Consider the following 102,693-nt stretch of genomic DNA (forward strand, 5'->3'; position numbering starts at 1 on the left):
GCGGCTCCAATTACGGGGGCCTCCACTCACAGCATTCACAGCAATCGTCTTCCCAAAGCCTCATTCTACTTCACTTAGTCAAGCCATCCGTAAGCGATAAAAAGAGTTGAGCCTGCTCCTTACACCGTCCTATAATATACAATTGTATAAAATCCGAGAGAGTGTTGGATATCACAACAGGTCATCCGATCACAACCGATAAACCCATCACACATCGGAACCAAAGGAGGTTACATTGAATCAAAGAGCAAACGATGCAACAACAGATGCAGGAGCAGTAAAAGAAGGAGATGAAAAATAGAAGTGAAAGCAACAGCCCAATCAGATATTGAGACCGATGCAGAAGAAGTAAACGCAAATACAAAAGCGAACACCAGTGCAATGAAGAAGGGTTGGACTCCCCGTTTCAAAGCGTTCATTCAACGCAAACCCAAGACACTGGCTTTTAAAATCCCGTTTGCCTACTTTGTCATTATTCTGCTAACGGTGGCGTTCAGTGCGTTGGTGCTGAATCGAATCTCGGAAAATGACGCGCAGCGAAAGATCAATGAAGCATCACTACAGACAATTACATCCATTGAGACCAACGTTAATCTGATGATCGAGAACGTGAACAATTATTCGAAAATGATTTTCTCCGATCCCAACTTGCAGAACCTGTTGCGGCAGGGCAATGTGTACTCCAATTTACAGACACAGTCCAAGGTCAGCGCTTATTTGACCAATCTTATGCAAGCGGTTCCAATTATCGATTCAGTCTATATTTACGATAATTCGGGGCACCGATTCTCGGTTGGCACACAGGAATGGCCTACGTTTATGGAAGCAAATGTGAAGGAAGCGCTGTGGTATGAAGAGGCCTTGAAGCACAACGGACGATATCTGCTCAGGCTGAATGGTGGCAACAACGACAGTGGGGTCTCGACGACGGGGGAGAATGATGGGCAAGACGTGGTTTCGTTTATTCGCCTCATTCGGGATCTGGATGATACGTCTCCGCTTGGGTTTTTGGTCATGAACATTAAGGGAAAATCCATTGCTCAAGCCTATGCTAACCTATCTGCACCGGATTCATTTCAGGTCGCCATTCTGGATGAGCATCAGCGGGTGATCGCAACCAACGCAACCGATGGAAAGAAGGCCGTGCCTGCTGTATCCGACGCATCCATGTCAGCGGCTTCTGGACAGGATGGGATGCACGAGATGTTAGAGGCCAACCAGGCCAAGTTAAAACAAACATTTCAAGAGCAGCCCTCCGGCTTCATCACTTTACATTCACGTGGTCAGGAATATGCGGTGACCTATCGTTCGGCTGGTGATGATCAGTGGAAATTCATCAGCATGAGCCCATACCAGGCTACAGATACCCGTAATAAATCCATGGTGCTGCTTGCACTAATATTACTCGCAGTGAACGGGACTGTCTTTTTCATCAGTTCGTTCATCATCTCGCGCAGCGTCATTAAGCCGATTCACAAGTTGCTTCGTTCCATGCAGAAAGCGCCAAGCGGCAACTTCCGCAAAGTGACAGTTGAGCTAAACAGCTATGAGTTCGCACAGCTATATGGAGGATACAACCAGATGATTGAGCAGATTGACCAGATGCTAAAACGCATCATTCAGGAGCAGCAGACGATCCGCCGAGCAGAGCTGAATACACTTCAGGCGCAGATCAAGCCGCATTTTCTATACAACACCCTTGATTCCATTAACTCCCTGGCGATGTCGGGTATGAACGATAAGGTATGTGAGCTGTTAGAAGCGCTTGGAAGTTACTATCGGCTGAGTGTCAGCAAAGGCCGTGAACTGATCACGCTGCACGAGGAGGTTGAGATTGTACGCAATTACCTGACGATCCAGCAGGTGCGATACCCCGGTGTATTTGAGGTGCAGTACGATATCGATTCAGACTGTGAGCGAGTAATGATTCCCAAGCTCGTGCTCCAGCCGTTGGTAGAAAATTCGCTGTATCATGGCATACGCCCTAAAGGCAGCCCAGGTATGATACGTATTCAAGCTCATCGATCCATGGAGGGGGTACTTCTAACGATCACTGACGACGGAGTCGGCATGTCCGGGGAAGAAGTGCAGCAGATTCAACGTACAGAAGTGAACAGGTCTAACCGTTCTAACTCTTCTAACTCTTCTAATACTTCTAATCCTACCCATAACTCTAAACACAATCCAAGCTTTGGCTTATGGGGAACGATGGAGCGGCTTCGCATTTTTTATGACAGAGAAGATGGACTCAAGCTGCAGAGCGAGGTTGGAAAAGGAACCACCATTATCATAACGATCCCGAAGGGAGCCGATGAGTCATGGAATTAACTGTGGAACCATTAAAGGTATTGATTGTGGATGATGAGTACCTCATCCGAAATCTGCTGCGCATGCGTATCGATTGGGAGCAGCATGGCATGACCATCATTGGCGAGGCCTCCGATGCTGAAGAGGCTTTGAACCAGGTTGAGCTGTTGCGTCCAGACATCGTATTCACAGACATATACATGCCAAAGATGGACGGCATTGAACTGAGCGGCATTCTCATGGGGCGTTACCCAAACATAAAAATCGTGGTTGTGACGGGACATGATGAATTTGAATATGCTCGTCAGAGTGTGAAGCTGGGCATCTCCGATTTTATTTTGAAACCCATTCGTGCTTCTGAGTTATTACAGGTTACGGCGAAGCTGCGAGCGGCAATCGAGCAGGAGATCGGGCGCGAGTATGAGCTGATGAAGCTGCGGGAGGAAATGAAGCAGAGCTTGCCGTATCTCAGGGAGCGATTTGTGAATCAATGGTTAAGTGATGTGATACCTGAGGATGAACTACAAGAGAAGGCGCGATTCTTTGGCATTCCCATCTCTTCAGGTAAACCAGGGTTGCGTATTGCAGTCATGGAGGTGGAGGTTGCTGTACCGCAAGCGAAGATAGCTGCACCAGAGGTATATTCACATCTATCCGAACCATATCACCAAACAAACCAAACATACCAAGTACAACGAGGGCCTCAGCAACAACAACATCAACACGGTCAGCCCCAATTAAGCCAGCATCAGACAGAAGCCCATCGACAACCCGCTGAGGAAATACATATTCTGCTGCGAATGGTAGGCATGAAGCAGGTGCAGGCATTTTATCCCCAGGATTCGCAAACCATTATCGTCATGGACCCGCATAACCGGATAGTTGTACTCTCGCTTGGTGCGGATACGGAATTTGCCAATCAGGTACAGCAGCTTCAGGAAGAACTTCAACATACGCTTAAGCTCGAAGGGTGTGAAGTTGATGTGACAGTAGGGATTGGGCAATGGCAATCAGCATGGGGAAGGGCCTGTGTGGGATACCGGGAGGCGTGTCGTGCACTCGATTATCAGGCATTTGTGGGAAAAAATCAGGTCATTTGCTTCGAGGATCTGGTCATCGAAGGCGGGAAAAAGCCCTACCACTCGGATGCTCAGCTGCTCCAACAACTGCAATTTTACGTCAGTGTTGGTGCGGGGGAAGAAGCCGTATTGTTGCTGGAGCGTATGCTGTCTGTGCCGTTTTCGGACGTTTCACAGTTTCGGATGGCAGCCATGGATGTGGTTACGGAGTGCCAGCGTGCTGCCATAGAGCAGCAGATTGAGGGAGAGCACGCATTGAACAAAGAGGCCGTTGCGGCCATTTTTACAGCAGATCATCTGCCCGAACTAAAAAGTATGCTGGAGCAGCATGTCCGCACCGTATCGGATGTCATACAAGCCAAGCGACAGGCCAAGGAAGGCAATCTGATCGACCGGGTGATCGCTTATCTTGAAGAGAACATGGGCAATGCGGAAGTGGGGCTTTCCAGCACCGCGGCTGCTTTTTACGTAAGTTCAGGCCATCTGGGGCGGCTGATGAAAAAAGAAACCGGGCAGACATTTGTGGAATATCTGACTCAACTCCGCATGAAGAAGGCTGAAATGCTGCTGAAACAGACGGATATGAAAGGATATGAGATTGGGGAGCAGGTAGGCATCCCGGACCCACACTATTTCAGCGTCTTGTTCAAAAAACATATCGGCCGATCCATGAATGAGTATCGGAATGTAAAAACCTGAAAAACGAGAATTCAAAAATGCGGTGTGTGGGGGAGTGCAGAGATGGTTTGAGCGTAAACGCACTTCCACTTCCAGTTCCACATATGTTCGAATATTACAAATCGATGCCTGTTTTCTAAATGGAGAACAACGCACAGTTTGCCTAAAATATGGGCTAGAACCAACTAAAACGCATAGGGAGGTCCATAGAGATGAAAGCGCTATTAAAAAAATCAGCAAGTCTAATTCTGACTCTGGGCATTGTAAGCAGTCTGGTGGCATGTTCATCCGGTTCGTCCGGCGGAGCACAGGGGGAAAGTAACGGCAAGATCAAGCTGACGCTGTGGGATCAATCGGTCGGCAATACCGATCCTTCGGCCAAGTTACTGCCCGAGATTGTTGAGAAATGGAACAGCGAGCATCCGGACATTCAGGTTGAACGTACGGGCACGACAGGAGAACAGTACAAAACCAAAGTCAAAACATCGATTGCAGCTGGTGAAGCGCCAGACCTGTTCTATGGCATGGGTGGCGGCAGCTTCATGCAGCCGTACATCAAATCCGGCAATGTGCTGGAAATCTCAAGTTACCTGACGGACGATATCAAAGAACGAATGGGGCCGGGTATGGCGGAGGCCATCAATATGGACGGCAAAATCTACACATTGCCCGTGTATACCCATATCGCCAACCTTTACGTGAATACGGAATTGTTCGAGCAGGCAGGTGCCAAGATTCCGACCACATATAACGAACTGTTGGATGCAGTCACCAAGCTGAAAGCGGCAGGAATCACCCCGGCTGTGATTGGGGAAAAGGATCGCTGGCCGGGCATGTACTGGTACGACATTATTGCGATGCGTCAGGCAGGCAATACTGCGGTGATGGAAGCTTTTAAAGATCCGTCAAAGTGGAATTCGCCCGACTTTGTTGCCGCCGCGACCAAAATGCAGCAGCTTGCACAAGCAGGAGCGTTCAACAGCAGCATGTTCAGCATGAGCTATGACGAGATGCTCGGGGCATTTAATGCAGGCAACGGGGCGATGATGTTCCAGGCCAACTGGGTGAATGCAGGAATTGAGGACCCGTCCTCCGCAGTCAAAGGCAAAGTGAAAGTGATTCCGTTCCCGGTATTTGAAGATGGCAAAGGCACAAATACCGAAATCTTCGGCGGAGCCGTCGATGGTTTCTACATCAACCAGAATACCAAACATCCGAAGGAAGCCGTGGAATTCCTCATGTATCTGAGTGAGCAGCTTGGTACGCAAGGTTTCCTGGCTGGAGCGGGTCTGCCAAGCTGGAAAACCGATGCACTCGACACAACCAGCCTGTCCTCCCTTGATCTGTCTGCGGCGGATATTATGAAAACGGCGACCTCATTCATCGCGTGGTGGGATAACATTCTGCCAGCGGAGTCTGCCGAAGCGCACAAAAACCTGATTGCCCAGCTGCTTGCCGGCGATATAACACCGGAGGAGTTCTGCAAACAGATGGCACAGCTCAAACCAACAGAGCTAAGTCTATAGAAAACAGGTAGGAAGGTTTACGTGCGTGCAAGCTTAAATGCTTACAGGCCCTAGGTCTTTACACTACAAGGCTTTGCAAATTGCCTATGAATATCTTGCGCATAGACCTTGTGAGCTTGCAATGCTACCGCTTCTAACACTGAAGATGAACCCAAACAAGGCGTGGTCCGGCATATCCCGGTCACGCCTTTGAGAGGAGAACAACAATGAACTCTGTATTTTCCAATAAAGGCACGATAGCTGTCTTTGTACTGCCCACCCTGCTTCTGTTCTGCGGCATTGTGCTTATTCCGATCTTTGTCTCCAGTTATTACAGTCTGCTGGACTGGAACGGCGTGGGCAGGGGTACATTTATCGGCTTGGACAACTATGTAGAGATGTTTAAAGATACCCGTGTGCTGAATTCGATCAAGAACTCCCTGTTATTCGCGGGAGCTTCGGTGTTCATTCAACTGCCGATCTCGCTGGTTCTCGCACTGATTCTGGCGTCCAACGTCAAGGGGGAAGGCTTCTACCGGACCGTGTATTTCATCCCGGTGTTGATCTCAACGGTGGTTATTGCCCAGTTGTGGTCAAAAATCTACAATGCCGATTATGGCCTGCTGAACGTGCTGCTGCAAAGTATTGGCTTATCCAGCCTGGCACAGGACTGGCTGGGGCAGAAGGACACCGCCCTGGCGGCATCGTTTATTCCGACCTTGTGGCAGTACGTGGGGTATCACATGTTGCTGATGTATGCAGGAGCAAAGTCCGTGTCTCAGGATGTGCTCGAAGCTGCTCGAATGGATGGTGCTTCCCGTATTCGCACGGCGTGGTCCATTATGATCCCGCTGATGAAGCCGATTCTGAAGGTAAGCCTTGTTTTTTCCGTCATCGGTGCGTTCAAGGTGTTTGACCTGATCTATGTGCTGACGGGAGGCGGTCCATTTTACACCACTGAAGTGCCGAGCACACTGATGTACGCTACCATTTTTGATACGTTTCGGTACGGATATGGCAGTGCGATCTCGGTCTTTATCATTGTGGAGTGTCTGGTGTGTACGATCCTCATTAATTCATTGTTTAAAACGGAGTAGAGGGAGGCATAAGGCATGAGTACCGTAGAAGTTATGTTGCAAAAAAAGCTCAAGCCGAGGTCCATCTCCGGACCGATCGGGAAAGTGTTCCTGCAAGCGTTTCTGATCCTCGTTGCGATCGTGCAGATCTACCCGCTTATCTGGCTGGCGCTGTTTTCCCTGAAGGATAACAGTGAGATTTTCAGCGGTGATGTGGCCGGGTTGCCCAAAGCGTTTTTGTGGAGCAACTACACCAAAGCAATGTCCGACGGCCATGTGCTGACCTATTTTATGAATAGTGTGCTGGTTACTGCGGCTTCCATTGTCTTGGTACTGATCTTGTCCTCCATGACGGGATACGCAATCACAAGAATGAACTGGAAGCTCAGCGGGTTCACGATGACAATCATTTTGCTGGGCATGATGGTGCCGATTCATGCGGCGCTGCTGCCATTGTTTATTATTTTGAAGAATCTGAGCCTGCTCAACAGCTACTGGTCTCTGATCATTCCCTATGTGGCATTTGGCATTCCGATGGCGGTGTTCATTCTGGGCAGTTTTTTCAAAGGTATCCCGAGAGAGATGGAGGAGTCGGCGGTTATCGACGGCTGCGGCATATACCGGACGTTTTTCTCCATTATCCTGCCGCTTGTGCGTCCGGCCATATCAACTGTAGCGATCTTCACATTTCTATCTTGCTGGAATGAGCTGATGTTTGCTGTCACGTTTATCAATAACACGGCTTACCAGACATTGACGGTGGGCATGATGTCGATGGTGGGAACGTACATTACGCAATGGGGCATCATTGGTGCGGGACTGATGATTACAACGGTGCCAACGGTAGTCATCTATCTGCTGTTGAACAAACAGGTGCAGAAGAGTATGATCGCAGGTGCGATCAAGGGTTAGCTGAAGGCTGGACTGGAGGCTTGGCGGTAGAAGGGCTTGCTGCTCGCTCGCTGTACTCTCTTTCTGGTGGATATCGGCTTGATTCAGGATTTCGCAAGGTGTGATCTCTGGACTAGACCAGAGCCTGTGGTCATGGAATAATAAGGGGGTATGTAGCCAGGTAGTTGCAGAGAGGGGTCATTATTTATGGTCAATATCACGATGGTAGAGCAGGAGTCTGTTCGGGAAAAGGTTGTGGCGTTCACGTTTGATGATGGACCGCATCCGGTCTATACACCTCAAGTGCTTGAGATATTCCGGCTTGCCGGTGGGCAGGCGACGTTTTTCATGATTGGCCAAGAGATGGAGAATCACCCGGAGATTGCGGCGGAGGTGCATCGTGAAGGGCATGAGATCGCTAACCATACGTACACGCATCCAGATCTGACCAAGTTGACGCTAAAGGAAGCCGGGGGGGAACTGCAACGCGCAGAAAATCTTGTTCAAAAAGTTACGGGGCAACCTGCCCGCAGCTTCCGACCGCCGTATTTTGGCGTAAACGATGATATACTGTCTCTGGCAGCGGAGCGTGGATATCGCACGATCGGTGCGGTCAACGGCGATGCGAAGGATTGGGACAATCCCGGTGTTGAACACATCCTGGAGCATACCCGGTCTGCGGTGAAACCTGGCAGCGTGCTCATATTCCATGACGGGTACGGGGATCGTTCCCAGACGGTGGAGGCAGTTCGTGTGCTGGTGGATGAGCTGGTCGCGGAAGGGTACCGATTGGTGACGGTGAGTGAGTTGTTAGACATTTCTCGTGAGCATGATATAAAGACGACATAATCAAGTGGGACCCATCATTCTTTGAATGATAGGGTCCTTTTTTAAATATATATAATGCATAGGAAGAACGGAGCGGGAGCACAAACTTTGCTTGCCCTCTCAAACTACTTTATAATAATAGGCTAAACTAGATTATGTCAGGAGGAAACAATGGATTTTATCAGAAATCAACTAGAAGAAATCGGCATGAGTGAACCCTCCATTGGATACCTTTCGAATGTGATTATGATTATTTTTATCGCGCTAATCTCGGTACTGGCGAATGTTATTGCCAAGCGAGTGGTACTGAAGACGGTGCATCGTATCGTGAGTAACAATCGTTTCAAGTGGGGCCACATCGTGGTGCAGAAAAATTTATTTCAGAAGCTGTCACATCTCGTACCGGCCATTATTATCTATTATTCTGCTTACATTTTCCCGCCCTATCAGGCTTTGATTGAAAAATCAGCTATGACGTACATGATTGTCATCATGATTACGGTTCTGAATGCTCTGCTGAATGTATTCGATGATATCTATCGTACCTATGAGGTATCGAAGATTCGCCCAATCAAGAGTTATATTCAGGTAGCCAAGATCGTCCTTTTCATTATCGGGGGCATTATCGTCATCTCCAGCCTGATCGGACAGAACCCGCTCATTATCCTCAGTGGACTTGGGGCGTTATCGGCCGTATTAATGCTCGTATTCAAAGACTCGATTCTGGGTCTCGTGGCCGGGGTACAGCTATCGTCGAACGATATGGTGCGTGTCGGTGACTGGATCGAGATGCCAAAGTATAATGCGGACGGTGACGTCATCGACATTACTTTGAATACGGTAAAGGTTATGAATTTTGATAAAACCATTACGATGATTCCAAGCTACGCCCTCATTTCGGACTCGTTCCGTAACTGGAGAGGCATGCAGGTGTCCGGCGGCAGAAGGATTAAGCGGAGTATCTATATTGATATCAGCAGTATCCGTTTTTGTACGGAAGAGATGGTGGCTGAATTTGAGAAAATCCACTACCTGACTGATTATGTCACGGCAAAATTAAGGGAAATTCAAGCATACAACATGGAGCACGAGGTGAATACCGAAAGCAACGTGAACGGCAGACAACTGACAAACGTCGGTGTATTCCGGGAGTATATCCATCAATATTTGAGGAATCATCCAAAAATCAATAAAGATATGACGATGATTGTGCGCCAATTAGCACCGGAAGATCGCGGGCTGCCTCTGGAAATCTATGCATTCAGCAATGATATCAACTGGGGGGTATACGAGAACGTTCAGGCGGATATCTTTGACCATATCTTCGCGGTGGCGCCAACATTTGGACTGCGGGCCTTCCAGAATCCAACCGGACATGACATTGTGCAACTGAAAGAAAACAAACAATATTCGAGCGGATATTGAGATCCGAAGCACCGTAAAGGTGCTTTTTTTATTTAAAAAGTGACATATTTACTATTTACAAAAATGGAAATTATTTATAGTATGTTTATATGGGTTTTATTTCCATACCCTATTTTTCTTTATCTTCTCAATCATATGGATATACAATGTACCGCTTTGATTATTGGAAAATTTGATGGAGGTGAGCTTCGTGGCACGTGTGTTAGTTGTGATGATGCCTGCAGAAGGGCATATCAATCCGTCGCTCGGGTTAATCAAGGAGTTGATAGAGAGCGGAGATGAGGTCGTCTATTGTTGTACTGAAAAATACCGGACGAAGATTGAAGCGTTAGGTGCTCAATTTAAAGCTTACTCCTTCAACGAGGCAACCCTGCTCAACAACCCCAATATGAAGCCATTTGAAATCAAGCATCCGTACCAATTCTTATATATGATTTTGAAAAAAATAATTCAGCGGTTTATTCCGGATGTTCTGAATCTGATCGAAAATGAAACCTACGATTATATTATTTTTGACTCCTTAATCGGCTGGGGCGGACAAATTTTGGGCGAAAAGCTGGGGATACCCACGATCTGCTCGACCAGTACCTTTGTTTTTGTAGAGCCTCTCGGGTCAGGTAGTCATAATCTGAAGGATTACAATGAGGAGGTCCAGGAGCTATATAACGGCATTATGGAAATGTCTCAACAATTAGCTTCCCGGTTCAATGTGGCTGCGCCTTCTCTGGCGGAACTTTCAGGGCATCCAGGACAACTGAAGATTGTCTATACAAGCCGCTATTTTCAACCCATGGGGGACAAGCTGGACGACAGCTTTGTGTTCACTGGCCCGTCCATTATTCCTCGTAAGGATGCGCCAGCTTTTGCAAATGAATCTCTGCATGCTCTTTATAAGCAGGTCGTTTATATTTCGATGGGAACCATTTTAAATAAAGATCTCGAGTTTTATAAGCTTTGCTTTACAGCCTTTCGTGATTTGCCTGTGCAGTTTATTTTGTCTTCTGGGAAGGATACCGATTTGGAGCCCATTGCTGAGCTCATTCCTGATAATTTCATCATCAGGCCCTATGTCCCCCAACTGGAAGTGTTGCAGTGTGTAGATGCTTTCCTGACACATGCAGGCATGAACAGTGCAAGTGAGGCTTTGTATTACAATGTACCGTTGATCATGCTCCCGTTAACCTCGGATCAGCCTCGTGTAGCAGGCCGGATACAGGAGTTGGGCGCGGGAGTAATCTTGGATAAAAATAATCTGACGCCTGACATACTGAGAACCGCGGTGTTAGAGGTGCTCAGCAATGATTCCTACAGGGAACATGCAGGAGTGATTGGGAACACACTGCGTGATGCTGGCGGGTATAAGCGGGCTGCTGCTGCCATCAAAGAATTTTTGGGTAATCGACCTTTATCAGCCACGACTATCTCTTCCCTTGAATGAAGAGGCGACTTTCCTCTTATTAGAGAGGTTGACTTACCGTGTGAACAGAGCGAGAGGTCGAAGGGATTCTCGATGATGGTGTACAATTGATTCAAGCGCTTGAGGAAAGGTTAGAGATAACCGAGAGCACATGTCATTTTGTCGCATTAAAATAGGAAGCAGACCTTTCACAAAGGAGAGTTCCCACATGAATCATACAATCCCTGGATACACATTGAACGATGGCTTGAAAGTACCGGCAATTGGATTTGGTACCTATAGTTTAAAAGGTGAAGAAGGCGTTAAATCGATCGCGTCCGCAATGGATGCGGGTTATCGATTAATTGATACGGCGTATAACTATGAGAATGAGGCAACCGTGGGCAGAGCAATCAAGCAAAGCTCCATCGCCAGAGAAGATCTGCTCATTTCCTCTAAGCTGCCGGGGCGTTATCATGCTCATGATAAAGCACTTGTGGCGATCCAGGAATCCCTGTATAGAGCGGATCTGGATTATTACGATCTGTATCTGATTCACTGGCCCAATCCTAAGAAGGACATGTATGTCGAGGCATGGCAAGCGCTGATTGAAGCGAAAAAACGCGGGTATATTCGTTCCATCGGAGTGAGCAACTTCCTGCCTGAACACAATGAACGGCTGATTAAGGAAACGGGGATAGCGCCGAGTCTGAATCAGATTGAGCTTCATCCGTTCTTTGATCAGGCCGATCAGCGGGAACAGGATACGAAGCATGGCATCGTGAACGAATCCTGGAGTCCGATTGGACGTGGCAATGATGCCGTACAGGATATTCTGAAGGATGAGAACATTCTTCGGATTGCGGAAACGCATGGCAAAACGCCAACCCAGATCATTCTGCGCTGGCATGTTCAGCTGGGTTCCATTCCCATTCCGAAAGCCGGCTCCTTGCAGCATCAACAGGAAAATATCGATATATTCGATTTTGAGTTGAGCACAGAAGAGATGCAGGTCATCTCTGCATTTAATCGTCCGGATGGACGGTTGTGGGATCAGGACCCAAGCGAGTACGAAGAATTTTAAAGAACGACAAATGAAGGGCTGCTCTCATGTCAGATATGACAGGAGGCAGCCCTTTGTTGTTGAAGCATATTAAGCAATGTTGCAGTTTTTCATGTTGCGTAATTTCTGTTTACTGTTCCGCAGGGATACGGAAGGTCAGAATCTCATAAGGTTTGATATCAAAAGAAATCCGACCATTTTCCACGGTGCATTCCGCTTCGTTGTTCTCAAGCAAATCACACGCGTATGCCGTAGCACCTGCCCCCTCAGGCAATTGCAGGGAAGCACGGCTGCGGCGGCCGTGTGCTTCATAGAGACGGATGATCATATCATCGTTGTTCTCGGCTTTTTTAATAACCTCCAGCACGACATTATCCTGATCGACCGATGCAAGTGACCATGTTCCCGGCAACGTACCGGTTTGCGGACTTACTTCACGGGCAACCAGCGGACGGTTGAGATCATAAGCGGCTTGGATGACACGTCCTTCACGGAAGTCGCCCTGATGCGGATAGAGCGCGTAGGTGAATACGTGCTGCTCTTTGTCGGCATTTTCATTTGGATACGTTGCACTCTTGATCAGTGACAGTCGCATCACCGAGTTATGAATATCATATCCGTATTTGCAGTCGTTCAGCAGAGCAGCACCGTACCCGTTCTCCGCCAGATCGGCCCACTTCTGCCCGCATACTTCAAACCGGGCTTGATCCCAGCTCGTATTACGGTGGGTAGCACGCTCAACGTTGCCGTACTGGATTTCGTAGACTGCTTTCTCACTCCAGATATCCAGCGGGAAAGCGGCTTTCAGCAGCAAATGCTCCTGCTTCCAGTCCACAAACGTACGGAAATCAATCCGGCGCGTGTGCGCATAGAAGATGATCGTCTGCTCAATGACCGAGTCCAGGAACTGTCGCTTCACTTGAAGCACGGAACGTACCGGCCCACTTTCAACCCACTCCATCGACTGCAGGTCATTAATCTCCCACATATGCTGTTCATAATAATCGTCAATGTTCCATGCCTCGTATTCCGCAGGTCGATCCTCGAACACTTGCAGCACGTTACCACGCTTGCCAGACTGAAGCAGCTCACGACCCTCCAGCTTGTCCCATACGGATGCGAACTCGGCACTTTCATTCAGGTGAATATCGTACCAAGGTGTATGGATATGGCGCCGATCAGCTTCCCACTGTGCAACCGAAACTCCCGCGACAAGCTCGTCTGTGAGATCCGTTGTGATTCGGAAGGATTTATACCCGGATGCAGGTACGTTTTCTGCAAGGAATATAAGTCCGCCTTCGGGAGTCCGCTGGCTTGGTACAGGGCGATCTCCATCGTAGACGGTTACTTTTCTCGCAAAAGCAGGCAGTTCAACCACATCCGTCCGTACAAATCCGGTGGTGTTAAATACCACAATGGCTTCGCCATCAGATGTAATTCGGCTGGTAATGCCGTTCAGCGCGCTGTCTTTCAGCTCATCCGTGACACGCAGGACTTCTTCATATTGCTCCTTGGAATCCACATATACCTGTTCAATGGAGCTGCCAGGGAGAATATCATGGAACTGGTTCAGCATCGTCAGCTTCCATGCATGCTCCAGTGCATCGCTTGGATAGGCCGCCTGTGCATTCGCCTGACGATGAATCATGGCATACAGCTCGGCATCAGCCAGCGCAAATTCGCTATGACGGTTGTACCGTTTGTTACGCGCCATGGAAGTGTAGGTACCCCGGTGATACTCCAGATACAGCTCACCTGACCAGCGGGGAACGGAAGGAACATCCGCCAGATTTTGCTCCAGCTTCTCGAAAAACTCGCGTACAAAGGTACGTTTCACCGCAGGTACACCCGGCAATCCGACATCAAGTCGTCTGCCATGCTCCAGCATCTCTTCGGTTGGTCCACCGCCGCCATCTCCGAATCCGAAACATTGCAGGACATCTGCATTGATGTTTTTGTTCTGGTATCGCTGCCACGTACCTTTTACTTGCGAAGCATTAAACCGTCCATTATAGGTCGTTTCAAATCGGCGCTGCCTAAAATCGGGATGTTTGTCATAGTCTGTGGCTGTGATGAAATGGGTCAGGACCTCTGATCCGTCGATTCCTCGCCAGTACATCGTATCGTTCGGAATCTGGTTTGTATCATTCCAGGCAATTTTGGTTGTCATAAAATAATCAATGCCGCTCTTGCGCATAATCTGCGGCATCGCTGCACTATAACCAAATACATCCGGCAACCAGAGCACACGGTTCTCCACACCGAACTCTTCCTTGAAGAAACGTTTGCCGTAGATAATCTGACGGATCATGGACTCACCCGAAATCAGGTTACAATCGGCCTCCAGCCACATTGAACCTTCCGCTTCCCAGCGGTCTTCGGCCACCTTTTCTTTGATTTTCTCATATAGGGATGGGTAGTCTGCTTTCAGGTATGCATACAGCTGGGGCTGAGAGGACATGAAGGTATACTCTGGGAACTTGTCCATCAAGTAGAGTACACTCGCAAAGCTGCGAATGACCTTCTCCCGAGTCTGATCCAATGTCCACAGCCATGCCACATCGATATGCGTGTGTCCGATACAGTGCACGGTAGGGATGTGATCACCAGCAGGGCGGATATCACCATAGACATGGTCTTGCAGATATCGGCGTGCTTCCAGCACCGACGCATGGAATTCTGCGCTGTTTTCCTGGCGCAAATCCAGCAAATTCACGGCTTTATTCAGATGTTCGATAAGCTTCAGCCGCTCCAGATCATCCTCACGCAGCAGATCCGCAGCATCCAGCGCAGCCTTAAGATCGTAATATAGATCTGTGACAGGCTGATGATGCTCAGCGATATATACATTGAGAAAGACATCAGCTGCCGAAGTACTACAGTACGCATATAATGCCAGTTCGAATTCATCACCTTTTGCCGCAGCGGGTGTCAGGTCGATCTCCGTATGGTTCACATCCAGACCGCAGATCAATTCCCCATTGAGGAATGCCAGAAATTGCGGATTATCGTAATTCCAGATGTCATCAGCACCAGTGACGATGGCACAAACGACCTTTTTTCCTTCCATCTGATCCGGAATTTGAATCCGGGTTTTGAAGCAGCTGTGTACGTCTTTGCCGCCCCAGCCATCACCCTTACGGAATACGTTCCAGGAGGAAGGGTCCTCATGCACCAGTTCCCAGGAGTGGTAACCACTTTCTTTATGATAAAGCTCAGGGATATATGTCTTTGAGGTTAGTCGTGCACGTTCCAAGTGTTTAACAATGGTATGGATTCGAGTATACAAGGAATTCATTTTCATGTTGGTTTCCCACCTTGGTTTGTAGTAAGTACAGGCTGTGGTCGTTGTTGGAGCGAGAATACTGCAAGCGCTAACATATCAACTTTATCATAACAAAAGAGAAATGGCCGAAACTACGTATTGTATGCTGAAAACAACGTCTTTTTATTGCATTTCATGCTAAAATAAACTCATTAGAACCAGGATGGGGGCATGTTCATGACACAATCGGTTTTGGCATACGAGCAGGGATATGCGGTCCATGTGAACCAGCCTGGAGATTCGCTCTTTTATCATCTGGATTATGACGAGCGTTCTCATGATCTAAATATGGAGTTTCAGCATTTCCATGATTTCTATGAAATCTGTATTCTTCTGGATCGCACGGCTGCCCACATCATTGAAGGCAGTTTGTACGAGATTCAACCTTATGATATCGTTCTGTTGCGGCCTTCCTTACTACACAAGACGCAATATCCGAAGGGCGCCCCACCGAAACGATTGATGATCACCTTTGCCATACCACGCAATACACCTGGTCTTGAGAGCGATTACAATGAGCTATTTTCGATTTTTGATGAACCCATCCCGATATTCCGATTTACAGAAGAAAGACGAAAGGAAGTCCTCGCGCCGATCAATGATATTTTTGCTATATCGCAGCAGCCTTCTGCACTTCAATCGGTAATGATTCATAGCAAGTTCGTGGAGTTTCTCTGTGCTCTTCATCGTTACTCACCAGAGAACGGGTATGTGCGTGAAGAGACTGGATCAACGATGTCCAGGCGCATGTATGCCATTGCCTCTTATATTCACAGCCATTATCAGCAGGATTTATCTTTGGACGAGGTATCCAAGCGTTTTTATGTAAGTGCCCATCACTTGTCTCGCCAATTCAATAAGGTTACAGGCTTCACCTTCACGGAGTATGTGCAGATGACCCGTATTCGGAATGCCCAGCAATTGCTGCTGAATTCGAGTGAGAAAATCACAGATATTGCTGCACAGTGTGGGTTCACAAGCTTTTCCCAGTTCAATCGCATCTTCAACAAACAGAACGGAATGTCACCGAGTGCATATCGCCGTAGCAGACATTCGCAGAGTGAGCGTGAACTGATATCCATGGGTAGACCTGAGCGCTGACTGAAGACAGAGATAATCTGGGGATGTCAGTGGAGATGTGTTGCATGAATGGCGATGGCCACAAGTATCTGAATATATGAAGATATAGAAAAAGGCAAACCCTCTAAGTTACAAAGGGATTGCCTTTTTCCTTCTATTATATAGATTACGTCACAAGTATTTCATCTAGGAACGTAATTAAAGTTGATCCTTTGGCGCCAGCTCAATAGCAGAGCGGATGGCGGCCAGCATGCTTTTATCATCGGCGATATTTTTGCCAGCGATATCAAAGGCTGTACCGTGGTCGACAGACGTACGGATGATGCCACCTTTCAGACCAACGGTGATGTTCACGCCTTCCTCGATACCCATTACCTTGATCGGTGCATGGCCTTGGTCGTGGTAGCAGGCAACAACGATATCGAAGTCACCGCGACCAGCGCGGAAGAAGAGTGTGTCCGCCGGGAGTGGACCAACAACGTTAATGCCTTCCTGCTGTGCACGTTCGATGCCGGGCTGCAGCTTCTCTTCTTCTTCACCATTACCAAACAAGCCGTTCTCTCCGGCATGAGGATTGATTCCGCATACGGCAACGCGCGGATTCTCAAAGCCTGCTTTTTTCAACGTATCATGAGCAAGCTTCACAATGGTGTAGGTTCTTTCCGGGTTAATACTCGCAATAGCATCGATCAGACCCATGTGTGTTGTCAGGTGAATAACGCGCAGATTCGGCGTGGTCAGCATCATCGAGAAGTCTTGTGTATCCGTCAGGTCTGCCAGAATCTCGGTGTGCCCCGGATATAGGTGCCCGCCCTGATGCAGAGCTTCTTTGTTCAAAGGCGCGGTGCAGATGGAGTGAATCTGCTGTTTTTTGGCAAGATCAATGGCTTTGGCGAGAAACTGGAATGCTGCATCCCCAGCCACGGCAGATACTTTACCGTATTCCAGATCCGCAGGAACGAGGTTCAGATCAATCACATCCACAGTACCGAATTCATACTTGGCTTCGGAAGGCTCTTGAATCGCGTTGACGTTCAGAATTGAGCCGATGACTGGCAATACACGCTCCAGAATCTTTGCATCACCGATAACGAGTGGATTGCACTGATCGTACATCTCTTGATGACCCAGTGCTTTCATAATAATCTCCGGTCCAATACCTGCTGCGTCGCCCATTGTAATTCCAACTGTAGGTTTCATACGAGAATACCCCCTTTTAATTTTTGAATCGCATGAATAAAGACATCCGGTTTGCCGAATCCGCCTGCTTTGGTAATCACATGCAGATCATCAATCCCGATAAACTTGGAGATCGGCACGCCGATTTCAAGCTCATCCAGCAACTCGAAGCCGCTAATATTCCATTTCAGACAGATTTGTTTAGCTGTATCACCGCCGGTCATGGATACCCCTTTGAAAAGTCCCTCTTCCAGCAGTCTGGCACAGATCTCACCCATCGCAAGTACAATCTCGTTGCTGACTTCCGTGTGATTGAGACCACGAACTTCGCCCGTTGCCCGTGCGAGTTCGATATCCACCTGTTCAGCGGTGGAGTAGAGAACAACATCTTGTCCTTCCAGCGCTTTGTCTCGGACCTCCTTATAGACACGTTCCATCTCTTCCGCGCGGTCTGCGGTTGCGGATACCGCTTTGAAAGAATGGAAGGAGACTGAAGCTACGCGGGAGTTGCGCATCAAGCGATGCAGCTGCTCACGTGAGTTTTTGTTCACGCTGCCTACCACTGTTAGGATTGGACCGGAATTCTCCGGGATATCAAGTGACGTAGCCCTGGATTCCAACTCGTAATGTGCGGGGAGGTAATTGGCAATGCCCGCCGAACCTGCCCAAGTAAAGGTATACTCCAACTCGCGAGTCATCTGCAGAATCAGTTCCAGATGTCTTTCTTCGGTGGAGTCCACCATTACATACGGGATGTTATTTGTTTTCAACTGTTCTAGCTTGGTGCGAATATGATTCTGTCCGGCTTCCAGATCGGCGACGGTGATCTCGCCAACTTCATACTTGGTCTGTTGTTTCAACAAGTCGGGAAGGTAGGAAATCGTTACAGGTGTCTTCGGATCATGGGCAATTTCAGTATCTGCCAGCGGAACGCCGTTCAGGTAATGAATTCCTTCCAATATCGTCCGGTTATTTTTTGGATAACCCGGGGCAATCATCATAAAGTCCGGCTTTACGACATCATATACAGCATCAATCTCCATGCCGATATTACCGCGCATAGTGGAGTCCATTTTTTTGAAAATCGTCTCAAATCCATTGTTCGTTAGCAATTCAGCAGCCCGATAGACACGGTCATACGCTTCCTGCGGGGATATGGAACGACTATCTGTATCAAAGACGACAGCATCGTATCGTGTAAAAGGTCCTTCATCCATATTAAAAAGAACACTGGTCTTCAAGCCATGACGGGCAAGCTGCACCCCGCTGTCATTGGCACCGGTCAAATCATCTGCAATAATGGCTAATTTCATGCAGTCATCCCTCCTTGTAAGCACAATTTAATAAAAAGTCCGTTCAGATCATCCATTAAGCACAGATTATGCACATTAAATCAGGTGATACCCATTTATGTGGTTGGTCGTTGATTGTATTTCTCGACTCCACCTGATTTCTCCAGTCGTTTGGAGAGGAACCCGATGAAGATCGGCAACAGGATGGCTGTTGTTACAACACTCGCTGCAATTTGCACCGTAGCAATCTCGGCAATCGGGCCAAATGAAGCATTAGCAGCCACGATGGCAGCAGGTGTACCTACGGCATTCCCGGCAGTTGATCCTTCGGAAGCACCCACGATGGGGTTCCAGCCGATGGCTTTAAAGAGCAGGAAACCGATTCCGCCCGTTAATAACACGGTTAACACACCCAGTAAAATTCCGCTAAGACCACCTTGAATGATGGAGGAGAAGCTAATGTTCATACCCAGAGCAAATGCAAAGAACGGAACAAGTTTGTCGCTGCCTTTATGCAGCCATTCCGCCAGATTGCGGTCCAGATTACCAATAATGACACCAACGATGAGCGGAAGCAATACTGCGACAAAGGCCATAGGGGAAAACATACCGTTCGCAAAACCCATCGCACCAAAGACGGAGAGCGCTACCATGGTCAGGAAAGGACCATCACTGAGTGCCAGGAAAGGGTAGGCTGCTTTGTCGTCTTCTTTCCCGTATTGGCCGGCGAGAGCAATGTACAAACCTCCGTTGGAGTTAGTCATTGCAGCAATAATGGCAAGTGGGGCAAGACCGAGAAATAACCCGTTTGAATCCGCGAACAAAATAGCGATAAAACCAAGGGCTGCACCAATCACCCATTTGAACGTAAGCAAGGTCAAACCTTTGCCGACAGAGGAACCTGCTGTTTTAAACGTAATCTGTGTACCCGCAATAAACAGGAACAGGGCAATCAAAGTACTGGCACTGTTGACAAAAAGGGCTTCCGTGAATCCGCCAATGCGCAGGGCATTTGGGAAGAATGTATTGATGGTTGCACCAAGTAACAGGGGAACGACCATCATACCGCCAGGGATGCGATCTAAAGTTGCTTTAATGTTCATAGTAGTAGCTCCTTATGAAGTAATCGTTTTTATGAAGCGCTTGCAGGGATTATATTATCCCATATCGTTTAATATAGCAACAATAAATTATTGTAAATTTTAAATACTTGGTTAACTGTTTAAAAATGCAACACATAAAAGCGATAAAAAAAGACGTAAACTTAAAGTTAATCTTTAAGTTTACGCCATAATGTGGCCCGGTTAATCCCCAGACGCTCTGCGGCCTTCGATTGATTGTTATTTTCCTCCTGAAGCACAAATTGAATAACTTCCTTCTCAATCTCCTTCAGCGTACCGTTCAACTTCATTGGGCTTGAAGAAGGTTGCTGATCCAGCAAGCGGGACAAGGTAGCCGTAGTGATTACATAATCTTGTTCGTTGAGTGCAGCCTGCTTGATCAGATGTTTCAGCTGGTTGACATTCATATGTGTGATCTGATCCCGGATCAGCTGTAGAGCATCTTCTTTGATTCTCACCGCAGTAGTTCCGTATTTGTGGTAGTAACCTGTAAGGAAATGCTGCATCAATGGAGCCAGATCCTCTGGTCTATCCGCAAGATTTGGCATCATGATTGTATTAAGCTCCAGATCGAGTGACCACTGCGGGTTCAATATCTGTTCCCCGAGTATAAACACCCCAATCTGATTTTGAAGGCAACTCTGGATAAAGGCGAGCAACTCCGGATCTTCCATACGTGTTTCCATGTGGTTAATCTCTACATTTCTAACCTTGGCGAGTGGTATCTTGTGCAAATGACCGGGCGGAACTTGCGTGAGATCCATCTGTAATAACAGTCCACCACCGGAGTACATCTGATGAATATGTTTGACCAGAAAAGATTTACCGGAATCCGCTTCACCTAGCAGATAGATCGGTTCATGATTCTCGTAAAGTGCTCGAATGTTCTGTAATACCGCCTGCATGGCAGGGGATTCGGCAACGATAGGCTCCATCGATGCGTCCGTAAACGTTGTTATGCCGAATTGTGCAAAGGCATAGGGTTGTCCTTTTTCCAGCATATATACCTTGTAGTTCTTATTGTCCAGGGTCGTTTCATAGGCGTTAACCGTGAGCTGGTAATCGTCCACCATGAACACATTTTGGATGTGGGATTGATGGAATTCCAGACTGGTATTTGTCAGATATATGTGATTATCGGTCAGCGGATTTTTCTCAAAATCAGTCAGGTTCTCGAATACAACTTCATTCCGTTCATTTAAAATAAGTAAATTGGGATGTTCCCGTGTAACCAGGTCATTCAGGATGATCGATATCGCATGATTTTTGCTCAAATAACGGTAGACCAGCTGTGCATCCTCCATCGCTCTAAGGATGGATTCCTGGCCAGATTGGATTAATAATCCCTCCAGACCATAGGTCTTCGCGGTGTTGACGGTGATCACATCTCCAACAATCTGTCGGTACCCGGAAGCCTTCAACTCCAGGAGCAATCGTGCCACATCTTCCGAGCTATGTATGGTATAGACCTTGAGGGGCAGATCCATCAGATCAATAATCGATTGTGCACCAGAGGTGATGTTGGAGAAGCCAACAATGGCTGTTTGGCCGTTAAACTGGCTTGCCAGGGTAAGTGAACGAATCATATCATAGCCCGATAACTGCACATCAATGACGGGAATAGTCACTGCTTTTTTAATCAATTGGGCGGTTCCACCGCGGCTGATGATAATCTCTGCACCGTTTTTCTCTGCTAGAGTTGCTAATTCCACACCGTTCGCCAAATCGCCCACGTCCGTCTGAATGGCTAACTGGGGAAAACGAGGAATGCACTCTTGTATGATAGGAATCATCGATTCGTAGGGAGCAATAAAGTGAACTCGTGTACGCATATTTTTCCTGCCTTTATAGAAAACTTTGATCCCCTTATTATAGCCAACTTGCGAAGGAATGGCACCTATGGGGGAACCAACACGGTTGTGTCTGCAAAATGCCTGTGTGATATGCCTTCATAACTCTCCCGAGTGGAATGTGATGAAGTACACTGAATCGAATCGTTACGTATTTCAAAATTAATGCATAATTGCACACGATAAGTATAGAGAAATGAGGAGATTTCATATGGGAGACATTCATAAAGTAGCTGAGCCGGATCACATCATTAAGGATGTTGTCGGGAAGTTCCCGTGCAGGGTGCTGTGGAGTGAGGGCCGTCCATGTCTGGAGTATCAAAGGGAAGAGGATGTGGCGTTAATAACCGAATACGTCCATAAAACGTATAACGTTGAACTATTGGATGTGTTTTTCACAGCGGTGGAGAGCCTTCCAGTCGAGCCGTAGATTAGGTAGGGATTTGTGGATTGCGAGAAAGGATTAGTACTTGAGTTATTGTGTGTTTATACAAGGTCATAAGGCGACACTATAGGTGTTCGTCTTTTCTTTTATTACTCCATCATTAACTTACTTTGGAAAGGAGAGACTCCACTTGCCATCGTGAAATGTGAAACGTATGTGGGCGTATTCATGTATTATAGTATACATATGAACTTTTCGGAGGAGGAACAAGTAATGGGAATCTTATCGAGGTTTAGAGACGTGATGAAGGCGAATGTGAACCATATGCTGTCTCGGGCGGAAGACCCGGAGAAGAGCGTGAATGAGTATATGCGCAGCCTGAATAGTGATCTGGGTCAGGTAAAAGCGGAGACGACGGCGGTATTGTCGGATGAGAGCCGGGCGAAGCGAGCATTGGATGAGTGTAGCGCCGAGGTCAAGAAGTTACAGCGGTATGCGGAGAAATCAGCGGAGTCGGGAGATGAAGACAAGGCACGTGGTTTTCTGGAGAAGAAAGTGAAGCTGGCTGACAAATTGAACGAATTACAGGCTGCCTATGAACGTGCTTCTGCTAAAGCCAAGATGATGAAGCATATGAACGATAAACTGGTTGCAGATCTGGGGCAATTGGAAGCTCGGCATGCAGAACTGAAAGGTCGTATGGCAGATGCGAAGGCACAGCAACAGGCCAATGAACGGAACGCATCTGCGGGCAGAGCTGATGCTGCATTGAAGGCCATGGAAGACAAGGCGAATCAGGCGCTGAACGAAGCAGAGGCTTTGGCAGAACTTCGTGCTGGGGCACAGGAAGATGATTTGGACGAATTAATAGCCCAGTTGGAGAGGGACATGAACGCAGATGCGGGTAATAATGAGAATGCGTCGCCAAGTGCAGAGGAAGAACTCGCAGCGATTCAGGAAAAGCTGAAGAATAAATAATACGTTACACCATTTCGTTGACATTGAGGTGAGCAGATGCCGGTTATTGAATATAAATGTCCAAACTGCGGCAGTGGTATGATCTTTGACAGTGTGTCAGGTGCACTATCCTGTCCCAGCTGCGGCCGCCAGGACAACATAGAGCAGATCCCCGATCCCTTGAAGAGACAAGTATTCACCGAAAATGAGGTCAAAGAATACCACTGTAACAGCTGCGGAGCTGACATTGTCACGGAGCCAGAGACCAGTGCGACGACATGCAGTTTCTGCGGTGCGGCGGTTGTACTCAGTGATCGGCTGACGGGCAATCTGGCCCCCGCGATGGTGATTCCCTTTTCGATCAACAAGGATCAAGCCAAGCAGGCTTTCAAAAAGTGGTGCAAAAACGGCCTGTTAACACCAAGTGGTTTCATGTCCGCCGATCGGATTCAGAGCATTACCGGCATGTACGTGCCGTTCTGGTTGTATGAGTTACATAACAAAATCGAAGTGCATGGTCGTGGCACCAAGGTCAGATCCTACACCCAGGGTGACTACCATTACACCGAAACACAGCATTTCGATATATACCGCCGAATTCGGCTGAATTACGTGAATCTGCCCATTGATGCGTCGGAGAAAATGAAGGATGAACTGATGGATAAGCTTGAGCCTTTTCCATATAATCAGCTGAAATTGTTCAAAACCCCGTATCTGGCGGGGTACATTGCGGAAAAATATAGTTATACGGACGAGGAACTTTTTCCACGGGCCAAGGATAAAACGAGATCGTACATTGATTCTTATATTGCCTCAACCGTATCCGGTTATAGCAGCGTGAGCTACACGGACAAACAGATTGATACTACGCTCAAAAATGCAGACTATGTGCTGCTCCCGGTGTGGATGGTCAACTATGACTATAATCGGGCACAGTATACCTTTGCCATGAATGGTCAGACAGGGAAAGTGGTCGGTAAACCGCCGATCAGCAAAGCCAAAGTGGCCGGCTGGTTCGCAGGAGTATCTGCGGTGTCGTTGCTGTCACTGAAGCTGGTTTCCTGGATGATGGGAGGTGGATTCTTATGAGAAAAAGAACCCCTCTGGCCGTGATGGCTACGCTCATTTTACTTATGATCACCTTTGTCGCACCGTCGATTTCCATGTCATCGGCATCCGCAGCTGATAGCAAAAACCTTATCTACGATGAGGCCAACCTGCTGAGTGAGCAGGAGAAAAGTGAATTGAATCTACTTGCGAATCAGTATGGTGCGGAACGGCAGACGGACTTTGTTATCTATACAACAAATAATGTTGAGAATCAGGATGTTATGCTCTTAACAGAAGATTTTTATGATAAGCAGGGGCTAGGGTACGACAAGAAATTTGGCAATGCTGTCATATTAACGATGGATATGAATAATCGCGAAGTGTATCTGGCTGGATTTTATAAGGCAAAAGAATATTTGAACGATCAGCGGCTTGATGCTATCCGTAATCGAATTACCTCTGAATTATCCAGTGGGGATTATAAACTCGCATTTGAGAAATACATTGAGCTCTCTTACAAATATATGGGGTATGAACCTGGTGTGAATCCGAACAACATTTTGTTCAACGGCTGGTTTCAGTTAGGAGTATCTGTGGTTCTTGGCGGTATTGTTGTTGGTGTGATGACCTATCGTTCTGGGGGACGTGTCACGGTCAATCGTGCGACTTATGAGGATTCAAGCAATTCCAGTGTCATTGATCGTCAGGATCGTTATATCCGTACGACCGTAACCAAGCGCAAAATCGAGAAGAACAATAACAACGGTGGCGGAGGAGGAGGCGGGGGTACCTCCCGAGGCGGTCATTCACACAGTGGAAGTAGAGGTTCGTTCTAGTCACTACGGAGTATGCGGATTTTTTAATTAGAAGGGATGGAAACGAGTATGGGATTTTTCAGAAATCAATTTTCGAATGTGGTGGAATGGGAAGAGTTCAGAGATGACATGATATTTTGGAAATGGAGCAACCGGGAGATTAAGAAGGGGAGTAAACTTATCATCCGTTCGGGTCAGGACGCCATTTTCCTGAATAACGGTAAAGTGGAAGGGATTTTCGAGGACGAAGGATCGTTTAATATCGATTCCGAGATCATTCCGTTTCTTTCTACCTTAAAAGGGTTCAAATTCGGATTCAACAGCGGCATGCGGGTCGAAGTATTGTTTGTAAATACCAAAGAGTTCACCGTGCGCTGGGGCACGCAAAGTCCAGTATTAATTCCAACACCACAGCTCCCGGGCGGTATGCCGATTCGGGCCAACGGAACATTTAATTTCAAAGTAAGTGACTATGTGACCCTGATTGATAAGATTGCAGGCATCAAACAGAGTTATCTGGTCGAGGATGTCAAAATCCGAATCACTTCAGTGCTGGATCAGCTTCTAATGAAGTGGATTAGCCGTGAAGGGAAGGATATGTTCAACCTGCAGGCCAATGCATCGGATATTGCCAAGGGGATTCAGGAAGATCTGGATATGCAGATGATGGACATCGGCATTGGGATTACCGGTTTCCAAGTGATGAGCTTCAACTATCCAAAAGAGATTCAGGATATGATTACAAAGACCGCTTCGCATGAGATGATTGGTAATCTGCAAAAGTATCAACAGGTCAGCATGACAGATGGCATCTCATCCGGTAAAGTACAGGGCGGCGGCGCAGCTTCGGATATGGCGGGTATGATGATGGGTATGAATATGGCCAATGAAATGATGAAAAATATGAACCAGAACCAAGGCCAGAATCAGAACAACAATGCGGGTTCGTCTCAGAATCAGAATGCTGACCAGAAGCCAGCGGGCAATAGCAACGGTGATTCAGGTAACTCTCCATCTACAGAAGGCAACAAGAAGCCAAACTTCTGCCCGAACTGTGGAGCCAAAAATGAAGGAGCCAACTTCTGTCCGAACTGTGGTCAAAAGCTGGGCTAATAAAATAAATACATGTAGGGCTAGGTTCGTAGTAAGTGAAATTACTGCGGAGCTAGCCCTTTTTTTGTTTGGAGTCATACTTAAAGCAACATGGAGTAGAGCAGAGGAACGGGTGCAGTCATTTAATTTTTATAAAAGAGTTGACAACCGATCATAAATCATTTATCTTTAACTTAAGATATTTAATTTAAACATAAATAACAACCAAACAAATATCTTTAATCCATTACACAAGGAGAGATCAAGATGATTATCCCAACATTGACCAGAATAAATGAACTTTCAAGAAAAGCCAAAGAGGGCGGATTGACGGAGATGGAGAAAGATGAACAGGTTCGTCTTCGCCAGGAATATCTGCAAACTTTTCGCGGTTCCGTCAACGACATTCTGCTGAATGCAACCATCTATGATCCAAACGGCGATGACGTGACTCCTGATAAATTGAAACAAGAACAGGCCAATCAAAATAACAACTAGAATACAATTCGCTAGATCATATATCTTAATTTAAAGATAATACAAATTACTATAAATCAACTATCTCAACTATCTTTAACACCTACTAAATTTAAAACATGCTTACCAAACCAAGGAGGAATTAATCATGACTATTCAAACAGCAGGTATTCACCATATTACAGCTTTCGCAGGAGATCCACAGGCCAACGTTGATTTTTATGCCGGAGTTCTGGGACTTCGTCTGGTGAAAAAAACAATCAATTTCGATGCACCTGATGTATATCATCTGTATTTTGGCGATGAACACGGAAGCCCAGGTACCATCATTACCTTCTTCCCATCGGCTGGATCACCACGGGGCAAAATTGGCGGAGGTCAGGTCGGCATCACTTCCTATGTCATTCCTCCTGGGTCGATTGGCTTCTGGCAGAATCGGCTGGAACAGTATAACATTGAGGTAACCAAAACAAGTCGCTTCAATGAAGACCTGCTTCAATTCGAAGATGGCGAAGGCCTGCGGCTTGAGCTTGTTGAACGGGAAGAGGGAGCAACCAGCACTTGGGCGCACGAAGGAATTCCAACAGATAAAGCAATCAAAGGCTTTGGTGGTGCTGTCCTGTTCAGTGTTAACCCACAAAGAACGATGGATGCTCTTGAGAAAATCATGGGATTTGTCAGAGTGAGTGAAAATGAAGAGTATGCTCGTTTCCGGTCCAGCGGGGATATCGGTAATGTCGTAGATGTTCCAGTGACCCGAATGGCTCTGGGAATGGGCGGCGCAGGAACCGTGCACCATATTGCATGGCGTGCCAAAGATGATGAGGAGCATGCACAGTGGAGCGAAGCTGTACGTGATTACGGGTACCAACCGACTCCAGTGCGGGATCGTCAGTACTTTAACGCAATCTACTTCAGAGAAGCTGGCGGCATTCTGTTCGAGATTGCTACCGATCCTCCGGGCTTTGCCAAAGATGAACCTGCTGATTCTCTTGGACAAAAATTGATGCTGCCAGAGTGGTTTGAGAAATACCGCCCTCAAATTGAGGACAATCTGCAACCAATTGTGGTAAGAACGCTCGTACCTGCTACAGCTGCGAATTAATAAGAGTTCTATTACTATATAGGTTGAACTATCCATTTACACAATAACGGAGAGGACAGAAAAAACCTGAAAAAGCGAAGCTACAAGCTTTCTGCAAGAAAGCTACTTCGAAAGCATACGTTATCCCCGGATTTTCCCTTAGGAAAAGGGAATCAAAAAAATCTGGGGATAACAGCGATTGGAGGGTTATTCTGTCATCGGAGTGTATGTGTGAATTAAAACCTAAAGGAGCAACGAAGGATGATGGAGAAAAAGGTTACCTGGCTGGAGCTGTTTTACGATCTGCTCTTCGTAGCAGCGGTCTCCAAAGCGGGTCATGTCTTGTTACATGCCGAACATGGAGTAATTACGTTTGAATATTTAATGAAGTTTGTGCTTATTTTTATCCCTGTTTGGTGGGCATGGGTCGGTCAGACCTTGTTTATTAACCGCTATGGTCAAGATATCCTGATCCATCGAATATTCCTCATCCTTCAGCTTCTGTCCGTTATGGTCATGACGGCGAGCCTCTCTACCCATTTTGACCAATACTACCTGTCCTTCTTCATTGGATATATCGGCTCAAGGGCATTTACGGCGATTCAGTATCTGACAGCTCACAAGTCAAAAGGCGAGCATCAGCAGCAAGCCGCTCGTTACTTGGGTACATGTTTCCTCATTGGTATATTGATCTCATCGGGTTCATTATTCTTCGATTCCTGGCTGCGCTACTTGATTTTGTATGTGGGGATTGCAGTGGATATTGTGCTTCCGCTGATCGGACGCAAAAACTTGGTGAAAGTGCCAGTTCAGACCCATCACTTGTTGGAACGTTTCGCGTTATTTACACTCATCCTGCTGGGTGAATCGGTGGTGAGCATTATCGCTGTGTTGCAAGCCGATCATTGGGATATGAAATCGATTTTGTTTGCCGCCTTTACGTCCATCTTTGTCATTGCGATGTGGTGGCAGTACTTTGACAACGTGGAGAAAAAGGTCAGCAAAGAGATCCAGACTGCCGGGCAAGCGATCATATACGGTCATCTGTTCATCTACATCTCCATGAGTATGATCGCTGCTTCAATTCAGCTGTTATATCAGAATCAGTTAAACTATGTGTTCATGCTAGGGTTTGTATTTGGATCAACGCTGTTGTATTTCTTGTCAACTTCCCTTGTGTTTCATCGTTACAGACACGCACATCTGCGGCTGGGCCCGCGTCATCTGGCGGTCATGGTAGGGTTGCTTGTGGCATTTGTCCTTGTGGATCTGGTCTACCAGGTTCCGGGTTATGTCATCATGGGCGAAGACATGTTATTCTTCCTGGTGTATGCGAAACTTACGACTTAATATGAGTAATATAAAATCAAGAAAAGTCACGGACAACAGGTGTCCGTGGCTTTTTATTATGCTGCTAATCCTAGACATGTTTTAATTAAATAAATAAAGCACAAATCTAATTTAATTTCTTCTATAGAATCTGTTAATATGAGACTAGGTACAAGTGAATCTACCAGATCATAGAATATCTTTTTATAAAATGAGTGTACGTTTTGTTATATAAATTGAACTAAACATTTACACGAAACGGAGAGGACAGAAAAAACCTGAAGAAGCGAAAGCGTTCGCCTTTATCCCCGGATTTTCCCCATATAAGGGGGATTCATAAAATCTGGGGATAACAGCGATCGGAAGGTTATTCTGTCATCGGAGTGTCCAGTGTAAATATTCTTTAGTTCAATTTATATAGTTCATTTTATATATAGCGATTCGTAGGTATGGGGATGACAATCAGGAGGGAAATCATTGAGCACACATCAAATCGGAGTTCCATTGGAAGGGTTTGCAGAGTTTAGTCGTACGGTTGCCGCAGAAGGAGCCGTTTTACTCAGAAATGAAGGCCAAGTGCTTCCACTTCGTGAAAACGAAAACGTTTCAGTTTTTGGTCGGATTCAAGTCAATTATTATCGCAGCGGCACGGGTTCAGGCGGTAGCGTTCATGTGGCCTATACAACAAATCTGTTGGATGGTCTGCGCAGCAAAAAGAATATTACAGTGAATGAAGAACTGGCAGCTGTCTATGAGAAGTGGATCGAGGAAAATCCATTTGATGATGGCGGAAAAGTATGGGCGGCCGAGCCATGGAATCAGAAAGAGATGCCTTTGACGGATGAACTGGTTGCACAAGCCAGAAGCAAGTCTAGCAAAGCCATTATTGTAATTGGACGTACAGCTGGAGAAGATCAGGATAATGCGGATGCACCAGGAAGTTACCAGCTGACAGAAGATGAGAAAGCGATGTTGAAGCAAGTTACTTCGCAATTTGAACACACAATCGTTGTGTTGAATGTCTCAAATATCATCGACATGAGCTGGTTAAACGAAACGTATCTACATCCAATCCAAGGCGTAATTTACTCCTGGCATGGCGGTATGGAGGGTGGCAACGCGATTGCCGATGTGCTGGCGGGGGACGTTACACCAAGCGGTAAACTGACAGATACGATTGCATATTCCATTGAAGATTACCCTTCGACAAGCAACTATGGCAATGAGTTCAAGAACCTGTATCAGGAAGATATCTATGTAGGTTATCGATATTTCGAAACGTTTCGACCTGAGCGCGTTCAGTTTGAATTCGGTTACGGCCTGTCTTATACGACGTTTTTGGCCCAGCACGAAGAAGCAAAATCCGTGTCCTCCAAAGACGGTGATACCTACATTGAAGTTCGTGTAAATGTGACCAACTCAGGTACAACATATGCGGGCAAAGAGGTTGTGCAGGTCTACTATGAAGCACCACAAGGCAAACTGGGACAACCGGTGAAGGCTTTGGTGGCTTTTGGAAAAACAGGATTGTTGCAGCCGGGCGAGTCAGAACTTCTGACGATCAGTTTCCCGATCCATGCGATGGCATCTTACGATGATGCAGGTGTTACAGGTCATGCTTCCGCATACGTTCTGGAAGAAGGCACATACCGACTGCACGTAGGAACCAGTGTGAAACAAGTGCAGCATATCAGCATTGATGGCCAGGATGGCTATAGTATTGAATCTCTTCAATTGGTGGAGCAACTGCAAGAAGCGATGGCCCCAACTGAAGATTTTACACGGATGAAACCAGGTTCGCGCAAGGAAGATGGATCTTATGAACTGACTTATGCAGAAGTACCGAAACGTAAGATTTCCATGTCGAACCGGATTGAGCAGAATCTCCCGCAAACGCTGGAGCAGACGGGCAACCAGGGCCACAAGCTGAGTGATGTTAAGGCTGGCAAAGTGAGTCTGGAAACCTTCATCGCTCAACTGAGTGATCAGGATCTGGCGGCGATTGTCCGTGGCGAAGGTATGAGCAGTCCGCTCGTTACTTCGGGGACGGCATCTGCATTTGGTGGTGTCAGCGACAGCCTGTTTAACTACGGTATTCCGGTAGCATGTACGGCAGATGGCCCGTCCGGTATTCGTATGGATAGTGGCGAGAAGGCAACACAGGTATCCATTGGTACGTTGCTTGCGGCGACATGGAACAAGGATCTCGTTGAAGAGTTGTATGTGATGGAAGGACAGGAATTGCTGAGAAATCAGGTGGATACCCTGCTCGGACCTGGACTTAATATCCGCCGGAGCCCGCTCAATGGCCGGAACTTTGAGTATTTCTCCGAAGATCCACTGATCTCGGGCGTATTTGCCGCAGCATGTACAAAAGGTATCATGAAGGGTGGTTCCAATGCCACACTGAAACACTTTGCCTGCAACAATCAGGAGAAACACCGCAGTAAAGTAGATGCCGTTGTCTCTGAGCGCGCACTGCGTGAAATTTACCTGAAAGGGTTCGAAATCGCTGTAAAAGAAGGCGGAGCGAACTCCATCATGACTTCCTACAACCCGGTTAACGGACACTGGGCGGCATCTAACTATGACCTGAACACCACAATTCTGCGCGGCGAATGGAATTTCGAAGGAATCGTAATGACCGACTGGTGGGCGATTATGAATGATGTGACCGAAGGTGGAGAAGCTGATCGCAAATACACCAACTGGATGATTCGTGCGCAGAATGATCTCTACATGGTTGTACCGAACTACGGCGCAGAGATCAATGGCTGGGACGACAACACGATTGAATCCTTGGAAAATGGAACATTGACTCGCGGAGAGCTGCAACGCTCAGCGATTAATATCTGCAAGTTCATCATGAATGCACCGGTGTCCGGTCGAAAACACGAAATTGTGGAGAACGTTGCTTCGTTCCAAGCGAATGCATCTATATCTGCTGCACAAGCTCAGGCGCTGGTTGAAAACGCACAGGTGAAACCTGCGGTAGCTGAACCCGTCTACATGAAAGTGGATGAGGCAGGCCATTACCGGATTATCGTACAGATCATGTCCCCTGAGCCGGAACTCGCTCAAAGTGCATGTAACCTGCTCCTGAATGACCAGTTGGTAACCACCATTCAAACGAATGGTACGGAAGGCAAATGGATCAGACAGAAACTTGTCAAAGTAGATCTTGAAGCAGGACTGTATGAATTGAAACTGGACTTCACCAAACCAGGCCTCGAGATTGACTGGATCGAATTCAAACAGGTGTAGAAGTTAATCGGAAATATCAGGTGATAAGAGCAATCGAAAGGTTGTTCTGTTCCAAAGCAGAATACGTTGGTATATCACAAAGGACACTGTACGCGGGTGTCCTTTGTTGTAACACAGAATAGCTACTGTTATGATAGTGTTATGAGATTCGTAGTTCTGAACAATGGGGTCAGGGGTGTTGCGAGGAATGAGAAATTATAATTTTTTGAGTCCAATCCTGCTGGTTGTGGTGGCGCTGATTGTGAGAGGCCTGGTGACTAACCTGGGAGTGCTTTTCGGATTATCACAAGAAGTGGCGAGTAATATTGCCATGATAGCCATGATTATTGCTGCTCTGATTATGTTTAATCGAATGACGAAGGCTCGGCGTAAAAAATAGAAAAAGCTCGGATAACCAGAAGGTTATCCAAGACACGAAGACACCCTCCGGGTGTCTTTTTTTGTATTGACGTTCTGATCCTAACGTTTTAGACTATTGCTAATAAATGATAACATTATAAATAACAAAAATAACAAATTAATTAGATGAAGTGATGAAATCCGTTGCACTCTCTATTTGCCAGCCTCCCCCATTCCGGTCCTCAAAGGAGAATCCAATCATGAAGATCATTGCCTACAAACAATATATCTTTCAGGAAGGTCAGCCTATTCGGATTGCGTTCCGAGAAGCTGACCGTCGCCCATAATGATGAAGAAGGACCGCAGGAGCGCTGATGAAGCGTTCAGTCGGTCCTTTATGTCATGGATCAGGCTGTGTGCAGTTCGAGTGATGTCTATCGATAAGGGTTAACGGTTCTGGAATAATCTACGATGAAGTGAAGGGAGCGATCCTTATGAAGAGACAGCCTGTATTGGAAGTCATTGCTGTGGATGTGGAAGATGCCAAGGCAGCTGAGGAGGGAGGGGCTGATCGGATTGAACTGGTGTCTGCGATGTCTGAAGGAGGACTTACTCCCAGTTATGGCGTCATGGAGCATGTGCTGTCTCAAGTCTCCATCCCAGTGTATGTCATGATCCGTCCGCATAGCCGCTCGTTCTGCTATAGCGCAGATGACATCCACGCTATGACCAGGGATGTACGCGTGGCGAGGGAACTTGGAGCCGCTGGCATCGTGATCGGCGCTCTTACAGGAGCTGGTGAAGTCGACCTCATATCCTTGCAATCATGTATGGCCGAAGCACAGGGTTTGGGCGTTACGTTTCATCGGGCAATTGATGTGAGCACAAGCCTGACTGAGGCGCTCAAGGCCATTAACACATTGGGAAACGTGGAGCGTGTGCTTACATCGGGAGGGAAACAGACAGCGCCTGAAGCCATACTGGAACTGAAACAGCTCCAGGACCTGGGGCAAACCTTGAACATCGCTGTCATGGCAGGGTCGGGGGTCACCATAGAGGGAATTCAAACGCTAGTGAGTCAGACGGGTATCACAGAGATACATATGGGATCAGGCGTGAGGTACAAAGGCAGCTTTAATTATCCCATTGATCCACATTTGGTTGAAGAAGCTAAGCAGCAGTTATTGCTTGCATCACAGCCATTCATGGACAGTAGTGTACTGAGTAGCGGTCCAAGCAAGGGTGGTCCAATGATATAGGGATGCGCTAAATAAAAGGAGTGATACGCCATGAATTATGAACTGCAACCAGCCGAATGGATTAAGTCCGCAGCACAGGTCAGCCCATCCGAACGCCAGCTGAGATGGCAGGAGATGGAGTTCTACGCGTTTATTCATTTTACGGTAAATACATTTACGGATCAGGAATGGGGCACTGGGGAGGAAGACCCGGCGATTTTCAATCCTTCTGAACTGAGCGCAGCGCAATGGGTGCAGGCGTGCAAGGCTGCGGGGATGAAGGGGCTGATTTTGACATGTAAGCATCATGATGGATTTTGTTTGTGGCCAAGCCAGTTTACAGAGCATACGGTTGCAGCCAGTCCGTGGAGGAACGGTGCGGGGGATTTGGTTCGGGAAGTCGCGGATGCCTGTCGTGAGGGTGGATTGAAGTTTGGCGTGTACCTGTCTCCTTGGGATCGGCATGAAGCCACTTATGGAGATTCCGAGAGGTATAACGAGTTTTTCCTCCATCAGTTACGCGAGCTGCTCACCAATTATGGTGACATCTTCTGTGTATGGTTCGATGGAGCGTGCGGAGAAGGGCCGAATAGCAAAAGGCAGGTCTACGACTGGGACACCTATTATGCGCTTATTCGTGAACTTCAGCCCGAAGCTGTCATCTCGGTATGTGGCCCGGATGTACGTTGGTGTGGCAATGAAGCGGGACATACGCGTGATTCGGAATGGAGCGTTGTGCCAGCGCATATGCAGGATAATGAGAAGATTCAGGAGCAATCGCAACAGGTGGATGATGGTGAGTTTGCCACAAGGATCAATACGCAGGACAGTGATTTGGGAAGCCGAGAGGTCATTCGTTCCCAAGGTGACCAACTGATCTGGTACCCTGCCGAGGTGAATACCTCAATTCGCCCGGGATGGTTCTATCATGCCAGTGAAGATGATCAGGTCAAAACACTGGAAGAACTGCTCGCCGTCTATTACGGCGCAGTGGGGGGCAATGCCACCTTTTTACTCAATCTGCCACCTGATACGCGTGGTCTCATTCACGAAACGGATGTTGAGCGACTACAGGAATTGGGAGATTCGCTGCGCACCATTTTTCAGGAAAATTTCGCCTTGCAGGCGCTGGTAAAAGCATCGGAGACGATGGATGAACAACATGCCGTATCGGAAGTGCTGACGGAACGCCGGGAAACGTATTGGTGTCCTCACGAAGGAACGGAGCAGGCTTGGATCGAGCTGGATTTGCAGGAAGAACGATCATTTGACCGGGTGGTGCTGATGGAACATATCCAGACAGGCCAACGGATTGAGCGTTTTACACTGGAGTCGCAGAGAGCAGATGGTGGTTGGGAAGAGTTTTACACGGGGACGGTGGTGGGGTATAAGCGAATTTGCTGTTTCCCACAGGTCACATCGAGAAAGATGCGATTAACCATTCATGAATCCAGATGGTATCCTACGTTGTCCGGGTTAGGCATATATCTGAGCGAGCGGGGAGGGTTGTAAAATGGCGGTGCTGACGTATAAAGGTTCACAATTTATGTATGATGGCGAGCCTATTCGGATTTTGTCGGGTGCCATCCATTATTTCAGAGTGGTCCCCGACTATTGGGAGGATCGGTTACTCAAGCTAAAAGCCTGCGGTTTCAATACAGTAGAAACGTATGTGCCGTGGAATGTTCATGAGCTCCAGCCGGGGCAGTATTGTTTTGAAGGCATGGCTGATCTGGAACGTTTTATTCGCATTGCGGGAGATGTGGGTCTGCATGTGATTGTTCGCCCAAGTCCTTATATATGTGCTGAGTGGGAGTTTGGCGGATTACCTGCCTGGCTGCTTGCTGATGATGATATCCGTCTTCGTTGTAATGATGCAAAATTTCTGGCGAATGTGGATCGTTATTATGATGTGCTTTTGCCCAAATTGAAACCTCTTCTGAGCACCCATGGTGGGCCGATCATTGCAATGCAAATTGAAAATGAGTACGGCAGCTTCGGGAATGACGCGAGTTACCTGCAATATTTACGTGATGGCATGGTGGAGCGAGGTATGGATGTGTTGTTATTTACCTCGGACGGGCCGACAGACCACATGCTGCAAGCGGGATCAGTGGCGGGGCATCTGGCTACAGTCAATTTTGGATCAGGGACGCAGGGAGCGTTTGCCAAGCTGCGTGAATATCAGGCAGAAGAACCTTTGATGTGCATGGAGTATTGGAACGGCTGGTTCGACCACTGGGGTGAGTCGCATCATACCCGAGAAGCCGCAGATGTGGCTGTTGTGTTTGAGGAGATGCTTCGAGCAGGAGCTTCGGTTAACTTTTATATGTTCCACGGTGGAACAAACTTTGGATTTTACAATGGGGCGAACTGTCAGCAGAAGGATCAATACGAACCCACAATTACAAGTTACGACTACGATTCACTGCTCAGCGAATCCGGGAAGCCAACAGCGAAGTTCCATGCGGTGAGGGACCTTATTGCTCGGTATAGCGACAGCGGTCTGGGTGAGCTTGTGCTGCCAGAATCGAAGGGGACTATCGGCTATGGGCGATTGGAGTTAAATCAGCAGGCGCCATTACTGGCGCAGTTGGACCGGATATCAGTCCCGTTGCATCGTACGAATCCAGAACCGATGGAGAAGCTGGGTCAAGATTATGGATTTATTTGTTATCAAACCCGAATTTCCGGGCCTAGAGAGCGACAGGAACTGGTGATTCAGGAGGTGCGTGACCGTGCGCTTGTGTTTGTTGATGGGCAATTTCAGGGCGTGCTCGAACGGGGGAATACGGAATTATCGGTATCCTTTGCAGTGCCGCCAGAGGGCGTAGATCTATTGATCCTTGTCGAAAATATGGGACGAATCAACTATGGCCCGTATCTGAGAGATCCGAAGGGGATTACGGAGGGGGGGCGACATGGCTTTCAATTTTTATATGATTGGACGATTCATTGTCTGCCATTAACTGATCTGTCCGGTTTACAATTCAGCGATGTGATTAGCGAAGCAATTAACGAAACAATTAATGAAGTACCGGGACCAGCCTTTTATAGGGGAAATCTTCAGATCACGGATGTAAGAGATACTTTTCTGCGACTGGATAACTGGACCAAGGGAGTTGTATTTGTAAACGGATTCAATCTGGGACGCTACTGGAATAAAGGACCGCAAAAAACGTTGTATGTGCCTGCCCCGCTTCTTCGTGAAGGTGAGAATGAAATCATGGTATTCGAGCTTCATCAGACGGCTGAACTGGCCGTAACGTTTGTGGATACACCGGATTTGGGCTAGGAAAAGGAAAATAGTAGAGCCAAACGATTATTGATAATTGTCGTGTCCGCCAGAAAAAGGTATACGTTGGGTATGGACATCGACTAGGGCGTGTCTGAAAACTCCGAAGGACGCAGATTTTCCCGAATTTTCGTTCCAAGCAAGGAGATTTTCCGCAGGCGTGCCGGGGCACGTCAAGGGAAAGTGACGCAGCAGGGGGCGAAAAGGCGGTAAAAGATGCACTTCAGTGAGTTTTGAGACACGTCCTACAGGAGAGGATGAGGGAAAATGAAAGTTGGACTCAGCACTTACAGTCTGCAACAAGCATTGGATCGTAAAGAATTAACCGTGCCCGATGCCATTCGCTGGATTGCCGATCAGGGCGGGGAACATGTGGAGATTGTCCCGATGGGATTCAGTCTGATCGATAATCCGGAGTTGATTGATGAGATTAAAGCTGTGGCAAAAGAGGTAGGAATCGATATTTCCAATTATGCCATCGGTGCTAACTTTGCTGTGCAGGAGGACGCCGAAGCGTTGGAGCAAGAGATCCAGAATGTAATGCGACATGTGGATGTGGCTGCAGCGCTCGGCGTGAAGTTGATGCGTCATGACGTGGCTTTTCGCCCTGCACCAGAAGGAACCGTAGCACAGTTCGAGATCGACCTACCGGAACTGGTGAAAGCCTGTCAGCGGATAGCCGATTATGCAGCAGGTTTTGGAATCACAACAAGCGTCGAGAACCATGGGTACTATGTGCAGTCGAGTGAGCGAATTCAGCGTTTGTTACACGAAACAGCGAGGAGCAACTTCAAGACCACACTGGATGTGGGCAATTTCCTCTGCGTGGATGAAGATCCGGTGAGTGCCGTAAAAAATAACATTCCGTATGCGTCGATCGTGCACGCCAAAGACTTCTACTGGAGACCTTCCTACCGGAACCCCGGTGAAGGCTGGTTCCAAACCTCGCATGGCAATTACTTGCGCGGTGCCATTGTGGGCCATGGCGATATCGACATGCCTGAGGTATTCCGTGTGTTGAAACAATCCGGGTATGACGGATATATCTCGGTTGAATTTGAAGGCATGGAAGATTGTAAAACCGCCTCACGCATTGCCATGGATAACGTCCGCCGCCTATGGGAAGAGGCATAGGGCTGAGTACTTGTTTTAAATGAAATATGACTTGTTACGTATGGTTCAAACAGAAAGTTAGTTCAGTCAGGAAAAGTAGTGGAGGGGGCGAAATCGATTCTGAAGAAACGAAGTGTTCGCCTTTATCACCGGATTTCCCCTTTGCAATAAGGGGATTAAAGAAATCTGGGGATAAGAGCGATCGGAAGAACGATTCGCAACCGGAACGTCTACCCGCTGGACGTCAATTATTTTATTTATGGAGGAATCAGCACTATGTCCAAATTGAAAGTCGCCGTCATCGGTGCCGGATCAATATCCGATTGCCATTTGCAAGCCTATGCCAGTAACCCTGACGTTGAAATATACGCCATCTGCGACCTGAATGCAGAACGTGCCACAGAAGTGGCAAAGCAATATGATGCTCCTCATGTGTTTACCGATTATAAGGAACTGCTCGCACTGCCCGAGATCCATTCCGTCAGCATCTGTACATGGAACGACTCCCATGCAGAGATTAGCATTGCTGCTCTGGACGCAGGCAAAAATGTGTTATGTGAAAAACCACTCTGCCAAACGGTGGAGGATGCCCTCGAAGTAGAGAAGGCGGTTCATCGCAGCGGAAAGCTGCTGCAAGTTGGTTTTGTTCGCCGCTATAGCGACAATGCACAAATTCTGAAGAAGTTTATTGATGAGGGTGAACTGGGCGAGATCTATTATGCCAAAGCCTCCAGTCTGCGTCGTCTGGGCAATCCGGGTGGCTGGTTCTCGGATGTCAAACGCTCCGGCGGCGGCCCGCTGATTGATATCGGGGTGCATGTGATCGACATTTGCTGGTATCTGATGGGCAGACCGAAGGTGAAATCCGTCTCCGCTAACGTATCCAACCGTTTGGGGAACCGCTCGAACATTAACAATCTTTCGTTCTACAAAGCAGCCGACTATGACGCGGAACAGAACACCGTTGAGGACATGGCGAATGCCCTAATTCGTTTCGAGAACGGAGCAAGCCTGCTCGTAGACGTCAGTTTCACACTTCATGCCAAAGCAGATGAGACTTCGGTCAAACTATATGGCGACAAAGGCGGTGCCGAGCTGGAGCCGGAAATTTCGATTATTGGCGAGAAATTCAACACTATTTTGAACATGACCCCACAGGTGGATTTCAAATCATTCGACTTTATGGGTTCGTTCCGCAATGAAATCAACCATTTTATCGATAGTACACAGGGCCGCAAAGAAACACTTAGTCCCGTCGAGGACGGCGTCGAAGTGATGAAAATGCTCTGTGCCATCTACGAATCAGCCCGTCAAGGTCGCGAAATCACGCTGTAAAAGGGCTTTGCAATACGGAGATGCTCCAAGTTGATACTTTACTACTCCCGTGGCATTGAACGTTATGAGCAATTCGCTCCTTTTCAATGAAAAGCTCCACTCCGGGCGGGATTTGGGGTCGTCTTCTTGGCCCGCGGTTGGAGCAGAGTAGGGAGTGAACTAACGAATCTGAGGCGTCTTATTTAAGGCTCTGAAGCACCGTAGAATCTAAGAAACCTGAGACACGTTATATGAGAATAAACAGCAGTTTACAGCGTTTTTACCACCTAATTTCGGGAAATAACGTGTCTGATGTTCCTTACAATTTAAAAAGAGGACCAAAAGGCTAAATAAGACGCCCTGTGTTCCTTAGAAAATTCTCTACCCATTCGCTAGGATCAGCCAGTCTGGAATTCAAGACGTTATGAACGCGCGGACATGCATCATCGTATATCTTCCTAAACTGAAGTTGAAGAGACGTCCTATAATACTTACCGTTTACACCAAAACGGAGAGTGCAAAACCAATCCAAAGCAACGAAGCGCACTCTCTCTGCCCGTGAATTTCCCTATAGAAACGAGGGAAATAAGGGTTCACAAGTAATTGGAGATGGCAGCGCAATCGAAATAACAAAGTTACTACGCCTCTTAATAGTTAAACTAAGCGTTTACGCCAAAACGGAGAGTGCAGAACCAATCTGAAGAAGCGAAGCGCTCGCCTTTATCACCGGATTTCCAACAATTATAAAGTGAAATCAAAGAAATCCGGGGATAACAGAGATCGAAAGATGGTACTGCACTCGGAGTGACCAGGCGTAACATGCAAGGTTTATCTTTTATCCAATCCAAAGGAGATGAAACAGGATGAGCGAAACCAAAGAAACCGTACTGGAGCAGGAAGAGCAGATTGTCGAAGCCGGGGTGCACAATTTTAGCAAAGAGGAAGAGTGGATCAAACCGGAGGACCCGTTGCTGAATGAGCGGTTGGAGTGGTTCAAAGACCAGAAGCTGGGGCTGATGATGCACTGGGGGCCGTATTCCCAGCTTGGTCTCGTGGAATCCTGGGCGCTGAGCGACGAGGATGGCGATTGGTCGCGCGATGACATCGACTGGACGGATGACATGGAAGATTTCAAACGGGAATATTTCGATCTGAACAAAACTTTCAATCCGATTCGCTTCCAGCCCGAGGAATGGGCACAGATGGCGGCAGATAACGGGTTCAAATACTTCCTGTTCACCACCAAACACCATGACGGTTTCTGCATGTGGGATACCAAGACGACGGATTACCGGATTACGGGTAAGGACACGCCTTTTCATACCCATAAGTATGCGGACATCTGTCGATCACTATTTGACGCTTTTCGGGCCAAAGGACTCGGCATCTCAGCGTATTTCTCCAAAGCGGACTGGCATACCCCGTATTACTGGGCACCGGGCATGGAGCGTGGACGTCATATGTGGCGCGGGCCTTCGTATGATCCCCATAAGTATCCGTGGCTGTGGGAGAAATTCGTGGAGTTGACGCATGAGCAGATCATGGAACTGCTGACGAATTACGGGCGAATCGAATGTCTGTGGCTGGATGCTGGATGGGTGCGCGAAGGTCGCCATGGTCAGGATATCAGGCTGGGAGAAGTCGTGGAACGGGCGCGTCAGACCACACAACCTTGGCTTCTGTCCGCAGATCGCACCGTGGGTGGGCCGTATGAGAATATCGTTACCCCCGAGCAGACCATACCGGAACATCCGATGAACATTCCATGGGAAAGCTGTATTACCGTGGGCAACTCCTTTGCTTTTGGTTTCGATGATCAGTATAAAACGGGAAGACAGCTGGCACATATTCTGCTCGAAGTCGTGTCCAAGGGTGGTAACCTGGCGCTGAATGTAGGACCGCAACCCGATGGGCGTCTGCCAAAAGGGGCAATTCGAGGCATCAAGGGCCTCGGTGAATGGTTGGGTACTCATGGAGAAGGCGTCTATGGAACCCGGATCTGCGGGCCATATTTTACGAAAGATTGGGCTTTCACACAGAAAGAAGAGATCAACACCGTATATGCCTTCCGTATATACCGAAATGAGAATGAGACCGTACAACCACAGTTGGTCATTCCTTATCTGGAAAAGGTAGAGCGTATCGAACTCATCGGTAGCGATGACGTACTTTCGTATCAGCATACGGAAGACGGACTTCTCGTGGAACTGCCACAATCCGCTACAACCATTGAAGCGCCGATCACACATACGTTCAGGCTGGTCACAAGCGCATAGAATGCCATGTCAATTCCGGGGGAGATATAACCACCTCCGGGATTTTTTTATTCATACATAAGGGACACAGTTCCCAATAGAAACGGCTCGCAATCGCTTGTCACACAAGGGTTTGTGGAATAAAGAGAAGTCGGAGAAAATTGCAAATTGATAAAAGTTTACCGTGCGATGTACTATCAAATCAAGAAAGCGCTACCTGATATGAATGTTTACATCATTTGTGTTTAACAAGGAAACGAGAACAGAAAAAAGGATGTTTAAGGGATGTAAATGTAATGTATTATTACACTTGAGGTGTAGAAGGAGTGACGCAAATGAGTCGAGCTACGGAAAGCATACCCGCCAAGATGGAACTCCAGCAGAGGAAACATGTGGAGCCCAAGCGGCAGCATCCATTCATCAAAAGCCTCAAGAAACACTGGGAGCTCTACCTGCTCGTGCTGCCCCCGGTGTTGTATCTGTTGATCTTCAAGTACATCCCTATGGTGGGTGTCCAGATCGCCTTCAAGGACTTCAGTGTGGTCAAAGGAATCTGGGGAAGCCCGTGGGTCGGATTCAAACACTTTGAGGCCTTCTTCCAATCTCCAAACTTCTGGCTGTTAATCAAAAACACGATAGGCATCAGCTTTTATTCCTTAATTGCGGGTTTCCCTATTCCGATCCTGCTGGCCCTGGCGCTGAATGAGATTCGAACGGGTTACTTCAAGAAGACCGTACAGATGGTCACCTACGCTCCGCATTTTATCTCAACGGTTGTTATGGTATCCATTATCATTCTGATGCTCTCCCCACATGTGGGCGTGGTAGACAAGCTGTTCACACTGCTCGGCTTCCCGATGACCAATTTCATGGGCATCCCGGAATACTTCAAATCGATCTATGTCTGGTCAGGTGTGTGGCAGGGCATGGGATATTCATCAATAATATATATCGCAGCTCTTGCTGGCGTTGATCCATCTCTCTATGAAGCAGCAAAGATGGACGGCGCATCAAGGCTTCGGAAAATATGGCACATCGACCTCCCATCGCTCGTTCCAGTCACCGTTATCATGCTGATTCTGAGTCTGGGCAGCATTATGGGCGTGGGCTTTGAGAAAATATACCTGATGCAGAATCCACTCAACACAAGCGCTTCGGAGGTCATCTCCACGTATGTGTACAAGGTGGGTCTGATCGGAGCGAATTTCAGCTTCTCCTCGGCAGTAGGGTTCTTCAACTCCATTATCAACCTGATCCTGCTGGTTATCGTCAACGGCATATCTCGCAAAGTATCCCAGAACAGCTTGTGGTAAAGGAGGAGCTTATCCATGTTCAACCTGATTAATCGTAACCGGATCAAGGACCCGCTCGGTGACCGCATTTTCATGACACTTAACTACATCTTTCTGTTCGCCATACTGCTAACGGTGTTTTATCCGCTCTTGTATATCATCAGTTCTTCGTTTAGCTCTTCACGAGCCGTGACATCCGGTCAGGTGTGGCTGTTCCCGGTAGACTTTAACATCAAGGCATACATCTCCATTTTCAAAAGCCAACAGCTTATGCTCGGTTTCTATAACACGATCATCTACACCGTGGTGGGTACGTTCATTAACGTGGTGCTGACCGTCATGCTGGCGTATCCTTTGTCACGAAAATCGTTTTATGGACGAGGAGCCATCATTATTTTCATGATGATCACGATGTTCTTTGATGGTGGTCTGATTCCCACCTACCTCCTGATGAAGGACTTACACCTGCTGGATACACGTTGGGCGATGTGGTTGCCCGGGGCGCTCGCGGTGTTCCAGGTCATCGTGGCAAGGACGTTCTTCCAGTCTTCCATCCCGGAAGAGCTTGGAGAGGCCGCAGAAATGGATGGTTGCCGGGATATCCGGTATCTGATCAGCGTGGTTCTTCCCTTATCAAAGCCCATTCTGGCGGTCATGACACTCATGTATGCCGTAGGTCACTGGAATGCGTACTTTGATGCACTGATCTATCTGCGTTCCGAGAAGTTGTTCCCTCTGCAATACGTGCTTCGCAATCTGCTCATCCTGAACGCGGCTGATCCGGCGATGCTTGCCAATACCAGCCAACAGATGCGGGACCAAGGGTTCGAGCAGGTGTTGAAATATGCACTGATCGTTGTCGCGAGTATTCCAATTCTGATCATGTATCCATTTGTACAGAAGCATTTTGTTAAAGGGGTCATGGTGGGTTCCCTCAAAGGTTAATCCTTGTGAGTTAAGCCCGGTTGCCTCTTGAAAGGAGGTGGAAGGAACACGCCGGCTTCCGGGGTCGATTTTATATACGTGCATGCAGTACAAGTCAATAATTTGCCGTTATAAACAAAAAGGAGGAGTCAGATTGAGAAAATCTTGGATTTCGATGTTGTTTCTGGTCTTTGCTTCGATGGCTTTGTTGTCCGCATGCAGTTCATCCGAGGAATCGGGTGGAAGTAGCGACGGTAGCGGGGAGAGCGGCGGTCCTGTAACCATGACCCTCTTTGCTCCGCAAGGCAAAGCTTCCATGGAAGAGAATGAATTTACCCAATTTATCGAAGACAAGTTCGACGTTACCCTAAAATGGGATCTGGCCCCAACGGACGCTTTGCAGGATCGCAGACAATTGCTGCTGGCCAGTGGTGATTATCCGGAAGTGTTTCTTCACGGCAAGTTCACCACCTCAGATCTTCAAACCTATGGAAAACAGGGCGTGTTCCTTCCGCTACAGGATCTGATTAAGGAGTATGGTCCGAACCTGACCAAGATTATGGAAGAGAAGCCATACTTCAAAGAAGCCATCACGGCACCGGATGGCAACATCTATGCTTTGCCAATCTTCAATGAATGTTACCACTGCACGTATGCACAGAAATACTGGATCAACACGGAGTGGCTCGATAATCTGGGTCTGAAAATGCCAACCACAACTGATGAACTGTATACCGTTCTAAAGGCGTTTAAGACACAAGATCCGAATGGTAACGGGAAAGCGGACGAGATTCCACTCACGGGCGCACCGAACAAGTATGTATGGAATGGCAACATTGATGCCTACCTGATGAATAGCTTTATATACAATGATAACGACAAATACCTGATCGTGAACGATGGCAAGGTGAGTTTTGCCGCCAATCAGGAAGGCTGGAAGAAAGGGCTGGAGTACATGAACAAGCTGTATGCAGATGGCCTGATTGATCCGGCTTCCTTCACGCAAAACGATCAGGCGATTGGACAGCTGGGGAACAAGGAAGGCGATGAAGTGGTCGGTTCCATTACGACGGCGCTGGTCAGTTATCTCGTGAATACCTATGACAAAGACATCACCCGTCACCAGCACTGGGAGATCGTTCCTCCATTGAAAGGACCCGATGGAGTGCAGACGACAGGCGCCACGCAGAGCGTAGGTGAGTTTGAGTTTGCCATCACCAACAAAGCGACAGAAGCACAGCAGATTGCCGCTATCAAAATTGTAGACTACATGTTCAGTGAAGAAGGTGCGCTGTACGCGGAGTATGGTCCAACTGAAGGCAAAGGCTGGAAGAAGGCAGATGCCGATGAGAAAAACATCAATGGCGAGCCGGCCAAATACAGCTACTACAACCTGCCTGAGCGTGATCCGAACGTTGTTGTGAACGAGAGCTGGTCACAGATCGGAGCGCATGACTTATCCAACACGTTCCGTAATCTGTTTGCGGAAGGACAGAATCCTCTAGAAGCAGAGGGTTATGGTACACGTCTGGCTCAAGCTACCAATGTGTATGAACCTTATGCCCCCAAAGAAGTATACCCTGCGAACGTATTTATTCGTCCAGAGGATACGGAATCAGCTGCACAACTGACTACGGCCATCAAGGATTATGTGCAGACAAATATGGCACAGTTCATTATTGGCAGCAAGAGCATTGATAAGGAATGGGATTCGTATGTCAAAGGCTTCGATGGTCTCGGACTGAGTAATTACCTTGAGATCTACCAGCGTGCCATTGAGAAGAATCAATAATTGAAGGATTCAATATAGAGGCTGTCCCGTCTGTCACCCGTGACCGGGACGGTCTTCTCCTATGACAACCCCACGTCATCCGATATAATGTACTGAATATTTATGGAAAATTAGCGATCAGCACAGATGTTTGTTTGTCGTCATTCAGCATGAACAGTAACGGTGGGGGGATCTCGGAGATGAACAACAATTGGTTTAGGCGTTTGCTGTTATCGTATCTGCCTGTTTTCTTTATTGTGACGACCATTCTATTCTTTATTTTCTTTCAAGTATTCAATGAACAGAACCGTAGAGAAGCGCTCAAGGCCAATGAATTTTTGGCCTCACAGGTTACGCAATATCTGGACAACTCCCTGCGTTCCATCGACTTCAAGGTACTGCGTGAGATTTTGACCAACCCTAACTTGAAGAATTATTTCTCGGTATCTGGCAGCGATGATGTGTATGCCGGCATTCAGGCGGTCCAGGTGGTTGATGAATTGAAAATAGAGTATCCGCTGATCGATTCAATTTATCTCGTTCGTTATGGTGATGGCACGGTCTTCAGTAACGGGAAGGCTGTTCCGATTGAAGAGTTCCCGGATGCAGACTTTATTGCAGATAGCCGGACAAGGGATGAACAAAAGTGGGCAGGGGCACGAGCGTTCCGGGCTTTCCCTTCACAAGCGACGGAGCAGGTGATTACGATTGTGCGAAGTGTAGGGAACGGCAAAGGACTTGTAGTCACAAACGTGGACCTGAGTACCCTGAGGAAATCCATCATGCAGATGTATGATCCGGAATTTACGTTTGTGAACATCTTCAACCGTTCAGGCGGCAATCTGTGGGATAGCAGCATGCCAGGAGGGGTTGCAGCTTCTACTAAAACCACGTCGGGAGAAGTTTTCTCCGAATTCACGTCGAGTTATAGCGGTTGGAAGGTGCAGACAGGTCTCAATAATGGAAAAATCGTCAAATGGACTCTGCAATTTTATAATATCTGGTTTGCCTTTGCTGTAGTGGTTGTGTTGATCGGGGTGGTGTGGGTGATCTACGTGACCCGTAGAAATTACAAGCCGATTCAGCAGATTGTAACGTTAATTCAGACCGTCTCTTCGCAGAAGCAATCGGGGCTCAATTATGGCAAGGAGAATGAGTTCCGATTCATCCATACAACGCTGGAACGCATGATTGATCAGACGAGACAATATCAGGAGGAGCATGAAGAGAATCTGATTTTGCAGAAAAAAATGTTCTTCCAGGAGTTGCTGGAGGGCACACGAGACTTTACGAGCACGGAGCTGACAGCGGAGATGAAGAAGTTCAAACTGCCTGAGCTGGAGCATCGTTGGGCCGTCATGGTAGTTGAAATGGATCGGTATGATGCATTTGTGACGGAGTATCATGATCAGGACCAATCCCTCCTGAAATTTGTGTTATCCAGTATTCTGCAGGAGAGTGCACGTCATGAAGGAACGGAAGTATGGGCTGAATGGATCTCCGATCAGCGTCTGTACGCCATCCTCTGGATTCCGGACATGGAACAGGCCGAGGAGACTGAGCATCGATTGCTTGCTGGTTATCTGGACAGAATCGATCAGTATCTGAACTTCACCGTGACCATTGGTGTTGGTCGGGTTGCTGTCGATATTCGGGGGCTGAAAGCTTCATTGAAAGAAGCTGTGCACGCGCTGGAGTACAAGGCTGTACTGGGGATAAATCGTATCATTCCGTGTAGCGATGTGCCGAATTCGACCAATGATGTGTATGAGTTCCTGAAGACCATCTCCCTGCTGGTACAGGCGATGCGTTTATCGGACGATGTGTGGGAAAAGCATTTTGAAAGACTGTTTGAACAAATCAGTGAGTCCGTCCTGTCCCGTCAGGAGATTATGAATACGATCCAATTGTTATTTCAACATTACAATCGGGAATTTGCCGAACTTCCACGGGAGTATCAGGATTCGTGGGCCGTTATATTCACCCCGCTTCTCCCAAGGCTTGAGGGCTGGGAGACGTTAGATGACCTGCGTGAGCTGTGCTGGGAAGGGTTCAGAGAATTGGCGCTGCAGATGCAGACGCTGCATTGTTCCCGAAAACACAGATCACATATTCTGGAGATTCGCAAATACATCGAAGAGCATTACAACAATCCTGATCTGTCGCTGAACTACCTTAGTGATCTATTCGATATTAATCCGAAGTATCTGAGCAAGCTTTTCAAGGATGAGATTGGGGAGAAGTTTGTGGATCTGCTCATTAGTCATCGCATCGAAAAAGCCAAGCTGCTCATGCAGGAGACCGATAAGGCCATTCAGGAGATCAGTGAAGAAGTGGGATATACGAACTATAATTCCTTCAACCGGGCTTTCAAGAACGTGGTGGGTGTGGCACCAAGTGACTACCGCAAAGCCATGTGAGTGCATGCGCCTAACTAATTCCGAACGCATAAGGAGAATGTGCATATGGACTATAAAGATGCTTCGCTTCCCATTCAGGAACGGGTTCAGGATCTAATCGGACGGATGACAACGGCAGAGAAGATTGGACAACTCATCCAGCCGATGGGCTGGAAGACGTATGATAAAGCAGCTGATGGTACAGTACGGGTGACGGAAGAGTTCAAAGCGGACATGGAACAGGGCGGTGTCGGTTCTCTGTATGGTGTGCTTCGGGCCGATCCATGGACTGAAGTGACGCTGGAAACGGGGCTTACTCCACGGCAGGGAGCCGTTGCCACAAATGTCATTCAGCAGTATGCCATGGAGCATTCTCGGCTAGGCATTCCCATCTTGTTCGGAGAAGAATGTTCCCACGGGCATATGGCGATTGGGGCGACAGTATTTCCGGTACCGTTAACCGTGGGCAGCACGTGGAATATGGAGTTATACCGCAAGATGTGTGAAGCCATCGCTGTGGAGACCCGGAGTCAGGGGGGAGCGGCAACGTATTCCCCGGTGCTGGATGTCGTACGTGACCCGAGATGGGGACGGACCGAGGAATGTTTTGCCGAAGATCCATACCTAATCGGTGAATTTGCAGTGGAAGCCATGAAGGGACTACAAGGTGAGCGTCTCGATTCCAACCGGACGATTGTGGCGACACTTAAGCATTTTGCGGCTTATGGCAGTTCAGAGGGTGGGCGTAATGCAGCACCTGTGCATATGGGCTTACGTGAATTGCATGAAATAGATCTGTTGCCGTTCAAAAAAGCAGTGGAAGCCGGAGCTTGCTCCGTCATGACCGCTTATAACGAGATTGATGGTGTACCTTGTACGTCCAGTACGTATCTGTTGAATGACCTTCTGCGTGAGCAGTGGGGGTTTGATGGATTCGTGATTACTGATTTTGGCGCCATTCAGATGCTGGTCCATGGACATAACACCGCTGAGAACGGGGAGCAGGCCGTAGCACAGTCCCTTCAGGCAGGTGTAGACATGGAAATGTCCGGGTACATGTACCGCAAACATCTTGGTCAGGCGCTTGAGCAGGGATTAATCGTAGAGCAGGATCTGGACTTGGCTGTGTGGCGGGTGCTGGAGATGAAATTCAGACTTGGGCTATTTGAACAGCCTTTCGTAGATCCAGAGTTTGCCGAACAAGTCATCGGATGTGAAGACCATATTCAGTTGGCAAGGGAAGTCGCACAAGAGGGAATTATTTTACTGAAAAATGAAGGGGCTACCCTCCCACTCGGCAAAACAGGTACGAAGCTAGCTGTCATTGGTCCGAACGCGAACCATATCTATAACCAACTTGGAGACTATACCTCGCCACAGCCGAGAGAACAGATCGTTACCGTACTGGATGGCATTACGCGCAATCTTGGCGCGGATTCGGGTCAGGTGCTGTACGCACCTGGTTGCCGGATTAAAGGCGATTCCAAAGAAGGTTTTGCACAAGCGCTCGCCTGTGCGGAACAGGCCGATGTCATCGTGATGGTGATGGGCGGGTCCAGCGCCCGCGATTTTGGTGAAGGTACCATAGACTTGCGGACAGGAGCGTCTGTGGTAACGGATGATCCATGGAACGACATGGAGTGTGGCGAGGGCATTGACCGGGCTTCCCTGAATCTCATGGGTGTTCAATTGGAGCTGGTGCAGGAGCTATATAAGCTGGGAAAACCCGTTATCGTGGTCTATATCAACGGCCGTCCCATTGCTGAACCTTGGATTGATGAGCATGTCCATGCGATTGTGGAAGCGTGGTACCCCGGGCAGGAAGGTGGTAACGCGATTGCGGATATTCTGTTCGGTGATGTGAATCCATCTGGCCGTCTTACCGTCTCCATTCCCAAGCATGTTGGGCAACTTCCGGTCTATTATCATGCCAAACGCACTCGTGGCAAGCGGTATCTGGAGATGGATCTTGCGCCGCAGTATCCGTTCGGATATGGACTGAGTTATACCGAATTCAAATACGAGAACGTAAGGGTTATACCGGATGTGATTGGGCCAGAAGATGAGGCACAGGTGATGGTTGAAGTCACAAATACCGGAGCGGTTGCGGGAAGTGAGGTTGTGCAGTTGTACATCGCGGATGTGTCGGCTTCGGTTACGCGGGCTGAAATGTCACTTAAGGGTTTTCGTAAAATCCATCTGGAGCCAGGACAGACTCATACCGTTACGTTCCCTGTGCAAAAAGAACACCTCGCACTCATCGACTCTCGTCTCCAGTCTGTCGTGGAACCGGGTGAATTCAGGCTCATGGTTGGCCGCAATTCGGCTGACTGGACCGCTTGTAGTCTGCATATCCAGAAGGTGGGGGTAGAGGTATGATTCGAATTCAGCGATTCATTGAAGATATGAACCGATCGCAGTGGCTGGATACGATCGAGCTTACGGCGTGGGAGATGCAGAAGGCCAGATACATTCGACCAGGGGAATACGAGTACGAGCAGGTATATGAAAATAAAGATGAGCAGTCTCACAAGGCAGTGCAAAACTTGAATCCGCTGAACAGCGTACACGGAACGACGTATTTTCTGAGCAAACGTATGGAGATTCCGGAGGAATGGCAAGATCAGGCTATTGGTCTGATCTTCGAGGCCGGAGGAGAAGGGCTGTTGAAGGTGAATGGCATGCCTTATCATGGATTGGATCGGAATCACTGGTTCGTACCCCTTCCGAGGAGTCGTGTTGGTAATACGCCGCAGTTGGAGATTGAACTCTATGATCCGATTCCAGAGCCGCATGACCCACTCAACCGACAAGCTGTTATTCAGCCGCCTATTCAGGGCATTCGGGCAGCATTGGTTCATGTTAATCAGCCACTGCAGAGCCTGATGTACAGCGTGACGGTACTCGCTGAGTCGCTCCGGGCATATAACGAGAAGGAGCCCAAGCGGATGGCTCTTATCCAGGCCATTCATCAGGTGATGGATGACATGTACAATGACCCGGAACGCTGGAGTGATGCAGCTTGGATACAGAACTTCGAATATGCATTAGCACAGTCGGTACAGCAGGAAGACCCGGAGGAATATCGAAGTGGCTTCATGCATCTGGTTGGACAATCCCACATTGATATTGCCTGGCTGTGGCCTGTACGTGAGACGGTTCGCAAGTCCAGTCGCACGTTTTCGACCATGTGTACCTTGATGGACACGTACCCGGATTTTGTGTATTCCCAGAGCCAGCCGCAGTTGTATGCCTTCGTGAAGGACCATTACCCGGAGTTGTATGAGCGAGTAAAAGCACGCATTGCTGAAGGACGCTGGGAGCTGGTCGGAGGCATGTGGGTGGAGCCGGATCTGAATATTCCGAGTGGTGAGTCGTTGGTTCGGCAAATTCTGTATGGACAGAACTTCTACCAGGCGGAGTTTGGCAAACGCTCCAACATCGAGTGGTTGCCCGACACCTTTGGCTACTGCGCTTCCTTACCGCAGATGCTGAAGCTTGCGGATATTCCTTATTTTATGACCACCAAGCTGAATTGGAATGACACCAATGCGTTTCCGTATGACCTCTTCAATTGGGTAGGCATAGATGGTACTTCGGTGCTGGCGTATCTGAACCATGGAGTGAATGAGCATACGCGGCCCAAAGATGTGGATGAACACTGGCAATCGTATAAACAGAGGGATGTGCATCCTGAGCAGATGTTGCTCTACGGACATGGTGATGGCGGTGGCGGTGTGACGAATGAGATGGTGGAGTTTGCAGAGCGATCCCACTTGATGGTGGGACAGCCAATCAGCAAATTCAGCACAGCAGGGGCTTTTTTTGAAGACATATCATTAAATAATCCGACGTTGCCAAAGTGGCACGGGGACTTGTACCTGGAGCTGCATCGAGGAACCTATACGACCCATGCAAGGAACAAACGTAGCAACCGTAAGGCAGAGGTATTGTACCGGGAAGCGGAGATCTGGGGGCAATTTGCCGGAGCTTGCGCCGCACACACGAAGAATGATCTGGATGAAGGCTGGAAGCTGATCATGCTCAACCAATTCCATGACATTATTCCGGGAACGTCGATTCCAGAAGTTTACGTAACGTCCACCGAGGAATACACGAAGGTATTTGCATTAGGTACATCCGCACTGCGGGAAACGCTGGATACCCTTGCGGAGAACATTACAACAGATGAGGTGGATGGTCTTCCCTACATTATATTCAACAGCCTTGGCTGGGAACGCGGAGAGAATATCACCATTACAGGCGATGCCCACCTCGCCGGGGTGGCTGCATTCGATCGTCAAGGGAACCGTCTGGCCTGTGATCTTGAGCAAAAGGAAGACAAGTACACGCTGCTCGTGTATGTTCCATCGATTCCTGCTTTTGGGTATACAACCATATGGCTGCGCGAGGCATCGGATGTTATCCTTCCAGTAAGGGAAGAAGAATCTTTCCCTTCCACATGGGAAACCGAATTTTACACTCTTGAGTTCAATGACTTGGGAGAGATCACGAGGTGGTATGACAAAACGGCAAGACGCGACTGGCTGAAGCCCGGTGATCGGGCGAATGAGTGGCAGTTTTTCCATGACAAACCGACGTACTGGGATGCTTGGGATATCGATCCGCGGTTTGAATCCCAGCGCGCAGGTGCGGTGCAGTTGATCTCCAGAGAGATTGTACAGCACGGGGCTACGCGAGATGTACTGCGTTTGGTCTGGAAGCTGAATCAATCCGAGATCAGCCAGGATATCATTTTGCATCGTTACCAGCGGCGTGTTGATTTCCATACAAAAGTGAAGTGGAATGAAAGTCATAAGCTGCTCAAGGTAGCATTTCCGGTGGATCTGGTGGCAGCCAAAGCAGCCTATGAAATCCCGTTTGGAGCGTTGGAGCGTCCAACCCATAACAACACCAGTTGGGAGCAGGCGCAGTTTGAGGTCTGTGGACATCGCTGGGCGGATATCTCGGAGGGCAACAGCGGTGTGAGTTTGCTGAATGATTGCAAGTACGGATACGACATCAAGGATCGGACGATCCGCCTGTCCCTGCTTCGTGCCCCGAAATGGCCGGATGAACATGCCGATCAAGGCCATCATGAATTCACGTATTCGATCCTGCCCCACCAGGGCGATTGGCGACAAGCTGCCGTCGTTCGCCGGGCGATGGAGCTGAATCATCCGGTGGAGGTTGTGACAGCGAGTCCATCTTCGGGTCACTTGCCATCTGAACACGCTTGGATGGAGTTTCGCAGTGAGCATGTCATTCTGGATGTAATCAAGCCCGCAGAAGACGGCTCGGGAACGGTGCTGCGTTTCTACGAATCATCAGGAGGTCGGGAAACAGTACAAGTTGAGTGGGCTGAAAAGGAAATTAAGGCGTCCATCATTAATCTGCTGGAGGATGAGATCCATCCGTTGGCTTGTCCAAACGGCACATTCGAGCTGACATTTAAACCCTATGAAATTAAGTCGGTGAAACTTGTTCCAATGAATCCAAATACGTAATCTTCAGGAGGTATGACATGAAATTAACGAATAAGATCGGTGTCATCGTGGATAGCTTTGGCGTAGGTGTACGGGAAGGGTTGAACAAGGCCAAAGACGTAGGTGCAGAAGGTGTGCAAATCTATGCCGTCAAGGGAGAGATGGACCCTGAAAATTTGTCGCCTGCGGCGCGCAAAGAGCTGAAGAGTTACATCAATTCGTTGGGTCTCGACATTTCAGCCCTGGTTGGCGATCTGGGCGGACACGGGTTTCAGGTCAAGGAAGATAATCCGTGGAAAGTAGAAAAGTCGAAGCGGATCGTGGATCTGGCCCTCGATCTGGGCACCAACATTGTCACAACACATATCGGTATTGTTCCACATGATCCTTCATCGGAAGTTTATGCTACGCTGCATGCTGCTTGTGAGGAACTGGGCCAATACGCCAAAAGCGTTGGCGCATACTTTGCCATTGAGACAGGACCGGAAACGGCTGCTGACTTAAAAGGATTCTTGGATACGTTGTCCACCAACGGAGTATCGGTGAATTTTGACCCGGCGAATATGGTGATGGTGACCGGAGATGATCCGGCGCGGGGCGTTCATCTGCTCAAGGATTACATCGTACATACCCATGTGAAGGATGGTGTGCGACTGAAGGAAGTTGACCCACGAGACGTATACGGAGCGGTCGGTTATGCGCCTATGGATCACGAAAAGATTGCCGAGATGGTCTCGTCCGGAACGTTCTTCCGTGAGGTGCCACTGGGCGAAGGTGGCGTTGATTTTGACGGATACTTTGCAGCGCTTCAGGAGATTGGCTACACCGGTTATCTGACGATTGAACGTGAAGTAGGCCATCAGCCGGAGCAGGATATTCGCAAGGCTGTTCAATTTATCCAACAATATCGATAGGGAGCTGAGCAGATGAAAGTGGGCCTGAGCACGTATAGTTTGTTGAACGATTTGAATTCGGGTGAGATGACGGTGCTGGATGTGATCGACTGGATTGCGGCGAACGGCGGCGAGCATATGGAGATGGTACCTTACGGTTATACCGTGGAGGATAATCACGATCTGGCGGATGCGATTCGGGAGCGGGCGGCGACTGCGGGTATTGAACTGTCCAACTACTCGATGCCAGCGAATTTTGTGCAGGAGACGGAAGAGGCTTTTGCAGAAGAGATGGCTCGGGTCAAAAGGCATGTGGATGTCGTACACCGAATGGGTGTAAAACATATGCGGCATGACGTCACGGCGTTTACCCTGCCAAAGGAGAAGATGACCATCACCTGGTTCGAGGAACATCTGCCGCTGATGGTGAAGGGAAGCCAGATCATTGCGGACTATGCCGCGCAGTTTGGCATCACCACAACCATTGAAAATCACGGCTTCAGCGTGCAGGCGAGTGATCGGGTGCAGCGTGTTCTGCATGCTGTAGATCGTCCGAACTTCAAAACAACACTCGATATTGGCAACTTCATGTGCGTGGATGAGAATCCGATCATCGGTGTCATGAAAAATCTGCCGTACGCTTCTCTGGTTCACTTCAAAGATTTCTACTTCCGTCCTTATGATGAGCATCCGGGTGAGGGTGAATGGTTCACGACAGCCTACGGTAACTTCCTGCGAGGGGCCATCGTTGGACAAGGTGACATTCCAATTCGTAAAATTGTAAAGTTGATCAAAGACTCCGGCTATGATGGCAACATTACGGTGGAGTTCGAAGGCATGGAGGAATGCAAATCCGCATCCAAGATCGCCATGGACAACCTGCGCCGCTTCTGGGAAGAGGCGTAACGAAGCATAAAGAGGGAATGGATCAAGGGCCACTTTTCGAAGTGGCTCTTATTGTTGATCATCAGGATTCTGGACTGCCCATCGATCCAGGATCATTTCGATGTAACGCATGGTATCCGTTGTCATACCATATACACGAGCTGACTGATCATCCTCTGGGTTGATATAATCCCAATATTTTTCTGCCAATTCTGCATTCCCGTGAAAAGTCCTTTCAGCATAATCAGAGATTCGGATGGCCAGTAACCGTGAGGCTTCGGAATCCGGAGGTTCCATCTTGCATGTATGAATATCTTTAAGAATATCAGCCCATTCCATGGATAATGAATTGTTCTGATTATTCAGAGGTAACGATTCCATTTCTTCAGGTGTAAAAACATCTTGACGGAACCTGCCCGGAGGTTGATCCAGTTCACGGATGAAACCCAACATCTCATCCAGACTGATTGTACCGGAGGCTCTGATGGCATATAGGGTTGAAAAAAGAAGATGCTCGACCTTGCTTAATCTCTCCTGCTGTTCCTTGACAACGGCCAGTTGTTGTTCCAACGTATTATTCCATAAAGTGAGGGTGCTCTCTGGTTCGGAACGAGCAGCATCCTGATCGAGGAATTCTCCAATCTCATTCAATTTAAAATGCATTTTCTTCAGAATGGTAATCTGCTGAAGCCGTAAAATATCCTTTTCACCATATAAGCGATACTGATTGTTCTCATTACGGGCCGGTCGCAGTAAACCCAGCTTCTCATAATAATGCAGTGTTCGGATGGATACTCCGGTATGTTTGGATAGTTGTCCAACGGTATACAACAGGCAGATCCCTCCCTCATGATTTATGTATTCTCCACCAGCGCCATGCATTGAGCACCGCCAGAATGATCGCACCGACAAAGATTATCATCATATACAAAATAAATATTTCGGCTGACCCGTTATCTTGCGCGGTATAGTTTAACAATGCCGGTCTATCACCTGGCATAACAACGAATCTGGCTACTTCCAGGTAAGCGATATGAAATCCGATGGAGGCCCATAAAGATCCGGTCAAACTGCGCAGAAGCTGTAACGTAATACCATAGGTCAAGAGCAGGATCATATAATCCAAGGTTATCCGGTTTCCGGCATCCATACCGACGAGTTCTTGTGATAGGCTGACACTCATCGGAACCAGCAGAAAGAGTATGATTTGAGTTAAATAAGCGAAAAACACAGGAAGTCGCAGTCTGAAGCGTAATCCATCATAGACCATGCCTCGCATGGATAGTTCCTCTGGCAAAGCTTCATACAAGAAAGCAATACAACTATTAAGTACGACAGCAAGGAAAAACTCGGCTGAGAAGTGCCACTCCGTAATCGTAATCCAGTTGTTCATACTGGCTATCGCTAACCCGATGAAGGCCAGAGAAGTGGCAAATAATGCGCCAGAGAGCAAGTGAATTATGCTTTTTCCTGTCAGAGGAAGAAGAACGGACTTCATATGGAAGTGTCTTCGAATGACGAATAGTACGGGCAAGACGATACTAATAATGACAACAGCTTGGGTGAGATGAACCATCCAATCAGCAGCACCAATAGTGCTGACAAACTTCCCTGCGAGTGTAGCAAAAAACAGACCCAATGTCATCGTTAACCAACTCATTCCAATAATAGCTATTCCACTGCTACGTCGTTTCTTGGTTACATGTTCAGGTGACATACTCATGCTAATCCCCTCCTGAAGCCAGTATAAACCCTCGAGTTAACGTCAGGGTCAAGCAGGAAATATGCCTATCAGAATATGGTTCTGCGCAAGGATTAAGTTACGAGTAGCACAAGTGTGGTATACTGGATATATTCAGCCTGATAATAACTGGCTATGGATAGGAGATGTCACTGATCTATGCAGGTATTCGAGGACTGGAATCAGAAAGTAAAGAAGACGTTTAATGCTACGAACCCAGAGGTAGTGTTGACGGTATCGGAAGCTGGAAGTTTGCTTGGTTTGACCAAAGACCAGATGAAACTGTACGTGGACAAGAACAAACTAACGAAGGTCCCGATCATGAGAAGTGTTCACCGATACCTCTTATTGAAAAGTGAAATAGATAACATCGTTCAAGCTCGATAACTTCATAGGATTGAACACAACCATTTTACCGACAGGATTCGGGAGAGTGGTCTTTTTTTTATCGGAAAGGGGACAGAACGTGCTGAAAAAAGTGTCAAATTGGTTCTATCAGCGGGTGAATTGGAAATGGGTTGCAGCTGCGGTTGTTGTATTTGCTTGTTTTATTGCATTCATTCTGCCCTGGCAGGCGGCAAAGTCGGAGGAGGCCACAGGTGGTGGGCAGTCCCCGGATTCCTCTTTTCTGTACACTGCAAATGATCTTTATCAGATGGCTGAGCAGTATGGTGAAGCAGGGCGGAGCGCCTATATTCAGGCACGATTCACATTTGACCTCATATGGCCCTTGGCCTATCTGTTGCTATTGGTTGTTCTGTTATCCGTACTCTATCGCTCGCTTCCGGTAAAGAGTCGCTGGCGTTGGGTGAATCTGATTCCGGTCTTAGGTTGGGTTATGGACATGCTTGAAAATATAGGTGCGTCCCTGATCATGTCTCGTTATCCTGAACGTACGCCTGTGCTTGCTGAGCTCACTCCGATATTTACCCTGTTGAAATGGTGTCTGATCTATGCCAGTTTTGCAGCACTGGTTCCGGGTGTTCTGATCGCTGTTCTCTACTATATACGCAGGCGCAAGAAGTAGTGCGAGAGGGATGGATTAAGAATATGTTGGTAACCCTAATCGTGTAAAGGTCCGCAGAGATGAGTGTAGAAATATACGCTTGTCAAAGGACAACCTGTTCATATATACTCATGTCGCAAGTGGCGTGAATCGTATAATTACAAGAGCCCAAGGAGATGAAGAACGCATGTCGATCAGCTTGAATGTGTATCTGGTAACAGACGGTAATGGACGTGAAGCGGTAGAATTCTATCAAAAGGCATTTGGAGCCGAAGTGCTCGCGCTTCAAACATTTGGCGACGGTCCATCTGACCCGAATCACCCCATCCCGCCCGAAGCGAAAGACCGTATTATGCATGCTTCTTTGCAGATTGGCAGCTCGGTATTAATGTTGTCCGATACATTTCCAGGCATGCCGTACACTGTAGGTAATCATGTTACGGTTACGGTGAATACGGATACGGCGGATGAGGCCAAAGCAATTTTCAACCAACTGCAAGATGGCGGCGAAGTGAAAATGCCGATACAAGAGACGTTCTGGAGTCCAGCCTACGGCTCGGTTGTCGACAAATTTGGTGTACAGTTTCAAATTAGCGCTACGCCAGGACAAGCTTAAGAGCGTACTGTGCGTTAATATAACCTTCAAATGGAAAAAACCTCCGCGGTCTGCTTTGAGCAGTTGTGGAGGTTTTTTTGCTTTTTTTGTAATGACTCGTGATTAATTTTCCTTGATTAGCCTTCCTTTTGAATCTTGGAAGGGTTGTTGATTTTATAAGGAACCGGGTTACGTGTCAGCTTCTTCTTGATAATTTTTGCTTCAAACGTAATGACATCTCCCACTTCCAGTTCTTGTTTCTTAACGGTGGCACTGTGGCTCGACCAGGCTTCCCCAACATCGATGACGTCTGGCTCTGTAATGGTAACTGCTTCATAGATAATGACCTCATCGTCATTGTCCGAGAAGTGATTTGGTACAGTGGTGAACTCTTTGACAACGGCACTCATCTTCACTTTACCTTCGGGCAGATCAATCTTAACGGTCTTGGCTTTGCTTGCTGTTTTGGCTTTAGGTTTGGCTTCACTGGCTGCCCCGGTTTGAGGTCCAACATACTCTTCTACGAGCCCATCCGGATCACCCTTCAACCCAGAGGAGAATTCATCTGTGTCCGTGTCGTACGAATCATCCTGATCCGCCGGAATTTCATCCGGGTTAACCAGGGCACCGGGAGTTGGCGTAACATCAGCAGCGACTGGTGCGACTGTATCCGAAGTTGTCGATTCTGTGCTTTGATCTGATCCGGCTGTGCTTATACTTCTGGCATTGTAGCTGGACGCTTGCATTTCTTTCAGATACGACGGGTGAATACAATGCTTTTGTCCATTATCCAGTTGAATAACGGCTGCCATGTGATCCACATATCCAATGATGGTGCACGGCATGTTTAATCCGTTTCCTTTATAATAGAACGTTTTGAGTTTGGTTGCTTTACCTGAAAGCAAGCCCCACTCCTGACATTTCTCAATCAGTTCATCTTCGTTATCCAGCGCAATAAAATCCTGCGGTTCAATCATAAACGCGTATGTCATATGGAATTTCCGCCCTTCCAATCCATTCTTCATGTTCATCGTTTCCAAATTACAACCAGTGTATCACAAATGAGCATTTTGCATAAATCCAAACGCTAAAATCTGTATTCGGAGATGAAGATTCTCAAAGCCTGCTCACAGAGGCCTGTGCTATAATTTGATCAGAATATAAGGGTAGAAGTTGTTACTCTATAATTTTGAACTAAAGATTATTTACACAGACACTACGATGACAGAACAACCTTCCAACCGCTGTTATCCCAAGATTTTTTCGATTCCCTTTTTCTAAAGAAAAATCCGGTGATAAACGCGAACGCTTCGCTTTCTCAGGTTTTTTCTGTCCTCTCCGTTATCGTTTAAATGGTTAGTTCAATTTATATAGCCTTGATATACATATATCAGGAAGGGAAGATTCGTATGGGTAAAAAAGTAAATCATCAAGCCGTATGGCTTGCTATAGGTGTTGCCATGGGAGTCAGCATTGGTACGGCTACACAACAACTTGGACTTGGCATTGCTTTTGGTTTGGCGCTTGGCATTGTGATTGGTTCGGTGGTTAGCAAACGTGCAGGGTCAGACTCGGAACATATGCTCAGCGAACATGTCCGTGAATTGCATAAACCAGATGACTGGGAAGAAGCGCTTCATCGCTCGCAGGATCATCCGGTGCTTATCCTGAAACACAGCACAACTTGTCCGACCAGTGCGAGAGCGTACAGAGAGTTTATGGCGTTTGTAGGCACCAATGCATCGGATCCCAAACAACCTATGGACTACCGCATCGTCAAAGTGATTGAAAATCGCTCGTTGTCCCGCTACATTGCGGAAGAGACAGAGGTTCATCATGAGTCACCACAGGTGCTTCTGCTCGATCAGGGGCAAGTTGTCAAACATACCTCCCATGGCAAAATCACGAAGAAAAGATTATTGCAGTGGGCACAGAATCCATTTGGATAAATAGTACACCTTATAGACCCGTTCTTTTCAGCCCAGAGCTGAGGAGATTGGGTCTTTTTTACGCTTTTTTTACACCTTTGGAGGCATTTCTTTACCTCTTTTTTACAGCGTTTCGTATTACGATTTTACATGTAGCAGGTGCAGAGAACGGTAGAGAGAGGGAGGAAGGGCGCATGGTGAATGATGCCACGATGATTGGATTGGTTGTGCTGTTGTTTGCGGTGTTTTGGGGATTCTTGAAATTCTGCGAAAAGGCTTGAGGGTAGAGAGGGGGAGTGGAATGATTGTCATCGGCATGATTGTACTCGCACTGGTGATTTATCTCGGTTATGTGCTGGTGAAGCCAGAAAAATTCTGATGCTGACGATGTACGTAATGTTGAACAAGGGAATGTCGAATAGGGAGGAAATGCGGATATGGGTATCGGTGTAGTGCAAGTAGCGGTGACGCTACTAATCATCCTGCTGCTGGTGAAACCGGTGGGAAAATATATAGTGAACGTTTTCGATGGACAGCGAACGGGGCTGGATCGGATTTTTGGTGGGCCGGAGCGACTGCTCTTTCGATTGATGGGAGTACGCGAGAACGAATCCATGGGGTGGAAAAAGTACCTCACGGCCGTTCTCCTCTCCAACTTTGTAATGTTGGTATTGATGTTTCTGGTGCTGCGACTGCAAAAATATTTACCACTCAATCCGGATGGCATCGGCAATATGCCAGTGGCGCAGGCATTTAATACGGCCGTTTCGTTCATGACCAACACGAACTGGCAGTCGTATACGGGCGAGAACGCCCTGTCGTACCTGTCACAGATGCTGGCAGTGACGTTCCCGATGTTTACGTCGGCAGCGACGGGATTTGCAGTGGCTATTGCGTTTATTCGCGGGCTGGTAGGCCGCCGGGATGAACTGGGAAACTTTTACGTCGACCTTGTACGGTCGATTACACGTATTTTTTTACCGCTGAGTTTCATCGTGGCCCTGTTCCTCGTGTTCCAAGGTGTGCCTCAGACACTCGCGGGAGCGGTGAACGCAACCACGCTGGAAGGTGCGCAGCAGACCATCTCACGTGGACTGGTCGCCTCGCTGGAATCGATCAAACACATTGGCACCAACGGTGGTGGCTGGTTTGGAACCAATGCTGCACATCCATTTGAGAATCCGACGGCCCTGAGCAATCTGGTGCATATCGTCTGTATGATGCTGTTACCGACTGCACTGGTCTACGCCTTCGGCTTGATGGTCAATAACCGGAAGCAGGGTTGGGCATTGTTCGCAGCGATGAGTTTTCTTTTCCTTGTGATGTTGACCACCGTATTTGTCTCCGAATATCGCGGTGTACCCGCGTTGGATGCAGCAGGTCTGCAGGGCAATATGGAGGGGAAAGAGGTCAGGTTTGGCATACCCGAATCGGCTTTATTCACGGCAGTTACGACAGCGGCTACTACAGGTTCGGTCAACAATATGCATGAATCGCTCACTCCACTTGGAGGCATGGTATCACTGGCTCAGATGATGCTTAATAACGTGTTTGGTGGCAAAGGGGTAGGGCTGATCAACGGACTGTTGTATGTTATTCTGGCTGTGTTTATCTGTGGCTTGATGGTGGGCCGAACACCTGAGTTCCTGGGCAAAAAAATCGAGGGCAAAGAAGTGAAGCTCGCATCCATTGCCTTGCTCATTCATCCTTTGATTATTCTGGCGCCAACGGCAATCGCACTTATGCGGCCCGAAGCTATTGCGTCCATCTCGAACGGGGGCATGCATGGCCTGACTGAAGTTCTCTATGCTTTTGCCTCGGGTGCAGCCAATAATGGATCGGCCTTTGCCGGACTGAATGCCAATACAGACTTTTACAACATCGCGATTGGTATCGTTATGCTGCTGGGAAGGTACGTTTCGATGATCGCCATGTTGGCTATTGCGGGTTCACTCGCTACAAAACGGGTTGTACCGGTAACCACGGGAACATTGCGGACACACACACCTCTCTTTGCTGGGATTCTGGTCATGATGATCGTTGTTGTCGGCGCACTCACATTCTTCCCGTCGCTTGCCCTTGGACCGATCGCAGAACACTTGGCAATGATTCAATGAGGGAAATGACAGGGGAGCAACAGAGGAATTGGTATAAGGACGTAACGTACGGAGGTGGCTGTGCATGATGAATGCAGTCGAACGAAAGAAGGAGCAGACGATGCAACACATGGATACAGAAATGTTTAGTACGAAGGGCAATGAGCCGGATAACAACCGAGGTAATATTCAACGTGATCCCGGATCAAAACGGTCGTTAAGCAAGGAGATGATACTTCAGGCTTCACTGGATGCGTTCAAGAAACTAAATCCGGTGGTCATGATCAAAAATCCGGTTATGTTTATTGTTGAGATTGGCACATTCATTACGCTCTTATTGAGCATCAATCCAGATCTTTTCACCGCATCGGAAGCTGGGCGCGGGTACAACATTGCCGTATTTTTCATTTTGCTGTTCACGCTGCTGTTCGCTAACTTCGCGGAGGCACTTGCAGAAGGGAGAGGCAAGGCCCAGGCGGATACGTTACGCAAGACGAAGTCGGACACCATGGCCAATCTGGTGCAGAAGGATGGAACGGTTAGGCAAGTGTCTTCGACCCAGTTGAAAAAAGGTGATATGGTCCGTGTGGAAGTCGGTGAACTGATTCCAACAGACGGTGAAATTATTGAAGGCTTGGCCTCAATTGATGAATCGGCCATTACGGGAGAATCCGCCCCGGTTATCAAGGAGGCAGGAGGCGATTTCTCTTCCGTTACCGGGGGGACACGTGTCGTGTCCGATTACATCGTCATGCGTGTTCAGACGGATCCGGGTGAGTCATTCCTTGACCGGATGATCTCTCTGGTTGAGGGTGCTCAGCGCCAGAAAACACCTAATGAAATCGCGCTGACAACCCTGCTCGCCGTATTAACTCTGATCTTTCTGATCGTCATACTCACGATGGTTCCAATGGCAAATTACCTGGGTATTCGACTAGATCTGGCGACATTGATCGCACTTCTCGTCTGCTTGATCCCCACCACAATTGGTGGATTACTGTCTGCCATTGGTATTGCCGGGATGGACCGGGTTACGCAGTTCAATGTGCTCGCCATGTCAGGTAAAGCGGTGGAAGCGGCCGGGGATATTGATACATTGATTCTGGACAAAACGGGGACGATCACATACGGAAATCGCATGGCATCTGAGTTTATTCCCGTTCAGGGCATTACTTCGTCAGAAATGACGCAAGCTGCTTTACAGGCTTCTGTGCGAGATGAGACCCCGGAAGGACGTTCTGTTGTGGAACTGGCAGGTAAACAAGGTCAGAGTTGGTCTGAGACAGAGTATGCTAATGCGGAAAATGTGGAATTCACGGCAGAGACACGGATGTCCGGTCTGAATCTGAGCAGCGGAATGAAAATCCGCAAAGGTGCGGTGGATGCGATCAAAAGATATATTACTTCCGAAGGAGGCCGTATACCTGGTGATCTGGATGAGATTGCAAATCGAATTGCGAAGGCCGGGGGCACGCCGCTTGCTGTGGCCATCGATGAACGAATCTACGGTGTGATCTATCTGAAAGACACTGTGAAGCCAGGGCTGAAAGAGAAGTTCGCCGAGATGCGCGCCATGGGTATCAAGACCATTATGTGTACAGGTGACAATCCGTTAACCGCAGCGACCATAGCGCTGGAAGCGGGCGTGGATGATTTTATTGCTGAAGCGAAGCCCGAGGACAAGATTGCGGCGATCAAAAAAGAGCAGCAGGAGGGCAAGCTCGTCGCTATGACGGGCGACGGTACGAACGATGCTCCTGCTCTGGCGCAGGCCGACGTGGGCCTGGCGATGAATTCGGGCACCATGGCGGCCAAAGAAGCGGCCAACATGATTGACTTGGATTCGGACCCGACCAAGTTATTGTCGGTGGTCTCCATTGGCAAGCAGCTGTTGATTACACGCGGCGCACTCACAACCTTTTCGATATCCAATGATATCGCGAAATATTTTGCCATCATCCCAGCCATGTTTATTCTCGCCATGCCGCAGCTTCAGGCGCTGAATATTATGAATCTGGCTTCACCGCAGTCCGCAATCCTGTCGGCGCTGATCTTCAACGCCATTATTATTCCGCTGCTTATTCCCATTGCGATGAAAGGGGTTAAGTATCGGGCGATGTCAGCCGAACGATTACTTGGCCGCAATGTGTTCATCTATGGCGTAGGTGGTGTGATTGTACCTTTTATCGGAATTAAGCTGATTGACATGGTACTGTCGGGGATTCTTTAACGAGATAACAACGCTTATCAAAATTGTTCTTTTATCCTAATGAATTCAGGAAGTGATCTGTATGAACATGTTCTTACCCGCCATAAGGCTATCTGTTGTGCTTATGCTGATATGCGGCTTAATCTACCCGCTTGTAACAACTGGTGTAGCCCAACTTCTCTTTCCTGCGCAGGCGAATGGCAGTCTGATTACGCAAGATGAGAAAATCATCGGCTCGTCACTGCTGGCGCAGGAAATCCAATCGCCGGGGCTGTTCCAGCCCCGGGCATCAAATGCCGGTTATGACCCAACGGCTTCAGCCGGTTCAAATCGCGCTGTAGCTTCGGAGGAATATATCGGCGAGATGAAGGAAAAAATGGCTCAGCTCCAGCAGGAAAACCCGGGATTGAAGCAGATCCCCGCTGATCTCGTGACGGGTTCAGGCTCTGGACTTGATCCGGATCTCTCTCCCGAAGCCGCTGAGGCACAGATCCCACGTATTAGCGAAGCTACGGGGCTTAGTGAACAGCAGCTTGTGCAACTTGTAGATGAGCATATGGAAGGTCGTCAGATGGGTATATTCGGGGAACCGCGTGTGAATGTAACGGCTCTGAATCTGGCGCTGATAGCAGAAATGAACTAATGAACGAACATATTAGCCTGCTCGCGATATATCGGGAGGGGCTTTCTCCATTTTTTTCATCCTATTTTTAAAGGAAAGGGGGAGAGGGACGGATGGAAGAAAGCTTCAAGCGCAAGTCACCGGAAGAGATGTTGAAGATGATTACGAAGCTGCAGCAGGGTACGCTCAAAATCTACATCGGCCCAGTCAGCGGATCGGGCAAAACGTATCACATGTTACGAGAAGGGAATACGTTGCGTGAGCAGGGCATTGATGTGGTCATCTGCGCCGTCTCCACAATGCGCAGACCGGAAACGGTGGAGCAGCTTGGCGCACTCGAACGGATTCCAAGCATTCACTGGTTACGCGAGAGTGATGATGTAGAGATGAAGGATCTGAACTTGGATGCACTACTGGCACGTAATCCGGAGGTTGTGCTGGTGGATGGTTTGGCACATCGCAACAGAGAAGGCGCTCGCTATGCTACCCGGCTGGAGGACATTCAGTTCTTGCTCCGAAACAACATCAGTGTCATGACAACGGTGAATGTGTATGAGCTGGAAGGGTATACCGAGCTGGCACGACAACTTACAGGGATCGCAGCAGAACATACGGTACCTGCCGATACATTGGAGCTTGCGGATGAAGTGAAGCTGATAGACGTCACGCCGGAAACGATACTGAGCCGTCTTGCAGAAGGTCATTTGCAGGGGCATGAGGGAGAAGCTGTATTTCGTCAAGGCAATCTGGGTATTCTGCGCGAACTGGCACTGAGATTGGTGGCAGAAGGGGTGAATGAATCCCTGCGTGAGCATCGGGAAGAGATGGGAATTACCGTCACAACAGGCATCATGGAACGGATTCTGGTGTCCACGCAATATCATTGGAACGGCTCGATCTATATCCGGCGCGGACAACAGATTGCCAAACGGCTGAATGGGGATTTGTGCGCCGTGGTTTTTCGGAATATGAAGCAGCCATTAACCAAGGAGGCAACCGTATTTCGACGGAATATGATCAAACTGGTGGAGAAGTTTGGCGGCCATATGGAGGAGCTGTCTATATTACACCGTCGCAACATCCCGTCTACGCTGGCACGTTACGCCATGGAGCACCAGATTACCCGGATTGTGATGGGACACTCCCGGCGTACGCGCTGGCAGGAACTGTGGCAGGGGTCCGTTGTTAACTCGCTGCTGCGCAGATTACGTGGTGTGGATCTGTTTCTGGTTGCTGATCGAGCGGCCAGGGAGGGTGAACGGGTGGTTCCGGCCAAGGTAAACGATGTGGAATCACTGACATACCGCAGACTAAGCGAGCAGGAAATGAAGGATCAGATTGGCCAGATTCAGCGCGGCACATTCAAAATATATATCGGAGCCGCACCAGGTGTAGGCAAAACCTACATGATGCTGCGAGAAGGCAATGATTTGCTCCGTAAGGGCATCGATGTGCAAATCGGCTTGCTGGAGACACATGGGCGGGCAGAAACCGTGGAGCAGATGGGTCACCTGTCTGTGATCCCTCGCGCGAAGCGCGATTATCAGGGAACTCGTCTGGAAGAGATGGACACGGAGGCCATTCTGCATCTTTGTCCGGAAGTGGTGCTTGTGGATGAACTGGCACATACGAATGTACCCGGGAGTGTCCCACAAAAGCGTTATGAAGATGTCCTGCTCCTGCTGAATGCAGGCATCTCGGTGATTACCACAATGAACGTACAGCATCTCGAAAGTCTGAATGATGCCGTTGAACATATTACCGGTGTTCGTGTCCGCGAGACCGTACCGGATCGGATCATTCAGATGGCGGATGAGGTGCAGTTGATTGATGTGGCGCCTCAGGCCTTGCGGCAGCGCATGAGGGAGGGTAAAATCTATGCAACTGCCAAGGTCGAGCAAGCCCTTGCGAATTTCTTCAAAATTGGCAATCTGATTGCCTTGCGAGAACTTGCTCTGCGCGAGCTGGCGGACGATGTGGATGAACGGCTTGAAGCACAGCAGGCCAAAATTGCACTTCGAGGACCTTGGCGCAGACAGGAAGCGGTCTTTGTATGTGTAAGCAGTGATCGTCATGCCGAGCGGCTGATCCGGCGTGGATTCCGCATGGCTTTTCGTCTAAAAGCCATCTGGCATGTACATCATATCCACATCGGTGAGTCCATGAGTGACGAAGTGAAGTGCCATCTGGAAGCGTTGGAGCAGCTGACGATTCGGCTTGGCGGTCAATTTCATATTCATCACAGTCCAAGGCTGCGCGATGTACCTGAGATTTTGGCAAGAAAGGCATCGGAGGCGAGAGCAACCCAGTTGGTAGTCGGGCAGGCAAGACGGGTGTGGTGGCTGAATGGCTACCGCGGCTCAGGATCGGTGGTCAACCGACTTGTACGCTTGTCGCGGCATCTGGATGTATTGATCGTTGCAGATTACGATTATGAACTGAGCGGGATGTGAATGGATATTGTCTGAACGAATAAAAAAAGAAACACTGCCATCCCATGGGAAACGGATTCCGGCATATGTATGGGTGACCCTTGGGGTGACGCTGCTAACTTTGCTGCTTCATGCCATCGGCATGAGCGGTGATCTGGTTAACGTAGCGCTTGTATACCTGTTTCCCGTACTGGTGAGTGCCGTGTATTGGGGAATGGGGCCAGCTGTATATGCCGCCAGTTTTAGCGTCATTATGTTTGACTTCTTTTTTGTACCGCCGTATTTGAGCTTTACGGTTGAAGACTTGAGGTATCTCATTTCCTTTGTCGTGTATCTTGCGGTGGCGATCCTGACAGCGAGTCTTGCAGGTCGATTGCGACAACAACTGGAGATGGTAAAAGCACGCGAGGCCACGACTAACTCCCTGTACGCATTGAGTCGTCAGATGACAGCCATTACGGATCTGAATACGTTGCTGGTTAACATTGCAACCCAAGTATCGCTTACCCTGGGTAAGCCGGCGGCTGTGTATCTTCCGGATGGACAGGGGGATTTGCTGGTTACAAGCTCTTCCGCATCCACACCCGCATCAGAAGGGGAAAAGGATGGCTGGGGAGATGGGGAGTCGGAGATTGCCATTGCCAAATGGGTGTATCATCACGGACAGGTCGCTGGTAAAGGATCATCCACTTTGCGGGAATCTCTCGGGCTATATGTACCGCTACGCACAGAGGAGCAGGTTCATGGCGTGCTCGCCGTGAGCATGGACGCTGGCGAGATTCATGAGCAGCAAGAACAGCTTCGTCTGTTGGAGGCATGTGGTGGGCTGGCCGCAGGTGCCATTGCCCGAGTGAAGCTGGCTGAAGAGGCCCGATTGGCGCAGATCACTGCTGAATCGGAGCGCATACGCACAGCACTGCTGGATTCCGTCTCCCATGAACTGCGTACGCCCCTAACCGCCATTATCGGCTCGGCTACGGGATTGTTGGAGAATGATACTCTTTTTACACCCGAGGATCGGAGAGAATTAACAGGCAACATTCGGGATGGGGCCTTGCGTATGAATCGTCTCGTCACAAATCTGTTGGGCATGGTTCGGCTGGAGAGCGGCATGTTGCAGCTGAATCGGAAATGGTGTGACGTGGGAGACATGATCAGCGTTGTACTGACACAGGTTCGGGGATTCAGTCCGCATCGCAACATTCAAGTTGACCTGCCTGATGACCCTGCCTTCATTTACGGAGATGAAGTATTGCTGGAGCAGGTACTGGTCAATATCGTCAGCAACGCCATCAAATATTCGCCTGATGAGAGCCAGATTGTCATCACTGTGGCAAGCGATAAGAGTACAGATCAATTGACGATCTGGGTAGCTGATCAAGGCATAGGTATACCGGAAGCGGAAAGATTGCGTATATTTGATAAGTTCTATCGCTCAGAGTCGACTCAACATGTCACAGGAACGGGGCTTGGTCTGGCAATCTGCAAAGGCGTTGTGGAAGTCCACGGAGGTACCATTGTGGCAGAGCCGAATCCGGGCGGGGGAACGAGAATGCGCATAGATATCCCCATGGAGGCTCACGGATCGTCGTTTTCCTATTCAGAACAAGGAGAGGTTGAAGAATAACATGAACGCACCACTAGGGGCTCGCATACTGGTGATCGATGATGAGCCGCAGATTCGCAAATTGCTCAAGGTCACCCTTCAGGCACACCAATTCGAACTTCACGAGTGTGGGGATGGCGAGGAGGGCGTTATTCAGGCCAGTATTGTACATCCGGATTTGATCATCCTTGATCTTGGTTTGCCGGGCATGTCTGGCATGGAGGTCCTTCGCCGGATTCGCGAATGGTCGCAAGTGCCGATTATAGTGCTGACAGCGAAGGATCAGGAGGGAGACAAAATTGCCGCGTTGGATGGTGGTGCAGATGATTATGTGACCAAACCATTCGGAATGGGTGAGTTGGTCGCCCGTATTCGGGTGGCGCTTCGTCATGTAGCCAAAACGACGGATGAGCCGATACTGCACTTCGGATCACTCACGATTGATCTGGCCCAAAGGCAGGTCGAACTGGAGGGGGCTTTGGTCAAATTAACCCCAACGGAATATGAGATGCTGAAGGTGCTTGCCTCCAATGCAGGGAAAATCATCACTCAGCGCCAGCTTTTGCAGCAAGTATGGGGAGGGCATCATCATGAGTCCGACAGCCATTATCTTCGGGTATATGTGGGACATCTGCGTAAAAAATTAAATGAAGATCCAACAAATCCGCGATATATTCAGACGGAGCCAGGCATTGGTTATCGCTTTTTGCTCCCTGCCGAATAAGGTTCAAGGGGGTGAGGCATTTCTGATAAATGATGTGATGCACGATTCAGTTCGTGAGCGCCATGGAACGAACAAAACACCGTCCCCTTTAATAGCAAAGGAAACGGTGCTTTTGTATTATGATGTGTATTTTGGCAACCAGTCGCCGTGAGCCTCAATCAACTCATCACACATGGCTACGATGTCATCGATAGACAGTTCTGCAGCTGTGTGTGGATCAAGCATGGCGGCGTGATAAATATGTTCTTTTTTGCCAGTGATTGCTGCTTCAATCGTCAACAGTTGCGTGTTGATGTTTGTCCGGTTCAATGCCGCGAGTTGTGGAGGCAGATCCCCAATATACGTAGGGCTGATTCCTGATCCATCCACCAAACAAGGTACCTCGACACATGCTTCACGCGGCAGGTTCGTAATCAGTCCGTTGTTCATGACGTTGCCGCCAATCTTGTACGGGTTATTCGTCTCCATCGCTTCGATAATATGCGATGCGTATTCACGGCTGCGGGTATGTTCAATATTTTCGCTGGCAAACAGCTTGGTACGCATTTCTTTCCAGCCCTCAATCTGGTTTACACAGCGGCGTGGATACTCATCCAGTGGAATGTTGAAGCGTTCAATCAGCTCCGGGTAATTCCGCTTGATGAAGTAAGGGTGGTACTCGGCATTATGCTCAGAGGATTCCGTTACATAATAGCCAAAACGCTGCATCAGCTCAAAACGAACCATGTCGTCATGCTGTTCCTTCTGTTTTTCCTTCGCCAGACGTTTAATCTCAGGGTACAGATCCTGCCCGTCTTTGGTAACTTCGAGTAGCCACGCCATGTGGTTGATCCCTGCAATCTTAGCCACAACACCTGTCTGATCGATCCCCAGTGCATCAAACAGATGTGGTACACATACCTGTACACTATGACACAATCCTACGGTTTTGATCCCACCATGTACGTTCATGACGTTGGTAAGCACAGCCATCGGGTTGGTGTAGTTCAGGAACCACGCATCCGGACATACTTCCTGCATATCTCGGGCGAAATCCAGCATAACCGGAATCGTACGCAGATTACGGAAAATTCCGCCAATACCGAGTGTATCTGCAATTGTTTGACGCAGTCCGTATTTTTTCGGAATCTCGAAGTCCGTAATGGTACATGGATCATATCCACCGACCTGGATGGCGTTGATGACATATTTGGCCCCGCGCAGCGCTTCTTTGCGGTCATGATATACGTTCACGACGCAACGACTTCCGAGTGAACGGGCCAGACTGGTCAGCAAACGCTCTGAATCGCTCAAACGTTCAGCATCGATATCAAACAATGCCAATTCAAAATCCTGCAGTGCTTCGGTCATCATGACATCACCCAATACATTTTTAACAAAGACGGTGCTGCCTGCACCGAGAAAAGTAATTTTGTTCATCTTAAGTTCAGCCTCCCTGAAAAATGTTGTACCCCAACTATAGGCCGATTCGGCACATATAACTATGGCTCAACCCCTTTCAAACATGTCATAATCCCATTTTTGTTCCCGCTTTCAACTAATATGGAAGCACTTTAGCTGTTATAATATAAATGGACTAAATGAAGAGGTAAGCGGAACGAAGTCAGGATGGAGGGCGAAAAATGAGTCGCATTGAGATGAATGTGGTTCCCGCAGGCTGGACACAGATGGAGCTGATGTTGTTGTTTTTTGGGTGGGAGTCATGTGACCCTGCGCATTATTGGGGACCGGGTGTACGTGATTCTTACATTGTGCACTACATCCATGAAGGACGGGGCACCGTGTACATGGGGGATCAGGAATACAAACTTAGCGAGGGACAGGGTTTTGTCATTCTCCCGGACACACTTATTCATTATGAGGCAGATCCGCAGGAGCCCTGGACGTATTCGTGGTTTGGTTTTAAAGGCGTACAAGCCAAAGCATTCATGCAACGTGCCCAATTAAGCCCGGAGCGTCCGATATATGATGCCCAGGATACAAATACGATGGAACAGTTGTATACGGAGTTGGTCCAGGCTTCTACGCGTCCAGGAGGCGATGTGATGAATCAGAGTCTCTTGTATCGCTTGGTGGCAGAATTAATCTCTTCTTCGCCTGTGAAGGAAGAAATAGGGCAACTCCTTTCGAACAAAGAGACGTACATCCGGCAGGCGGTGCAGTTTATGGAGAACAGGTACAGCCAGCGAACTTCCATTCTGGATATTGCCCAAGCTGTGGGGCTGGATCGCACGTATCTATCGGGATTGTTCAAAGAGCGATATGGCATGTCGCTACAGTCCTTTTTCCTGGAGTACCGTATGAATCGGGCTGCCGAACTTCTTCAGAATCCAGGGCTGTCGGTAAGTGAAGTGGCACATTCGGTTGGCTATACAGACCCATTACTGTTTTCCAAGATGTTCAAGCGAGTGACGGGTGTGTCTCCGAAGGGTTCGAGAAATCGAGATTAGACGTATTTCAGTGTTTCAAATTTGAAAGAATAGTTTTGATCATTATCGTCGTCCCGCTATTCTGATACAGTAGTGTAATTGAATATGTGGAACTTGGTGCTTTGCCCGTCAGGGTGGAAGCTTAATAGGGAAGTCCGGTGTGATACCGGCGCGGTCCCACCACTGTAACAGAGGAGTCAAGTAGCGATAATCCACTGCTTTAAGCCGGGAAGGAGCTGCAAGTGACGATGATTCTGGAGCCAGGAGACCTGCCAGGTTTAACAAACACAGTAGTACCCTACGGGAGATAGGAAGGTGTCTAGAGAGCATGATTTTTTCTGGAAATCTGTTTATTTAAGGCGTCCTCATCCAGTAACCCGGAGAGGGACGCCTTTTTTGATAGAATTTATAAGTTTTCAGCGGAGCTGTGGACGAAGAACATCATGGAAATCATCATTTTTCTATGAATTTTACTCCTCTCAATTGTGAATTTCACTCCTTGATATGTACTTTTCAGGCCCTCGAAAAAAAACAAAAAAGGCCACTAATCCGCAGATTCATAGCCTTATGCTTTAAGGTCTCCAACATATGTAGTTCCATCAATAATCAATAAATCAAGAATACTCGATTTCCAAACATTTGAAAAGCACATATTCTTCTTACTCCAAATAAAGTCAGGCTATCGGTGTTCCATTAGGTAATGGGCTATCCGGTGAGAGCAAGACAACATCGCCTTCACCAGGCACGCCGCCCAGCACAAGTACTTCAGAGACAAAACCGGCAATCCGCCGGGGTGGAAAATTAACTACCGCAACGACCTGTTTGCCAATGATCATGTCAGGCGTGTATCGCTGAGTAATCTGAGCACTAGAGCGCTTAAGACCAAGTGGTCCGAAGTCGATCGTCATTTTAATAGCGGGTATGCGAGCCTTGGGGAAGGGTTCGGCTTCCACCACGGTACCAACCCGGATGTCATGCTGCATGAACTCTTCAAAAGTAGCCATAGGGGTAGATCTCCTTTCAACTATTGGGGACTATTATAAATGAAAAATCAACAAAAAATCCAGATTACGCTGTATCGTAACCTGAATTTCTGTTGTGTTGCTTTGAAACAAACTAAGCGCCGTTCCAATTTTCCCCTGTGAGGTATTTCTCGGTGAGGATGGATAACATCTGAATACCTACTTCATTATGTCCGCCTTCTGGAATAATGATATCAGCATACTTTTTGGATGGCTCGATAAAAGCATCGTGCATTGGTTTTACCGTTTCGAGATATTGTTTGTATACGGATTGGATCGTGCGTCCGCGCTCTTCAATATCCCGCAGGACTCTCCGTAGAATCCGAACATCAGAATCAGTATCAACAAATACTTTGATGTCCATCAGACTGCGAAGATGTTCATCAATCAGCACATGCAATCCTTCTACAATGACAATATGGTTCGGTGCCAGTTCAACCGTCTCATTGGCAGCACGGTTATCTATGGTGAAGTCATATACGGGAGCATACGCCGCTTGGCCTTTTTTCAACAGGGTGAGATGCTCAATCAACAGATCATTATCGAATGCAAACGGGTGATCGTAATTGGTGAGTCGGCGTTGCTCAGGTGTGAGCTGCGACTGGTCTTTGTAATAATTGTCTTGGGAGATAAAAGTAACTTTAGCTGATCCCAGACGGTCTATGACGGAGCGAGCTACCGTCGTTTTACCGGAGCCGGTTCCTCCGGCGATACCAATAATGAGCATGGTTGTTCCATAAGCCTCCCTAAAATGGCAGCATGATGAATGGATAAAAGTCCATCAGAAATCCTTCGTTCATGGCCTTTATCCACATGTCTGTCTCTGAATACACAATTCTTTCATTGTACCATAGCACACGACTTTTTTCATCTTGGTGTATGGACCAGGTTTTGCCTTCAAGGGGGTTATGCATGCTCATATTCATTTTACTGTATATCTTTGGATGATACTCCCCGTGGTGACTCCCGCAGCGTCATGAGGCGCTGTCCGATGGAACTTTTTGTGAACAGATTTAGGATGACAAAACCAAGTACACTTCCCGTTGTATTGGCAATTATATCGTTCAGATCAGTACTGCGACCGTTGCCCAAGGTTACTCGGAGCAGCAACTGTGTTATTTCAATGAGGATACTTACAGCCAATCCCGCTAATGCTGCTGTTCGCTTCGAATGAATCCAAGGCTTTATGAAAGGAAGCATGAACCCCAGTGGCATAAACAGCACGATGTTTAGGAGAAAGCTAGGTGCATCCGCGGTCAGGAGCGGAATCCATTGAATGCTTTGATACCATGGAGTCTGATTGGCATAGATTCCGATGTTCACGTCGATAGGGAAAAATACAAAATGCATAACGCCCAACATATATATGGCAAATGCGAGCATCGACACATACTGTCTGATCGTGTACCTGGTTTTACTCACCCTGGCGTGGAGCATCAGGGCGAGCAGGACCAGAACGAATAATGGGCCAAGTACGATGGGAGATGAGATTGAATATTGGATGAACATGGAATGGCTCCTTCATAAGGAAATGAGATCAGGCTATTGAAGCTGAATCTTCATTTCCATTCCCTTAATGAATTGTGTGTCTTTAACCTCTTCAGCGAAGTCATCCTTGATCTCGAAAGGTTTCACTATCAGATATTTTACATCCTTGGCTGTTGTGGCATATATGCGTTCCGATTTCAGTTGGTTACCCTCGTATATGCCCTCGCCGCTAAGTGAGGTCAGTTGCCGCCCTTGATCATCATAGACTGCAAATCCGATGTGACTCAGCTTTTCCTGCTCTTTTGCCGTAAGAGTACTCTTATCGTTCAAACTGATAACAGTAGTTAGACGAGTAGTGACAGGGGTAACCAAAGCTTCCGTAACAGCGGCAGTATACAGATCGTTGGTCATGGCTGTGTTAGGCAGAACCTGATGAATGTTTTCTGTTGATTTGGCAAATGGAACCGTCAGCTCGAACTCATGATCAATGCCCTGCAACGTCAATTGAACTTGAGCATCAAACTGATCTGGCCAATGTGCCGTTCCCTGATCGGAGGAAATGACCTGCTCAAAGAGCAGTGTATCTGGCTGCGTTTCTCCTACCGAACTATAGAACAGTCCGCTATTCGGAAGAGACCCGTCGACTTTGAAAAAGACATTCTCAATTCCGCTACTCAGTTTCACGATGTCCTTTCCATTGTCATATTCGCCTTGATTCAGATTAGGCGCAGTGAAATGAACCAGAAACGCAGCACGGGTACCATCATATACCGCTTCAAGCACTTCCAGCTTCACATCCCGGTAAGCGACCTTGCTGTTAACAGGGGTAGTCAAGCCTTCGTTGCCCGCCGTTCGCAGACCCATATCGGCTTCTATCGAGCTGAAGAGACTGCCCACGAGTGGGATATTGCGCAAGGAGGCAGCCATGGCCGGTGATACAAAGCCGGATGCAAATACGGTCACGCCCAATACTCCGGCTGCGATCGTCGCAGCTGCAGCCTTGTGCCATCGCTTGTTCTGGCGACTGGAGCCCGAAGTCTGTTTGGTTTTCAATGTGTCTGATGACGCCGGCAGAGATTCCAGTGTGGCATCAATCCGGTTACGAACGAGTTCAGACATCAGGGGAAGCTCCTTCGCTTGGTTCTTTAATTCCTGATCGATATTAAACGGGTTTGACATGTAAGTTTACCTCCCGAAAATTTTTGAATTTCTGATATAACTCCTGCCTTGCCCGATTAAGTCTCATTTTCACTGCACTTTCGGAAATATTCAGGGCATCGGCGACTTGACGGAGGGACAGGTCTTCAAAATAATGCAAAACGACAACAATTCGTTTCGATTCCTCCAGACGGTCTACCGCTTCTCGCATATCGACCTCATCGTAGGGACTGGAATGCTCCCGCTTTTCTGAAGGTACTTCCGCATAAGTGGTGGAGAGAGAGCGGCGGGACAGCATCGTGTTGCATTCATTGATGAGGATGCGAAACAGCCAGGTTTTGAAATACCGGGGTTCCCGGAGTGTATGCACCGATTTGTATGCGTTCAGGATTGTCTCCTGAATGGCATCGGCCACGTCCTCCTCTTTTCGCAGCATGGATTTTGCCGTATTGTACAAAGAGTTTTCAATGTCTCGAATAAGCCGGATAAAAGCTTCACGATCTCCTTGGATGGCCTGGTTAACGAGATCGGTTGAACCCATGGATAACAGCTCCTTTCGTATTGGAGGGATGAAGTCAGCACTTGGCTGGTTTTTATATGAATTAGACTGGCGAGTAGGGCATATGGTCACATTTTCTTTTTATAGTTTTAAAAAAGGGCGTTGTTATATATGACGTATCAGGTCTCTACGTTCCCTTTAATGATAAGAGTGGCTGATTTTTCCCTAAGATTGGATGATTGACTTTTTCAAAAACAGCACTATAATAAACTTATATTCATAACACGGACTGTTACTGGGGAAACCAGGCATGACCGAATTCGATTGCTTTACTGTAATCGCTTTCGGTCTTTTTTTATTTTTGTTGGGGGGTGAGAACATTGAAGGTTATCAAGAAAGTAAACAATAACGTGGCCATCGCTATTAATGAACATAACGAAGAGGTTTTTGTCGTAGGTAAGGGTGTAGGATTTCTGAAAACGCCCTATGAGCTGACGGAGACGGACTTGGTGGAGAAAATATTCGTAGCACCAAAGAACATCCGGATGTATGATCTGCTGAACAGTATTCCAATTGAGGATATTTATCTCGCGGAGGAAGTCATCAAGCTGGGCAGTCAGATCTTGAATAAAACATTTAACCCGAATCTGCTTCTCACCCTGTCCGACCATATCAGTTTTGCATTAACCCGAACCAGAGAAGGTATCCGTATCAAAAACCCGCTGGAATGGGAAGTGCGGACACTCTATCCGGACGAAACCAAGGTGGGGGAGGCTGCGCTGAAGCTGATTCAGGAAAAAACGGATATCGCTCTGCCAACAGCCGAAACAACACTGATTGCTCTGCATTTTGTTAATGCACAGGTGGGCTCTGGAGAGATGACGGATACCACCAAGGTAACCACAGTTACGGGCGAGATCCTGTCTGTGATCAAATATGCGCTCAAAATTGATTTTCAAGAAGACTCCATTCACTTTATGCGATTTGCCACACATATCCGATATTTCATTCTGAGGCAGATGAGCGGTAAATCGCTCAAAGACGAGAATGAATCTCTGTTCCTGATGGTGAAGGAGAAGTTTCCGAAAGAACTCGCTTGTGTGGAGAAGATTGCTGATTTCCTGAAAAATAATTATGGCTGGACCTGTTCCGATGATGAAAAATTATACTTGATTCTGCATATCCAACGATTGATTTCGAATGAACCAACGGAATGAGCTAGTGAAGGAACTAACCGAATAATCCATATTGGACTGTTACTGATTCGATCAGGCATGACCAAGCGTAGGGAATGACGATTCCCCGGCTTGGTCATTTTTTATATATCCAATTTATTCATGTAGAGGAGAAGGGTCATGAACAACAAAGACTTGGCTAAAAACGTACTTGATCTCGTTGGCGGCGAGCAAAATATATCGGGTCTGACACACTGTGCAACCCGTTTGAGATTCGTATTAAAGGATGATAACAAAGCAGACCTCAAGGCGTTGGATCAGCTCGAAGGCGTGCTCAAGGCACAAAATTCCGGTGGACAGGTTCAGGTTGTTATCGGTGCCAAAGTAGACGCGGTATATAGTGAAGTGAAGAATCTAACTTCTGACAAGATTGGCGAGCTTACGGAGTCTACAGACAGTGGACCGAAAAAGAGACGTAACCCCATCAATGTAGTGCTTGAAACCATCGCAGGTATATTCACACCTGTTCTGCCAGCACTTGTTGGTTGCGGGATGATCAAGTGTTTGGCTACCGTTATAACTGCCATGGGTTACCTGGAAGGCTCCGGTTTCCTGACGATCATTAACATGATTGGGGACTGCATTTTCTACTTTATGCCATTCTTCCTGGCTGTTAGTGCAGCAAATCGTTTCAAAACCAATCCCTACTTGGCGGTAGCTCTTGCTGCGGGATTAATGCATCCAACCATTTTGAACGCTGCGGCTCAGATTGCTGAGACGGGTGTAAATAGTATCGATTTTCTCGGCATGCCGATTCTGTTGATGAAATATTCCTCTTCCGTCATTCCAATCATTTTGGCGGTATGGATTATGAGTTATGTGTATCCGATCGTCAATCGAGTGATTCCCAAGTTTCTGCAGGTCCTGCTTACCCCAATGATTGTTTTGTTTATTATGATTCCAGTGGAACTGATCGTGCTTGGCCCAGTAGGTTCATATATCGGTGACTGGTTGACCAATGGTATCAACTCATTGTTCTCAACCGCAGGTGTTCTTGCTGGTGCCATCCTTGGATTTTTCAAACCAATTATGGTCATGTTCGGTATGCACTATGCGATCATGCCGATTCAGGTTCAACAAGTGGCTACACTTGGTGCAACCGTGCTGTTACCAACAGCACTGGCAGCGAATTTGGCTCAGGCTGGAGCAGCCTTCGGTGTGTTTGTACTGACGAAGAGTAAAACGATGAAATCAGCGGCTGCTTCGAGTGGATTTACCGCTTTGTTCGGGATTACTGAGCCAGCGATCTATGGTGTTACGCTCAAATATAAACGTCCCTTTTTCGCAGGTTGCCTGGCAGGTGGATTAGTCGGTGGATTCTACAGCTTGGTGCATACAACAGCGAATGCAATTTCACTGCCAGGTGTATTGGCAATTGGCACGTATACATCAGATCGTTACATGTATGTCGTTATTGGTTGTATTGCCGCAGTTGTACTCGGGTTTGTGTTCACGCTGTTGGCGGGCATCAAGGAAGATACGGATGGAAATAAATCAAAGCAGCAAGCTACGAATAAAGTAAATAGCAATCAGGCGGCAGTTGCCACAGAGGCAACTCCAGCGTCCGTATCATCACAGACATCCACATCTTCTGACATGCTTATCGTTAGTCCAATGACAGGGGAGATCAAACCGATCTCTGAGGTAGAAGATCAGGCATTTGCCCAAGAGTTGATGGGTAAAGGCATTGCAATCGTTCCGACAGATGGCAAGGTATACGCTCCATTTGACGGAGTAGTCGAAGCACTTTATCGCACTAAACACGCCATCGGATTGAAGGCCGCGAATGGTGTCGAGATCCTTATTCATATCGGTGTGGATACCGTCAGTTTGAAAGGCAAATATTTTAACGCCCATATCGAGCAGGGACAGACAATCAAGGCCGGGGATTTATTGGTGGATTTTGATCCGGAGGGCATTACTTCAGCGGGCTACAACACCATTACGTCCATTGTCGTTACCAACATGCAACAGTACGGAGACGTGTTGACTACAGCGACCAGTGGCCCGATCCGGGAGAGTGAACCTTTGATCAAGCTGATTTCGTAAGAACTGCTCATCTTTTCATTGGTCCAGCTACGAGTTACAAGCTAGATGGTCTTAATAAGACTCTAATAACACGTAATAACAGGAGGAAACTAAAATGACAAATTCCAATTTTCCAAAAGATTTTTTATGGGGTGGTGCACTGTCTGCCTGTCAGGCAGAGGGAGCTTATAATGTGGACGGCAAGAGTCTGACCATCCCAGAAGTGATGAAATTTAACGAGAAGAACGATCGCAAAGTGACCAAGCAGATCAGAGTGAATTGGGAGATGATTGAAGAGGCCAGGAATGACCCGGATACCGTGAAATATCCGAAGCGCCGGGGGATCGATTTTTATCATAACTTCCGTGAGGATATCGCTTTATTTGCCGAGATGGGATTCAAAGTCTTCCGTTATTCCATTTCATGGGCCAGAGTATTTCCAGGTGGCGACGAAGCCGCTCCAAACGAAAAGGCACTAGAGTTCTATGATCAGGTTATTGATGAATGTCTAAAACATGGTATGGAGCCCCTGATCACCATCAGTCACTTTGATACGCCAATTGTACTGATGGACAAGTTCGGAGGATGGTATAACCGCAAATTGATCGATCTGTATGTGAACTATTGTGATGTGTTGTTCAATCGCTACAAGGGAAAAGTGAAATATTGGGTGACGTTCAACGAGATCAACATGAGCGTGAAAGCATCGGCCAAAACGCTGGGAATCATTGATTATGATGCTCCGAATTATGAGGAAATGCTGTTCCAGGGGTTGCATCATCAATTTGTAGCTGCGTCCAGAGCAACCGAGATGGCCCATGAGATTGATCCGAATAACCAGATCGGAAGTATGGTGGCATATTTTACAACGTATCCATACACATGCAAGCCGGAGGATGCCCTTCAGATGCAACAGGATGATCAGATGAAAAATCAATTTTATCTCGATGTGCTCAATAAAGGCGAGTACCCTTACTATAGTAAAACGTATTTCAAAAACAAGGAGATCCAGTTGAACATCGAGGACGGCGATCTGGATAGCATTCGCGCACATACGGCTGACTTTGTGGGGATGTCGTATTACAACTCCATGATTTCCAGCAGTGATACGGAGCAGCTCGAACTAACGGCAGGTAATGTACACAGTGTATATAAAAACCCGCATCTGCCTGCAAACGAGTGGGGGTGGCAGATTGATCCGATTGGCCTGCGTTATACGCTTAATCTCGTCTATGATCGGTATCAGAAACCAGTCTTCATTCTGGAAAACAGCTCAGGTTTCTACGATAAGCTGAATGAGGACGGAACGATCAACGATCCATACCGGATTGATTTCCTGAGCAAACATATCGAACAGATGGGACTCGCCATTGCAGATGGGGTCGAAGTGTTGGGATACACGATGTGGGGGCCAATCGACATGATCAGTTCAGGTACTTCCGAAATGAGCAAACGGTACGGATTTATCTACGTCGATCAGGATGACTATGGCAATGGTACGCTGAAAAGATACCGTAAGGATTCGTTCTTCTGGTATCAGAATGTGATCCGTACCAACGGAGCAGAACTGTAACGCACCATGAACATTCTGGGTCGTATCAAAAAAATACCCGGCGGCTTGCTGATTGTTCCTATGCTGGCCGCCGCCGTCATCAACACGGTGTTTCCATCGTTTTTTCAGATCGGAGATCCAACAACAGCGCTGTTCACATCGAAAGGTACCATGGTGCTGATCGGCATGATTTTACTGATATCAGGAACACAGCTTAACTTGTCACAGCTTCTGGTGACTTTGAAGAGAGCTGGGGTGCTCTGTCTTTCACGTATCCTCATCAGCTGCCTGTTCGGATGGGCGTTTGTATACTTTTTTGGCATAAGTGGGGTCGGAGGAGTTTCTGCGGTAGCCTTCATTGCCGTTCTGACCAGTTGTAATCCGGGATTATATCTGGCCTTGATGAACACGTACGGAGATGATGTGGACCGTGCTGCGTTTGGCATTCTGAATCTGATCGCCGTACCGGTTATTCCGGTTATGATATTAAATTCGGCGAGTGGCGTCGGTATCGATTATCTCAGTGTACTTGCTACGCTAGTACCTTTCTTGATCGGGATACTGCTTGGTAACCTGGATAGCAACATCCAGAAGATGTTCGCTCCGGGAACACTGATTCTGCTGCCTTTCCTGGGTACAAGCTTTGGGTCCAATATTGATCTGCGTATTGCATTTCAATCCAGTCTATCCGGTCTGCTGGTCACGGTATTATTTTTGCTGATCTGCATGCTACCGCTCATTGGGATCGATCGTGCGATACTAAGACGGCCCGGTTACGCAGCGGCTGCGACATGTTCGGTTGCTGGATTGTCCATGGTGGTGCCTTCGATGGCTGCCGGGTTCAATCCGGCGTATGCGCCTTATGTGGACACAGCTATCGCTCAGATTGCCTTTGCTGTGATCCTGACGTCGGTGACCGTGCCTTATATCGTGAAACGTCTGGCTGGAGGAACAACGACGGAAGCTTCTGCATCAACAAATCACTAAAAAAAACAGCACGTGTTCTGTCAGGTCATGACGGATCACGTGCTGTTTTGCTTTATACATCTATATGATCTCCTGGGGGAGGAGGGGGATCGATCGGTTTATTTTACAGACCTAGCAATTGTTTAACACTTTCGGCTACAGCTTTGCTGGATTGCGGATTCTGTCCTGTGACCACGCGGCCATCTGTTGTGACATAAGAGGTGAAGGCAGCCGCTTTATCGTATTGTGCAGCACGTTCTCTCAAAGCATCTTCCAACAGGAATGGAACATACTCGGTTTGTTGAGCCAATGCTTCCTCTTCATTCGTGAAGCCGGAAACGGTTTTGTCGTTGATCAAAAGCAGGCCATTGGACAGCTTCACATTCAACAGGGCTGTAACCCCGTGGCACACGCCGGATACAACGCCGCCTTTTTCATAGATTTCACGAGAAAGCTCTTGAAGTTCGGCATTGTCCGGGAAATCCCACATCGTACCGTGACCGCCTGTGAAGTAGATCGCATCGTAGTCACGTGCATTCACTTCGCTAGGTCTCAGCGTATTTTTCAATTGGTTCATGAACGCTTCGTTCTCGAAATAGGCTTTGGTGCTCTCATCCAGAGAGTCGCCCAGGCTTTTCGGATCAAGAGGCACGTTACCACCATTAGGGCTAACCAGATCGATCTGAACATTGTCATTATGGTCAAACTCTTCAATAAAGTGAGTCGCTTCGCTCAGCCACAAGCCAGTAGGCTCGTCCTTCGTTGCGTATTGATCTACATTTGTTAGAACAACCAGTATCTTTTTCATATAAAAAACCTCCCGTAAAATATATAACATCAATTTATATTAAATAATACAAAATTAAATTGTGTAAAATATATTATTAAATATAACATAACCATTTTTCAAAGTAAAATCATGAACGTATCATCGATCTCCAATGTGACTTTCAAGCGTAGGAGTAAAGAACAATCTAGTCGTAGTAAATATGCCCGTAAGAATGCACTTTTACTTATAATGCCCTGTTTATTTTACTCATATTGTAAGCGGAGGTAGGCGTGTGTAAGGGATCTCGAAATTAATTCAAATTTGAAGTTAATTTGATTGAACAACTAGTACTTTTGATTTAGAATGACGGAAGATACCAACAAAAAAATGGTACATATTACATATGGACTCGGAGGAACAGTCATGAAACGTTCAGGTAAATTTTTCGCTTCATCCGTAGTTGCTGCTGTCGCTGCAGTATCTATCGTCTCTTCAGCTTCAGCGAGCACAGTTTCCGTCTCCAACATCTCTGGCGTAACACCTATCAACTTTAGCAGTATGGATATCGAAACAGCTTTGATGATGGTCCAACAAGAACGTACCAAATTACTGGATGCACAATTGCAAACGCAAATCCAGGAGGTGCAGAACCGTAATCAACAGATCGCGGATTTGAACGCTCAATTGCAGATAGCCCAGCAAAATGGGGATGAAGCAGCTGTTCAAAAGCTTAAAGGCCAAATTGATGCAGCGAGCAACTCCCAACAGATGGACATGCTTCGTCTGCAATCCATGTCCAACAAGCGCAATGAAGCGTTTGATGTTATGACGAACTTTATCAAAAAAATGCAGGATTCAAGATCATCCATCATCGGTAACATGCGCTAAGAACGGATGATTAACTGCAACAATACAAAAAGAGCGAAGCCGGGATTTACTTTCCGAAAATTCGCTCTTTTTGTGTTTCTTATTTATTTGATTTCTCTGAAATCTGATTTTTGGCCTGTACTGTAAATCTTCTATCAAGTTAGCCCGACCAGTCACGACGCCGAGTGAACAGGTCTTTCAGCTCATCCGTCGACAATTCGGTAATCCAGTTCTCGGAGCTTGTGATGATGTTATCGCTGAGCTGCTGTTTGCTCTCCAACATCTCGTCGATCCGCTCCTCCAATGTGCCAAGAGAGATGAACTTATGCACCTGAACATCCTTGGTCTGACCCATCCGATAAGCCCGGTCGGTGGCTTGATTCTCAACAGCCGGGTTCCACCAGCGGTCAAAATGGAAGACATGATTGGCTGCGGTCAGATTCAACCCGACACCGCCAGCCTTGATGGACAGAATAAAGACCGATGGTTGCTTATCCTCAGGCAATGTACGGGATTGGAATTCCTCAATCATACGATCCCTTGCTGTCTTGGATGTGCCCCCGTGCAGGTAAAGCACAGGCTCTTGCAACTCCTGACGCAGTACCTGTTGCAGCATCTGTCCCATACCGATATATTGGGTGAAAATAAGGCATCGCTCGCCCTCGTCTCGTAATTCCCGGACAAGCTCCATCAGTCGTTCCAGCTTTGCGGAGCGGCTGATCAGCATCGCCATATCCTGCGGGCTGTACACGTCATAAGCAGATGTCAGTGCACCGTCTTCGGGCAGTTCCTCCGGCAAAGCTTCTTTCGTTAACAGCAGAGGGTGGTCACACAATTGCTTAAGCTGAGTTAGAGCCGACAGAATTGCGCCTTTGCGCTTAATACCTTCCAGTTCTTTCATTTTATCCATCAGGGCCTGCACGGACTGGTCATACAATGCACTTTGTTCGCCCGTAAGGTGAATATAAGTCTTCATCTCGTTTTTGTCCGGCAGATCAAGCTGGATATTCGGATCTTTTTTCTTTCGGCGCAGCATGAACGGCTTCACGAGCTGTTGCAGATCCTGCATGCGCTGTTCATCTTTATCTTTTTCAATGGCACTGATGAAGCGAGTCTGGAATGCCCGGGCGTTGCCCAGATATCCTGGATTGATAAAGTCATAGATCGACCACAGCTCGGACAACCGATTCTCGATCGGCGTACCTGTCATGGCAATGCGGTGTTTCGCCGGGAAACTGCGGACAGCCAGCGACTGTTTGGTCTGGGCGTTTTTGATATTCTGCGCTTCATCGAGACAGATGCATGCCCAGGTATAGGTTTGTAACATCTCCTGATCCAGTGTAGCCGTAGCAAAGGACGTGATAATAATATCCACCTGCTCGGTCTGCTCCCGGAATTCTTCTCCACTTAATCGGCGTGCGCCATAATGCAGACTGACATTAATGGAGGGTGCGAAGCGGCTAATTTCCTTTTGCCAATTGCCCAGTACGGAAGTTGGGCAGATCAGAAGTACCGGGGCTTGTCCCGGCTTACGTGGTTCATGATCCTTGATGTGTAACAGATACGTGATGAACTGAATGGTTTTCCCGAGACCCATATCATCGGCAAGACATGCCCCAAGGCCAAATCTGCGCAAGAAACCAAGCCATGCAAAACCTTCCTTCTGATACGATCGCAGCTCGGCATGAAGCCCTGTAGGAATGGGCAGGGAAGGCGCACCGCCTTGTCCGCCCCCCAGTTGTGCAATGACCCGGTTCAGGTGTTCGTTAAGTTCAACTTCCAGCCGAATGTTCTCATTAGCCTGTGGTTGCTCTTCCTCTTCGGCTTGTTGTCCTTCCTTCCATTTCTGGTTGCGGTATTCCCGTTGCTCATTATGCAGCAGATGCAGGTGCAGAATATCCTGAAATGAGAGTCCCTGTTCCCGGTCTACACCGCCCATGGCACGACGTATCTGTTCCAGCAGGTCGGGGTCGAGAGGAACCCATTCTCCGCGGAAGCGAACCAGTCGTTCATTACGGGCAACAAGGTCGGCGAATTCATCTTCGCTAAGATCCGTGTCACCAATCGCAATTCGCCAGTCAAAATGAATAATCGAGTCCAGTCCGAAGAACGACTGTCCCCGCTCACTGCCTTCCTCCGGCTGCACCTTAGCACGCAGCTTTGGTTTCTTCTTACGGGCTGCTTCCCACCAACCAGGCAGCAGAACTTGCCAGCCCGCTGCGAGCAACCGCCCGCTATCCTGCGTCAGGAACTGCCAGGCTTCCTGATCTCCCAAAGGATCACTCAGCACATCCCGCCTGCCGCTAATGGAGCTTCCGAGACGCGGTAGATGTGCGCGAAGCTGATCCAACCATCCGGCGGAGCGATCCAGAATGAACGGTGTCCATACCTCTGGCCATTCGCCTTCAAGTCTGCCCCGTGAATCCAGCATAACGGGCACCAATACGGCGGCATCCAGCTTGTTCTGCAATACCAGTCGCAGCCGCCAAGATGGCTCATCCTCGTCTGGCTCCTGCAATTGCAGCATGGGTCTGAATGGGGCGGCATCTGCTTTCCAGCCAATGGATACGAGCCAGGACTGAGCGTCCATCCCTGCTGTCTTGGGTAGAGTGCCGCGCTCTGGGAACAACTGCGGGAATTCACGCCGCAGATCGGTTGCCGCTTCCTCCGAACTGTACCAGCGCTGGAACACAAAGGCGGAGTAGGCTGCCCCAAGTCCTTCGGCATAACTCTCGTCTGTCTGTTGAATCGCTTTGGTAAGCGATGCCCGATCCTGCTTTTTCAAGCTGTCCGGGTCCCACGTCCACTGAAGCTGTCCTGCACGGTAGGCTTCAAAGCTGGGCACGTATTTGCGCTTCTCGATAGATGCTGCGAATGCCGGAGCCAGTCGAATCAGATGTTCCGCTTGCTCGTCCCACTTCCATTCAATATGAAGCAGGGTATGCATCTCAGCAAAGAAGGGGATCACTTCTTCCGCAGGCAGAACAACCAGCTCAATCTCCTCAATCTGCCGAACTTCCAGTTCGGTACCGTAGAAGGAAGGCGCATGCCAGGCGAACAATCGCTGCTTAAGTGACTGTCCTGATACAAAGTGGTGTGTGTTGAGTGCTCCGTAAAACAATGCATCGCCATATCCGGTTAAAGCGACGTGAACCTCAATCGTTTCAGTGTAAGGATGAATTAAGCTCATGAGATCAGTTTACCTTTCCGAAGCTCTTCCTGCAGGGCGCGCAGCCGACTGTTACGAACGGCGAGTGTAGTGATGAATTGCTCCCAGTGCGCTTCTTGCTTCAACTTTTTATAGATTTTGGACAGACGTTTCAGCAGTTTCACCGCTGCTTTGTATCCGTCCCTGTTTTTGTGTCCGATATAACGCTCCACTGCCTGATGATAGAAGGGAAGCAGCAGCTCAGGTGCATCTTTTTCGATCGGTTGCAGCATCGCTACGCGGAATTCGAGAGGTTCTGTTCCCGTACTCAGCTGAAAATCAATCCATCTGCGCCACTGTCCACGCGAATGCATGGCATCCTCGTAGGCGGGACGGGAGTGGGGAAGCATACTGACAAGCGTGTCCCACATGCGGTTCTCTGCATCGGGCAGATGTTGAATGGCCGTATCCCATAGATGCATGTAATCATTCAAAGGGGTGTTACGCCGATTCGCCAGAAGGGGGCCAAGTTGTACCAACCAATCCCCAAGCCGCTTCCATTCAGCCGAATCTGCGAGTACATGGAGAAAATGCAACAGTTGTTCTGGCGGGAAACCGTAGGCCGAGCTTCCATGGATGAGTCGCTGCCATGCCTGATCATCCTGCCCCAGATGGAAGTGCATCCAGCTCTGCGCGAGTACGAGTGGTAAAGGCAGTGTCACTGCTTTGCTTGATCTTTCACTACTACTTCCATTACTCTGAGCACTACTCAAGACACTTCCACCTGACTGGGAAGGTGGCGAAGAGGCGGTTATATTGCGCTCTATATCATCTAAGATGGCCTGTTCCGACACTAACATGTCCCGCGACCCCTGAAGTTCAGGCACAATCCAGTTCAACCACAGTTGTCGATAGATCGGAGTGAAGAACATCATGCTGGCTGTCTCAGGCATCATCTGTTTACGTAAATAAGCTGAGGTTTCAGACAGTCTGTTCCAAAGTTGTTCAAGCTTGTTTCCCTTTAGACCTGACAGGTCTAGTGGATGGTTAAAGATCCGCTCAATGTCTTTCAGAAGTGCATCCACCGCGAGCTGGGCAGGGTAGCTCAAGTATACGGGGGTATGCGTGATGGAGTTACGAGCCGGAGGCACGCAGAATCGGATGAGGTGCAGCTGCACATGTAGTTCAAAAAGCTGGTCCATCGCAGCGTTCAGCCTTGGCTTAATGGCATACAGCTCGTCCGTTGCTTCCTGTACGTAGGATGTGCTTGCTGTGCCGGTACCCAGCCGTCTCAGACAGGAGTGGAATAACTCATGCCATTCCGAGATTTCGAGATCGGCAAGCTCTGTTGCACGCTCTTTGATCTGGCTGTATTGGTTGTCGGGAAAGTCCATATCCTGTTGTTCATCGGCATCTGTATAGCTGGATAGTCCTGCGGACATGGCCCCGACAGGTTTGGTCGTTTGTTTGAGCGCAGTACTGGAGTGCGCATTCACAATCGCATGCACAGGTCGCTCCAGTTGCTCGGCATAACTCATCAAGACAGCCGTCATATGTTTGCATACGGAACTCACCGGGCAGGTACAATGACTTGTAGTAAGGGATTGCATGCTCAATGTTACTTCGTACTCTTCCGATCCTTGTACAACGGCCGAAATCCCTTGTTGTTCTGAATAGGTTAATGGTCCGACACGTTTTTGTTTATAATATTGGAATCCGCGCATGATCGTCAGGTTGTTAAAATGCTCTGCAACTTCCCGAATTAATTGTTGCCACTGCGCATCATCCATCCTCATGTTATTTGGTATGTTCATCATTCCATCTCCTGGGGTAAACATAGGTTCAGTAATCGCCATGTCTATGACGTGATGTTGTAAATTTGTTGTATCCATCATATCAGTTATGAGCCAATCCGTGCATGGGTTATGAAGAATTTGAAGTTATTTTAGACCAACTGGAATCAGGATGAACACGTCGGTTCTGCTGGAGGCCGACATGCAAGAATGCACCATATTGTGTATGCTTATGGTATGTATTCCTATCAGGAACGATGCAGGCCGGGGAAACGGCCATATTACACACAACAGGAGAGAGCATATGAAAATACTTACGTTAAACACACACGCTTGGGCGGAAGAGGATCAACTGAACAAGATCAGTCAACTGGCTGATTTTATTAATACACATCAATTTGATGTGATCTCCATGCAGGAGGTCAACCAATCCATGCAGGAAGCGGCGCTTTCTGGAGAAGAACTGAAGATGTATTATGCTACTGAATCCGATGCTGTGATTAAAAAAGACAACTATGCCTACGTTCTGCTTCAGCAGCTGACAGAGCAATATCACTGGACGTGGATTCCCACGCATGTCGGGTTCCAAAAATACGATGAAGGACTGGCGATCCTTAGCCGGACGCCGATTACACAGGCTTTTGGGGAATACGTGTCCCACATGCGGGATTATAACAATTACCGTACACGCAAGATTGTGGGAATCCAGACGGTCGTCCAAGGTGAAGCAACCTGGTTTGTGAACGGACATTATAACTGGTGGGATGATGCGCAGGAGCCTTTCAAGGGACAGTGGGAGTTGACGGAGAGCAAGCTTGCCCCCTACATGGATCAGCCGTTATATATAATGGGTGATTTTAATAATGTCGCGGAAGTGCGTGATGAAGGTTACGATTATATGATGAGCAAAGGATGGAATGACCTGTACACCACAGCATTGCAAAAGGATGAAGGAGCAACCGTGGTGAAGGCCATTGCCGGCTGGGCAGATAACAAACGCGATCTGCGGATCGACTATATTTTCTCCAATCGTCCGATTCAGGCTAAATCTTCTACCGTGGTCTTGAACGGTAAAAACGGGCCGGTCGTGTCTGACCATTTTGGCGTAGCTGTAGAGATATAACAGCCATTTGACTATAAATAGGATATCACTGCAAATACGAAACAAAGCCTCCGCTGACTTCCTGCAAAGGGAAGTGGCCGGAGGCTTTTCACATTCTAAATCATTTGCTATGTACATTTCATATCTTTTGTTCTTTCTGTTGTGGAACTGCATTGTTATTCGAGCGCCAGCATCTGATGTACGAACTTTTTCAGATTCGCGCTTGTCTTACTAAGCTGTTCGATACTTTCCATGAATTCGGTAACAAGCTTGGCCTGATCCACTGTTGCGGTTGTAATCTGACCGATCTCCTGCTCCATATGTTTCATGGAATCTTGTACACTACCGAGGGATGTTTCGATATCAGCTGCTGCTTGTTTCGTGTGATCCGACAGCTTGCGTACTTCACTGGCAACTACACCGAAGCCGGCTCCCTGATCGCCCACACGAGCTGCCTCGATCATGGCGTTGAGTCCAAGCAGATTGGTTTGTTCCGATACTTCACGAATGACGTTTGTTACTTTAGACACACTGACGGAGTTCTCTGAAGCTTTTTTGGAGTTGCGTAGAATCTCTTCCGATGTCGCGGAGAGTTCTTCGGAATGTGCCGCAATCTGCTGAATGCCGCCGACGAGCGCATTAATGGTCGTTTCATTTTCACGGATCAGCGTTTCCAGTGTCATGTGACTGTCCAGTGCGTAGTTCACACCCAATATACCCACGACCTGATCGTTTTCCTTAATGGGAATAAGGATGGAGTCGAAGGGTCTGCCTTGCAGATCACCAGGCATACGTGCCACGGTACGCGTATCCTTGTTGGTGAGCATTTTGAAATTTTTATAATCGTCATGCAGCTCATCTCCAACCTTTACGCCAATCTCCAGACTTTTTGCTTCGGAAAAATACAATACTTTCTCATGATCATTAATGGATATGGATATGTCGTCACGGAACATTTGGCTAACAAAAGGCATAGCATTTACCAGAGATTCAAGAGTATTCAATGTGCATCTTTCCTTCCCTATACAAAAAGTGGAATTTTTCAATCTAGTATTTATATCGGTAACGTTTTCTCGTTTTTAAACCATTGTTTAAATTTAAGTTAACCTAGAGAGAAAAGGCGACTAAATCCAATATAATTGTAAGCGTAATCAAAAATCTGTAGCCACCACCGAACATGTCAGTTATACTGGGATTATTATTCGGCTATTCAGAAGATAACCAAGGGACATACCTACTTCCCGGTAAGGGGATTACCCACCTAGGTTAAGCGCTATACTTTATTACTGCATATTAGTTTGGTGCTCCAGTGTGGATGGTATGAATGCAATGATATAAGACTTTATTTCAACGGGAGAAGGATGTGTGCCATCGATGACGACCTATTTCAGTGAACCGCAGAGCATGTATTACCGATTTGGAGAAGATCAGGATCAGGTGTTGAAGGTACTGGCCGAGAGGTATATTGGAGCCAATGCACAGGCTGATTTTGTATATCGGGTATTCCAGAAGTCTGGTATTTTGCAAAATGAAAAAGGGCTTTATGATCTGAATTTAGGTAAACGCTTTCCTGATGCACCTAAAGACCATATATCCTACGCAGCTGCACTGGTTTGGGGTGACGAGGACCGAAACCTGGATGTGCTGGTCCGTTGTTATGGCCCTGTTCGTTTCTATTTCAATGAGCAGTTGGTCTATCGGTCTACCGTAATGGATGAGATTAGTCCTGATGCAACGGTGAAGCTCAGCATTGACATCAAGCCCGGTTGGAACACCATTTGGCTGGAAATGAAAAATACTCCTGCCGGATTTGGCTGCCAGTTCGGATCAGATGAAGGTAAAGTGCGAATTTTGAATGTATTTGCTCCATTTCAGGAGAGACAGGGGCAAGCGGGGTGGGTATTCTCCCAACCGAACCCAGCCGCGAGTAAGCAACCAGACCTGCTTGGAACAGAAGCAGATTACAGCTTAAACTGGCTGCCTGAGACAGGCTGGTCTGATGAAGATAAAACCAAGCCAGCTTTCGAACGAATATACGGAAATCTTCCTGGAAAACATGCTTATGCTTGGACCCATCTGAACAATAAAGATTCAACCGGGAATGCGGTGCGATTGTCAGGTCAAACTTCCGGTTCTCTGAGTATTTGGATTAGCGGTAAGCCTGTGGCGCAAGTGAAGGAGCCGGGTTCGTTCGAAGTGGATGTACCAGTCCCATTTGGACGGAGTGACCTGCTTGTCCGAAGTGAATATAATGATACGGCGGGACCTTGGCATTTTAATTTGAACGCATCTGTTTCGGGTAAGCCACTTTCACTGGAACTTCCTCAGCGTGTACACGGTGCTTCCGGAGAGTCTTGGTTATATGTTGGCCCTTTTGAGTCGGAGGTTGAACCGGATTTGCAGGATCTGACTCGAACGGACCGAGTGTATCAAACGGGGCAAGGACAGACATATTGGCGCTTAGATCGACCGGATGCTTGGATCAGACCTTATTATGAAAATGCCATGTTAAGCAACAAATGGACAGTGGGCAGTGTGACCAATTATGGCCGCTGGGATTATCCATTGGGTGTCACTGTATATGGTCTATTACGGACGGGGCGTTATTTGCAGAGACCAGACATTACACGTTATGCGGCTGAGCATGTGCAGGCATGTACCCAGATGTATGAGTACTCATTATGGGATCGGGAGCAGTATGGTTTCCCGGCAGTCAATCAACAACTGGTCATGCTAAAAATGCTGGATAACTGCGGTTCTTTTGGTTCAGCTATGCTGGAGGCGTACTCTGAGTGCCATGAACCAACGTTTCTTCCAATTGCTGAGCGGATTGCGGATTTCATGCTTTCCCGTCTGGAACGACAGGAGGATGGTGCGTTTTATCGCACATGTGTAGGGGAGTATGCCGAGAATACCATGTGGGCAGATGATCTTTATATGAGCACACCGTTTCTCGTTCGTTATGCACGAGTGACAGGCAACTCAACCGCATTGGATGAAGCCGCCAGACAATTTTCACTGTATCGGAAGTATCTGTTTATGCCTGAGTTCAAGATCATGTCCCATGTGTATGATTTCAAATACGGACAGGCAACGCAGATTCCATGGGGACGGGGGAATGGCTGGACACTGTTTTCCTTGACGGAGGTACTGGAAGCTTTGCCAGCAGAGCATCCCGAGCGCCCTGCTCTAATTAATTTCTTCAACGAGCTTTGTGAAGGGTACGCAGCGCTTCAAGGGGAAAGCGGGTTGTGGCATCAGGTGTTGAATGTTCCGCAGACGTATGAAGAAGCCTCCTGCACGGCGATGTTTGCCTATGGTTTTGCGAGAGGTGTACGCTTTGGCTGGTTCAAAGACCCTGAAGTTTACGTCACAGCTGCCGAGCGGGCTTGGAAGGGACTCATCTGCAAAGCCATTGACCGTCAAGGGAATGTGCATGGCGTGTGTAGCGGATCACGATATGCGTTTACGGCAGAGTATTATGATCAGGACTTGCGTACCGTCACCAATGACAATCACGGAATAGGCATTATGATGCTGGCAGGAACTGAGGTAGCCAAAATGAAGAAACATCTGGCTGAGCACAGGGTATCTTCACCTGCCGTCTCACATTCCTGACAGACCATATCTATACGGAATACAACGGGGGTGGGTGGTGACAGCTCATCGCCACGCAATGAGTCTGATTGATGTAAAAGAGATATGAGGTCTGATTTTCATACATTGTTCCTATACAACAAGTTGTCTTCTGCTCCACGTAATACGGTTGTATACCCGTAATCATATCTGAGACGGGAACATCACCGCCGGGAATGGTATTCCCGGTGGTTTTTGATTCCTTCAACTCCTTACTTTTTTGACAGGAAAGCTTACTTTTGTTTATGTCATGTGCAGCAATGGACCGATACAATAGATTTTGTAAGCGATTCCATAGATGCAAGAAGGGGAGGAAATTCATTTATGATGATTACAAAAAAGTGGGTAACCCTGTTCTGCCTGTCCCTGTTATTGTTCGCTACAGCCTGTTCTGGAGGGGCCACCGATACACCATCTTCTTCTGGAGAAGCAAGTGGAAGTGAAGGAGATTCATCAGGCAAGATTGAACTGCGCATGACTTGGTGGGGATCACAGACTAGACATGATTTGACGACCAAAGTCATTCAATTATTTGAAGAGAAACATCCGGGAATCACCATTAAACCTGAATACTCCGGTTGGGATGGTTATTTTGACAAATTGACTACACAGGTAGCCGGTTCGAATGCACCAGATATCATCCAGATGGATTACGCATTTCTGACTGACTTTGCCCGGCGTGGGGCCTTGCTTGACCTGACCCCGTTTGCAGAGAGCAAAGAGCTGCGGACAGAGGACCATGATCAGAGCATGATTACAGCCGGATCAATTGACGATAAATTATATGCAATTACCCTCGGAGTAAACGCACCAGGTGTCATATATGACGCAACTGTATTTCAGGAATTAGGTATTGAAGAACCGCAAGAGAGCTGGACATGGAAGGATTTTGGGGATATTGCAACCAAGATTGCCGCAGCCAAAGGTGAGGGGTTCTATGGATCTGCAGACATTTCCGGTACAACGAACATGTTTGAAGTGTTTATCCGACAATCCGGGAAAGGATTGTTCGACGGTGGCACAATGACCGCTACCAGCGAGGAGCTTCAGCAATGGTTCGATATGTGGGGCGCACTACGCGAGAATGGTGGAGTGACCACAGCGGAGATAACGGCATCCACAACCAATGCGCTGGAGACACGCCCAATCTCGCTGGGTACAGCTGCCATGGATTTTGCCTGGTCCAATCAATTGCTGACATTCCAGCAGGTGAACAAAAACCAGGATCATAAGCTTGGCATACAAGTACTCCCGCATGGTGTTAACGAGCAGCAAATTGGCGAATACCTGAAACCAGGCCAGTTCCTCTCCGGTTATGGCAAAACCAAACATCCAAAGGAAGTTGCCATGTTCATTGATTTCATGGTCAATGATCCGGAAGCAACCGCTATCCTTGGTTCTGAACGTGGTGTGCCGGTTAACTCCAGCATTCGTGAGCAGATGCAGCCAACGCTGCCGGAAGCGGAGCAAATCATTTTCCAATTTATCGATACCGTATCGAAGCACTCCAGTGAGATTGATCCACCGTACCCGCAAGGATTTGCTGAAGTGGACACAAGTTTCAAGAGCGCAAGCGAGCAGATCGCCTTCGGTCAAGGCAATACGCCAGATGTCATTGCTCAGTTTATTGAAGGAGCTAAGGCTACGCTTGGATCGAGTCAATAACGATTGAAACTGTCTCAGACTTCTAATTCTGCGGGGAGGTTGCGAAGATGAACACATCACAAGTCAGTCAAGCCCGAATCGAGCGTATAGCTACCCGGCGGGTCAAACGGAGATATGCGCATAATGGAGCCGCGCTTCTGTTCCTTGCCCCATGGCTTGTCGGATTGTTATTTCTAACCTTGGGTCCAATGTTGGTATCGTTATACATCTCGTTCACCGATTACAGTATCCTGGCCGCCCCTTCTTGGGTCGGTCTGGATAACTACACAACGATGTTTACATCGGATAAACTGTTCACCCAGTCGCTCAAAGTCACCTTCACGTATGTCGCTGTATCGGTACCGGTCAAGTTGATCTTTGCGTTGCTGGTAGCCATGTTGCTCAACAAAGGGATTCGAGGATTAGGTATTTATCGGACAGTGTATTACATCCCAACATTGCTTGGAGGTAGCGTGGCGATTGCAATGTTGTGGCGTAAAATGCTGGGTGGGGACGGGCTACTCAATAGTGTGCTTGCCATGGTGGGCATTAAGGCGCCCGATTGGGTGGCTAATCCGAAGTATGCCCTGTACTCCATCGTCCTGTTATCCGTATGGCAGTTTGGATCATCCATGATTATTTTCCTGGCAGGTTTGAAGCAGATTCCACCTGAATATGATGAAGCCTCAGCGGTAGATGGTGCAGGTCCTCTGCGGAGATTCTTCTATATAACGTTGCCGATTCTGTCACCCGTTATCTTCTTCAATCTCGTCATGCAACTGATTACGTCTTTTCAATCATTCACACAGGCTTTTGTTATCAGTAATGGTAGCGGAGGACCAGTGAACTCAACCTTAATGTACTCTCTGTATCTGTACAAAAAAGGATTCTCATTCTTTCAGATGGGTTATGCTTCCGCGATGGCCTGGGTGCTGGTTATCCTGATTGGCGTATTTACATTGCTCGTATTCCGCAGCAGCAAGCTGTGGGTGCACTATGAGGATGGTGGGAAATCATGATTGGACAACGGAACTCTACAGCATGGGTCGTCAGCAAACATGTGTTAATCTCAGGCATCGCCTTTGTCATGCTCTACCCGATCCTCTGGATGCTGGGCAGTTCATTCAAACCGGGACATATGATCTTTACGGAGACCTGGTTTTGGCCACAAGAATGGAATTGGCAAAATTATATGAATGGCTGGTCGGGTATTCAGGGCAATCCGTTCTCCCGCTTCCTGACCAACTCTGTCATCCTGTCGCTTGGTGCCGTGCTGGGCAATGTCATTTCCTGCTCAATGGCGGCATATGCCTTCGCCCGACTGAATTTTCGTTTCAAAGCCATCTGCTTTGGCCTGATGCTCATGACAATCATGCTGCCCCATCATGTGACGCTGATCCCGCAGTATATCCTTTTCAACCACCTGGAGTGGGTGAATACGTATCTGCCACTTGTCGTGCCAAAATGGTTGGCGACCGACGCCTTCTTCATTTTCCTCATGGTACAGTTCTTCCGGGGATTGCCCAAAGAGCTGGATGAAGCGGCAACTATTGATGGATGCGGTCCTGTGAAAATATACACCAAAATCATCATTCCACTGGCTTTCCCAGCATTGGTGACCACGATGATCTTTACGTTCTTGTGGACATGGGATGACTTCTTCAGTCAGTTGATCTACTTGAGTGATGTGAGCAAATACACCGTGCCGCTGGGTCTGCGTTTGTTCCTTGATTCCAGTTCTCAATCTGATTGGGGTCCGATGTTTGCCATGTCGGTGTTATCGCTGGTGCCATGTTTTATCGTATTTATCGTGTGTCAAAAGTACTTCGTGGAAGGAATCGCGACCTCTGGGCTCAAAGGGTAATTCCAAGACGAAACGAGTTGATTTTTCCATGGGGAAAGGAAGATGGTCTTCATTCATTAATCAAAAGCTGCAACAAAGCAAGCTCTCCACGTTGATGGTGACTTGCTTTATTGCGTTTAACCTGTTGCTTGTCTCGGTTGTTGTCTGGCTGGCATATCAGTCTTTCTCTGCGGTCACATTTGCCGAGATTAGCAAAGCACGTCTGGCTCTTCTGAACGAAAGTACACGTCGGGGATTTGATTTCATCACAGGGGTAACAGGAACCGCCTACGGTTTGGCAAGCAATCGGGAACTGTCCAATCTGCTCGAAAAGGCCGATACAGGCAGGCTTTCACAGATTCACCAGCGGAGAGAGGTCTCTCGAATCCTGGATCATACCATGGTTGTGAGTGAAGGCATCACCTCCATTGAATTGTATACGGATGTCTTTAATGAAGTGACAGTCACTATGGCTGATCGCATATTTCCGGTGGACACCATCACACACGACTCTTGGTTTGCTACGCTGGAAAAGGCTGATGCAGCTTGGGTTCCGTTGCGTGAGAACGAATCGGGCCAATCCCTGGTCGGATACGCTCAGCGGATTTTTGATAGTCGGGGCGGAACGGTTGCCTATGTGCTCATTCGACTGAGCAGAGCGGACATCGTACGCAGGTTTGCTGATGTACCCATGGTGCTTGATGGAAAAGTGTTGTTGGTCGATACGGCTGGTAATGTCGTAATGCAGATGGGGAGAGTTGATCCAACAGGGGAGAATGGACGAGCGGATAGAAGAAATGAAGCGAGTACAATTCAAGAAACGGTTGAAGCTTTAAATTCATCTTCTTCTATTATAGATAGTGCATGGATTCAGGAACATGTCCAACCAGGTGCAGACGGATACGAAGTAGTTTCCGGACAACCCGGAGGTGCACAATTGGTGCTGTACTCCAGGCCAGCCATGCTTCAGTGGCGCCTCGTACAGACTATTCCGGTATATACACTGTTATCTCCGCTTAGACAAGCGGGCTGGCAGATCCTCGGCATCGCGGTGCTGGGACTATTATGCTCAGCTGTGCTTGCGTACCTGTTTGTAAGGCAGATCATCCGCCCACTGCGACAATTGATCAAGCGAATGAGACAACTGGAGAAAGGGGACTTCGATACCCGGGTACAGCTTTCGTTTACGGAGGAATATGCCCACTTGGCTTATGGCTTTAATCACATGGCTTCACAGCTCACAACGCTGATGGAACAGGTGAAGGAGGAGAGCCGGGCCAAGCGTGAAGCCCAGACGGGCTTGCTTGAGGCCCAGATCAAACCCCATTTTCTATACAACACCCTCGACATGATCCACTGGCGTGCACTCGATTACGAAGCCAAGGATATCAGTCGCATGATTGTGCAGCTCAGTAAGCTGTTACGGATCGGACTGAGTGGAGGGAGATTGTTTATTCGGGTTCGAGATGAGTTGGAGCATGCCCGTTGCTACGTGAACATACAGGCAGAGCGGCTGCCGTTCTCCATTCAATATCAGGAGCAGATCGATCCGCGTATTCGCGGTTGTTATATTCCCAAAATCATTTTGCAGCCCTTTATCGAAAATGCCGTTATGCACGGGCACCCTGAAGAAGGCACACTTCGAATTCAGGTACATATGCACGAAGTGGAAGGCCCGCAGGAGGATATCGTCATTCGTATCACGGACAATGGGCGGGGGTTGCCGGAGGGGTGGAAACTCGAAGAGACGTGTGGCATCGGTGTACGGAATGTACATCAGCGCATTCAGTTATATTGCGGGAAGAGGTATGGCGTTCAACTGGGCGATAGAGAGTCAGGTGGCGTGGAAGTGACCATTACGCTGCCGCGTATTGAGACCGACGAGCAATTAAATCTATGGCTGGACGGTGAAAAGTGATGAAGACCATTATGCTTGTTGATGACGATCCTCATATTGTAAAGGCATTAACAGATCATATCGATTGGCCTTCTCTGGGCCTCAGCATTGCAGGCACTGCATCCAATGGCTTGCATGCACTGGAGCTGTTTCACAGCATGCATCCAGATGTCGTTATGACTGACGTCTATCTACCGGGGATGACCGGGCTTGAGATCACACAGACGTTGCGACGTGACCATCCCCACCTGCCGATCATCATTCTTAGTGGATATGACGAATTCGAGAACGCCCGGGCAGCCATGCGCTGGGGGGTGAATCACTTTTTGCTGAAGCCGGCAGAGGTTGAGGAGATTGAGTCTGTGCTGCGGGAGGTGCTACTGGAACAAGATGTGCGAGAGCGGCATGAGCGACTGGAGCAGACGTACAAGCAGGAGGTCGGACGGGTACTTCCGTATTTGCGCAAACAATTTCTTCACGAACTGTTGACTACGCGATATCGGGCAGACGAGCTGCCTAAAGAACGCATGGACTATATAGGCATTCATATGTCCTCACAGACACGCGCAATTAGTCTGCAACTGAATCGCCCCGTATTTTTGACACGAATGAAAGAACGGGATTGGCAGCTTCTTCGCTATGGGGCGGCCGATATTATTCAGGAGACGGTGAAGGAGCAAGCGGCGCGCATGAATGGTCAGGTAGAGATTGTTGATTATTCGGATCAGGTATTTGTGTTGCTTCTATTAGGAGATAAAGATCATCTGGAGGAATGTCTGCCACTTGTGGAGCGGATGATCGATCAGATCTTTACGTATCTGAAAATTGAAGTGAGTGCTGGAATCGGGAGATCCAAGAGTCACCCCTGTGAGGTGATAGATTCTTATCTCGAGAGCAGGGAAGCGGTGGAAACAGCAGAGTTTCAAGGTGGAAGTCGTATCTACCACTATGAAGCGTCCGAGGATACAGAACCAAGTGTGACCGATTATTCAGTATTGCTTCGTCAATGGAATGAGGCTTGGGCGGATATTAGACCTGATCTGGCGGAAGAGGTATGGCATCATATTTGCCTTTTGCTGAAAGAGGGCAACTGTGTTGGCATACAGGATGTACAGGTGGTGGCCGTCAGTCTGTTTGACACGTTGATTCATAGCTGGAACCGACTTCACCCGATGTTACCCCCGCCGCTGACGATGAGTGATTTTTTGCGTGAAATTCAATCGAAATATGCGTTGCATGATCTGGTAAGCTGGATGGATCGTATTATCTGCAACTGGCTGGAACAGATCCGCAAGGAGATGGGCGAGAAGAAAAGCAATAAACTTATCGAGCAGGTGAAACAGTATGTGGAGCTGCATTATGCCGAAGAGATTAGTTTTGAAGCGATAGCCAAGGGATTATTTGTACATCCGAAGTATCTGAGTCAACTGTTCAAAAGAGTGACCGGTGAGAATTTTGTGAGTTATTTGAACGGGTACCGAATTCAGAGAGCGTTGGAACTGTTGCAGTCGGGACATTACATGGTATATGAGGTGAGCGAGATGACCGGGTTCCGTAATGCGACGTATTTCAGCCAGGTGTTCAAAATGCTGACGGGCAAGAGTCCGTCTGAGGTGGGGTAGAGTGATACAGTTAAAGTATTTTAAATAAAGTGGAAGAGGCGGAATGGTTCTTATGATTATCAATCAGCAGGAATATAACATTAAAGGCTTGTCTTACTTCATTAGATTGGCAGAGGAAAAAGATGCTGAGGCCCTGTCTTCACTTCGTGTACAAATGGACGGGGAAACCGAGAACATGGATCGTGAAGAGGGCGAGGCTTATATCGACGCAGCCGGGTTTAGGCGGATCATCCATTTGGACACTGAGAAATCACGGAATCTGTTCCTTGTTGCTGTAGAGGCGGGAGAGATTGTGGGGTACTCCCGATGTGAAGGCAGAGAGTTGAAGCGCTTTTGCCATAAGGTTGAGTTCGGCGTGTGTGTAACCAGACAGTTCTGGGGACATGGAATTGGCAAGAACTTGCTGGAGAAGTCGATAGAATGGGCAGACCAGACTGGTGTAGAGAAGATGACGTTGAACGTGCTGGCATCCAACGATAAGGCAATCGAGCTATATCAAAAGTGCGGCTTTGGGATCGAAGGCATTTTGAAAAAGGATCGGCGACACGCGGATGGACAGTATCATGACACGATAGTGATGGGCAGATTTAAAGACTAATAGTATAAAAAGTGAAAAGCACAATCTATATAAAGCCCACAGGCTATGGAGTTCATTTATTAGATTTGATACCGACAGAATAGATAGCAGCGTTATTGAGTAGAGGTATTATGTTTCTTATTTTATAGAACGAATGTAATGATGTTGAATGGGTCTGTTCACAACCTATATTGAGACAGGTTAGACTGGTGAGTGTATATAGGATATAGTAAGAGGATATTGCCATTGGAAAAAGAGATTATGAAGAGATTGAATCAAATATATAGTTAGTTTGCTGATGGGATATTTTACAAGTAGTAATTGTATTGTGTATATGATATATTCTATTTCCGGCCAAAAAAACACGAGAAACAAAGTGCCGCAGGCAAAACAAATAAGCTTCGAAAGAAACTTAAAAAAAGAGCTTGCTAAGTTGGATCGGAAGTGTTATGATATAAAAGTTGCTGAGGAGAACAACGCTCGGTAACAAAACAAGTTTGATCTTTGAAAACTGAACAACGAGTGAGTAAACATTCTGCTTGCAGAATGAACGCGAAAGTTCGAGATAAGCCTTGGCTTGAATCGGCTGGAGCACAAATGAGATTTTTAATCTCGTCAGATTCAAAATGAGCTTATCGCTCTTTTCAATACTTTATTGGAGAGTTTGATCCTGGCTCAGGACGAACGCTGGCGGCATGCCTAATACA

General features: G+C 47.9%; 77 protein-coding genes and 1 riboswitch. Of the genes, 59 read left to right on the forward strand and 18 right to left on the reverse strand.

What is annotated here, in order from left to right:
- Window positions 1-303: 303 nt before the first annotated feature.
- From BLS69_RS28940 to BLS69_RS28980, 9 genes are all read left to right on the forward strand, one after another.
- Entirely contained in the window at window positions 304-2,328 is a 2,025-nt protein-coding gene (locus BLS69_RS28940; protein ID WP_091038658.1) for a cache domain-containing sensor histidine kinase, read from the forward strand.
- Window positions 2,319-4,085 carry a response regulator transcription factor gene (locus tag BLS69_RS28945; RefSeq protein ID WP_091038659.1) on the forward strand — a complete coding sequence of 589 codons (1,767 nt, stop codon included), beginning with the start codon at window positions 2,319-2,321 and terminating at the stop codon, window positions 4,083-4,085. Before BLS69_RS28940 ends, BLS69_RS28945 begins: the two co-directional genes overlap by 10 nt.
- Window positions 4,086-4,276: 191 nt before the next feature.
- Window positions 4,277-5,590, forward strand: coding sequence for an extracellular solute-binding protein (locus BLS69_RS28950; protein WP_091038661.1), 1,314 nt, complete (start codon window positions 4,277-4,279; stop codon window positions 5,588-5,590).
- A 206-nt stretch (window positions 5,591-5,796) separates the two neighbouring features.
- Window positions 5,797-6,666 (forward strand): carbohydrate ABC transporter permease, encoded by an 870-nt coding sequence (locus tag BLS69_RS28955; protein WP_017691225.1) that lies wholly within the window; start codon window positions 5,797-5,799, stop codon window positions 6,664-6,666.
- Window positions 6,667-6,681: 15 nt separating this feature from the next.
- Window positions 6,682-7,557: a carbohydrate ABC transporter permease gene (locus BLS69_RS28960; protein WP_176873139.1), complete on the forward strand. Its 876-nt coding sequence runs from the start codon at window positions 6,682-6,684 to the stop codon at window positions 7,555-7,557.
- 186 nt (window positions 7,558-7,743) lie between these two features.
- Window positions 7,744-8,385, forward strand: a complete 642-nt coding sequence (locus BLS69_RS28965; RefSeq protein ID WP_091038662.1) for a polysaccharide deacetylase family protein — start codon at window positions 7,744-7,746, stop codon at window positions 8,383-8,385.
- A gap of 150 nt (window positions 8,386-8,535) precedes the next feature.
- Window positions 8,536-9,789, forward strand: coding sequence for a mechanosensitive ion channel family protein (locus BLS69_RS28970; protein WP_091038664.1), 1,254 nt, complete (start codon window positions 8,536-8,538; stop codon window positions 9,787-9,789).
- Window positions 9,790-9,979: 190 nt separating this feature from the next.
- Window positions 9,980-11,227 (forward strand): macrolide family glycosyltransferase, encoded by a 1,248-nt coding sequence (locus BLS69_RS28975; RefSeq protein WP_091038666.1) that lies wholly within the window; start codon window positions 9,980-9,982, stop codon window positions 11,225-11,227.
- Window positions 11,228-11,414: 187 nt separating this feature from the next.
- Window positions 11,415-12,269, forward strand: coding sequence for an aldo/keto reductase (locus BLS69_RS28980; RefSeq protein WP_091038668.1), 855 nt, complete (start codon window positions 11,415-11,417; stop codon window positions 12,267-12,269).
- 109 nt (window positions 12,270-12,378) lie between these two features.
- Here the strand turns inward: BLS69_RS28980 and BLS69_RS28985 are convergent, their stop codons facing one another.
- Complete coding sequence (locus BLS69_RS28985; protein ID WP_091038670.1) at window positions 12,379-15,552, reverse strand: alpha-mannosidase; 3,174 nt, start codon at window positions 15,550-15,552, stop codon at window positions 12,379-12,381.
- Window positions 15,553-15,750: 198 nt separating this feature from the next.
- Between BLS69_RS28985 and BLS69_RS28990 the strand changes: the two genes are divergently transcribed.
- On the forward strand, window positions 15,751-16,674 hold the full coding sequence (locus tag BLS69_RS28990; protein ID WP_091038672.1) for an AraC family transcriptional regulator: 924 nt from the start codon (window positions 15,751-15,753) through the stop codon (window positions 16,672-16,674).
- Window positions 16,675-16,851: 177 nt separating this feature from the next.
- On the opposite strand, the gene pdxA is transcribed toward BLS69_RS28990, so the two are convergent.
- The 4 genes from pdxA to BLS69_RS29010 form a co-directional block, all read right to left on the reverse strand.
- A complete protein-coding gene (pdxA, locus tag BLS69_RS28995; protein WP_091038673.1) occupies window positions 16,852-17,853 on the reverse strand; it encodes a 4-hydroxythreonine-4-phosphate dehydrogenase PdxA in 1,002 nt (333 codons plus the stop codon).
- Window positions 17,850-19,145, reverse strand: coding sequence for a four-carbon acid sugar kinase family protein (locus BLS69_RS29000; protein ID WP_091038674.1), 1,296 nt, complete (start codon window positions 19,143-19,145; stop codon window positions 17,850-17,852). The genes pdxA and BLS69_RS29000 overlap by 4 nt, the downstream gene beginning before the upstream one ends.
- A 95-nt stretch (window positions 19,146-19,240) precedes the next feature.
- Window positions 19,241-20,227: a 2-keto-3-deoxygluconate permease gene (locus tag BLS69_RS29005; RefSeq protein ID WP_091038675.1), complete on the reverse strand. Its 987-nt coding sequence runs from the start codon at window positions 20,225-20,227 to the stop codon at window positions 19,241-19,243.
- Between the two features lie 167 nt (window positions 20,228-20,394).
- Entirely contained in the window at window positions 20,395-22,077 is a 1,683-nt protein-coding gene (locus tag BLS69_RS29010) for a sigma-54-dependent transcriptional regulator (RefSeq protein ID WP_091038676.1), read from the reverse strand.
- A 229-nt stretch (window positions 22,078-22,306) separates the two neighbouring features.
- On the opposite strand from BLS69_RS29010, the gene BLS69_RS29015 reads away from it, so the two are divergent.
- From BLS69_RS29015 to BLS69_RS29130, 24 genes are all read left to right on the forward strand, one after another.
- Window positions 22,307-22,525, forward strand: a complete 219-nt coding sequence (locus BLS69_RS29015; RefSeq protein ID WP_076329625.1) for a hypothetical protein — start codon at window positions 22,307-22,309, stop codon at window positions 22,523-22,525.
- A 228-nt stretch (window positions 22,526-22,753) separates the two neighbouring features.
- Window positions 22,754-23,458, forward strand: coding sequence for a PspA/IM30 family protein (locus BLS69_RS29020; RefSeq protein WP_091038677.1), 705 nt, complete (start codon window positions 22,754-22,756; stop codon window positions 23,456-23,458).
- A gap of 36 nt (window positions 23,459-23,494) precedes the next feature.
- A complete protein-coding gene (locus BLS69_RS29025) occupies window positions 23,495-24,526 on the forward strand; it encodes a TFIIB-type zinc ribbon-containing protein (protein ID WP_047841485.1) in 1,032 nt (343 codons plus the stop codon).
- Window positions 24,523-25,323 (forward strand): TPM domain-containing protein, encoded by an 801-nt coding sequence (locus BLS69_RS29030; RefSeq protein WP_091038678.1) that lies wholly within the window; start codon window positions 24,523-24,525, stop codon window positions 25,321-25,323. Before BLS69_RS29025 ends, BLS69_RS29030 begins: the two co-directional genes overlap by 4 nt.
- 48 nt (window positions 25,324-25,371) lie before the next feature.
- Entirely contained in the window at window positions 25,372-26,415 is a 1,044-nt protein-coding gene (locus BLS69_RS29035; protein ID WP_091038679.1) for an SPFH domain-containing protein, read from the forward strand.
- A 246-nt stretch (window positions 26,416-26,661) separates the two neighbouring features.
- Window positions 26,662-26,892 (forward strand): DUF896 domain-containing protein, encoded by a 231-nt coding sequence (locus BLS69_RS29040; protein ID WP_176873142.1) that lies wholly within the window; start codon window positions 26,662-26,664, stop codon window positions 26,890-26,892.
- A gap of 127 nt (window positions 26,893-27,019) precedes the next feature.
- Window positions 27,020-27,976: a ring-cleaving dioxygenase gene (locus BLS69_RS29045; RefSeq protein WP_091038680.1), complete on the forward strand. Its 957-nt coding sequence runs from the start codon at window positions 27,020-27,022 to the stop codon at window positions 27,974-27,976.
- A 240-nt stretch (window positions 27,977-28,216) separates the two neighbouring features.
- Complete coding sequence (locus tag BLS69_RS29050; protein WP_091038681.1) at window positions 28,217-29,305, forward strand: low temperature requirement protein A; 1,089 nt, start codon at window positions 28,217-28,219, stop codon at window positions 29,303-29,305.
- A 456-nt stretch (window positions 29,306-29,761) separates the two neighbouring features.
- Complete coding sequence (locus BLS69_RS29055) at window positions 29,762-32,548, forward strand: glycoside hydrolase family 3 C-terminal domain-containing protein (RefSeq protein WP_091038682.1); 2,787 nt, start codon at window positions 29,762-29,764, stop codon at window positions 32,546-32,548.
- A 187-nt stretch (window positions 32,549-32,735) separates the two neighbouring features.
- On the forward strand, window positions 32,736-32,927 hold the full coding sequence (locus tag BLS69_RS29060) for a hypothetical protein (RefSeq protein ID WP_062837718.1): 192 nt from the start codon (window positions 32,736-32,738) through the stop codon (window positions 32,925-32,927).
- A 454-nt stretch (window positions 32,928-33,381) separates the two neighbouring features.
- Window positions 33,382-34,146, forward strand: a complete 765-nt coding sequence (locus tag BLS69_RS29065; protein ID WP_091038684.1) for a copper homeostasis protein CutC — start codon at window positions 33,382-33,384, stop codon at window positions 34,144-34,146.
- Between the two features lie 30 nt (window positions 34,147-34,176).
- Window positions 34,177-35,637: an alpha-L-fucosidase gene (locus BLS69_RS29070; RefSeq protein ID WP_091038686.1), complete on the forward strand. Its 1,461-nt coding sequence runs from the start codon at window positions 34,177-34,179 to the stop codon at window positions 35,635-35,637.
- Window position 35,638: 1 nt separating this feature from the next.
- Window positions 35,639-37,420, forward strand: coding sequence for a glycoside hydrolase family 35 protein (locus BLS69_RS29075; RefSeq protein WP_091038688.1), 1,782 nt, complete (start codon window positions 35,639-35,641; stop codon window positions 37,418-37,420).
- Between the two features lie 267 nt (window positions 37,421-37,687).
- Window positions 37,688-38,554 (forward strand): sugar phosphate isomerase/epimerase family protein, encoded by an 867-nt coding sequence (locus BLS69_RS29080; RefSeq protein ID WP_091038689.1) that lies wholly within the window; start codon window positions 37,688-37,690, stop codon window positions 38,552-38,554.
- Window positions 38,555-38,809: 255 nt separating this feature from the next.
- Window positions 38,810-39,868: a Gfo/Idh/MocA family protein gene (locus BLS69_RS29085; RefSeq protein ID WP_091038691.1), complete on the forward strand. Its 1,059-nt coding sequence runs from the start codon at window positions 38,810-38,812 to the stop codon at window positions 39,866-39,868.
- A gap of 842 nt (window positions 39,869-40,710) precedes the next feature.
- The gene (locus BLS69_RS29090) at window positions 40,711-42,123 is read left to right on the forward strand and encodes an alpha-L-fucosidase (protein ID WP_091038692.1); all 1,413 of its coding nucleotides are present in this window, start codon (window positions 40,711-40,713) and stop codon (window positions 42,121-42,123) included.
- A 314-nt stretch (window positions 42,124-42,437) separates the two neighbouring features.
- Window positions 42,438-43,415: an ABC transporter permease gene (locus BLS69_RS29095; protein WP_074093076.1), complete on the forward strand. Its 978-nt coding sequence runs from the start codon at window positions 42,438-42,440 to the stop codon at window positions 43,413-43,415.
- A gap of 15 nt (window positions 43,416-43,430) precedes the next feature.
- Window positions 43,431-44,339 (forward strand): carbohydrate ABC transporter permease, encoded by a 909-nt coding sequence (locus tag BLS69_RS29100; RefSeq protein ID WP_082763028.1) that lies wholly within the window; start codon window positions 43,431-43,433, stop codon window positions 44,337-44,339.
- 133 nt (window positions 44,340-44,472) lie between these two features.
- Window positions 44,473-46,110, forward strand: a complete 1,638-nt coding sequence (locus BLS69_RS29105; protein WP_083679689.1) for a type 2 periplasmic-binding domain-containing protein — start codon at window positions 44,473-44,475, stop codon at window positions 46,108-46,110.
- Between the two features lie 179 nt (window positions 46,111-46,289).
- On the forward strand, window positions 46,290-48,509 hold the full coding sequence (locus tag BLS69_RS29110) for a helix-turn-helix domain-containing protein (protein WP_176873145.1): 2,220 nt from the start codon (window positions 46,290-46,292) through the stop codon (window positions 48,507-48,509).
- Window positions 48,510-48,554: 45 nt separating this feature from the next.
- The gene (locus BLS69_RS29115; RefSeq protein WP_091038696.1) at window positions 48,555-50,867 is read left to right on the forward strand and encodes a glycoside hydrolase family 3 N-terminal domain-containing protein; all 2,313 of its coding nucleotides are present in this window, start codon (window positions 48,555-48,557) and stop codon (window positions 50,865-50,867) included.
- Window positions 50,864-53,995 (forward strand): alpha-mannosidase, encoded by a 3,132-nt coding sequence (locus tag BLS69_RS29120; protein WP_091038697.1) that lies wholly within the window; start codon window positions 50,864-50,866, stop codon window positions 53,993-53,995. Before BLS69_RS29115 ends, BLS69_RS29120 begins: the two co-directional genes overlap by 4 nt.
- 17 nt (window positions 53,996-54,012) lie before the next feature.
- The gene (locus BLS69_RS29125) at window positions 54,013-54,888 is read left to right on the forward strand and encodes a sugar phosphate isomerase/epimerase family protein (protein WP_091038699.1); all 876 of its coding nucleotides are present in this window, start codon (window positions 54,013-54,015) and stop codon (window positions 54,886-54,888) included.
- A 12-nt stretch (window positions 54,889-54,900) separates the two neighbouring features.
- Complete coding sequence (locus BLS69_RS29130; protein WP_091038701.1) at window positions 54,901-55,773, forward strand: sugar phosphate isomerase/epimerase family protein; 873 nt, start codon at window positions 54,901-54,903, stop codon at window positions 55,771-55,773.
- Window positions 55,774-55,821: 48 nt separating this feature from the next.
- Here the strand turns inward: BLS69_RS29130 and BLS69_RS29135 are convergent, their stop codons facing one another.
- Entirely contained in the window at window positions 55,822-56,583 is a 762-nt protein-coding gene (locus tag BLS69_RS29135; RefSeq protein ID WP_091038703.1) for a MerR family transcriptional regulator, read from the reverse strand.
- A gap of 16 nt (window positions 56,584-56,599) precedes the next feature.
- On the reverse strand, window positions 56,600-57,475 hold the full coding sequence (locus tag BLS69_RS29140) for a CPBP family glutamic-type intramembrane protease (RefSeq protein ID WP_091038705.1): 876 nt from the start codon (window positions 57,473-57,475) through the stop codon (window positions 56,600-56,602).
- Between the two features lie 177 nt (window positions 57,476-57,652).
- Here BLS69_RS29140 and BLS69_RS29145 point away from each other — a divergent pair, with 177 nt between their 5' ends.
- The 3 genes from BLS69_RS29145 to BLS69_RS29155 all read left to right on the forward strand — a co-directional run bounded on the left by BLS69_RS29145 (window position 57,653) and on the right by BLS69_RS29155 (window position 59,115).
- On the forward strand, window positions 57,653-57,880 hold the full coding sequence (locus BLS69_RS29145) for a hypothetical protein (RefSeq protein ID WP_062837704.1): 228 nt from the start codon (window positions 57,653-57,655) through the stop codon (window positions 57,878-57,880).
- A gap of 79 nt (window positions 57,881-57,959) precedes the next feature.
- Entirely contained in the window at window positions 57,960-58,520 is a 561-nt protein-coding gene (locus tag BLS69_RS29150) for a hypothetical protein (protein ID WP_091038706.1), read from the forward strand.
- Window positions 58,521-58,686: 166 nt separating this feature from the next.
- Complete coding sequence (locus BLS69_RS29155; RefSeq protein WP_091038708.1) at window positions 58,687-59,115, forward strand: VOC family protein; 429 nt, start codon at window positions 58,687-58,689, stop codon at window positions 59,113-59,115.
- Window positions 59,116-59,231: 116 nt separating this feature from the next.
- Here the strand turns inward: BLS69_RS29155 and BLS69_RS29160 are convergent, their stop codons facing one another.
- Window positions 59,232-60,086, reverse strand: coding sequence for a hypothetical protein (locus tag BLS69_RS29160; RefSeq protein WP_091038758.1), 855 nt, complete (start codon window positions 60,084-60,086; stop codon window positions 59,232-59,234).
- A 417-nt stretch (window positions 60,087-60,503) separates the two neighbouring features.
- Between BLS69_RS29160 and ytxJ the strand changes: the two genes are divergently transcribed.
- From ytxJ to BLS69_RS29205, 8 genes are all read left to right on the forward strand, one after another.
- Window positions 60,504-61,043, forward strand: coding sequence for a bacillithiol system redox-active protein YtxJ (gene ytxJ / locus BLS69_RS29165; protein ID WP_256332447.1), 540 nt, complete (start codon window positions 60,504-60,506; stop codon window positions 61,041-61,043).
- A 295-nt stretch (window positions 61,044-61,338) separates the two neighbouring features.
- A complete protein-coding gene (locus BLS69_RS33050) occupies window positions 61,339-61,401 on the forward strand; it encodes a potassium-transporting ATPase subunit F (protein ID WP_353884092.1) in 63 nt (20 codons plus the stop codon).
- Between the two features lie 58 nt (window positions 61,402-61,459).
- Window positions 61,460-63,139: a potassium-transporting ATPase subunit KdpA gene (gene kdpA / locus BLS69_RS29180; RefSeq protein ID WP_371129109.1), complete on the forward strand. Its 1,680-nt coding sequence runs from the start codon at window positions 61,460-61,462 to the stop codon at window positions 63,137-63,139.
- 208 nt (window positions 63,140-63,347) lie between these two features.
- Window positions 63,348-65,348 (forward strand): potassium-transporting ATPase subunit KdpB, encoded by a 2,001-nt coding sequence (gene kdpB / locus BLS69_RS29185; RefSeq protein ID WP_218133586.1) that lies wholly within the window; start codon window positions 63,348-63,350, stop codon window positions 65,346-65,348.
- A 61-nt stretch (window positions 65,349-65,409) separates the two neighbouring features.
- Entirely contained in the window at window positions 65,410-65,970 is a 561-nt protein-coding gene (kdpC, locus tag BLS69_RS29190) for a potassium-transporting ATPase subunit KdpC (RefSeq protein ID WP_091038712.1), read from the forward strand.
- Window positions 65,971-66,062: 92 nt separating this feature from the next.
- A complete protein-coding gene (locus BLS69_RS29195) occupies window positions 66,063-68,402 on the forward strand; it encodes a histidine kinase (protein ID WP_091038714.1) in 2,340 nt (779 codons plus the stop codon).
- 7 nt (window positions 68,403-68,409) lie between these two features.
- The gene (locus tag BLS69_RS29200; RefSeq protein WP_249913669.1) at window positions 68,410-70,008 is read left to right on the forward strand and encodes an ATP-binding protein; all 1,599 of its coding nucleotides are present in this window, start codon (window positions 68,410-68,412) and stop codon (window positions 70,006-70,008) included.
- Window position 70,009: 1 nt separating this feature from the next.
- Window positions 70,010-70,711 carry a response regulator gene (locus BLS69_RS29205; RefSeq protein ID WP_091038717.1) on the forward strand — a complete coding sequence of 234 codons (702 nt, stop codon included), beginning with the start codon at window positions 70,010-70,012 and terminating at the stop codon, window positions 70,709-70,711.
- 117 nt (window positions 70,712-70,828) lie between these two features.
- Here BLS69_RS29205 and BLS69_RS29210 read toward each other — a convergent pair whose 3' ends face one another.
- Entirely contained in the window at window positions 70,829-72,130 is a 1,302-nt protein-coding gene (locus BLS69_RS29210) for an alpha-glucosidase/alpha-galactosidase (RefSeq protein ID WP_036616368.1), read from the reverse strand.
- Window positions 72,131-72,333: 203 nt separating this feature from the next.
- Here BLS69_RS29210 and BLS69_RS29215 point away from each other — a divergent pair, with 203 nt between their 5' ends.
- Window positions 72,334-73,161, forward strand: a complete 828-nt coding sequence (locus BLS69_RS29215) for an AraC family transcriptional regulator (RefSeq protein ID WP_091038719.1) — start codon at window positions 72,334-72,336, stop codon at window positions 73,159-73,161.
- A gap of 77 nt (window positions 73,162-73,238) precedes the next feature.
- Window positions 73,239-73,432: riboswitch (cobalamin riboswitch) on the forward strand.
- A 382-nt stretch (window positions 73,433-73,814) separates the two neighbouring features.
- On the opposite strand, the gene csaA is transcribed toward BLS69_RS29215, so the two are convergent.
- The 5 genes from csaA to BLS69_RS29245 form a co-directional block, all read right to left on the reverse strand.
- On the reverse strand, window positions 73,815-74,144 hold the full coding sequence (gene csaA, locus BLS69_RS29220; RefSeq protein WP_047841512.1) for a chaperone CsaA: 330 nt from the start codon (window positions 74,142-74,144) through the stop codon (window positions 73,815-73,817).
- A gap of 112 nt (window positions 74,145-74,256) precedes the next feature.
- The gene (gene udk / locus BLS69_RS29225) at window positions 74,257-74,889 is read right to left on the reverse strand and encodes a uridine kinase (RefSeq protein WP_036616377.1); all 633 of its coding nucleotides are present in this window, start codon (window positions 74,887-74,889) and stop codon (window positions 74,257-74,259) included.
- Between the two features lie 200 nt (window positions 74,890-75,089).
- Window positions 75,090-75,671: a VanZ family protein gene (locus tag BLS69_RS29235; protein WP_091038723.1), complete on the reverse strand. Its 582-nt coding sequence runs from the start codon at window positions 75,669-75,671 to the stop codon at window positions 75,090-75,092.
- A 33-nt stretch (window positions 75,672-75,704) separates the two neighbouring features.
- Window positions 75,705-76,829 (reverse strand): DUF4179 domain-containing protein, encoded by a 1,125-nt coding sequence (locus tag BLS69_RS29240; protein WP_091038724.1) that lies wholly within the window; start codon window positions 76,827-76,829, stop codon window positions 75,705-75,707.
- The gene (locus BLS69_RS29245) at window positions 76,813-77,349 is read right to left on the reverse strand and encodes an RNA polymerase sigma factor (protein WP_091038726.1); all 537 of its coding nucleotides are present in this window, start codon (window positions 77,347-77,349) and stop codon (window positions 76,813-76,815) included. The genes BLS69_RS29240 and BLS69_RS29245 overlap by 17 nt, the downstream gene beginning before the upstream one ends.
- Before the next feature lie 329 nt (window positions 77,350-77,678).
- On the opposite strand from BLS69_RS29245, the gene BLS69_RS29250 reads away from it, so the two are divergent.
- The 4 genes from BLS69_RS29250 to BLS69_RS29265 all read left to right on the forward strand — a co-directional run bounded on the left by BLS69_RS29250 (window position 77,679) and on the right by BLS69_RS29265 (window position 83,109).
- Complete coding sequence (locus tag BLS69_RS29250; RefSeq protein ID WP_256332448.1) at window positions 77,679-78,524, forward strand: PRD domain-containing protein; 846 nt, start codon at window positions 77,679-77,681, stop codon at window positions 78,522-78,524.
- 138 nt (window positions 78,525-78,662) lie between these two features.
- A complete protein-coding gene (locus tag BLS69_RS29255; RefSeq protein ID WP_091038729.1) occupies window positions 78,663-80,591 on the forward strand; it encodes a beta-glucoside-specific PTS transporter subunit IIABC in 1,929 nt (642 codons plus the stop codon).
- A gap of 94 nt (window positions 80,592-80,685) precedes the next feature.
- Window positions 80,686-82,143: a glycoside hydrolase family 1 protein gene (locus BLS69_RS29260; protein ID WP_091038730.1), complete on the forward strand. Its 1,458-nt coding sequence runs from the start codon at window positions 80,686-80,688 to the stop codon at window positions 82,141-82,143.
- Window positions 82,144-82,149: 6 nt separating this feature from the next.
- Window positions 82,150-83,109, forward strand: a complete 960-nt coding sequence (locus tag BLS69_RS29265; protein WP_091038731.1) for a 2-keto-3-deoxygluconate permease — start codon at window positions 82,150-82,152, stop codon at window positions 83,107-83,109.
- Window positions 83,110-83,212: 103 nt separating this feature from the next.
- On the opposite strand, the gene BLS69_RS29270 is transcribed toward BLS69_RS29265, so the two are convergent.
- Entirely contained in the window at window positions 83,213-83,896 is a 684-nt protein-coding gene (locus tag BLS69_RS29270; RefSeq protein ID WP_091038733.1) for a type 1 glutamine amidotransferase domain-containing protein, read from the reverse strand.
- A gap of 384 nt (window positions 83,897-84,280) precedes the next feature.
- Between BLS69_RS29270 and BLS69_RS29275 the strand changes: the two genes are divergently transcribed.
- Window positions 84,281-84,745: a hypothetical protein gene (locus BLS69_RS29275; RefSeq protein ID WP_091038735.1), complete on the forward strand. Its 465-nt coding sequence runs from the start codon at window positions 84,281-84,283 to the stop codon at window positions 84,743-84,745.
- Window positions 84,746-84,884: 139 nt separating this feature from the next.
- Here BLS69_RS29275 and BLS69_RS29280 read toward each other — a convergent pair whose 3' ends face one another.
- The gene (locus BLS69_RS29280; protein ID WP_091038765.1) at window positions 84,885-87,905 is read right to left on the reverse strand and encodes a DEAD/DEAH box helicase; all 3,021 of its coding nucleotides are present in this window, start codon (window positions 87,903-87,905) and stop codon (window positions 84,885-84,887) included.
- Between the two features lie 5 nt (window positions 87,906-87,910).
- Window positions 87,911-89,689 carry an SWIM zinc finger family protein gene (locus BLS69_RS29285; RefSeq protein WP_143023640.1) on the reverse strand — a complete coding sequence of 593 codons (1,779 nt, stop codon included), beginning with the start codon at window positions 89,687-89,689 and terminating at the stop codon, window positions 87,911-87,913.
- 280 nt (window positions 89,690-89,969) lie between these two features.
- On the opposite strand from BLS69_RS29285, the gene BLS69_RS29290 reads away from it, so the two are divergent.
- Complete coding sequence (locus tag BLS69_RS29290; RefSeq protein WP_091038738.1) at window positions 89,970-90,788, forward strand: endonuclease/exonuclease/phosphatase family protein; 819 nt, start codon at window positions 89,970-89,972, stop codon at window positions 90,786-90,788.
- A gap of 155 nt (window positions 90,789-90,943) precedes the next feature.
- Here BLS69_RS29290 and BLS69_RS29295 read toward each other — a convergent pair whose 3' ends face one another.
- The gene (locus BLS69_RS29295; RefSeq protein ID WP_091038740.1) at window positions 90,944-91,771 is read right to left on the reverse strand and encodes a methyl-accepting chemotaxis protein; all 828 of its coding nucleotides are present in this window, start codon (window positions 91,769-91,771) and stop codon (window positions 90,944-90,946) included.
- Between the two features lie 370 nt (window positions 91,772-92,141).
- Between BLS69_RS29295 and BLS69_RS29300 the strand changes: the two genes are divergently transcribed.
- The 7 genes from BLS69_RS29300 to BLS69_RS29330 all read left to right on the forward strand — a co-directional run bounded on the left by BLS69_RS29300 (window position 92,142) and on the right by BLS69_RS29330 (window position 102,007).
- On the forward strand, window positions 92,142-94,385 hold the full coding sequence (locus BLS69_RS29300) for a glycoside hydrolase family 88/105 protein (protein WP_091038742.1): 2,244 nt from the start codon (window positions 92,142-92,144) through the stop codon (window positions 94,383-94,385).
- A gap of 342 nt (window positions 94,386-94,727) precedes the next feature.
- On the forward strand, window positions 94,728-96,068 hold the full coding sequence (locus tag BLS69_RS29305) for an ABC transporter substrate-binding protein (RefSeq protein ID WP_091038743.1): 1,341 nt from the start codon (window positions 94,728-94,730) through the stop codon (window positions 96,066-96,068).
- A gap of 47 nt (window positions 96,069-96,115) precedes the next feature.
- Window positions 96,116-97,066 carry a carbohydrate ABC transporter permease gene (locus tag BLS69_RS29310; RefSeq protein WP_256332449.1) on the forward strand — a complete coding sequence of 317 codons (951 nt, stop codon included), beginning with the start codon at window positions 96,116-96,118 and terminating at the stop codon, window positions 97,064-97,066.
- Window positions 97,063-97,911, forward strand: a complete 849-nt coding sequence (locus BLS69_RS29315; RefSeq protein WP_036616400.1) for a carbohydrate ABC transporter permease — start codon at window positions 97,063-97,065, stop codon at window positions 97,909-97,911. The genes BLS69_RS29310 and BLS69_RS29315 overlap by 4 nt, the downstream gene beginning before the upstream one ends.
- Before the next feature lie 28 nt (window positions 97,912-97,939).
- On the forward strand, window positions 97,940-99,808 hold the full coding sequence (locus tag BLS69_RS29320; protein ID WP_091038745.1) for a sensor histidine kinase: 1,869 nt from the start codon (window positions 97,940-97,942) through the stop codon (window positions 99,806-99,808).
- Complete coding sequence (locus tag BLS69_RS29325; protein ID WP_091038746.1) at window positions 99,808-101,409, forward strand: response regulator; 1,602 nt, start codon at window positions 99,808-99,810, stop codon at window positions 101,407-101,409. Before BLS69_RS29320 ends, BLS69_RS29325 begins: the two co-directional genes overlap by 1 nt.
- A gap of 52 nt (window positions 101,410-101,461) precedes the next feature.
- Entirely contained in the window at window positions 101,462-102,007 is a 546-nt protein-coding gene (locus tag BLS69_RS29330) for a GNAT family N-acetyltransferase (protein WP_091038769.1), read from the forward strand.
- Window positions 102,008-102,693 lie beyond the last annotated feature (686 nt).

Origin of the sequence: Paenibacillus sp. CF095, assembly GCF_900101225.1 — a bacterium.
GTDB lineage: Bacteria > Bacillota > Bacilli > Paenibacillales > Paenibacillaceae > Paenibacillus.

Coding starts and splice junctions, on each gene's coding strand:
- BLS69_RS28945 (WP_091038659.1), top strand. CDS start 2,319: ATGGAATTAACTGTGGAACCATTAAAGGTATTGATTGTGGATGATGAG.
- BLS69_RS28950 (WP_091038661.1), top strand. CDS start 4,277: ATGAAAGCGCTATTAAAAAAATCAGCAAGTCTAATTCTGACTCTGGGC.
- BLS69_RS28955 (WP_017691225.1), top strand. CDS start 5,797: ATGAACTCTGTATTTTCCAATAAAGGCACGATAGCTGTCTTTGTACTG.
- BLS69_RS28960 (WP_176873139.1), top strand. CDS start 6,682: ATGAGTACCGTAGAAGTTATGTTGCAAAAAAAGCTCAAGCCGAGGTCC.
- BLS69_RS28965 (WP_091038662.1), top strand. CDS start 7,744: ATGGTCAATATCACGATGGTAGAGCAGGAGTCTGTTCGGGAAAAGGTT.
- BLS69_RS28970 (WP_091038664.1), top strand. CDS start 8,536: ATGGATTTTATCAGAAATCAACTAGAAGAAATCGGCATGAGTGAACCC.
- BLS69_RS28980 (WP_091038668.1), top strand. CDS start 11,415: ATGAATCATACAATCCCTGGATACACATTGAACGATGGCTTGAAAGTA.
- BLS69_RS28985 (WP_091038670.1), bottom strand. CDS start 15,552: ATGAAAATGAATTCCTTGTATACTCGAATCCATACCATTGTTAAACAC.
- BLS69_RS28990 (WP_091038672.1), top strand. CDS start 15,751: ATGACACAATCGGTTTTGGCATACGAGCAGGGATATGCGGTCCATGTG.
- pdxA (WP_091038673.1), bottom strand. CDS start 17,853: ATGAAACCTACAGTTGGAATTACAATGGGCGACGCAGCAGGTATTGGA.
- BLS69_RS29000 (WP_091038674.1), bottom strand. CDS start 19,145: ATGAAATTAGCCATTATTGCAGATGATTTGACCGGTGCCAATGACAGC.
- BLS69_RS29005 (WP_091038675.1), bottom strand. CDS start 20,227: ATGAACATTAAAGCAACTTTAGATCGCATCCCTGGCGGTATGATGGTC.
- BLS69_RS29010 (WP_091038676.1), bottom strand. CDS start 22,077: ATGCGTACACGAGTTCACTTTATTGCTCCCTACGAATCGATGATTCCT.
- BLS69_RS29015 (WP_076329625.1), top strand. CDS start 22,307: ATGGGAGACATTCATAAAGTAGCTGAGCCGGATCACATCATTAAGGAT.
- BLS69_RS29020 (WP_091038677.1), top strand. CDS start 22,754: ATGGGAATCTTATCGAGGTTTAGAGACGTGATGAAGGCGAATGTGAAC.
- BLS69_RS29025 (WP_047841485.1), top strand. CDS start 23,495: ATGCCGGTTATTGAATATAAATGTCCAAACTGCGGCAGTGGTATGATC.
- BLS69_RS29030 (WP_091038678.1), top strand. CDS start 24,523: ATGAGAAAAAGAACCCCTCTGGCCGTGATGGCTACGCTCATTTTACTT.
- BLS69_RS29035 (WP_091038679.1), top strand. CDS start 25,372: ATGGGATTTTTCAGAAATCAATTTTCGAATGTGGTGGAATGGGAAGAG.
- BLS69_RS29040 (WP_176873142.1), top strand. CDS start 26,662: ATGATTATCCCAACATTGACCAGAATAAATGAACTTTCAAGAAAAGCC.
- BLS69_RS29045 (WP_091038680.1), top strand. CDS start 27,020: ATGACTATTCAAACAGCAGGTATTCACCATATTACAGCTTTCGCAGGA.
- BLS69_RS29050 (WP_091038681.1), top strand. CDS start 28,217: ATGATGGAGAAAAAGGTTACCTGGCTGGAGCTGTTTTACGATCTGCTC.
- BLS69_RS29060 (WP_062837718.1), top strand. CDS start 32,736: ATGAGAAATTATAATTTTTTGAGTCCAATCCTGCTGGTTGTGGTGGCG.
- BLS69_RS29065 (WP_091038684.1), top strand. CDS start 33,382: ATGAAGAGACAGCCTGTATTGGAAGTCATTGCTGTGGATGTGGAAGAT.
- BLS69_RS29070 (WP_091038686.1), top strand. CDS start 34,177: ATGAATTATGAACTGCAACCAGCCGAATGGATTAAGTCCGCAGCACAG.
- BLS69_RS29075 (WP_091038688.1), top strand. CDS start 35,639: ATGGCGGTGCTGACGTATAAAGGTTCACAATTTATGTATGATGGCGAG.
- BLS69_RS29080 (WP_091038689.1), top strand. CDS start 37,688: ATGAAAGTTGGACTCAGCACTTACAGTCTGCAACAAGCATTGGATCGT.
- BLS69_RS29085 (WP_091038691.1), top strand. CDS start 38,810: ATGTCCAAATTGAAAGTCGCCGTCATCGGTGCCGGATCAATATCCGAT.
- BLS69_RS29090 (WP_091038692.1), top strand. CDS start 40,711: ATGAGCGAAACCAAAGAAACCGTACTGGAGCAGGAAGAGCAGATTGTC.
- BLS69_RS29095 (WP_074093076.1), top strand. CDS start 42,438: ATGAGTCGAGCTACGGAAAGCATACCCGCCAAGATGGAACTCCAGCAG.
- BLS69_RS29100 (WP_082763028.1), top strand. CDS start 43,431: ATGTTCAACCTGATTAATCGTAACCGGATCAAGGACCCGCTCGGTGAC.
- BLS69_RS29110 (WP_176873145.1), top strand. CDS start 46,290: ATGAACAACAATTGGTTTAGGCGTTTGCTGTTATCGTATCTGCCTGTT.
- BLS69_RS29115 (WP_091038696.1), top strand. CDS start 48,555: ATGGACTATAAAGATGCTTCGCTTCCCATTCAGGAACGGGTTCAGGAT.
- BLS69_RS29120 (WP_091038697.1), top strand. CDS start 50,864: ATGATTCGAATTCAGCGATTCATTGAAGATATGAACCGATCGCAGTGG.
- BLS69_RS29125 (WP_091038699.1), top strand. CDS start 54,013: ATGAAATTAACGAATAAGATCGGTGTCATCGTGGATAGCTTTGGCGTA.
- BLS69_RS29130 (WP_091038701.1), top strand. CDS start 54,901: ATGAAAGTGGGCCTGAGCACGTATAGTTTGTTGAACGATTTGAATTCG.
- BLS69_RS29140 (WP_091038705.1), bottom strand. CDS start 57,475: ATGAGTATGTCACCTGAACATGTAACCAAGAAACGACGTAGCAGTGGA.
- BLS69_RS29145 (WP_062837704.1), top strand. CDS start 57,653: ATGCAGGTATTCGAGGACTGGAATCAGAAAGTAAAGAAGACGTTTAAT.
- BLS69_RS29155 (WP_091038708.1), top strand. CDS start 58,687: ATGTCGATCAGCTTGAATGTGTATCTGGTAACAGACGGTAATGGACGT.
- BLS69_RS29160 (WP_091038758.1), bottom strand. CDS start 60,086: ATGACATACGCGTTTATGATTGAACCGCAGGATTTTATTGCGCTGGAT.
- ytxJ (WP_256332447.1), top strand. CDS start 60,504: ATGGGTAAAAAAGTAAATCATCAAGCCGTATGGCTTGCTATAGGTGTT.
- kdpA (WP_371129109.1), top strand. CDS start 61,460: ATGGGTATCGGTGTAGTGCAAGTAGCGGTGACGCTACTAATCATCCTG.
- kdpB (WP_218133586.1), top strand. CDS start 63,348: ATGATACTTCAGGCTTCACTGGATGCGTTCAAGAAACTAAATCCGGTG.
- kdpC (WP_091038712.1), top strand. CDS start 65,410: ATGAACATGTTCTTACCCGCCATAAGGCTATCTGTTGTGCTTATGCTG.
- BLS69_RS29195 (WP_091038714.1), top strand. CDS start 66,063: ATGGAAGAAAGCTTCAAGCGCAAGTCACCGGAAGAGATGTTGAAGATG.
- BLS69_RS29205 (WP_091038717.1), top strand. CDS start 70,010: ATGAACGCACCACTAGGGGCTCGCATACTGGTGATCGATGATGAGCCG.
- BLS69_RS29210 (WP_036616368.1), bottom strand. CDS start 72,130: ATGAACAAAATTACTTTTCTCGGTGCAGGCAGCACCGTCTTTGTTAAA.
- BLS69_RS29215 (WP_091038719.1), top strand. CDS start 72,334: ATGAGTCGCATTGAGATGAATGTGGTTCCCGCAGGCTGGACACAGATG.
- csaA (WP_047841512.1), bottom strand. CDS start 74,144: ATGGCTACTTTTGAAGAGTTCATGCAGCATGACATCCGGGTTGGTACC.
- udk (WP_036616377.1), bottom strand. CDS start 74,889: ATGCTCATTATTGGTATCGCCGGAGGAACCGGCTCCGGTAAAACGACG.
- BLS69_RS29235 (WP_091038723.1), bottom strand. CDS start 75,671: ATGTTCATCCAATATTCAATCTCATCTCCCATCGTACTTGGCCCATTA.
- BLS69_RS29240 (WP_091038724.1), bottom strand. CDS start 76,829: ATGTCAAACCCGTTTAATATCGATCAGGAATTAAAGAACCAAGCGAAG.
- BLS69_RS29245 (WP_091038726.1), bottom strand. CDS start 77,349: ATGGGTTCAACCGATCTCGTTAACCAGGCCATCCAAGGAGATCGTGAA.
- BLS69_RS29255 (WP_091038729.1), top strand. CDS start 78,663: ATGAACAACAAAGACTTGGCTAAAAACGTACTTGATCTCGTTGGCGGC.
- BLS69_RS29260 (WP_091038730.1), top strand. CDS start 80,686: ATGACAAATTCCAATTTTCCAAAAGATTTTTTATGGGGTGGTGCACTG.
- BLS69_RS29265 (WP_091038731.1), top strand. CDS start 82,150: ATGAACATTCTGGGTCGTATCAAAAAAATACCCGGCGGCTTGCTGATT.
- BLS69_RS29270 (WP_091038733.1), bottom strand. CDS start 83,896: ATGAAAAAGATACTGGTTGTTCTAACAAATGTAGATCAATACGCAACG.
- BLS69_RS29275 (WP_091038735.1), top strand. CDS start 84,281: ATGAAACGTTCAGGTAAATTTTTCGCTTCATCCGTAGTTGCTGCTGTC.
- BLS69_RS29285 (WP_143023640.1), bottom strand. CDS start 89,689: ATGATGAACATACCAAATAACATGAGGATGGATGATGCGCAGTGGCAA.
- BLS69_RS29290 (WP_091038738.1), top strand. CDS start 89,970: ATGAAAATACTTACGTTAAACACACACGCTTGGGCGGAAGAGGATCAA.
- BLS69_RS29300 (WP_091038742.1), top strand. CDS start 92,142: ATGACGACCTATTTCAGTGAACCGCAGAGCATGTATTACCGATTTGGA.
- BLS69_RS29305 (WP_091038743.1), top strand. CDS start 94,728: ATGATGATTACAAAAAAGTGGGTAACCCTGTTCTGCCTGTCCCTGTTA.
- BLS69_RS29310 (WP_256332449.1), top strand. CDS start 96,116: ATGAACACATCACAAGTCAGTCAAGCCCGAATCGAGCGTATAGCTACC.
- BLS69_RS29315 (WP_036616400.1), top strand. CDS start 97,063: ATGATTGGACAACGGAACTCTACAGCATGGGTCGTCAGCAAACATGTG.
- BLS69_RS29320 (WP_091038745.1), top strand. CDS start 97,940: ATGGGGAAAGGAAGATGGTCTTCATTCATTAATCAAAAGCTGCAACAA.
- BLS69_RS29325 (WP_091038746.1), top strand. CDS start 99,808: ATGAAGACCATTATGCTTGTTGATGACGATCCTCATATTGTAAAGGCA.
- BLS69_RS29330 (WP_091038769.1), top strand. CDS start 101,462: ATGATTATCAATCAGCAGGAATATAACATTAAAGGCTTGTCTTACTTC.